We start from the raw sequence: 115343 nt of genomic DNA, 5'->3' as shown, positions 1-115343 counted from the left end.
CGCCGCCAAGGTAATCACTTCCGGATTGGCGGTGTAGAGCGCGGCAATATCGTGGCGGAAGGTCACGGTAAACAGCGCGGTGATCGCCGCCATGGTGATACCTACGCCCTGACCGGTCCACGCGGCGATGCGGGCCTGTTCGGCCGAGCCCTGGCCCAGACGGTAGCCGACGCGAATGGTGGTGGCGACGCCGAGCGACAGCTGCAGCACAAACATCAGCGAGCTAAAGTTGAGCGCGATCTGATGACCAGCGACTTTCACAATGCCGAGCGGCGATACCAGCAGCGCCACCACGGCAAACAGCGTGACCTCGAAAAACAGTGCCAGCGCGACCGGTAATCCCAGCGTGAACAGGCGCATCAGTATGGCGCGCGACGGTGGCGACCAGCGGCTATGCATGCGGATATCGCGCATGGCCGGCATGCGCTTCAGCCAGAAGCGCATCACCAGATACATCACCCAGTAAACGGACGCGGTGGCGACGCCACAGCCCACGCCGCCCAGCGCAGGCATACCGAAATGGCCGTAAATAAACACATAGTTCAGCGGAATGTTGGTCAGCAGGCCGAGGAAACCCAGCAGCATCGCCGGCTTGGTCTTCGACAGCCCTTCACACGGATTACGTGCCACCTGGAAAAATAGGTAGCCCGGTGCGCCCCACAGCAGCGCGTGCAGATAACCTTCTGCTTTGGCCGCCAGCTGAGGATCAATGTCATGCATGGTGTGAATCAGGTGGCTGGCGTTCCACAGCACCACCATAATCAGCAGCGCCACGCCCGCCGCCAGCCAGTAACCTTGGCGTACCTGTTCTGCGATGCGTTCGCGTCGCCCGGATCCGTTGAGTTGCGCAACGGTTGGCGTCAATGCCAGCAGCAGACCATGACCAAACAAAATGGCGGGAAGCCAGATAGAGGTGCCGACAGCAACGGCGGCCATATCCGTGGCGCTCACCGCACCGGCCATTATGGTATCCACAAATCCCATCGCGGTCTGTGCCACCTGAGCAAGGATGACCGGGATCGCGAGGGCCAGCAATTGACGCGCTTCTGTTAAATACTTCTGCACGTATCACCTGTGTAATTTAAGAAGAGAGCGGGGTTAAATCCCCAAAGAATGCGCGACCTAGTGTAGCGGTAGTCCGCACTTCCGCCAAACATTGATCGCATTTGGCTGCGCCATTTGTGTAAAGTTTGCGCGTCGGCAAATTAAACCTTGCGGCGCAAGCTGTGATAAACTGCCACAAACTTCGCAGAGGCTGAAATTATGTTTACCGGAATTGTGCAGGGCACGGCAGAAATTGTCGCCATTGAAGAAAAAGAGTTGTTCCGCACCCACACCGTGCGCTTGCCTGCTGAGCTGCTGCCCGGCCTGGCGCTGGGCGCCTCGGTAGCGCACAACGGGTGCTGCCTGACGGTGACCGCCATTGACGGCGATCGCGTCAGCTTCGATCTCATCAAAGAGACGCTGTGCATCACCAACCTCGGTGAATTACAGGTTGGTGACATCGTGAATATTGAGCGCGCCGCGAAATTCAGCGATGAAATTGGCGGACACCTGATGTCCGGTCATATTATGACCACCGCCGAAATCTGTAAAATTATCCAGTCAGAGAATAACCGCGAAGTGTGGTTTAAATTACAGGACGCTGAGCAGATCAAATATATTCTGCATAAAGGATTTGTCGGCATCGATGGTATCAGCCTGACGGTCGGTGATGTAACCAAAAGTAAGTTCTGCGTGCATCTGATCCCGGAAACGCTGGAGCGCACTATACTGGGCGCGAAGAAGCTGGGGCACCGGGTCAATATCGAAATCGATCCGCATACCCAGGCGATTGTCGACACCGTTGAACGTGTGCTGGCGCAGCGTGATGCCGCGGCCGCGCTGGAGGCACAAACGCTGCTGGACGCGGAGTAATCGCTAATAAAAAAGGCGCGTTAAGCGCCTTTTATCATGGCACGGAAATCAACGCGCCACGCGCAAACCGCCTTCGGCGCCGCGGCTGAAGACCACCTGCCACAGCTGGATATCCCGCGCGCGAAACGCACCGGCGCAGGCGTTGAGGTAATAGCTGAACATCCGTTTGAAACGTTCGCCATACTTCTCCGCCAGCTGCGGCCATGCCGCCTGGAATCGCTCATACCAGGCCATCAGCGTGGTGTCATAATCCGCGCCAAAGTTGTGCCAGTCTTCTATGATGAAGTGGGATTCGCTGGCATCGGCAATCTGCCGTACCGACGGTAAACAACCGTTGGGGAAAATGTATTTATCGATCCACGGGTCGACGTTCATGTCGGTTCTGATCGCCCCAATGGTGTGCAGCAAAAACAGGCCTTCCGGTTTTAGGTTACGATCAACCACATCGAAGTAGGCGGCATAGTTTTTCGGCCCGACGTGTTCGAACATGCCCACCGACACGATGCAGTCAAACTGCTGGTTCAAATCACGGTAATCCTGCAGCAGGATGGTCACATCCAGACCGGCACAGCGCTGCTGCGCCATTTTCTGCTGCTCGGCAGAGATGGTCACGCCATGCACTTTCACCCCGTAATTACGCGCGGCGAATTCCGCCAGTCCGCCCCAGCCGCAGCCGATATCCAGTAGCGTCATGCCCGGCTCAAGCTGCAGCTTGCGGCAAATCATATCCAGCTTGTCCTGCTGTGCCTGCTCCAGCGTTTCCGCGCTTTTCCAGTAGCCGCAGGAGTACTGCATAAACGGATCGAGCATCAGTGAAAACAGGTCGTTGCCAAGATCGTAGTGCTCTTTGCCAACAATCCAGGCGCGTTTCTTTGACTGCAGATTGGTGAGGCGCGCCGCGGCAATGCGCAGCGTGTCTTTGAAATGGTGCGGTAACTGCTTACCCAGATGATGTTTCAGCACGCGGTGGAAGAACATATCCAGACGTTCACACTCCCACCAGCCGTCCATGTAGCTTTCACCGAGGCCCAGCGATCCCTCCTGCAGGACCCGTTTGAAAAAATCCGCATGTCTGACCTGAATATCCCAAGGGCGTGTGCCGTTGATGTGAATGTCTGCCCGCTCCAGTAATTCATGGGCGATACGAAACCATTGGTTTTCTTCAAGGCTCACTTCTTCTATACACGATGAACTCATAGCTTCTCCATCACCTTTCCGATTTGAACCTGAGAAAAAGAATAGTCAAATTCCTCAGGCCTGTGAGAGAACTCACGGAAAATCCGTGCGCCAGATAGCCGACGTATTACAGAGGTATGAATCTGAATAGAAATGTCTGCCACAACTCCGGAGGTGAATATCGTGCAGACACCATCCCAGCGACAGTGTCGCTAAAAATACGCTCATTATGTTATTGATTTGTTGCAGAAATGCTGACCCACTGAGTATATGCTCACGTAGGTCAGTATTCAATGTCTTATCGTTAGATTGCTAACGATAATCGTTGCCTTAGCAATTATCTTCGCAGGGACGGGAAGCGTGAGCAATATCACTTTGTGCACTGGCGCTGCGCTGCCACAGGAAACCGGCCCAGGCGAGGATCACCGTCGCCACCATGACCAGCGTGGTATGCAACAGCGCCTGCTGCAGACCGGCGGAAACAATCAGGCTGGCGAGGAAGCATAAGCCCAGCTGCAGCAGATTCTGCAGGCCGGCCGCTTTGCCGGTGGCCTGCGGGAACGGGGCGAGGGCGCTGGACACCACAATCGGATAAATCGCGCCATTGGCCAGCGCCATGCCGCAGAACGGCAGCAGCGTCAGCCAGCTGGGCTGCGGCGTGCTGTCGTGGCGCGCACGCGGCGCGCTGGCCAGTTTCAGCGTGCCGAACAGCAGCACCAGCGTCACCAGCGTGAGCGCGAGGAAGATGGCGCGCCAGTGAAAATGGGCCATCAGCTAGGCACCCAGCAGCGGCGCCAGCGCCGGTGACAGCGCCACCAGCGGCATAATCGTGGCAAACACTTTGTTGGCTTTGGCCTGCGGATAGCTATCAACCACCAGCGCCTGCCAGCTCACCGCCGCGGCGCACACGCCTACCGCCTGTACAAAGCGCAGCGCCAGCATCAGCCAGACGTTAGTCACCCACAGCATGGCGAGACAGCTCAGGGCAAACAAGCTCAGGCCCGCCAGCAGAATGGGTTTACGGCCAAAGCGATCCGACAGCACACCCCACAGCACCTGCGCACAGGCAAAGCCGCCCAGAAATAGGCTCAAGCTGGCGCTGATGGTGCCCGGTGCGGAAGCAAAGTCGTGCTGCATGGCGCCGAAGGCGGGTAAATACATATCGGTGGCCAGAAAGCCGAGCATGCTCAGCACGGCAAGGTAGGGCAGAAATCCTTTGGATGACAGCATGGTTTTTCTCATTCGGCAGGTTGAACGGCGGGAAGTGTAAAAGGGTGCAGCGGGCTTTGTGAAACGCTAATATTTGCAGGATGCTGTTAAAATTTTTGAAGGGAAAATTATGTGGTCGGAATATGCGCTTGAAGTGGTGGACGCGGTAGCGCGCAACGGCAGTTTTAGCGCGGCGGCGTAGGAGCTGCATCGCGTGCCCTCTGCCATCAGCTATACCGTGCGTCAGCTGAAAGGCTGGCTGGTGGTACCGCTGTTTGAGCGGCAGCATCGCGAAGTGGTGCTGACGGCAGCGGGTGAGCATTTTGTGCGCGAAGGGCGTTCTGTTATCAAAAAAATGCTGGCCACGCGCTGTCAGTGTCAGCAGCTGGCGAACGGCTGGAGCGGTCAGCTCAGTATCGCGGTGGATTGCATCGTCAAACCCCAGCGCACCCGCCAGCTAATAAAGGATTTTTACCGCCATTTCCCCGATATGTAGCTGATCATCAGCTACGAAGTATTTAACGGCGTGTAGGACGCGCTGGCTGATGGTCGTGTCGATGTGGCGATTGGCGCCACCCAGGCCATTCCGGTCGGCGGCCGCTTCGCCTTTCAGGATATGGGCGCGCTCAACTGGCGCTGCGTGGTGAGTCCGCAGCATGCGCTGGCCCACAGTCCGCAGCTGGACGACGAAACCCTGCGCGCCTGGCCGTCGCTGGTACTGGAAGATACGTCGCGCGCGCTGCCGCGCCGTATGACGTGGACGCTGGATAACCAGCGGCGGCTGGTGGTACCGGAGTGGGAAACCGGGCTGGATTGCCTGCGGGCCGGATTGTGCGTGGGCATGGTGCCGGGGCATCTGGCGCGTCCGCTACTGGACAGCGGCGCGCTGGTAGAGCTGGCGTTGCCGCAGCCGTTTCCGGACAGCCCGTGTTGCGTCAGCTGGTCTGAGCAGCGCGCGTCACCGGCGCTGGCGTGGTTGCTGGAGTATCTGGGCGATGCGGAGACGCTGAACCACGAGTGGCTCAGCGAGAAGGCGGCTTAACGGCGGTAATCGCGGAACGGGCCATCGGCCACGGAGCGGCGCTCAATCAGCGTGGGTTGCACTTCAATGGTCTGCGGCTCTTCGCGTTTGCTGGTAATGCGGTCCAGCAGCATCTCCAGTACCTTCTCCCCCAGCTGCGCTTTCGGCTGGTGCACGGTTGTCAACGCCGGGGTGAAGTAACGCGCGTTGCGCACATTGTCATAGCCAATCACCGAAATATCCTGCGGCACGCGCAGTCCCATCTCGTCGGCCGCGCAAATCGCGCCCATCGCCATGATATCGCCGCCGCAGAACACCGCCGTCGGGCGCTGTTTCTGGTTCAGGATCTGCTGCATCGACTGATAACCTGACTCCGGTTCGAAGTCACCCTGCACAATCCACTCGGGACGGACGCTGATGCCCGCTTCCTGCATCGCCTGCAGAAAACCAGCATGACGGCCGCCACCGGTGTTGCGCTCCATCTGGCCGGGGATGGCACCGATATCGCGATGGCCGCGCTCAATCAGGTAACGCCCGGCGAGGTAACCGCCGTGGAACGCATTGTCCTGCACGGTATCGGTAAAGTCACCGCGCGATTCGCCCCAGTCCATGACTACCATCGGGATATTGCGGTTCTCTTCCAGCATCTGCAGCAGATCGTCGGGATATTCGGAGCACATTACCAGCAGGCCATCGACGCGCTTTTGCGCCATCATCGACAGATAGGCATGCTGTTTTTGCAGATCGTTATGCGCGTTGCCGAGAATCAGCGTGTAACCATGCTCAAAGCAGTGATTCTCCACGGCTTCAATAATTTCGGCGAAGTAGGGCGCTTCGCTGGAGGTCGCCAGCAGGCCCAGCGTTTTGGTGTGATTCACCTTCAGGCTGCGGGCCACCGCGCTCGGTGAATAGTGCAGCGCTTTAATCGCTTCCCATACGGCGTTACGCGTCTCTTCCGCGACAAAACGCGTTTTGTTGATGACATGCGAAACCGTGGTGGTTGAGACCCCGGCGCGTTTCGCCACATCTTTAATGGTTGCCATGAAAATGGTACTCCTGGGCTTATCGCAACTTACTGATAAGTATCTTGTTAAACGTTTGCGCCTGCTAATGGTTTTGCGTCCTGAATATCAGGGCTAATCTGCTAAGTCGGGCAGGGAAACATCCTTCAGCAGGCTGTCAATGCAGCATGCGCTAAATCTGTTGCGCAACGAAAGGCGGCGATTCTAGCAAGCCGGGGCGAATAACACGAGATTTTTGCCCATCACTGTGCGAAAATTATTTAACCATGCAAACTGTGTGACTAAGGAGTTGTGATGAGTACCGATTTAAAACTGGTATTGACCACCACCGCCGCTGCTCTGCTGATGATTATTGCCTTTAGCTTTACCGCCATTCTGCATTAATAAAAAAGCCGGTGCTGCTGAACAGCCACCGGCTTTTTTGTTGCGCAACGCTGAGGTTAGCGCACGGTTTTAGGCGTCATCATACGGCGTGCACCAACGTAATGCTTCTGCCAGTAATCCTCGCTCAGCGCGCTAATCTGGATATCCTTACCGGTGCGCGGAGACTGAATGAATTTACCATTGCCCAGATAAACCCCGGCATGGTCGGCGGTGCCGCGGTTGTTGATGCGGAAGAACACCAGATCGCCTTTCTCCAGCATTTCGCGCTTGATCGGCGCGGCGTCGCGCAGGTGATACATCTCATTGGCGGTGCAGGGAAATTTAAACTTCACTAGGTCTTTGTAGGCGTACCACACTAAACCACTGCAGTCGAAACCGGTGTGCGGTGAGGTGCCTCCCCACTGATACGGTTTACCCCGCTGGCCCATCAGTTTCGTCATCGCGGTTTCACGTGCTTTTTGATAACGCAGGCGGTGGGCTTTGCTCATTTTAATGCCGCTCAGCTGCTGCACTTCATCATCAATGGCAACGTCACGCGATTTCTTCGCCAGCCGCTGATGACCATATTTTTTCGCACTGAGCTTAAGCGAGGATTTGCGCTAGGTGGTGTGCTGAAGTGCCGTTTCGCTTTTCTGCTGTTTTTTCAGCTTGAACTTCTGTACCGACGTCAGGCGTGACTTTTTGCTGGTGGTTTTCACCGGGCGTCGTTTGCGACGCTCATCTTCACGCGCGTTCTTTTTCTCCGCTTTCTGCAAACTGGCATTAACCGGCGCATGCGGAGAAGCCGCCGCCACATTAAAGAACAGTTGGGCAAAAGCCAGTATGAAAAGCGTAATCAGTAAACGCATAGTCCGGTTACAGGTTAAGCCGTCGGCAGGAAGCCAGACCGTGGTAAAGTTAGAAAAATCTGATAGACGATCAGCACCGGGGCAATTCTAATCCACTTTTTTTTGCAAAAGGTAAGGTCTTTTTCCATTAATCTGTCACGGTACTGAAAGTGGGGCAAAAATGAGCGATTTCAGCTGTTTAACCCAGCGGAATTATTGCTAATTATTAATTGATTAATGCTTATTAATGATATGAAAATGTTATTCGTGGCGCGCGAACTTAACAAACATGGCGATATGCGCCGGCTAAGGCAAAATCCCGTTTTCAGTAGCGGGGCGAAGTCGCTACAATAAACAAACACGAAGTGAAGGATTAAGGAAGGCAAAAATGAGTACTGTTGAAAAAATTCAGCGCCAGATCGCAGAAAACCCGATCCTGCTGTACATGAAAGGTTCGCCGAAACTGCCAAGCTGCGGTTTCTCTGCGCAGGCGGTACAGGCGCTGTCTGCCAGTGGTGAGCGCTTTGCGTACGTAGACATTCTGCAAAATCCGGATATCCGCGCTGAGTTACCGAAATACGCCAACTGGCCAACTTTCCCGCAGCTGTGGGTGGATGGCGAGCTGGTCGGCGGCTGTGACATCATCGTTGAGATGTTCCTGCGCGGCGAACTGCAACCGCTGATCAAAGAGACCGCTGAGAAACACAAAGAAGCAGAATAAGAAAAAGGCCGACATCAGCGTCGGCCTTTTTTTTGGCTGCGGTCTGACGGGCCTCAGGCGGAGGCATCGTCTTCGGCCGGCTCTTCACTCACCGCCAGCGGCCAGCCGCCGAGGCGTTTCCAGCGATTCACCAGTTCGCAAAATAGCGTGGCGGTCTGTTTGGTATCGTACAGTGCCGAGTGCGCCTGAGTGCTGTCAAAATCTATCCCCGCCGCTTTACAGGCCTTCGCCAGGACCGTTTGTCCCAGCACCAGCCCGCTCAGCGCGGCGGTGTCAAAGGTGGCGAACGGGTGGAACGGGTTACGCTTCATGCCGGTGCGCTCTGCTGTCGCCATCAGAAAATTATGATCAAAGGTGGCATTGTGCGCCACGATAATCGCCCGGTTACAGCCGCTGTCTTTGGTGCCTTTGCGCACCATTTTGAAAATGGCGTGCAGCGCCTCATATTCACTCACCGCGCCGCGCAGCGGATTGCTGGGGTCGATGCCGGTGAACGCCAGCGCTTCCGGATTGAGAATCGCCCCTTCGAACGGCTCCACGTGGAAATGCAGGGTTTCATCACGGTGTAACCAGCCATCCTCATCCATTTTTAACGTGGTGGCCGCGATTTCCAGCAGCGCATCGGTTTGCGCATTAAAACCGGCGGTTTCAACGTCAATCACCACAGGATAAAAACCACGGAAGCGTTGATGGAGAGCGTTTAAGGCGTTCGATTCAGACATCAGGATCTCATTGTAGGAAATGGGGCAGCGCCCATTATGGCAAAAATCGGCGCAGGGTGCAGCAGGAGAGGGAAGCCAGCCCGCAAATTAGCAGGCTGACTAACGGCATTAGTTGCCGAGGCCGTGACCGGCGTGTTTGTTTTCGATCCGTTCGATTTTGTAACTGTCCGGATCTTCCACGAAAGCGATGATGGTGCTGCCGCCTTTTACCGGGCCGGCTTCACGCGTGACGTTACCGCCCGCCTGACGAATGCGGTCGCAGGTCGCCGCGACATCATCCACGCCCAGCGCGATGTGGCCGTAGGCATTGCCGAGGTCGTATTTATCCACGCCCCAGTTGTAGGTCAGCTCAATGACCGCACCTTCGCTCTCTTCGGTGTAACCCACGAAAGCCAGGGTGTATTTGTATTCGGTGTTTTCGCTCTGACGCAGCACGCGCATCATGCCCAGCACGCGGGTGTAAAAATCGATGGAGCGCTGCAGATCGCCAGCGCGTAACATAGTGTGAAGTAAACGCATAAAATCCTCTTTTTAAAAGTCATCAGGTAACCCGCTTAGTATAGCGACTGAATCCCCTGAAGAAAGCACGCGGCTGCACATCCGCTGCGGCCGCGTTTGACTTACAGTGTCGGGTAGTCGGTGTAACCTTCCGCGCCGCCGCCGTAGAAGCTCTCCGGACGCTGCGGGTTAAGCGGTGCATCCTGCTGCAGGCGCGCCACCAGATCCGGGTTGGCGATGAAGTCACGGCCAAAGGCCACCGCGTCAATCAGGCCACGCGCAATCAGATCGTCCGCTTTTTCCACGGTGTAGGCACCGGCACCGACAATCACGCCCGGGAAGGCGGCACGCACTTTCTGGCGGAACTCATCGGTGTAAGGCTTACCGCCCGCCCAGTCTGGCTCAGACAGGTGCAGGTAGGCGAGGCCGCGCTTGCCCAGTTCGCTGATGTACCACAGTGCCGCTTCTTCTTCATCCGGACCGTTTTCCAGATTCTGGAAGGCGCCGATTGGCGAGATACGGATACCGATGCGATCGGCTGACCAGTTAGCAATCGCAGCATCGACCACTTCCAGCGCGAAACGGCCGCGCTTCTCAATCGAACCGCCGTATTCATCGGTACGCTGGTTAGAACCGGGTGCGAGGAACTGATGCATCAGATAGCCGTGCGCAGAGTGCAGTTCCAGCAGATCAAAATCGGCATCGCGCGCATTGGCTGCCGCCTGACCGAAGTCTTTTACGATCTGCTGAATCTCTGCCACGCTCAGTTCACGCGGCATGGAGGTATCTTCGCGATATACGCTGCCGTCGGCGGCACGCAGCGACGTGCGGGTGCCAGCGGCGATCGCGGACGGTGCGACCGGCGCTTTGCCATCCGGCTGAACGCTATTATGGGTGATGCGGCCGGTGTGCCACAGCTGAACGGCGCTGTGACCGTGCGCGGCGTGAATGCCTTCGTTAATCATTTTCCACGCAGCAATTTGCTCCGCGGTGTGTAAACCCGGCGCACCGGCGTAGCCTTTCGCTTGGAATGAAACCTGGGTGGCTTCGGTAATGATCAGACCCGCGCTGGCGCGCTGCTGATAATACTCCGCCATCAGCGGGGTAGGAATATCGCCCGGTTCAATGCTGCGCAGACGCGTCAGCGGCGCCATAAATACACGGTTAGGTACGGTAATCGCGCCCACTTTCAGCGGGGTGAACAGCTGTTTACTCGCCATGATGACTCCTGTAATAGACCGGTCGTCTAGAAATTGCCGTTTTTAAAAATCAGCGTGATTAAGCCACTGTTCGATGGTGTCGAGCGCCAGGCTGATCGGCCCGGGCTCACGTGAAATCTTGCTCTGCAGGCTGGCACCCAGCCACAGCAGATAACAGCGTTGCGCCAGCTGCTGCGGGCTTTGCCCATAGGGCAGCGGCTGTTCGGCTGCGACCTCCGTCAGACAGCGTGCGTAAGCCGCCGTGATGGCTGTGGCACCGCGCTGCAGCGCATCGCGCATCGGCTCTGACAGATCGCACACTTCACCAGAAAGCTTAACGCCCAGACAGCCAACAATGTGACCTTGCTCGATAAACAGCCGTTCCGCGTAGCGAAAATGCTGCAGTAAGCGTTCGCGTGCAGTAACGCCGGGCTGGGTCAGCTGCTGTTCAACCTGCTGCTGATAGTTGACGAAATAGCGCTCCAGCAGCGCCACACCGAACGCTTCTTTCGAGCGGAAGTAGTGGTAAAACGAGCCTTTCGGCACTTCCGCCAGCGCCAGCATTTCACTCAACCCTATGCCGGTGAAACCGCGCTGCAGGTATGGTCTGCAGTTCGCGCCGGCGCTTCGCGGGCTGAAACCCGGCATTCACGGCTTTCACGTCCACGCCAAAGGCAGCTGTGAGCCCGGCGAATTCGCAGGCAAAACCGTGGCGGCGGGCGCGGCGGGCGGTCACACCTCGATCCGCAAAACAGCGGCAAGCACCTCGGTCCGTACGCTGACGGTCACCTCGGCGATTTGCCCGCGCTGTATGTCACCGACGACGGCAATGCCAGCTATCCCGTGGTGGCGCCCCGCCTAAAATCGCTAAGCGAGATCAAAGGCAAAGCGTTGATGGTGCATGTCGGCGGCGATAACCATGCTGACCATCCGCAACCGCTTGGCGATGGCGGGGCGCGTCTGGCCTGCGGCGTGATCTTACTACCGGGCGGCGACGGGCCTGTACCCGCCGCCGCCGCACAGAAAAATTCTGACCCATTTTCCTGCTACTCAGCGGCAACATTCCATCCTATGATGTTGATTCAGGAACGGAACCGCTCAGAGGCAGGCATGAAAACGCGTGGGATTTTGCTGTTGTGTTTAGCGCTGGTGGGCTGCGATCGCCCGAATGATACCCAGCTGCGACTGGAGGCCAGCCGTCAGCTGCAGCATGATATAGATACCAATCCGCTGCGCGCCAGTTGTGAAAATATTGCCCGCGGCCGCGAATGGCTGACGCAGCATACCCTGCAGCGGCTGCAAGCCAAAGGCTGTCAGAACGTCCTGCGCAGCGCTACCGAAACCAATTTCACCCATACCGAAATCCGCCGTCACAGCATCACCGTGGTGTGCGGCGGCATTCAGGGCATCAGTTTTACCAGCAGCACGCTGGCGCGGCGCTTTATCTACTCGTCGGACGAGAAAGCGCTGGTGATCGAACCGATGTCCGAGCAGGACAAAACCCGCTTTGAAGGGCAAAAGACCCTGCAGCAACTGCACGATGACTTTGATCGGCAGTTTACCCAGTACTGTGAATAATCAATCCGGCACCGCCTGACGCAACTGCGCCAGCGAACAGCGCAGGCGCCACAAAATACCCGTCAGGGTATTCGCGTCGCTCTCCGGCTGCCCCTGAAGCTGATCAATGGCATGCTGCAGCGTATCCAGCGCGGTCTGCAGCGAGTCGTGATGCACACCGCGCAAACTCATAATGCGCTGCAGATCCTGCAGACTGCTGTCGCGCAGCTGCGCCAGCGCCGGTGAGCTGGGTTGCCAGGCGCGCAGCTGCCAGACCATGTGCGAACAGTTCAGCAGCACCACGCCCCAGCGCAGCAGCCAGAGGAGCGCCTGCTCATCACGGCTGTGGCTCAGCTGGCTGATGTGATGATAAATCTGCGATTCAAACCGGCTTTCACTCAGGCGCGGCTGGCGACGTAGCTGATCGAGAAAAGCGTGGCGCAGCGCCCGGATATGGCGTCGGCTGCGGCGCGCATCGGAACCCGGCTGTAACACCTGAAACGCCAGCCACGCCAGCAGGACGCCACACACTTTTGCCAGGTTATCGTTAAGGAAGCTCTGGAAATCCCAGTCTGGCGGATTACTCACCGCGATAAACGATCCCATAAACACAATAAACTGGCCCCACAGCGCGGCGCGTTTCTTCTGTTGCAGCTTAAACAGTTGCAGCGTCAGTAGCAGCGGGAACAGCAGCAGCAAAAACTGCCACAGCGCGCTGATCTGCACCATCAGACCAAACTGCAACACAAAGCTGAACAGCGACAGCCACAGCAGCGTTTTCAGCAGCAGCGACACGCTGCCGCCGGGCGAAGGCGATGACGAGTAGAGCACGCAGGCAATAGCGGTAAGCGTCAGCGCGGCGGCGCCAGCGTCCCACTGGGTACCGATCCAAAATGCGCAGCCCAGCATGATCACGCTAAACGTGCGCAGCGCACTCCAGCCAGCTTCGGCACTGTCGCTGGCACGTGCCAGTGCCGGCGCGTACGGTGGCTGGAAACGGGTGTCAGCGTCGGCGCGCTCAATCAGGCGAATCCAGCGCTCCACATTCAGCCACACCCAGCAGAAGTAGCGCAGCCGCTGGACAAAAGCACGCTGGCGGAAATTACCGTGAACGTCCGGGGTGATGCTGCGCAGAATCTGCTCCAGACGGTATTTATTACACTGCGGCTGCGCCAGTTCGTGCAGCAGCTGTTGCATCGCGCTGTACAGCACCGGCGGCGCTTCGGGCCAGTTAAGCAGCATCCGCCGCAGGCTGGAGAGCACGCTGGTCAGACGCAGCTGCTGATGCAGCACGTAATTAAGCAGGTTATTTTGCCGGCGGAAGCGATAGTGGCTCCAGAAGGCCTGAATGCGCAGCAAATTCATGGTGAGGATCTGGCTAATCACCGTTTCGTGGGCAGTGCGCACATTTTCCGTGCTGCTCTGTTGCAACAGCAGCACCGCGTGGTCGAGCAGGCGGGTGTGCATCTGGCGCAGCAAAAGCATCAGCGCGCTGCCGTCCGAGGTGCTGGGCAGGATCATCATCATCATCAGCCCAGCGCAGAGAATCCCGACGATCATTTCGCACACGCGCGCTTGGGTGATGTCCCACAGTTGGCTGTCGTCGCTAACGTTAACGCTGCTGAAGGCAATAATCGCGGCGGTGTAACCCGCCAGTGAAAAGGCGTAGGCCACATTGTTTTGAAAATGGTTGGCGACCTAGGTGCAGAGCGCCAGCCAGCCGGCCATGAAAAAGGCAAACAGCCACGGTTCGTTGAGCGTATGGCCGGCGATCAGCAGCGCGGGGCTGGCACTGAGCAGGCTGCCGACGATGCGACCTAGGCTTTTGCTGATGGCGCCGCCGACGGTGGGAAAACTCACCACCGCGGCGGACGTCATGGCCCAGTAAGGCTGATCCAGCTGCAGCGCATACGCCAGGGTGAGTGCCAGACACATCGCGATAGCGTTACGTAACGCATAGCGCCACTCACCGCCGGTTGCCTTTATCCACGGCAGATTGTGCCAGGCCAGCCACTGCAGATTCATGCCGGCCTCAGTGCGCGACAGAGATGGTGCAGGTGGTACCGGCCACCAGCGGCACATTATCCGGTACCGCGTTTAGCCGGATACGCACCGGGACGCGCTGCGCCAGCCTGACCCAGGGCACGTTGGGTTTGATATCGGGCACCAGACCGCCGTCGCTGACGATCCTTTGATCGTAAATGGCGCGCCCGATGCTCTCCACCTGGCCCTGCAGTCGTGCGCCGTTGCTATACAGCACGATTTGCGCCGCCGCGTCGGGCTGGATGTGGCGCAGTTTGGTCTCTTCGAAATAGCCCATCACATAGTAAGAGTGGCTGTCGACCAGCGCGAACAGTGGCGTACCGGCGGTCGCGTAATTGCCGGGACGCAGCGTCAGGTTACTGACCCAGCCGTCGGTCGGTGCTGTCACCGTGGTTTGCTGCAGGTTCCAGCGCGCCTGATCGAGCATCGCCTGTGCGGCTTTCGCCGTGGCGGCCGCCGCATTCGCGTTGAGGCGCGCCGCGTCCATATCTTCTGCGGAGATCACGTTACGCGGCAGGCTGGCACGGCGATCCGCTTCATGCTGTGCTTTGGCGAGGTCGGCCTGCGCCTTCGCCAGCTGGGCCTGTGCATTGGCCAGCGCAATCTGCCACGGCACCGGATCCAGCGTCAACAGCACCTCGCCTTTATGCACGAACTGATTGTCACGCACGGCCAGCGCGCTGATACGGCCGGAAACCTCGGGCGTCACGTCCACCAGTTCAGCGCGCACTTTGCCATCGCGCGTCCACGGAGCCTGCATGTAGTAGTTCCACATTCACCAGCCCGCGAGCAGCGCTAGGGTAAACACCACAAGGGTAAAAAAGTACTTAAAGGGGTTGAATTTCATGGTGATTTATCCGAGGCTCAGTATCCACAGTGCGCCGCTTACGCACAGAACAAACAGTGAGAGATCCATTAAGGTGGGGTGTCAGACATCGCCGGAGTAGAGCTAGCCGCGCAGCAGCGGATGAATCTGCAGTCAGAAAAAGAAGTCCAGCAGCACCGCTTTGAACAGCGGCGGGAAGAACAGTGAGGCACCGAATACCAGATTCGTCAGCGGCGCCGTCGCGGTGAGCGCGAAGATTGACACGTGGCATCATCCTTTTTACCCGGGCACGGTTAAATCAAGTGTAGACAGCGGACGTGCCGTCTGGCCCGGGATTTGTAATTTGTCCTGTAAACTCGCAGAATAGTGTAAAATCTGGCTTGATAGCTAGCAAGCTAATTATAAGGAGATGAAATGGATACGCCGCTTGGAACAGATCTGTCTCGCTTGGTGCGCATCTGGCGCGCGTTGATCGACCAGCGTCTGAAGCCGCTTGAGTTGACACAAACCCACTGGGTGACGTTGCACAATATTCATCAACTCCCGCCAGAGCAGTCGCAGATTCAGCTGGCGAAAGCCATCGGTATTGAGCAGCCGTCGCTGGTGCGTACGCTGGATCAGCTGGAAGAGAAGGGGCTCATCACCCGCGCCACCTGCGCTAACGATCGCCGCGCCAAGCGCATTAAGCTGACCCGTCAGGCTGAGCCGATCATTGAGCAGGTCGAAAACGTGATAGACGCGACGCGTGACGACATCCTCTCCGGCATCAGCCTCGAAGAAATCAATCAGATGGTGACGCTGATTGCCCGGCTGGAAAAAAACATTCTCGAGTTGCAGAACCGCGAGAAATAAAAAAACCGACGCACTGGCGTCGGTTTTTTTATCTGTGCGCTTAGCGCGGAAAGACGGTGACCTGGCTGCCGTTGGAGGCCATCACAACGCGCTGGCCGACCGAGTAACGGCTGGCGGACTGCTTCTGCACCACCATAATGGTATTGCCGTCATCCTTACGGATCTCCAGCTCTACGCCGTCAGATTTGTTGAGCGCACCCTGCACGCCCTGACCGGCTACGCCGCCCAGTACCGCACCGCCGGCCGTTGCCAGACTGCGCCCCGCGCCGCCCCCGATGGTGTTACCGAGGAAACCACCCAGCACCGCACCGCCAATGGCACCGATCACATTACTGTCATCGCCGCCCTGAATTTTTACCGGACGCACGGATACCAGCGTACCGTATGAGACGCTTTGGACCTGCTTGGCTTCGCTGGCGCTGTAAACATCGCCGGAAAGGGTATCGTTATTAACACAGCCAGCCAGCGTGATACCCGCCAAGGCTACGGCTACGAAACGCTTAATCATGAGAAAGCTCCTTAATGCAAAAAAACGCCATATTCTCGTCCTGTACTGCAACAGTATAAGTCAGAAATGGTCAATTGACGCGATGTCCGAACAATATGCGGCTGAGCCGAAGCATAGACCACCGCCCATCAACAAAAATTCAATTGCCGGGTGAAAATAGTTTGCTGCCGGAATGCGTGTCGCAGCGCAGTTGAAAAGCGAAAATTTATCATAGAATTAGCCCCGGTAATTTGCCAGGCTAAACACAGATGCATTGCAGGCCCGCAAACGGGTAAGGAAGCGCTATGAAATCAGGACGCTATATCGGCGTGATGTCCGGCACCAGCCTGGACGGCGTAGACGTCGTGCTGGCCGCGATCGACCAGCATATGGTGGCGCAACAGGCCAGCTACTGCCATCCCATCCCACTGGCGCTGCGTCAGCAGGTGCTGGCGATTTGTCAGGGACAGACGCTGACGCTGTCGCAGCTCGGTCAGCTCGATACCCGGCTCGGCCAGCTGTTTGCTGAAGCCGTACTGACGCTGATGCAGCAGCAGGCGCTGGAGCGCCAGCGATATCATGGCGATTGGCTGTCACGGCCAGACGGTGTGGCACGAGCCGCAGTCGGCGGCACCGAATACGCTGCAAATTGGCGACAATAACCAGATTGCTGCCGCGACCGGCGTCACGGTGGTGGGCGATTTCCGCCGCCGCGACATGGCGCTAGGCGGCCAGGGCGCGCCGCTGGTACCGCCTTTTCACTAGGCGTTGCTAATGGACAGCGTCGAACGGCGCATGGTGCTGAATATTGGCGGCATCGCGAATCTGTCGCTGCTGATCCCGGGTCAGCCGGTGCGTGGCTTTGATACCGGGCTGGGCAATATGCTGATGGATGCGTGGATCTGGCGCCACAAAGGCCTGCCGTTTGATAAAGATGCCGGCTGGGCGCGCAGTGGCCAGGTCGTGCCCGCGCTGCTGGAGCAGATGCTCGGCGATCCGTGGTTTGCGCTGCCGCCACCCAAAAGCACCGGTCGGGAATACTTTAACCTGGGCTGGGTGGAACAGCAGCTGCAGCGCTTTCCGGCGCTGGCCCCGCAGGATGTGCAGGCAACACTGTGCGAGCTGACTGCGCTGACCATCGCCCATTAGGTTCAGCTTAACGATGGCTGCGATTGTCTGCTGGTATGCGGCGGCGGCAGTCGCAATCCGCTGCTGATGGCGCGGCTGGCAGCGCATCTGTCTGGCACCGAGGTGGGCACCACCGATCAGGCCGGTATCAGCGGTGATGATATGGAGGCGCTGGCCTTTGCCTGGCTGGCGTTCCGCACCCTGTCCGGTGCTGCCTGGCAATTTGCCGGCGGTGACCGGCGCGCGCGAAATGAGCGTGCTGGGCGCCATCTATCCCGCCAATCCCCACGCAATACGTTAAGGAGCAAACATGAAAAAGATGATCGTGCTGGCCGGCACCCTGACCTTACTCAGCGGCTGTGGTATCTGGCATAAACCCGCACCCGCGCCAGAGACGTTACATTACCAGTGCGGCACGCTGCCGCTGACGGTAACCCTGGACAACGCGAAGCAGCAGGTGAGCTTTATTCTGGACGGCAAACCGCTCACGCTGACTCAGACGGTGTCTGCCTCCGGCGCGCGCTACAGCGATGGGACCTACGTTTTCTGGTCAAAAGGCAATGGCGCCTTTGTTGAACGCAACGATAAAATCGTGATTAATGATTGTAAACTGCAGAACGCGGATGCCTCCGCACAGTAAGAGAGAACCGGGATACCAGCATGAGCGACAGTGACAGCTTGCAACAAATTGCCCACCTGCGTCGGGAGTACACGCGCGGCGGGCTGCGGCGCAAAGATTTGCCAGATAATCCTCTGGCGTTGTTTGAGCAGTGGCTGCAGCAGGCATGCGCCGCGCAGCTGCCCGATCCCACCGCCATGACGGTGGCGACGGTGGACAGCAGCGGCCAGCCCTATCAGCGCATCGTACTGCTTAAACACTACGATGAGCAGGGCATGGTGTTTTACACTAACCTCGGCAGCCGTAAAGCGCTGCAGCTGGCGGACAATCCGCGCATTTCCCTGCATTTCCCCTGGCACTTCCTTGAGCGTCAGGTGATGGTGCTGGGCGAAGTGGAGAAGCTGTCGCCGCTGGAAGTGCTGAAGTACTTCCACAGCCGTCCGCGAGACAGCCAGATTGGCGCCTGGGTATCGAAACAGTCGAGCCGGATTTCCGCGCGCGGCGTGCTCGAGGGCAAATTCCTTGAGCTGAAGCAGAAGTTTCAGCAGGGGGAAGTGCCGCTGCCGAGTTTCTGGGGCGGATTCCGCGTCAGATTCCACACCATGGAGTTCTGGCAGGGCGGCGAACATCGCCTGCATGACCGCTTCCTTTATCAGCGTGATGGCAGCGGCTGGACAATCGACCGTTTAGCACCGTAAAACTGCGTTTTATCCCCTTTCAGCGCTGGCGCACGGCTCGTCAGCGCTTTATGCTATAGCCCTCATTTTTTTCGTATCCGCACGTCAGCGGACAGCTGTGTACCAGCATAGGTGCAGTCTGATCAATTTGGAGTCAGTGATGACCAGCAGTAACCTGATACAACAATTGCAAGAGAGAGGCTTGGTAGCCCAGGTAACGGACGAGGAAGCGTTAGCAGAGCGGCTGGCGCAGGGGCCAATTGCACTCTATTGCGGCTTTGATCCCACCGCTGATAGCTTGCACTTGGGCCATCTGGTGCCGCTGCTGTGCCTGAAACGTTTCCAGGATGCCGGCCACAAGCCGGTGGCCTTGGTCGGCGGTGCCACCGGCCTGATTGGCGATCCCAGCTTTAAAGCGGCCGAACGTAAACTCAACACCACGGAAACCGTTAACGAGTGGGTAGAGAAGATTCGCAAACAGGTTGCGCCTTTCCTCGATTTTGACTGCGGCGACAACAGCGCCATCGCGGCCAACAACTATGACTGGTTTGGCTGCATGAACGTGCTGACCTTCCTGCGCGATATCGGTAAGCACTTCTCGGTCAACCAGATGATCAACCGTGAGGCGGTGAAGATGCGCCTGAACCGTGAAGATCAGGGCATCTCCTACACCGAGTTTTCCTACAACCTGCTGCAGGGTTACGACTTTGCCGAACTGAACAAGCGCTACGACGTGGTGCTGCAGATTGGCGGCTCCGATCAGTGGGGTAACATCACCTCCGGCATCGATCTGACGCGTCGTCTGCACCAGCAGCAGGCGTGGGGACTGACTGTGCTGCTGATCACCAAATCGGACGGCACCAAATTTGGTAAAACCGAAGGTGGCGCGGTATGGCTGGATGCGAAGAAAACCAGTCCGTACAAGTTCTACCAGTTCTGGATCAACACCGCTGATGCGGACGTCTATCGCTTCCTGAAGTTCTTCACCTTCATGAGCATTGAGGAGATCAATGCGCTGGAAGAAGAAGACAAAAACAGTGGCAAAGCGCCGCGCGCGCAGTATGTGCTGGCTGAGCAGGTGACGCGTCTGGTGCACGGCCAAAGCGGTCTGAGCGCGGCGAAGCGCATCACCGACAGCCTGTTCTCCGGCAGTCTGAGCGACATGACCGAAGCGGACTTTGAGCAGCTGGCACAGGATGGCATGCCGACCATTAGCCTGAATGCGGACGACGATCTGCAACAGGCGCTGGTGGCGGCGGAACTGGTGCCGTCACGCGGCCAGGCGCGCACCATGATTGGCTCCAACGCGGTGTCAGTCAACGGTGAAAAACAGTCTGATGCCGAGTATCGTTTCAGCGATAGCGACAAACTGTTTGGTCGTTACACGCTGCTGCGTCGCGGCAAAAAACACTACTGCCTGATTAGCTGGCAGTAAGGTGCAAGGGCCGGTCTCCGGCCCTTTTTTATGGCAAGCAGTACAGGGCAATAATGAAAAATATCCTCGCAATCCAGTCTCACGTGGTTTATGGCCACGCCGGTAACAGCGCGGCCGAGTTCCCGATGCGACGCATGGGCGCCAACGTCTGGCCGTTAAACACCGTGCAGTTTTCCAATCACACCCAGTATGGTCACTGAACCGGCACCGTCATGCCCGCCACCCATCTGACCGATATCGTCAGCGGGATCGCCGCCATCGATCGTCTGAAAACCTGTGATGCGGTGCTGAGCGGCTATCTCGGCTCGGCGGAGCAGGGCGAACAGATCCTGGAAATCGTGCGTCAGGTGAAGGCGGCGAATCCTGACGCCTGGTATTTCTGTGATCTGGTGATGGGCCATCCGGAAAAAGGCTGTATCGTCACGCCCGGCGTGGCGGAGTTTCATTGCAAGCAGGCGATGCCGGCCAGCGATCTTATCGCGCCGAACCTGCTGGAGCTGGAGATGCTCAGTGGTCAGACGGTCGCTAACGTGGAACAGGCGGTGGTTACCGCCCGCGCGCTGATTGCGCAGGGGCCGCGTGTGGTGCTGGTGATACACCTGGCGCGCGCCGGACGCCGCAGCGATCGCTTTGAAATGCTGCTGGTCACCGCCGATCAGTGCTGGCACATCAGCCGTCCGCTGGTGGATTTTGGTGTGCGTCAGCCGGTGGGGGTTGGCGATCTGACCAGTGGTCTGTTGCTGGTTGACCTGCTGCACGACAAATCGCTGCAGGATGCGCTGGAACATGTGACGGCGGCGGTAATATGAAGTGATACTGAAAACCCACGAGATGGGCGAGTATGAACTGCAACTGGTGGCGGCGCAGGATGCGATTGCGCAACCCACGTAGCACTTTGCGGCAGAACAGCTGTAATCGCTGCTAATCAACAGGCCGGCCAGCACGCCGGCCTGTCGCGTCAGACCAGACCTTCAGCCTTCAGTACAGCCTGAACCGCCGGCCGCGCGGCCACCCGCGCAAACCATGCCTCCAGCGCGCTCAAACCTTCCAGATTCAGTTTGATGGCTTTTGCCCAGCGCGTAACCACAAACAGATAGACATCGGCGACAGTGAAGCGTAACCCCATCAGCCACTGTTTATCCTGCAGCGCGTCGTTAACGCGCTGAAATTTCTGCTCCAGCTGTGCACGCACTATGGCTTTGTACTCTTCCGGCGTATCCGGACGGAACAGCGGGGAAAAGGTTTTGTGCAATTCGCTGCTGATGTAGCTCAGCCACTCCAGCGTGTGGTAGCGCGTCAGGCTGCCGGTCGGTGCCAGCAGATTGCGATCCGGCTTGAGATCCGCCAGATACTGCACAATCGCCACGCCTTCCGTCATTATGCTGCCGTCATCAAACTGCAGCGCGGGAACCTGTCCTTTGGGGTTTATCTGCCAGTAATCTTCTCCGCGCTCGGTGACTTTCTTCTGCAGATCGACATTGACCTGCGTAAAATCCAGCCCGCACTCACGCGCAACGATATGCGGCGAGAGCGAACAGGCACCGGGCTTACAAGCTTCGACCATCAGCAGGAATGCAACGATCATTTTGCGGCGTGCCGCGCCGTGCAGCGCAAAGGCTTCTTTGGCAAACACCACAGCACGATACCGATCGCGATCACGCCCAGCGTCATGCGGGCAATGCTCTGATGATGCAGCAGCCAGGTGGCCAGCGCGATCAGCGCAACCACGCCGACAAGGGTCATCAGCAGCTTACCGACCTGCAGCGGCGCAAAGTCTGGTTTGGAGACGTAATTCTTCACCAAGCGCTGGCAGAATAGGAAGTTCAGCAAGGTGATCACCAGGCCCACCACCGACAGCGAAAACGCCGCGCCCCAGCCATATTTGGCCGCCAGCCACGGGGTTAGCATCATGGAGAACAGCGAACCGATGTTGATCGACATGTAGAACATGGTGAAGGCATCGTCGATGCGCGGATCGTCTTTCTCGTAGCAGGTCGACAGCAGTGAAGAAGGGTTAGCCTTGAACAGCCCGCTACCCACGGCAATGGTCGCCATGCCGACATACACTATGGTGGTGTCATGACCGGAGAAGGCAATCATCGCATAGCCCAGCGCCAGCACAATGACGCCGAGAATGATCACGCGTTTGGTGCCGAGCACTTTGTCGCCCAGCCAGCCGCCAATGGCAACCAAGCCGTAAACCAGTGCGCTGAACGAGGTGAACAGGGTGATGGAGTCCGCTTCGGACATCCCCAGCTGTTTCACCAGATAGACCGCCATGATGGCTTGCAGACCGTAGTAGCCAAAACGCTCCCACAGTTCGATGGAGAAGTCAAATAGAACGCTTTCGGCTGACGGAAGGCGTTAAGGCTTACCGCCTCATCAGTGTGTTTGTTTGCAGTTGACACGTATACCTCAGTTTATACATCGCCTGTTTTACAACAGGAATTAAGTCTGCGTCGGGCTGGGTGATCCCGCGCAACATTGTTATTAGAAAGGAAAAACGGCGCCTAATTTGGCTGAATCAGGCCAACAGGGCAAGCATTTTCTGCACGCTGAAATACTTGTTACAGACAGGGTTATAACCAGGATAATAACTTGTAAATCAGTGTTAAATATCACCGCGCGACATTATAGCAGGATAATTGTTCTTGTTGCAGATCGGTTGATGGATTTTCCTGAGATAAACTGCTTTTCCTGCTCTGAGCAGGACATAATATTATCCAACCCATTCAGATGGATGAATCCCCTGATTTTTGCCGGAGAAGTAAGCGCAATTGTCTGATTGTTGAGCACAATAAGCAGCTAACGGTTCTCCGCAGGCTAATTTGTTGATCCTGCGCGCAAAATTATCAATTAATTAGAAATGTAAAAAAGAAAACGATTGCCTCTGTTCCGTTTGCCGACAATTTCACCACTTAATCTCGGCTTTCATCATATAAGCTCTGCAACGCACCCCGGCAGCAGCGACCTGTTGCGCCATGCAGAGGATGATGGATACCCGATCGCCAGCCCTTCGACAGCCTGAAGAAATTGCTGTAACCTCGCTTTTTCTCTGCAAGGAACTCATCATGAAGCAGTCCGTTCGTGTCGCTCTCGTGGGCGATTACCGTGCCAGTGCCGTCGCGCACCAGGCTATTCCACCCGCTATTCAGCTTGCCGCAACCTCTCTCTCACTTAACGTAACCGCCGACAGGATCGCGACGCCGGAAATCGATCTGCCGCGTCTGCACGACTATGATGCCGTCTGGGTGGTGCCTGGCAGTCCCTACCTGAATGATGCCGGCGTGTTCGACGTCATTCGCTGGGCGCGCGAAAGCGGTAAACCCTTTTTAGGCTCGTGCGGCGGCTTTCAGTATGCGGTGGTGGAGTACGCGCGCAATGTGCTGGGCTGGGAGGATGCTGGCCATGCCGAGACCGACCCTGACGCGCGCTGGGTGATTGCGCCGCTGGCCTGCTCGCTGGTCGAGCAGCGCGGTGAGGTGACGTTTGAGCTGGGTTCGCGTATTGCTCAGGCCTACGGCGCGCTGCAGAGTAACGAAGGCTATCACTGCAACTTTGGCGTTAACGCTGAGTTCAGCGAGGCGCTGGCCACGCGCAATCTGCGTATTACCTCATGGGATCTGCAGGGGGATGTGCGCGGGGTAGAGCTGACCGATCATCCGTTCTTTGTCGCCACGCTGTTCCAGTCTGAACGCGCCGCGTTACAAAACCGGCTGTCGCCGCTGGTAGTGGCGTGGCTGCAGGCGGCGCGATAACGGTTAATAAGAGATGCACGGCGCGCAGCGTCGCGCCGTTACCGATCATCGATCAGTCGGTCTTTTCCGTGAACTCACACAAATCTTCAATCAGGCAGGAGCCGCAGCGCGGTTTACGCGCCACGCAGGTGTAGCGACCGTGCAGAATCAGCCAGTGATGGCAGTCAACCTTAAAGTCGGCGGGCACCACTTTGAGCAGCTTCTGCTCCACTTCCTCAACGTTTTTACCCGGCGCAAAGCGGGTGCGATTGCTGACGCGGAAAATGTGGGTATCCACGGCAATGATGGGCCAGCCAAAGGCTGTATTGAGCACCACGTTGGCGGTTTTACGCCCGACGCCGGGCAGGGCTTCCAGTGCCGCGCGGTCTTCCGGCACCACACCGCCGTGCTGCTCCAGCAGGATGCGGCAGATTTTGATGACGTTTTCCGCTTTACTGTTAAACAGGCCAATGGTCTTGATGTACTCTTTAACGCCTTCCACGCCTAGCGCCAGCATTGCCGCTGGCGTATTGGCCACCGGATAAAGTCTGGCGGTGGCTTTATTGACGCTGACATCGGTTGCCTGTGCCGACAGCAGCACAGCGATCAGCAGCTCAAACGGTGAGCTGAAATTCAGTTCGGTGGTCGGATGGGGATTGGCGTCACGCAGCCGCGTGAGGATCTGCAGGCGTTTATCCTTATTCACACAGCATTCCCGGTTTCGCCCTGCGGCGCGGCAGCAGAAGCGTCCAGCTGACGTGCGGCGCGCTGCTTCATTTTTTGATCGATCAGGTATTTGCCGGCCAGCAGCATGCCGAGGCCGATAAACGCACCCGGCGGCAGCATCGCCAGCAGCATCGGTGAATCAAAATGTACCACTTCAATGCGCAGCGCTTTAGCCCATGGCCCCAGCAGCTGGTCAGCGCCATTGAACAGCGTGCCGTTACCGATCAGTTCACGAATCGAACCCAGCGTCACCATCGTGCAGGTTGCGCCCATGCCGATGGCAAAGCCATCTAGCGCGGAGAGGGGAATACTGCTTTTCGACGCCACCGCTTCCGCACGTCCCACCACAATGCAGTTGGTGACGATCAGCGGGATAAAGATGCCCAGCGACTGATACAGGCCATAGGCATAGGCGTTGATCAGCATCTGCACGCAGCTCACCACCGAGGCGATGATCATCACGTAGATAGGAATACGAATTTCACCCGGCACCCAGCGGCGCGAAGCGGAAATCGCACTGTTGGTGATGGTCAGTACCAGCGTGGTCGCCAGTCCAAGGTCCAGTGCGTTAGTGGCGGTTGAGGTCACCGCCAGCAGCGGACAGAGCCCCAGCAGCTGCACCAGCGCCGAGTTGTTCTTCCACAGTCCGCCAATCAGTAAATTTTTCGCTTCACTCATGGTGCATCTCCACATTCAGGCAGCGAAGCGAGCTTCGCTGGCAGCGTTTCAATCAGTAGCGCCGTGCGTTTGGTGGCGTTGACCACCGCGCGCGGCGTGATGGTAGCGCCGGTAAACTGGTCAAATTCGCCACCGTCTTTTTTCACGGCAAAGGCTTTATCGTCGGCACCGTGCACCACTTTGCCGTTAAAACTGTTGATCCAGTCGGAAATTCGCAGCTCAATTTTATCACCCAGACCCGGCGTCTCATGATGTTCAACCACGCGCACGCCCAGCACTTTGCCGTGGAAATCGGCGCCGACCAGCATCTGTATCGCGCCAGAATAGCCGTCGGGGGCTGTGGTCTCAAGTGCGGCGGCCACCGGTTGATCCCCTTTGCGCGCCACATACAGATGATGCGGTTTGTCGTTGCCGAGCGCGCGGGCATCAGTCACCAGCAGACACTCCTGCTGAATATTGTTGTCGTACAAATCGGTTGGCACTACCTGGTCGAGCAGGTTTTTCTGCTGCAGCGCGGTCTGGTGATCGACCGTAGGTTTGGTGACATAGTTGACCACCGCCGTCACGCCGGTGGTGATTACGGCAAACATGCCCAGCGTGAACGCGTTTTTACGAATGGTTTCGATCATCATCAATCCCTGCGATGTCCATACACGCGCGGCTGCGTGTAGTAGTCAATCAGCGGCACGCAGATGTTGGCGAGCAGCACCGCGAAGGCGACGCCATCCGGATAGCCACCGAAGCTGCGAATCAGCCACACCAGCAGGCCAATCAGCGCACCGTAATTCAGCCGGCCACGGTTGGTGGTGGAGGCGGTGACCGGATCGGTGGCAATAAAGAACGCACCGAGCATGGTCGCCCCGGAGAACAGATGCACCAGCGGCGAGTTCAGCGACTGCGGCGCGAACAGCCAGCCGAGCGTGGCGCACAGCGCCAGCGACAGCAGGAAGCTGAACGGGATATGCCAGCGAATGGCGTTCTTCGCCAGCAGCAGCATGCCGCCGAGCAGATAGCCGAGATTGACCCATTGCCAGCCGAGGCCGGCCAGCACGCCGCTGTAAATCGGCTGGGCCAGCAGCTGTTCGGCGCTGTGCCCGGCGCGCAGGCCGGTTTTAAAGGTATCCAGCGGCGTGGCCTGGCTCACGCCATCCACACCCAGCTGCAACTGCTGCATGGTGTCACCGGCCAGTGTGTGGCCGGTAAAAATCATACTGAGTGAGTCCATCAGGCTAAGTTTGATGGCCTGCAGTACATCCGGCGGCAGCCAGCTGGTCATCTGCACCGGGAAGGAGATCAGCAGTACCACATAACCGACCATGGCCGGATTGAACGGGTTTTGGCCGAGGCCGCCGTACAGTTGCTTGGCGATAACCACGGCAAATACGGTACCGAACACCACCAGCCACCACGGCGCCAGCGGCGGCAGGCTGATGCCCAGCAGCAGCGCCGTCAGCAGGGCAGAGTTATCCGCCAGCGTCGGCACTACCGGCGCGTGACGCAGGCGCAGAATCACGCCCTCGGTAATCCATGCGGTAGCGACCGCCAGCAGCACCTGAATCAGGAAACCGATGCCGAAGAAATACCACTGTGCCGCCATGCCGGGCAGCGCGGCCAGCACCACCAGCAGCATGATGTTACCGGTGCTGCGGCAGTTATGGGTATAAGGCGAACTTGCAATACGAAAAGCCATTTAGTCCTCAGTCGTCGAAGGCTGCTGCTGCGCTTTACGCGCTTTGGCACGGGCGACCGCTGCGGCAATCGCCGCTTTGCGTGGGTCGGCGGAGTCAGGAGAGGCAGCGGCCTCCACTTCAGAAGATGCGGCGGGTACGTCATCTGTCTGCTGCGCTGCGGCCGCGGCTTTCTTCGCTTTGGCGCGCGCAATAGCCGCTTCGACCGCCGCTTTGCGCGGATCGCTTTCCGCGGACGTTGTGTCAGCGGCTGGCTGTGCCGGCGCGGCCACTTTTTTCGCTTTGGCACGCGCAATGGCGGCTTCCACGGCGGCCTTGCGCGAGTCAATGGCCTGGCGGCTTAGCGGTTCGGTTTCAGCCTGCTTCTCGGCCTGCTGCGCCAGCGCCTGGGCATGGCGCGCTTCGCGTTCTGCCGCTTCCTGCTCAGGCGTCTTCGCCTGACACGCTTTCACGCGCCCGGTTGCCGCTTCCAGCTCGGCTTGATCGCTGCGCGCAATCCGCTGTTTGGCCTGCTCGTGGCGCGCTTCCCGCGCCAGTTTTTCCCGCTCAAGGCGTGCCTGACGCGCTTCAAAGCGTGCTTTGGCTTCGGCGGTGCGCTTGGCTTCCAGATCGATGGCGCGCAGTTCGGCTTTTTCCTGGCGGTAATACTGCACCAGCGGAATATTACTGGGACAGACATACGCACAGGCACCGCACTCAATGCAGTCATCAATGTGATGGGCACGCGCTTTGTCATGATCGCTACCCAGGCTGTACCAGTACAGCTGCTGCGGCAGCAGTTTTGCCGGACAGACGTCAGCGCAGGCGCTGCAGCGAATGCAGGACTGTTCTTCCTGCGGTTGCCCCATCTCGCTGGCCGACGGTGCCAGAATACAGTTGGTGATCTTCACTACCGGCACGTTGAGGGACGGCAGGGTAAAGCCCATCAGCGGCCCGCCCATGATCACCATCTGGCGCGCGCCCGGCGTGAAACCGACCTGTTGCAGCAGATGGCTTACCGGGGTACCGAGACGGCCCCAGACATTACGCGGCCGGGCAATGGCCTCGCCGGTCAGCGTCATCACGCGCTCCGTAATCGGTTCGCCATCGACAATGGCGCGCTTCACCGCCCAGGCGGTGCCGACGTTCTGCATCAGCACGCCAATGTCAGTAGAGCGTCCGCCGTGCGGCACTTCCCGCCCGCTGAGAATTTTGGTCAGCTGTTTGGCACCACCGGAAGGGTATTTGGTTGGGATCACCCGCAGCTGCAGCTCGCGGTCACCCGCCAGCGCCTGTTTCAGCGCGGCAATCGCCTCCGGCTTATTGTCTTCAATGCCAATCAGCACGCGCTCCGCCTGCAGCACCCAGGCAAGGATGCGGCAGCCTTCCAGCACTTCCGCTGCACAATCCTGCATCAGGCGATCGTCCGCCGTGATGTAAGGTTCGCATTCGGCGGCGTTGATGATCAGCGTGTTGACTCCGCGCAGCCCGCCGCGCAGTTTGGTGGCGGTCGGGAAGCCCGCGCCGCCAAGGCCTGCAATACCGGCATCGTGGATGCGTTTCACTACCGCGTCCCGACCCAGAGCTCGATAGTCCGGCTGCGGATCGAGCGGCATCCAGCGGTCTTCGCCATCGGCGCGCAGGAATACGCACAGCTCGGACAGGCCGGAAGGGTGCGCCGTCATGTGTGGCGCGATGGCTTCAATGGTGCCGGAAGTGGGCGCGTGCACTGGCAGCATCCTGCCGCTGCCAAAGGTCAGCGGCTGGCCGCGCAGCACCTTATCACCCGGCGCCACACAGATTTCGCCTTCGTGGCCAATATGCTGTTTCAACGGAATAATGAACTGTTCAGGCAGCGGGAGCTGGCTGAGCGGCGTGCCGCTGGACTGGGTTTTCATTTCCGGCGGGTGAATCCCGCCTGCGAAATCCCACAGCTTCTCTTTGCGCAGCAGCGATAACAGATTAAGCATGATGTTCTACCGGGATCACCCGTACAGGTATGGTGTCGAGATCCCACTTCCAGTTGGCCGTGGTGGTGGCAACCGGACGCATCTCAATACAGTCGGTGGGACAGAGCGCGACGCACAGGTCGCAGCCGGTGCAGACATCGCTCAGCACGGTATGCATGGCGCGCGTCGCGCCAACAATGGCGTCAACCGGGCAAGCCTGAATACATTTGGTGCAGCCAATGCAGTTGGCTTCGTCAATCCACGCCACGGTGCGAACCGGTGTCAGCACTTCCGCGCCGCCGTCCAGCGGCTGCGGTTCAACGTTGAGCAGTTCGGCCAGCTTCAGCATGGTCTGTTCGCCGCCCGGCGCACATTTGTTAATGGCTTCACCGTTATTGCCTACAGCATCGCCGTAAGGACGGCAGCCGGGATAGCCACACTGACCGCACTGGCTCTGCGGCAGAATCGCATCGATCTGCTCAACAATCGGGTCTTTTTCTACTTCAAAGCGGCGCGAGGCGTAGCCCAGCAGGGCACCAAACACCAGTGCCAGCGCCGCCAGAACAGCAATAGCAATCCAAATCGCGGTCATATCAGAATTTCACCAGACCGGTAAAGCCCATGAACGCCAGCGCCATCAGGCCAGCGGTAATCAGGGCAATAGAGTTTCCTTTGAACGGTGCCGGCACGTTGGCCAGCACCAGACGTTCACGCATGCCAGCGAACAGCACCATCACCAGCGAAAAGCCGAGTGACGCACTAAAGCCGTACAGCGCCGCCTGCAGGAAAGTGTGGTTGAGGTTGACGCTCAGCAGCGGCACGCCCAGCACCGCGCAGTTGGTGGTGATCAGCGGCAAAAAGATACCGAGCAGGCGATACAGCGACGGGCTGGTTTTACGCACCACCATTTCGGTGAACTGCACCACCACCGCAATCACCAGGATATAGGCCATGGTACGCAGGTACACCAGATCGAGCGGCAGCAGAATCAGGTGATTCACCAGCCAGGCGCAAATCGACGCCAGAGTAATGACGAACGTGGTGGCAAGTCCCATGCCAATGGCCGTTTCCAGTTTTTTTGACACGCCCATAAAAGGGCAAAGGCCGAGGAATTTGACCAACACGAAGTTGTTCACCAGCACGGTGCCAATAAAGAGCAGTAAGTAATCGGTCATTTTTTAACCTGGGAAGCCGAAAGGCGTTTATTATCCGGAATTGAGAGGTGCATCTCAACCTTTGTGCGATTCGTGCGCTGGCTGAGAGCACTCAGAATTAAATTCCTGACGAAAAGTACGTCATCAGGGCTGAATAAAGGCCTGTTTTACCCGCTGCGAGCGTTTGAAGTAGGGCACAAAGACTGCCGCCGAGAGCAGGGCCAGCAGCAGTGTCTGGATAGCTTTCCCATCGGCCACCGGCGTAAAAGCGAAGGTTTTCAGCGCCAGCAATACGGTAATCAGCAGCCAGAGATGTAGTGACGTGGCAGACGGCGCGATCGCTGACAAAAGATCCAGCACACCCAGATGCTGTACAGCCACACCGAGGCGGCGGTGAGTAAAGACACCAGCCACTGCGTCATTAAAATACTGGCGTGAGAAAACAGCGTGTTGCGCAGTTCAGTGTCAAACAGCGGCCGCAGATAGAGCGCCACCACCAGTGCGCTGGTCAGCATCGTCATAATCAGCCAGGCCAGCGGCAGCAGCAGCCAGCCGGCAATACGCGGCGGGTTTACCGATTCGGACATGTTATTCATCCTGATGTAAGCAAAAAAGACGAGGCAGAGCGTACCATGTCCAAACGGGTCACGCCCGATTCGGACAGCGCAATAGGGGCAGAAACAGAGATAAGCGCGCTTTACACCACGTAGCGCCAGACGGACTTCGGCACACAGCCGAGGTCATACAGACGGCCACCTGAGGCGAGTTCAGCACGGCGGTGATCGGCGGCGCGGTACATATTGATGATCTCGTTATCATCAGTGAGCGAATAATTGAGGTGATCGTAGAGTTTTTCCAGACTCTCAAGATTATTCACTTTACGAAATTTCAGCAGGTAATCGAGCGCAGTCATGATTGCCATAAAAATAAAGAACGGGGAAGTGCTCAAGTATAGGGAGCACGCGGTCAGAGTCCAGACACCGTGGTTAAAAAAATTCAAAATTCAGACAACGGGCGCTAATTCGCTCATCAAAAGGGACTTTTTTACGCTTTTATCTTTTTTAACGCGCATTTTTCTGCGCGTCAGGCGCGTTTTCGGCCCCGTTAGCCGGGGGCTGGTGAGAAAATTTAACAGGCGTCTTAACCCGTATTTGAGACGCTATTTTTACCACTTTCAGGTCGCTTATTTTGACGCGCAGCAGGCGCTAAAAAGCGATTTATCTGTAACGGGTGACGCACAAGGGGGCAGCTGTGATGAAACGTCAAATTGCAAGTGTGCGAACTATCACAAAACAGAACATTGCCTGCTGCCCGCATGAATAACCATTCTTTACGTGTCCGTTGTAATCGTTTCCAGTGCCTGCCGTCATAACCGCTTCTGTTTATTACAGTTATTTAACCTCCGCTGCCATAAAGTCAGGTATTTTGTCCATACGACGCCCCCCCTCTGGCAGGCTGATACGCGTAACCCCTTTAATTCATTCTGTTTTGTGAGGTGTGTCGCGCTTGTTTTAGCGCAATTGCGCCAGGCTTGAAGCGCGTTTGTACCCCTACAGCACACTCCCTTCAGAGGAATGAAAATTATGTGGAAACGTTTACTCTTGACCACCATGGTCAGCGCTGCACTCAGCACATCGGTTCTGGCTGCCGACATGACGGCGGGCTTCTCGCAGGTCGGTTCTGAATCCGGCTGGCGTTCAGCCGAAACCAACGTGGCAGAATAGTGAAGCGCAAAAACGCGGTATCACCCTGAAAATTGCCGATGGTCAGCAGAAGCAGGAGAACCAGATCAAAGCGGTGCGCTCGTTTATCGCTCAGGGCATTGACGCCATCTTCATCGGGCCAGTGGTGCAAACCGGCTGGGAACCGGTGCTGGAAGAGGCCAAAGACGCCAAAATCCCGGTGTTCCTGCTGGATCGCGCCATCGTGGTGAAAGATAAATCGCTGTACATGGCGGTGGTGACGGCCGACAACGTGCTGGAAGGCAAACTGATTGGTGACTGGCTGGTGAAAACCGTCGGTGACAAGCAGTGTAACGTGGTGGAACTGCAGGGCACCGTCGGTGCCAGCGTGGCGATCGACCGTAAGAAAGGCTTTGCCGAAGCCATCGCCGGCCACAACAACATCAAAGTGATTCGCTCGCAGTCCGGTGACTTTACCCGTAGTAAGGGTAAAGAGGTGATGGAGAGCTTCATCAAAGCGGAGAACAACGGCAAAAACATCTGCATGGTGTATGCGTACAACGACGACATGGCGATCGGTGCCATCCAGGCGATTAAAGAAGCCGGCCTGAAACCGGGGGGCTATGTCGGTGGCGGATAACCTCTACATTGGCCGCGAGCCTCGCCGCTTCGGCATGATCGATCGCAAGCGACGTGGGTGCCCACACCGAGATCATTTGGCTGATTGAATCCCTGTGCGCCGACGGACTGGCGCTGCTGGTCATCTCCTCTGAACTGGAAGAGCTTCTGGGCTATGCCGATCGCGTGCTGATCATGCGCGATCTGAAGCAGGTCGCCGAAACTCCGCTGGAGCAGCTGTCGGTGGCGTCGATCGTCAACTCCATCGCGGACGGAGGAGCACAACATGCTTGAATCGCCTATGACACACGAAAAACCGGAACGGCGGAAGCCGAAGCTGCCGCCGGGCATGCCGCAGATCGTCGCGCTGATTCTGGTGCTGCTGATCGACAGCCTGGTGGCAAATAACTTTTTTGCTATTCACATTCAGGATGGCCGGCTGTTCGGCAGCCCGATTGACATTCTCAACCGCGCCGCACCGGTCGCGCTGCTGGCGATTGGTATGACGCTGGTGATCGCCACCGGCGGGATCGATCTGTCGGTGGGCGCGGTGATGGCGATAGCCGGTGCGACGGCGGCGACGCTGACGGTGGCGGGGCACAGCCTGAGTTTTATTATTCTGGCCACGCTCGGTACCGGGCTGCTGTGCGGCTTGTGGAACGGCGTGCTGGTGGCCCTGCTGAAGATTCAGCCGTTTGTCGCCACGCTGATTCTGATGGTGGCCGGGCGCGGCATCGCGCAGCTGATCACCCAGGGACAAATCGTCACCTTTAACAGTGACAGCCTCGCGTGGTTTGGCAGCGGTTCGCTGTGGCTGCTGCCGGTACCGGTGTGGATTACCCTGCTGATGGCCGTGGCGGTGTGGCTGCTGACGCGCAAAACCGCGCTTGGCCTGTTCATCGAAGCTGTAGGCATCAACCTGCGCGCGGCGCGCAATGCCGGGGTGACCGGCTGGCTGGTGGTGATGTCCACCTATGCCATCAGCGGCGTATGTGCGGCGGTAGCCGGGCTATGTCGATCCGCTGCTGGCCTTTGCATTGATTCTGGCGGCAGGCGCACTGTTCGGCGCCATGATGGGCTGGCTGATTGATGCATTAAAAATCCCGGCCTTTATCATCACGCTCGCCGGGATGTTTTTCCTGCGCGGCTGCAGCTATCTGGTGTCGGAGAACTCGATTCCTATCGATCATCCGCTGTATACCACGCTGGCGACACTGGCAGGCATCGTATTTTCCATTTACACCTCTGCCGGCTACGCGCTGGCCGGGCTGGGCGTCGAGCTGGATGCCATTGCTTCGGTGGTGATTGGCGGCACGCTGCTGTCGGGTGGCGTCGGTACGGTGCTGGGTACGCTGTTCGGGGGGCTGATTCAGGGGTTGATTCAGACATGGATTAACTTCGACGGCACGCTGAGTTCGTGGTGGACCAAAATCGCCATCGGTATCCTGCTGTTTGCCTTCATCGCGCTGCAGCGTCTGCTGACGGTGATGTGGGACCGCCAGCAGAACGCGCCGGTTAAGCGTTTAACGTCGTCGTCGTGAGTGGCCTGCGAGTGTTGAGAGGTGCGCAAATTGGCGCAACTTTTTTTTGGTGCTCAGAGTCGTGGATGTTTGGTGGGGTTTGCAGTTTTAGCGCTCAGAGTCGTGAATGTTTGGTGGGGCTGCTGTAAATCGGGTGCCCGGCCCCACAAAGGCCAGCCCGATCGCAAAGAAACCCCGCATCCATGCCGATCGGCCGCGCCATCCCTGGCGCGGACGCTTTGCGCTTCGGGCTGGCCGTTATGGGGCAGTTAAGTTGTTCATCGCGGTCATTTATGCGCTGCGCGGCGTTTAAATCTGACCACTCGCAGCACACGAATATAAAGGAAACAAAGGCGGGCAGTGGCGTAAAGCGTACGCCGCAGGGATGCGGCGGCCGAGGCTACAGGGAGGTATTCACGCCGGCTTTACGTAACGCCCACCTTTGTTGATTGGCGCGCACGTTTTTAGCCATAAAAAAAGCCGCGACACACTCGCGGCTTACTTCAACATCTCAGGCTATTAACGTTTCAGGCGGTAATACGCGTCGTTCCAGCGCTGCGCATCTTTGAATGCCGGCAGGCGCGTCTCGTCATCAATCACTAGCACTTCAATGCCGTGCAGTTCGCCGTACAGGTACATATCCTCAACATCCAGCGCCTGGCTGAACACCGTATGGTGCGCGCCGCCCGCCAGGATCCACGCTTCAGAAGCGGTGGCCAGCGACGGCTGCGCGCGCCACAGCGCACGTGCCACCGGCAGCTTCGGCAGCGCCTGCGGCTGTTCAATGGTATCGACCACGTTGACCAGCAGACGGAAGCGGTCGCCCATGTCGATTACGTTGGCGTTCACCGCGCGACCCGCCGGCGTAGAGAAAATCAGACGCGCCGGATCGGCTTTACCGCCAATGCCGAGGAACTGCACATCGATCAGCGGCTTCTCCTCTTTGGCGATCGACGGGCACACTTCCAGCATGTGCGAGCCCAGCACCAGCTCGTTGCCCGGCGCGAAGTTGTAGGTGTAATCCTCCATAAACGAGGTGCCGCCTGCGCGCTTACCGGCCTACACTTTCAGGATGTGCAGCAGCGCGGCGGTTTTCCAGTCGCCTTCACCGGCGAAACCGTAGCCCTGAGCCATCAGGCGCTGTACCGCCAGACCGGGCAGCTGCGTCATACCGTGCAGCGTCTGGAAATTGGTGGTAAAGGCTTTGCAGCCTTCGCCATCGAGGAAGCGCTTCAGGCCCAGCTCGATACGCGCGGCATCCAGCACATTCTGCCGCTTATCGCCGTTTACAGACGCCGCTGCGCTGAACAGATACTGGCTCTCGTATTCGTCGACCAGCGCGTTGACATCACCGTCGCTGACGCTGTTCACCACCTCAACCAGATCGCCGACGCCCCAGCCGTTAACCGCATAGCCAAACTGAATCTGCGCTGCCACTTTATCGCCTTCGGTGACCGCCACTTCGCGCATATTGTCACCGAAGCGCGCCACTTTCAGCTGCTGGCTGGCCTGCTTCGCCAGGGCGGCATTGACCCAGCGTGCGATACGCTGCTGGCTGGTTTTATCCTGCCAGTGACCGGTCACCACGCTGTGCTGCAGACCCATGCGCGCGCCAATGAAGCCGAACTCACGGCCGCCGTGCGCGGTCTGGTTCAGGTTCATAAAGTCCATGTCCATGCTGTCCCACGGAATTCACCAGCGTGTACGGCTGTGCGCCCGCACCAACCGCGCCCATGTGGCAGTCAAAGGCGCCACCGGACAGCACCACCTGTTCTGACAGGCCGAGGCGCTTGCGCCCATTCGCCGGACAGCGTGCCGACCGGCACATCGGCGGTAAAGGTATCGCTGAACAGCGGCGAATCGAGCTGTTCCACCAGCATGGGATCGAGCGCGCGAAAGAACGCCGCCGGCGGTAAACCCTGCCACTCCGAATGCCACAATGATTTGTGCCCGGCGGCACAGCGTCCGCGCCGCAGTTCGGCCGGTGCGGTGGTGCCGCTCAGCAGTGCGGGCACCCAGTCGCACAGCTCTACCCACGAAACCGCCGCCTCACGCACCGCGGCATCGGCACGCGACACGTGCAAAATTTTGGCCCAGAACCATTCGGAGGAGTAAACGCCGCCGATGTAGCGGGTATAGTCGGTGAACTGGCCGCTGCGGCACAGGCGGTTGATCTCTTCGGCTTCTTCTATGGCGGTGTGATCTTTCCACAGCACAAACATAGCGTTGGGATTGCTGGCGAATTCCGGACGCAGCGCGAGGACGTTACCGTCGCGATCAATGGGGGCCGGCGTCGAGCCGGTAGAATCGACGCCAATGCCCACCACCGCGGCGCGCTGTGCCGGGGTTAACGCCTGCACCACGCTGACGATCGCCTGTTCCAGCGCATCAATATAATAGCGATAAAACACCATTGTGCCGGAGAGCATCATGCATAAATTCACTAAAGCACTGGCGGCCGCAGGCCTCGCCGCGCTTATGTCACAATCCGCTATCGCCGAGACCATGAAGCTCGGTTTTCTCGTCAAACAGCCGGAGGAACCCTGGTTCCAGACCGAGTGGAAATTCGCCGATAAGGCCGGCAAAGATCTCGGCTTTGAAGTGATTAAAATTGCCGTGCCGGACGGTGAAAAAACCCTGAACGCTATCGATAGCCTGGCGGCGAGCGGCGCCAAAGGCTTTGTCATTTGTACCCCGGATCCCAAGCTGGGCTCGGCCATCGTCGGCAAAGCACGCAGCTATGACCTGAAAGTGATTGCCGTGGATGACCAGTTTGTCACCGCCAAAGGCAAGCCGATGGATACCGTACCGCTGGTGATGATGGCGGCGACCAAAATCGGCGAGCGTCAGGGGCAGGAGCTGTACAAAGAGATGCAGAAACGCGGCTGGGATGTGAAGCAAACCGCCGTGATGGCGATTACTGCTAACGAACTGGATACCGCGCGCCGCCGCACCGGTGGCTCGATGGCAGCGCTGAAAGCGGCCGGCTTCCCGGAGAAACAGATTTATCAGGTGCCGACCAAATCTAACGATATCCCGGGCGCGTTTGACGCCGGTAACTCGCTGCTGGTGCAGCATCCGGAAGTGAAGCACTGGCTGATTGTCGGCATGAACGATAACACCGTGCTGGGCGGCGTGCGCGCCACCGAAGGCCAGGGCTTCAAGGCACCGGACGTGATTGGTATCGGCATCAACGGGGTGGACGCGGTAAGCGAGCTGTCGAAGGGCGCGCCAACCGGCTTCTACGGTTCTTTGCTGCCAAGCCCGGACGTGCACGGCTATAAGAGCAGCGAAATGCTCTACAAGTGGGTGACCAAAGGTCAGGAGCCAGCGAAATTCACCGAAGTGACCGACGTGGTGCTGATCACCCGCGACAATTTCAAAACCGAGCTGGCGAAGAAAGGGCTGATGTAAGTCGGTTTTAAGCCGTCCTCAATGTGATGTTAATTAACAGGCAGCCAACGCCGCTACGATGCGAAGTATGGAGGCTCAGAGGAGTTCCCATGAACACGGATCCAGCTTTTCTGTTATTTCATGGCATCAGCAAAACCTTCCCTGGCGTGAAAGCGCTGCAGGATATCTCTTTTCAGTGCCGTGCCGGGGAAGTGCACGCGCTGATGGGAGAAAACGGCGCGGGCAAATCCACGCTGCTGAAAATCCTCAGCGGCAGCTATCAGCCCAGCGGCGGCGAAATCCGCATCAAAGGCGCAGCGAAAAGCTTCAGCAATACCGTTGATGCGCTGGATGCCGGCGTGGCGATCATTTACCAGGAGCTGCATCTGGTACCGGAAATGAGCGTGGCGGAGAACATCTATCTTGGCCAGCTGCCGCACAAGCGCGGGCTGGTTAACCGCAAGCTGCTGCGCTACGAAGCTGGTCTGCAGCTGAAAAATCTCGGCATGGATATCGACCCCGACATGCCGCTGAAATACCTGTCGCTCGGCCAGTGGCAGATGGTTGAAATCGCCAAAACGCTGGCGCGTAACGCGCGCATCATCGCCTTTGATGAGCCGACCAGTTCGATGTCGGCGCGCGAAATTGAGCATCTGTTCCGCGTGATTCGCCAGCTGCGCGAGCAGGGCCGGGTGGTGCTGTACGTTTCGCATCGCATGGAAGAAATTTTCGCGCTAAGCGATGCCATTACCGTGTTTAAGGATGGGCGCTACGTGCGCACCTTCACGGATATGGCCAATACCCACCATGACGATCTGGTGGAGGCGATGGTCGGACGCAACCTTGGAGATATCTATGGCTACGCGCCACGTGAGCTGGGCCCCGTACGTCTGCAGCTGGACAAGGTGGAAGCGAAAGGCGTGCGGATGCCGATATCGCTGACGGTGCGCGCCGGAGAAATTGTCGGTCTGTTTGGACTGGTCGGTGCCGGCCGCAGCGAACTGATGAAAGGGCTGTTTGGTGCCACCCGCCTGCGCGCGGGCACGGTCACGCTGGACGGTAAGCAGCTCAACATCCGCGAACCGATTGATGCCATCCGCGCCGGCATCATGCTGTGCCCGGAAGATCGCAAAGCCGAAGGCATCATCCCGGTGCACTCGGTGCGCGAGAACATCAATATCAGCGCGCGCCGCCACAACCTGAATGCCGGCTGTCTGATCAAGCCGGGCTGGGAAGCGAAAAACGCGGACCATCACATTCGCTCGCTGAACATCAAAACGCCGGGCGCGCATCAGCTGATCATGAATCTGTCCGGTGGCAACCAGCAGAAGGCGATTCTGGGCCGCTGGCTGTCGGAGGAGATGAACGTGATCCTGCTCGACGAACCGACGCGCGGCATTGATGTCGGCGCCAAACATGAAATCTATAACCTGATTTATCAGCTGGCGAACAAAGGGATCGCGGTGCTGTTTGCCTCCAGCGATCTGCCCGAAGTGATGGGACTGGCCGACCGCATCGTGGTGATGCGCAAAGGTGAGATTGCCGGTGAACTGCCCCACGACGCCGCCACGGAGCAGCTGACGCTGAGCCTGGCCATGCCGAAAACCACTCAAGCGGCCGCCGTGGCCTGAGGTAAAGGAGAGTAAAAATGGCTTCATCTACCACGTCCAATACGCCACCGGTGCAGCGCAGTGGCCTGCAGCTCGGGCGCATCTGGGACAACTTCGGCATGCTGGTGGTGTTTGCGCTGCTGTTTATCGTCTGCGCCATCTTCGTGCCTAATTTTGGCACCTTTATCAACATTAAAGGGCTGGGCCTGGCGATGTCGATGTCCGGCATGGTGGCGTGCGGCATGCTGTTCTGCCTCGTCTCCGGCGATTTCGACCTGTCGGTGGCGTCAGTGATTGCCTGCGCTGGTGTCGTCACCGCCGTGGTGATCAACATGACCGAAAGCCTGTGGATCGGCGTCGCCGCCGGCCTGCTGCTCGGTATGGCCACCGGCTTTGTTAACGGCTTCGTGATTGCGCGTCTCAAGATTAACGCGTTGATCACCACGCTGGCGACCATGCAGATTGTGCGCGGCTTGGCCTACATCTTCTCCGACGGTAAAGCAGTGGGGATTGAGGATGAGCGCTTTTTCACCCTCGGCTACGCCAACTGGCTCGGCGTGCCGGCACCAATCTGGCTGACCATCGCCACCATGATCGTGTTCGGTTTCCTGCTGAACAAAACCACCTTTGGCCGCAACACGCTGGCGATTGGTGGCAATGAAGAAGCGGCGCGGCTGGCCGGGGTGCCGGTGGTGCGCACGCGCATCATCATCTTTCATCCTCTCTGGGCTGGTATCAGCGGCGGCCGGCATCATCCTGGCTTCGCGCATGACCAGCGGTCAGCCGATGACCTCGCTCGGCTATGAGCTGATCGTTATCTCCGCCTGCGTGCTGGGTGGCGTGTCGCTGAAGGGCGGTATCGGCAAGATTTCCTACGTGGTGGCCGGGGTGCTGATTCTGGGTACCGTCGAGAATGCGATGAATTTATTGAATATCTCGCCATTCTCACAGTATGTGGTGCGCGGTTTGATACTGTTAGCGGCAGTGATCTTTGACCGTTACAAACAAAAAAGCAGAACCGCCTGATCCCGCGGGCGCAGCCGTGACGCTGCGCCCTAACGTCACGCGAGCCGGGAGATCCTTATGTACCACCGCGAAGCGCCGAGTGAACAGCAAAATCCTTTACTGCCGGGCTATCCGTTTTACGCCTGGCTGGTGGCCGGACTGACGCCGATCAACGCCGGCGATCAGCTCGATTTTTTTATCGCTCGCCCGCACGGCATGAAAGGTTACATCCTCAATCTGACCATTAAAGGTCAGGGACGGGTGTTTGACGGGGCGTCAGCGTTTGACTGCGAGCCAGGCGACCTGCTGCTGTTTCAGCCGAAAACGCCGCACTACTATGGCCGCGCGCCGGACAGTCCGTGCTGGCATCATCGCTGGGTCTATTTCCGTCCGCGCGCCTACTGGACCGACTGGCTGCAGTGGCAGGATCAGAACCAGGGCGTTGGCCGGCTGCGGCTGCCGGATGCGCTGCGCGCCGAATTTGACCGCCTGTTTGCCAGCATCGAACAGACGCACAACTCCGGACGTCGCTTCGCCGAGGAGCTGGCAATGAATCTGCTGGAGCGCCTGCTGCTGCTGCGTGCGGTAGAAGAGGATCCGCGCAGCCATCAGCAAATTCGCGATCCGCGCGTGATTGAAGCCTGCCAGTACGTCACAAATCATCTGGACAGCGAGGTGAAAATCGAGGAAGTGGCGCGCCACGTCTGTCTGTCGCCGTCGCGTCTGGCCCACCTGTTTCGCGAGCAGATGGGGATCAACCTGTTGCGCTGGCGTGAAGATCAGCGGGTGATCCGCGCAAAGCTGCTGCTGCAAACCACCCAGGAGCCCATCGCCTCGGTGGGGCGCGAGGTCGGCTACGACGACCAGCTCTACTTCTCGCGCGTGTTCCGCAAGCGGGTGGGCGCGTCAGTCCAAGCGATTTCCGCCGCCGCAGTCAGGATGCGCACGACGCGCTGGTGGCCCAGGAGAGCTGGCAACCGGCACGGAGTGCGATCTCCTGAGCTTTCAGGTGATTCCGCCTTGTTCTTACTGAATGATTCGTCTTAAATCAGTCAGGTCACGAACAAGAGGAATGAGAATGAGCGATAAACTACGTGTCGGCCTGATCGGCTACGGATTTGCCAGCAAAACCTTCCATGCGCCGCTGATCGCCGGTACGCCAGACGTTGAGCTGGCGGCGATCTCCAGCAGCGATGCCAGTAAAGTGCACGCTGACTGGCCGTCGGTGCAGGTGGTGGCCGATCACCAGGCGCTGCTGGATGACCCGACGCTGCACCTGATTGTAATTCCTACCCCTAACGACACTCATTTCCCGCTCGCCAAAGCGGCACTCAATGCCGGCAAGCATGTGGTGGTCGACAAACCGTTTACCGTGACACTGTCACAGGCGCGTGAGCTCGATCCGTTGGCCAAAGCCAAAGGGCTGCTGCTGTCGGTGTTCCATAACCGCCGCTGGGACAGCGATTTCCTGACGCTGAAAACGCTGCTAAACGACGGCACGCTGGGCGAGGTGCGCTATCTGGAGTCGCACTTTGACCGTTTCCGTCCGGAAGTGCGTCAGCGCTGGCGCGAAATGAAAGGCCCGGGCAGCGGGATCTGGTTCGATCTCGGACCGCACGTGCTGGACCAAGCGTTGCAGCTGTTTGGACCGCCGGTGGCGATCAACGTCGACATGGCTGAACTGCGTCCGGGCGCGCAAACCACCGATTACTTCCACGCGGTGCTGACTTATCCCACCCGGCGCGTGGTGCTGCACGCCAGCATGCTGGTGGCCGCGGAATCGGCGCGTTTTGTGGTGCACGGCACGCGCGGCAGCTACGTTAAGTATGGGCTCGATCCGCAGGAGGACCGTCTGAAAGCGGGTGAATGTCCGCCGCGTGAAGACTGGGGCTACGACATGCGCAACGGCACGCTGACGCTGGCCGAGGGCGAAGTGATGGTGGAAAAAGAGCTGCTGACGATGCCGGGGAACTATCCGGCCTATTATGCGGCAATCCGCGACGCTATTGCCGGTAACGGTGCCAACCCGGTAACGGCGGAAGAGGCGATTCAGGTGATGGAGCTGATTGAGCTTGGCCTGCAATCTGCGGAAAAACGCCAGCCCCTGTCCCTGAAATAAACCGCGTTATCGCCAGCCGATCAACAAGGAGCGTAATCTGCGCTCCTTTTTTATTGCTTATGCCGCCACGCGCTGGCGCAACGCGGCTTTATCTGCCTCGGTTAAAAAGGCGATGGCAATACCGTTTTCCTGCGCCTGGCGAATCTCAACGGCGCTCAGGCCCGCTTGTGGCGCAGCGACCTCATATTCATGCGCCAGCTCAATGCCCTGTACCGCCGGATCGTCAGTGTTGATGGTTGCCAGAATGCCGTGCTGCAGGAACGCCTTCAGCGGATGGCTGGCCAGCGAGGCTACGGTGCTGGTCTGAATGTTCGACGTCAGGCAGGATTCAACGACAATGCGCTGTTCGGCAAGGAAATCCATCAGCGCGCGGTCTTCAATCGCTTTGACACCGTGACCGATGCGCTCGGCGCCCAGCTCGCGGATCGCCTGCCAGATGCTCTCCGGTCCGGCGGCTTCACCTGCATGCACGGTGATGCGGAATCCGGCATCGCGGGCGCGGTTAAAGTGGCTGAGGAATTCGCTGCCCGGGAAGCCCAGTTCGTCACCGGCCAGATCGACGGCGGTGATGCCATCGCGGTGCGCCAGCAGACCTTCCAGCTCGCGCAGGCAGGCTTCTTCGCCGAAGGTGCGGCTCATGATGTTAATCAGCTTCACCTCGACGCCGTACTGCTGCACGCCCGCGCGCACGCCATCAATCACCGCTTCCACCACGCCGGCGATCGGCAGGTGATGGTTCATCGCCATGTAGCCCCGTGAGAAGCGCAGCTCAGCGTAATGGATACCTGCCTGCGCGGCGTCGGCGACGTTTTCCAGCGCAATGCGGCGGCAGGCGTCGAGATCGCCCAGCACTTTGACGCCCCAGTCAAGCTTCTGCAGGAAGCTCACCAGGTCCGGCTGGTTGGCGGTCACCAGGACGTGTGGACGCAGCGTATCCAGCGTATCGGCGGGCAGCGTAAGATTGAACTGGCGACCTAAATCAAGGATGGTCTGGGCGCGGATATTGCCATCGAGGTGGCGGTGAAGGTCGGTGAGGGGAAGTTTCGCATCAATCATGTCGCACTCGCTGAATTAACGTAAAGTGCAGACAATTATAAAAACATCTTGCGCAACCGCGCCAGTGATTTGCGCAAAGCGGGCAGCGGATGCTGAATTAATCAGCATCCGCCGCGGTTCAGAACGATTGCAGTGCGGCAATCAGCCGGTCCAGCCCGTCATCCAGCTTGCTGCGCGGGCAGCCAGCGTTGAGTCGCAGATAGCTGCGACTGGCGCTGCCGTAAGTGCTGCCTAGCATAATCGCCACCTTATGCTGCTGGATCAGCCGCTGCTGCAGCGCGACGTCATCCAGCTCTGCACGCTGCCACACTTTGCCGGTGGGATTGTGCGGGCTGCACAGCAGCATCACCTTACAGCGGCGGCCGCGTCAGCATGGTTTCCAGCTGAGCCATATCACAGCGCCATGTGTCGCCATCGCGCTGCAACGGTAGTTCCAGCACCCTGCGCTGATTACCGATGATTGTCTGGTAAAACGCATCATAGGCGGGCGTGTGAATCAGCACTTCATCCTCCGCCTGCGTCCAGTGGCGCAGCAACTGCGCCACCATATAAATCACCGACGGGCCATACACCAGCGACTCCGCCGCGATCTCGCTGGCAAAGCGGCTGCGCATCCAGTGCTGCAGGGCGGAGAGGAAATCCTCATGCTGCCAGCGGCTGTAACCCAGCACGCCGTGATTCAGCCGCTGCTGCAACGCGTCAATGATGCAGGGAGCCGTGGCGAAATCCATGTCCGAGATGGTGAAAGGCAGCAGATCGGCCACGCCGAAGCGGTCGGCGACAAAGTCCCACTGCGTGCACCAGCTGCCGTGGCGATCCATCACCCGATCAAAATTAAACGCCTGCATGTTTACACCGTCGCGCTCATCAGATGGGCCATTTCATCTTTGACCGACTGCACCTGCGGGCCAATTACCACCTGCAGATTGGTCTGGTTAAGGTGCACCACGCCGATGGCGCCGTTGGCTTTCAGAGCGGCATCGTCGACCTTGCTCATGTCGGCCACTGACAGGCGCAGGCGCGTCAGGCAGTTATCCAGCGAGGTGATGTTGTCAACGCCACCCAGCGCCGCAAGAATCGCTGGCGTGTTGTAGCCGGATTTGCCCACGCCGGCGCGGCTGACCTGCTGCTCAACGCGGCTGGTTTCTGCTTCGCGGCCTGGTGTTTTGATGTTGAAGCGGGTTATGGCGAAACGGAAGATGGCGTAGTAACCAACAAACCACACGGCGGCAATGACCGGCACCCAGTACCATTTGGTAGAAAGGCCGTGCAGCACGCCGGGTGGAGGAAGCGGATCCCCGGTTGTCGCAGGCGGCGCTGACGCAATGGCCAGCGCGCACTGCATTAACGGGCTCTGGCCGTCAGACTAAAATAGGGATGTTTTCCTGCCAGCAGCAGCAAAAACTCATATTCTCCCTGACTGAGCGGCGACGGTTTTGCTACGGACTCCTTCATCTGCCAGACCCGCAGGCTAAGGTCGAAGCGTTCAGCGCGTGCAGTTGTGTCATGCCCGTGGCGATGCGTAAGTCACGGACATCAGTCTGAACCGGAACGATGTGCTGCAATGATTGATGGCTCATAAGTTCTTCTCTTTCTGTGACCTGTCCCTGTCGGTGTGGTTATCGGCTGCGAGCTATGCCGGGTCAGAGACGGGCAAGCTTTTCTGCCGCGAAGCTGCCGGTGGCTGAAACGGGGCGCTGGCCGGCCGGTAGCGCGGCAGGCTGAGCGCTGTCCCGCGGGCTGTCAGAAAAGTTGAAATGACTGATCACCGCAGCCAGCGTTCCGGTACGGCCATTCAGGCTGCCGGCCGAGGTGGCGATCTCTTTCACCAGGGCTGCATTCTGCTGGGTGACGCGATCCAGATCGGTCACGGCCAGCGTAACCTAGGCAATGCCTTTGCTCTGTTCGTCTGACGCCAGCGCAATCTGTCCAATCAGCGACGTAACGGCGGAAACGCTTTGCGTGGCGCTGTCCATGATGGCTCCGGCGCGCTGCGCGGTCTGCGCTCCCTCGCCAACGCGCGTCACGGTGCCATTAATCAGCCCTTCGATCTCCTTCGCGGCGCTGGCGCTGCGTTGTGCCAGCGTGCGCACTTCGGCTGCCACCACGGCAAAGCCGCGTCCCTGCTCACCGGCGCGGGCGGCTTCGACAGCCGCGTTCAGTGCCAGAATATTAGTCTGAAAAGCGATGATGTTAACCGTGGCGGTAAACTGACGGATTTTATCGGCTTCTGCGGCGATATCGGCCATCATGGATGCCACACTTTTCACCAGCGCTTCGCCGTCGCGCGTGGTGCGCGCAGCAGCCTGGGCCAGCTCACGCGCTTCGCCAGCGCTGTGGGCATTTTTCTCTACGGTGGCGCTAAGCTGCTCCATGCTGGCCGAGGTCTGCTCGAGCGCGGCAGCCTGGCGGGTGGTACGATCGGACAGATCGGCGTTGCCGCTGGGCGATATCCGCGGACTCCTTGCGCAGCACGTCGGTGTTGTCATGCACTGCGCGCACCGTGGTCAGCAGGCTCTGCTGCATCAGCCTGACCAGCGGAATCAGCTGACCCACACAGTTGCGGCCAAAATCCTGCGGTTCCTGCGTAAGATCGCCAGCGGCGATGCCGCGGAAATGTTCCCGCAGCGCCCCAAGTGGCCGTACCAGATGCGTGACCAGAAAACGGTCACAGAACAGCAGCAGCGCTAGCATCAGCAGTGCAGCAATGCCAAAGGCCATTTGCAGACGCTGGCGATCGGACTGGTCGGCATGATTATTCGCTGCGATGTCGCGCTGCAGGAATTGCAAGCGCTCAGCCGCAGGCACCGCAAAGTCAGCCGGCGGTGCGGTGAGGGCGGCACGCAGCGGCGCCCAGTTGCTATCGGCGGGGGCATCGGCCGCTACGGCCGCTTTTGCCACCGTGGTTCCCGATGCCATCACTAAACTGGCGCGATTGAGAAACAGCAGCTGGCTGGTCAGGGTTGCGTTATGCAGTTCGCGCTGATGCATGTCGCGCAGCACTGTGCTGCCATAGATCCTGGCCAGCGCCACAATCAGCAGCGCCGCAACCAGGATGCACTGCACAACCCGGCGAATGGTGAAGTTTTTAAGAAATTGCATGGTGAGTTTCCCCGGTGTCGTTTAAGACACAATGGTGTCGAGCGTTATTATTTATTGTTCGCGATAATATCGCGTACTATGGCTTAGCGTTTTAAGCATGGCAGGGAATTCTGAAAAAGAAAATGAATCGTCGATAAAATATTTCTTTCCCAAAAACACGCCAAATTAATTTATAAAGGAGGTTATTTCGCCGGGCCGCGGCAGTAAAGCTCGCCGGCGGATAAATAAACATTCATTGTTTTTGCCGTTTGCTGAAATTGAGCGTTCAATGTCAGTTCATTTAGCTTAAGTCACGCGGCAATGATTAACGGCACTCCGCCTGCGACACGCCGGCCGTCATCAAATAATAAAAGCTGCCTCGTTAGCGCTAATTTCACCCGTGACCATCACCGATTATAAATTTACACTGTAAAGCACCGGGCCCGTTGGACGTCCGGTTGGCGAACCGCCGTGCGGCTCAAGACTGATCGCCAGCGTCGCCTTAACCAGCGACTGCTGTTTCTCAATCGGATACTGCTGCGGCACACTCCCGGTGACCAGACCGAGTGAAACTGGCGCCCGGCCAGGCGGAATCAGCCACAGTTCCAGACTCTGATCCGCCCTGACCGCGCTGACCTGCAGCGGTGCCAGGCTGATCACGTCCTGCTGGCGGCTGGCGCTCACCACCCATTGTTGACTGTGTTGCGCATCGGTCAGTACCGCCAGCGGCGTCATTACCGGCTCGCGCAGCCAGTAAGCCGACAGCGCTAAGCCCAGCGCGACGCAGGCGGCAGCCAGCCACGGCAGCGTCCGGCGTGCGGGCGCGACACGCGCGTCGGGCGGCAGGGAAAGGGCCATTTTTTTCCACAGCGTTTCCGGCGGCGTGACGGGCGGCTGAACCTGATCCAGGTCAGAGGAGAACTGAGCGCGCTGTTAAATGACGCGGCGTTCTGCCAGACCGTGATGTAGCATTCGTGCAGAATCTCTTCCGCCCACGCCCGCTGGCGTAACATGCGCAGCGCTACCGCAAACAGATGCGGGGAAGTCAGCCGGTACAGCTGTTCAAAAGCCAGGCGATCGCTATTCGCGACCGCCTGTATTAAGGCTATTTGTTGCTCAGCCTGAGAGGCGTCCATAATACTCTTGGCCGGTTTGTTTAACCTTACCGAGTATAGACAGTTATTCAGGCATCAAAACAGTATCAATAACGTCGATGACGCCATTTTTTTGGTTTACATCATAAGTACTGATATTTGCCACATTACCCTGACCATCTTTCAGCTGAATATTGTGTGGCCCGTTGCTCATAATCCACAGCGGCTGACCGTTAACCGTTTTCAATTCGGCTTTACCGCCACCCTGTTTAATTTTTTGCTCCAGCGCTTTCATATCATATTTACCGGCGACCACATGGTAGGTCAGCACGCTGGTGAGTTTGGCTTTGTTTTCCGGTTTGAGTAACGCATCAACCGTGCCGGTAGGCAGTTTGGCAAAGGCGGCGTTAGTCGGCGCAAACACCGTAAAGGGGCCTTTGCCCTGTAAGGTATCGACCAGACCCGCGGCTTTAACGGCAGCGACCAGCGTGGTGTGATCCTTCGAGTTCAGGGCGTTTTCAATAATGTTTTTTTGTGGATACATTGCCGCGCCGCCCACCATCACCGAATCGGCGTGCATGGCAGCCATAGAAGCGTTAGCGCCAAGCAGGGCCGCAGACAGGACGGCAAGACTGATTAACTTTTTCATCTTATATCCTCATTGAAGGAGCAGAAGGGGGCTCACAAAGGGATATACGTACGGCGCGGCTGAACGGATGCAGAAAAGGGTGAAATTTTTTTTGCTGGGGGGTAAAACGGCAGCCCGGAGAGGGCTGCCACGGGGATTACTCTGGCATGCCTTCGCTGGTTGGCGCGCCCAGCATGTAGCGCGACAGGAACTGCTCCAGCGTCATTTTGTCGCCATTCATGGTGACCTGACCGTTAGCGTATTGCAGGCTAGTGGTGATGTTATCGTCCTGCTGCTGCGTCAGACGGAACATCTGGCCCATTGCCGCCAGACCTTTCACCTGCTGATCGGCCAGTTTCTGCGCATCATCACCCTGATAACCTTCCGCCAGCCCGACGTGACGCATCACTTCCGTCGCCATCGGCATATTGATGCTCAGCTTGCCGTCGAGCGTTTTCAGCACGCGATCCACGGCGGCCCCCAGACTCTGCGGTTCACCGGTGACGGTCGCCGGATCGTTAAAACCGACGTTAAGGTTGAACGTGCTCTCGCCCTTGTCATTTTTCCAGCTCAGCGGCGCCACGCTCACGGTCGGCGAACCTTTCAGCAGGGTCGGGAGGTTCTTTCTCAGGATGGTCTGCACGCTGGCCTGGTAGCGGATAGGATCGTCCACCACGCCGGGCTGGTTCAGCAGATCCTGCATCTGCGCATTGTACTGGTCAGAGAAGGTTTTCACCGCCTGAGCATCAAACTGCGCAAATTTCATCGCCAGTTTGGCTTCGCCGAACGGCTGTTTCTGCAGACTGATATTATCGACCTGATAGTCAATCTGGCCGCCAATCTTGCCGTCTTTGTTGTCGAACGAGGACTTCCCGTCCAGCTTCTCCAGCGTCAGGCCTTCCTGACCGTTAATGCTGGCGTCGAGCTTATCCAGCGTGATGGTCTGGTCGCCGACGCGCACGCCTTCCGGACTCAGGTGGGTGTCACCGCCCAGCTTCAGACCGTTAAGGGTAAACAGCACCGGCTGCTGCAGCTGGTTTTTGCTGGTGACGGCGATGCTGGAGAAGTCACCCTGCAGACTGACTTTGTCGCCTTTGCTGTCCGCGCTGACGTTGAGCGTGCCGCCGTTGGTGGCGAGGCGGTCGCCGGTCTGCGCATTGCTGTAATCCACCGGCAGCAGGTGCAGCGCGGTATCGGTCGCGCCGCTGTAACCGACGCGGGTATCGGCATTAACCAGCGATTTGCCCTGAGTCAGTTCAAACAGTTTCTTCACCGCATCGGTATTTTCCCGTTCGGTGTGCACCGAGGCCATGCTGGGGATCAGGTTGCCGCGCTTCAGCTGAGCAAACGGAAAAGGACCGTGGTCGATGGTTTCGTTGAGCACGATGCTCTGACCCGGCTTCAGCAGTGGATTGTCTTCGGTCTGGGAACTGGCCTGAATCACCAGTTTGGTTTTGCTGCTGAATACGCCACGCTGGTAATCCTGATAGCTAAGCGTCAGACGGCTATTCGGCGCATACACGTTGATCTGGCTGTTGGCATTTTGCAGCATCTCATCCATGTGGCTTTCCAGCTGTTTACCGGTAAACCACGCTGCGCCAGTCCAGATTACGCCGAGCGCCACAATCACACCTACGGCAACCTTGGTCTTTTTCATCGCTGAGTCGTCCTTATCCTTGCGTGCGCATACCGTTGGGCCGCGCGACGGGTGAAGAAAAACGCCCGCAGGCGTTTTTTAATTAATAGTTTGAAATAATAGCAGTTAATGCTGCAGGCGTCAGCCGCCTCACGTCAGCGCGTTGAACACCCGCGCCAGACGACCGGTCCCCGCCGCGCTCACCGGCGACTCGCTGGCTGCGACAAAGCAGGATTCGCCCGGTTGCCGTACCAGCTGCTGCCCGGCCTTTTCAATCACAGCTTGGCCTTCAATGCAGAACAGCAGGGCGGCACTGTGCTGTGCCAGCGTTTGCGGCGTGGCCGAAAGCGTATGAATGGCGAAGGCAAAATCCTCTACCGGAATCGGGAAGTTGAGGCTGTCGCCCTGCGTCTGCGGCTGAGTGAGCAGCGTCGCAGCCGGTTTGGCCTCGAACTTCAGGTTGGCCAGCAGTTCCGGGATATCAATGAATTTCGGCGTCAGGCCGGCGCGCAGCACGTTATCCGAATTCGCCATCACTTCCAGCGCCACGCCTTTCAGATAGGCATGCGGCGTTTCGGCGAACAGGAACATCGCCTCGCCCGGTTGCAGGGTGATGACATTCAGCAGCAGCGGTGAGAACAGGCCATTATCGTCCGGATAGTGGCTGGCGATAGTTTTGATGGTCTGCCACGGCTCGCCTTCGCGCGCGTTCAGCGCGGATTTCAGCACGCCGAGCGCGCGGGTTTTGCTCTCGTCTTTCAGCGACAGCAGGGTAGCGAACAGTTTAGCCAGCGCAGCTTCGCTGGCGTTTTCGAGGAAATGGGCGATCTGCGGATGCGCGCCCGCGACCGGCTCCAGCAGCGAGACAATCTCAGGCAGTTCGCGAAAGCCGTTCATCGCCTGGAACGGCGTCAGGGCATAGACCAGTTCGGGTTTGTGGTTAGCATCTTTATAGTTGCGCTCGGCGGCGCTGAGTGGAATGCCCGCCGCGTTTTCACGCGCGAAACCGGCTTCAGCGGCGGTTTTACTTGGATGCACCTGAATCGATAACGGCTGATCGGCGCACAGCACTTTAAACAGAAAGGGCAGCTCACCGAAACGCTGCGCTACCGCTGCGCCCAGCGTCGCGACCGGATCGTCGTTGATCACGTCACGCAGCGAGCGTGCCACGCCGTCCACGTCGACGGTGGAGGGGCTTTTGGGGTGCGCGCCCATCCATAATTCCGCCATCGGCAATCCCTGCGGGTTTTCGATGCCGTAGAGTTCGGTCAGCGCGGTTTTGCTGCCCCATGCATAATTTTGCAGCGAATTGTTCAATTTTTGCATCGTTTACCCGTTAATAACGGTAAGTAAATAAGCGTATTAAAGCAGAAAGTGCGATAGAAAATACACGAACAAGTGCAATAAACGCGATGGGCTCGCATAATGTTAATTTCTTGTATGTGACAGTCTTGCTCGCTCTAAGGCGTCGCGGGAAGACGACTTAGGCGGAAACCTCAAAATCTGAGCTAAGGAGACGTAGTCATGGCAGCCAACCGCATTGAAAAAGATTCAATGGGTCCGTTCAAAGTTCCGGCAGATAAGTTGTGGGGCTCACAAACGCAGCGTTCGCTGGAGCACTTCCGTATCTCCACCGAGAAGATGCCCGTGGCGCTGGTGCACGCGCTGGCGCTGACCAAGCGCGCGGCCGCCCAGGTTAACCGCGATCTGGGGCTGCTGCCGGCTGAACGGGCCGGGGCGATTATCGACGCCGCTGACGAGGTGCTGGCCGACCAGCACAGTGACGAGTTCCCGCTGGCCATCTGGCAGACCGGCTCCGGCACCCAGACCAACATGAACATGAATGAAGTGCTGGCTAACCGCGCCAGCGAACTGCTGGGCGGCGAGCGTGGCATGTCGCGCAAAGTGCATCCGAATGATGATGTTAACAAGAGCCAGAGCTCCAACGATGTGTTCCCCACCGCCATGCACGTCGCCGCGGTGATCGCGCTGCGCGAACAGCTGATTCCGCAAATTGAGGTGCTGAAAAATACCCTGAGCGAGAAGTCCGCCGCGTTTAAAGACATCGTTAAAATTGGTCGTACCCACCTGCAGGACGCCACACCGCTGACGCTCGGCCAGGAGATTTCCGGCTGGGTTGCCATGCTGGAGCACAATCTGAAGCACATCGAACACAGTATTCCGCACGTCGCCGAGCTGGCGCTGGGCGGTACCGCGGTCGGTACCGGCCTGAATACCCATCCGGAATATGCGGTGCGCGTGGCGAAAGCGCTGGCCGACCTGACGCAGCAACCCTTTGTCACCGCGCCCAACAAGTTTGAAGCGCTGGCGACCTGCGATGCGCTGGTGCATGCGCACGGCGCGCTGAAAGGCCTGGCCGCATCGCTGATGAAAATCGCTAACGACGTGCGCTGGCTGTCGTCCGGTCCGCGCTGCGGCATCGGTGAAATCAGCATTCCGGAAAATGAGCCCGGCAGCTCGATCATGCCAGGCAAAGTCAATCCCACGCAGTGTGAAGCGCTGACCATGCTGTGCTGCCAGGTGATGGGCAATGACGTGGCGGTGAACATGGGCGGTGCGTCCGGTAACTTCGAACTCAACGTCTACCGGCCAATGGTGATCCACAATTTCCTGCAGTCGGTGCGGCTGCTGGCCGACGGCATGGACAACTTCAATCACCATTGCGCGGTGGGCATTGAGCCCAACCGCGAGCGCATCGATCAGCTGCTCAACGAGTCGCTGATGCTGGTTACCGCGCTGAATACCCATATCGGCTATGACAAAGCGGCGGAGATTGCCAAGCAGGCGCACAAACAGGGGCTGACGCTGAAAGCCTCGGCGCTGCAGCTTGGCTACCTGACCGAAGCGCAGTTTGACGAATGGGTGCGGCCGGAAGAGATGGTTGGCAGCATGAAGCAGTAGCTTCACTGCCGGGCACCACAGCGCGACCTGTCGCGCTGTTTTTTTGTCTTACAAACGGTCACTCCATAAACGCAGCCGCGGGATGATCTGATGCAGCGGCTGCGCCAGCGGCTTGTAGCGGTGCGCGATGTTTTCAGCATCGTAATCCAGCAGTTCACCCAGCGTCGGCACCTGCGTACGATCGCGGCACAGCACCAGCAGCGGCGAAGGGCAGGCCAGTTGCAGCTGTTTTTTCTCGCTGGCGCGCCACAGCCGCGCGATAGGTTGCACCTTGACCGGCCGCTTGATCTTCAGCTGCGCGCCGTCCGGCAATGACTGCACCCGCTCCAGCTCCTGCTGTACTTTCTCTGCCCACTGTTCGCGTGTCCACGGCGCCTGCGCGCGGTTCGCCTTCAGGCTGCGCTCCAGCTGCTCCACGATGGCCTCGCGCGTCACGTTCTTGATGATGTTTTTATTCGCCCAGCCAAAACGCAGCGTATCCGGCGCCTTCAGTAGCGTGACGCTGCGATAGGCGTTGAGCGTGATCAGGCCACGCAGATGCTGGTGCACAAACTCAAAACGCGCCTCGCTCGGCAGGCCGGAGTCGACGGTAATCAATTGCTCCAGCCGCTGCTTGAGGGTGTTGATGGTCGTGACCTGCTGCTCCAGTCGCTGGCTGGCTGCGTCATCCGCCTCAATACAGAGGGCGCCAGGCAGACGCACCGCCGCTTTGGTGCTGAGTTTTTCCGACTGATGCTGCATAAACAGGCGACAGTAATGGGCGAGGGCCATTACGCGCGCGCGTTTACCGAGGTGCTGGGTCACCGCGATGCGGTTGATTTCATCATGCTCTTTGCCTTTCTCGATCTCCGGCAGGCTGAACACGCGCGCCAGCAACAGCGGCTGCTGTTCAACCGACGCCCGCAGCGCAGTGAGTTCGCGCTCCAGCGTATTCACGCATTCGTATAAATCAGCCACCAAATCATAGCGAGCCATCACGGTTCTCCATAGTTACAACATACCAAAGGGTAGCACTAAATAGCGCCGCGCTGGCGATCAGCACGCTGCTGGGGCCGTGCCAGGTGGCTTCGCGCATTGTCGATATGGCGTTTAAGCGCGGCCATCCCATCTGGACCACTTTCTTCTCAGTCGGGCTGCTGGCCTGTTATCCCTCGTGGGCGCTGGTGAGTATGGTGCTGTACGGTGCAGGGAATGGCTTGCGGGCTATCGTGCGCGGTACGCTGCCGCTGGCCATGGTGAAACCGGAAGAGTACGCCATTGTGGTTGGCCGCATGGCGCGACCGGCGCTGATTGGCGGCTATATTTTCTAGCATTCCGGCGCGCAGGCTACGCTGTGGCTGTTATGTGGGCTGGCGGTAATCAACGTGTTTTTGGTGGTGGTGCTGAAGCGGAAATTGCCGGCTGGCGCTTCGTAACACGTAGGTGAAAATCGCCACTGACGGATAACGGGCAGAGATGGCCGCTGCTGCGCTTTAGTGGTGATCCGTCAGATATTGCAGCAGGCAACACAACGCGCTTAACAGCAGGGTGCAGCCAGCCGAGACAATAAAATAAAAGGCAGTGGTGCCATCCGCACGCATTGCCATAAGGTTGGCGCGTTCAGGCAGCTGGTTGCCGCCGTGATGATGCCCACCGTCAGCGGGAGAACGGTCAGCAATAACGCGCCGACGACAGGGGATTATACAGACATTATTTCGTGCCTCGAAAATAGTAACGGCGCGCATTTTGTGCAAAAAATAGCAAGGGAATCTATGACCCTAATCAATATTATTCCTCTCAGAAGACGGTTTATCGACCCTAACGCAGCCCCCTTCGCCGGTGTGTTTTTGCTTCTTACACAGAAACAACAACTTGTCTGATGGTGGGTTGCGCACACGGCGCGCCACGCGTGCAGAAATAATCGTCCCTTTGTCACAACGTCCTTTGCCAGCCTGCAGCTACAGCGGTGGGGGCAAAAAAGTGACACGTCGCTCATATTGTTGCGCAAGGCTCAGAGTGCTAAAGCGGTTAGCGGCATGCACTGCTGACATGTTTTTTCTTTTAATTCAATCGGCTAAATCGAACTAAAGGCAGGTAACAGGGCAGGTTAGTCACGTGTGGAAAGCATTTTCGGTATTTTAAAAAGCAACAGTGTTTGTTATATTTATTGCTCATTGATTATTCACTGCCGCGGTATGAAAACAAGAAGATAGGCCGCAACTCAGGAAACAGAAATGCTAGATTACCGCTTCCCGACAGCTTTGCAGATGGTTTTGTGCGTAGCGATGGCGGAGCAATTGGGTAAACGCTCGACCAGTGCCATTCTGGCGTACGGTCTTGAAGCGAACCCCAGTTTCATTCGGAAACTCATGGTTCCGTTAACGCGCGATGGCATCATTGTCTCGACGCTTGGCCGTACCGGCTCGATCCATCTGGGTCGTCCGGCCGCTGAGATCACGCTGCGCGATATCTACACCTCAGTGATTGAAGACAAAAGACTGTGGGCGTCGCGCCCCGATGTCGCACCGCGCTGCCTAGTCAGCGCCAACCTGTGCTGGTACTTCAAATCAATCGCGGAGCAAGCGGAAGAAGCGTCGCTTAAAGTGCTGGAAACCCGCACCGTCGCCGATGCCCTTAACGAGCTGAAGAGGCGGCGGCGCGTTTTGCGCCACACCGCGATCACAACCGGCCAGCAGGCTTCCCAGCAACATCACTCCTGACAGGCTTACGGCCCGACGAACCCCATATGTTTGCAGATGCATTGTTGTTATTCCGCGTTGGTGAAAAAGAAAGGAGACGTACGAAAAATCTGCAACTTTTAAGATTGCATTAAAACCACAGGAGTGTAGTTCTTGGGAGAATTGCATCTGCAAGAATATCTAATACACTTTATATGTGCGGTTTTGATCAATTCGTAACATGGTGATTGAGAATGGCCGGGGCCTGCTGCTTGCGTTTCCTTTTACACCGGGGTCCGATCTGGCCGGCATCGTTGTTGGCCGGGGGGGAAGATGTCAGCCGCTTCAGCGCCGGTGACCGGGTTATTTCGACGTTTACGCCTGACTGGATCGACGGTGTGCGTCCCGGCGATGCGCGCACGCCGGCCTATAAAACGCTGGGCGGCTATTATCCCGGCGTGCTGGCTGAATATGTGGTTATGCCGGAAGCGTGGCTGGTTACCGCCCCCGCAACCCTGAACCCGATTCAGGCTGCCACATTGCCCTGTGCCGGTCTCACCGCCTGGTTCGCACTGGTCGAACGTGCCGGCGTGCAGGCTGGCGACATCGTGCTGATTCCCAGTACCGGCGGGGTTGCCCTGTTTGGTTTGCCGATTGCCAAAGCGCATGGCGCGCAGGTGATCGTCTCCGGCAGAGCCAGCAACGCCGACCGGGCGAAAGCGTGGGTGCCGACCATTATGTAGATCGCCACCGTGAAGACTGGATGGAAGAAATCTACCGCATCACCGCCAATCACGGTGCCGATCATATACTTGAAGTCATCGGTGGCGATCACTTGGGGAAATCCGTGCAGCTGGCGGCGGTCGGTGGGCATATCTGTCAGATCGGCGCGCTTGATGGCTTTGACTTCAGCTCACCGGCAATGCCGCTGATGATGAAAGACGCAACCCTTCATGGTATCGGCACCGGTAGCCGCTGCGCACTCACGCGCCTGCTCCGTGCAGTTGATCGGACCGGCATAAAGCCGGTGATCGACTCGGTGTACGCGTTTTCTGACCTGCCTACAGCGCTGGTCCATCTGGACAGGGGGCCTTTCGGTAAGGTAGTAATCACGATGAGCAGCGAGTGAGACGCGCGCTGTTCGCTGGCGATTTATGCAGCATCCACCCGTAGTCCAGCGGCCATTGCTACGCATGACATCATTACCGTCTTTAATCATGAAAATCCCGTCGTTGATTATGTGTTTAACTTAGCGTTGACGCAGCAACAGGGTGAAACATGACGTTTAAAAGGAAAAATGAAGCGGCAATCATTTCAGGTTCCTCGCTGCTGCGCAGTATTTTGCTGTCCGGCGGATTGCTGATATGCGCGATAATTGCGCTCACCCTGTGGACGCTGCGCGAAGACTGGCACGGCGCGGTGCGCCAGACGGAAGAGATGGCGGTCAATCTTTCCCTGTCACAGTCACGTCAGGCGGAAGATACCGTGCTCCAGACCGAACTGGCCCTGCGTGAAGTGCAGCGCGACCTGCAGGCGCAGCCGCTGGAAAAGCTAAACGCCGCCAACCTGAGCCAGATTATGCGCGATCTGCAAAGCCGTCTGCCGCAGCTGCAGAGGCTGTTTTACTATGATGAGCAGGGACGCTGGATCGCCACCTCCACGCCAACGTGCCGGTGGGCACCAACAACTCCGACCGTGAATATTTCCGCTATCACCGCAACAGCAGCCGTGACAGTTTGCACATCGGCCCGGTGATTCGCAGCCGCAGCACCGGCGATCTGGTTATTCCGGTTTCCCTGCGCGTCAGCGATGCCGCGCGTGATTTCAAAGGCATCCTGTTAGCCACCATTAAAGTGGATTATTTCCGCCGTTTTTACAGTTACTATGAACTGGGGTTACGCGACGTGCTGGTACTGATGCTGGCAGACAGCACGGTGCTTTATGCCCGTCCAATGCCCGACAGCTATATCGGAAAGAGTCTCTCCGCCAGCCATCTGTTCCCGCAGATGCTGGTGAAAGCCGATCGCGGCAGCGGCGAGTGGAACGCGGCGCTGGATGGCCAGGTGCGCATCTTCGGCTTCGCCAGCTCAGAACGCTATCCGCTGGTCGTCGCGGCCGGTTATGACAAGCGCAATCTGTATCTGCGCTGGGTGAAAGGGCGACTGCAGGATATTTCCCTGAACGTGGCGCTGCTGGTCGCGATTATCCTGCTGACTGTTTGTTATTCGTCAGGCTCGGCATAGCCAGCATTATCAGGAAGCGCTGCTCAAACTAAAAAACCACCTCGCCGATGCCAATCACCATCTGGATCAGCTGGCATTTTTCGATGGACTGACCGGCCTGGCTAACCGCAGACAGTTTGACCGCTTTTTGCAGAATGCTTTGCATAATCTGGGGGAAAAATCAGCACCGGTGTCGCTGATTTTAATGGATATTGACTACTTCAAACACTACAACGATCGTTACGGGCACGTGGCAGGCGATCACTGTTTACGCTAGGTGGCCGACGCGCTTAAACGCCTCAAGCTGCGGCAGAGCGACATGGTCGCGCGCTATGGCGGCGAGGAGTTTGCCATCATCCTCGCCGGTGCCGATCAGCATGCGGCGCTGAATATTGCGCGTCAGGCAGTACAGGCGATTGCTGACCTGTATCTGCCTCACGCCGCTTCCGCACTGCCCGACGCGCAGGTGACGCTCAGCGCGGGCTGTGCGACCACCTATCATGACGATCAGGCTGGCAACCTGATCGAGCATGCTGATGCGGCGTTGTACCAAGCCAAGCATAGCGGACGCAATCAGGCGCAGACCTGGCGGGCAGTGAGTGATTAACGGTTAAAATCTGGAATGAAGCGTGAAACATCGACTTCCATAAACTGCGAGCGCTGGAAGTTGTGTTTCAGGTCATACGGCACCGTACAGTCAAAAATGGTTTTACAGGTAATGCCATGGGCCCGAATCGAGTTACTGAAGGCCGGATCCTGTGAGGGATCGAGCGGGTGACAGCGCACGCCCGCAATAAAGATCGTGTCCGCGTCGCCCTGATAACGCGTGGTCATCGCCCAAATCACGTCATTTAAGTCGAACACATCAACATCTTCATCGACCAGGAACACGTGCTTCAGCTCTGAAAAGGCCGAGAAAGCCAGCAGGGCGGCCTGACGCTGTCGTCCCTCATCCTGCGGGCCGCGCTTATTGATTTGCAGCACCGCAACATATTTGCCGGTGCCTGGCGAAGGGCAATGTACATTCTTCACCAGACCCGGTAACGCACGCTCAACCATATCGAGAATGCTGGCTTCGGTCGGGATCCCGGCCAGATTGGTGTGCTCGTCGCTCGGTCCGATGCAGGTTTGCAGGATTGGATTTTTGCGGTGCGTCACGGCTTTTACTTTAATCACCGGTACTGCCGCCTGCGCTTCACCGGTATAACCCGGGAATTCCGGCATCGCTTTACCGCTGTGGGTATGCTGATCTTCCTGTACGCGATAATCCGGCACCAGTTCACCCTCAATCACGATCTCTGCATGGGCAATGGCGCGTGCATCTACGGCGACACCCTTAACCAGCTCAACCGCCCGACCGCGCAGACCACCGGCTATCGCCAGCTCATCAAAACCGAGCGGTGTGGTCGGCGGCTCGAAACAGGCGCCAATTTCGATAGCCGGATCGACGCCAATACTGATGGTAATCGGCAACGCTTTGCCTGCCTGCTCGGCCTTAATGCGGAACTGATCAAGATGGCGGCCCGGCACAAAGTACATCGAGATCTCATCTTTGCCCTGCACGCACAAGCGGTGAATAGTGACGTCATGTTCGCCGGTTTCCGGATCGGCGGCATAACACATCCCCATGGTGAAATAGGGACCGGCATCTTCAGGCGTGTTGGTAGGCGCAGGCAGCAGACGGCGGATATCAAAACCGTCGTCCGTGGCAAGGTGCACCACTTCCTGACAAACCGCCTGCTGCTGGCTTATTTCCACCGGCGCAATGGCGTTATGTACCGATGAACGCAGCAGATGCGCCAGCTTTTCTTTCGGCACCCCTAACAGGCGCGCCACGCGCTGCCGTGAGGCCAGCAAGCCAATCAGTACGCGAAAGTTGTCGTAACCTTTGATGTGATTAAACACCATCGCCGGTCCGGTCTGCGTAGGACGCATCACGGTGCCGCCTGCGCCAACGTAACGATAGACACCGGACAGTTCCGCTTCGGGATTCACCGTTTCATCGGTCTCAATATACTCACCATCAAATTGTTTCAGCAGTTCGATGGCAGAACGCAGATCGTAAACTTCACTGCTGTGCGAAGAGGGAGATGTGTTTGACATAGGCTGTTCCTTAGTTTGGGAGTGTCAGGTCATCACTGGCGGGATGCAAACCCTGCCAGCGCGTGGCGCCAGCAGTGTCGATACCAAGCTGATCCAGCACGCGACCCACGATATGATTTTCCACATCGGCGATCGTGGCCGGATGGTTGTACCAGGCAGGCACAGGGGGAATCAGGCTGACCCCATGCGTGACAGCGCCAGCATGTTTTCCAGATGAATGGTGTTGAGCGGGGTTTCGCGCGGTACCAGAATCAGTTTGCGCTGCTCTTTCAGGACGACATCGGCCGCGCGGCCAATCAGCCCTTCCGCATAACCGCTGTGGATACCGGCCAGATGAAACACATCGGCCAGCTGTTTGATTTCATTGAGAGAACAGTTAGTTTCATGTTCCAGCGTCACTTTTCCCCAGCGTGACAAAATGAGATGCGTTTCGATGTGCGGAATGTCCGCCAGCTGCCGCAGTAATCGCAGCGCGAGTGGGGCACCGGTGGCGCCGGTTACGCCGACAATGATGCGCATAAGGCCTCCTGTGAAAGGCAAAAATTTTCCGGCGCGTTCCTGCCGTCGCCGTCCTGCAGCCAAAGATAATGCGCTCGCTAATCAGGGTCTAATTGGTATTATGCTTTTATTAATAACGAATCCTTATCAGGTGTGGCATGGATTACCGTAAGCTGCGTTCTTTTCTGGCACTCGCCGATACGCTGCATTTCGCGCGGGCGGCGGCGGCGGTTAACCTCACGCAACCGGCGTTGTCTCAGCATATTCAGGCACTGGAGCAGCAGTGGGGCGTGAAGTTATTTGCGCGCGACAAGCGTAAGGTGAGTCTGACGCGCGAAGGCGCATTGCTGCTCGGGGAAGTCCAGCAGACGGTGCAGCGTGTGGAACATTTGCAAAACACGATTAAGCAGGTGGCCGCCGGGCGACGCGGCATGTTACGCATAGGCTATGTGGGCACTTCCATGCTGGAGTCGGCACTGGTCAAAATTATCCGTGCCTTCAGGCGTGATTTTCCACAGATCGCGCTGCAACCCGTGGAGTATAGCGTCAATCAACAGCTAAGCTTGCTGGAGAGCGGCGATTTGGATATCGGCATCCTGCGCGGGCCGCTGCCGGAACGTCGCCAGATTAGCCGGCAAATTTTGCATCAAACCTCCCTGTGTGTGGTGCTGGCCGACGACCATCCGCTGGCGCAGCAGGCCTGCGTCTCGCTGGCTGATTTGGTAGCGGAGCCGCTGATTTTGCAGGAAGATCCGGAAGGCATCGGGCTGGGTGGCGCGGTGCTTAATCTCTATGCGGCCGCCAGGCAGATTCCCGCCAGCGTGCTCCGCGCGCGCGATGTGGCCACCGCCGTTGACCTCGCCGCACTGGGTCTGGGCGTGACCTTCATCCCCCACGCACCGGAGAGATTTTTGCGTCAGGATGTGGCGCTACTGCCGCTGGCGCAGCAGGATGTCACGACGGCACTTTACCTGTGTTGGAAAACCGGCGCGGCTAACCCGGAGATCCGGCGCTTTGCCGGGTACGCGCAGTCACACTTTGGTGATGAACCCGCTGCGTAATCAGGCGGGCATTCCAGCCTCAACGGCGTTATGGGGATCTAGATGGCGAATTGCTATGCCATATCGGCTAACTTGTGATTCACTGACGTAATCTATTCTCGACGACAGCGCAGGCCTGCCGTATCGCATCAGCGCGCTGGAAGTGCTGCTGCGCCATCATCCCGACTATGCGGGCAACATGATGTTATTGCAGCTGGCTTCTGCTGCCAGCGGACACCCGCACCGGCAGCAGGCGATCAGCCACGATTTGGAAAATCTGTGCGGTGAGGTTAATGGCGTGCACGGTATGCTCAACTGGTATCCGGTCAGCTATCTCAACCACGATTATCGCCGCGAAGAGCTGGCCGGACTGTATCGTGCGGCGCTGGTGACGCCACTAATGGCGGGCATAAGCCTGATGGCGAAAATGTATGCTGCGCTGCAGGATCCCGCGAATCCAGGCGTGCTGATTCTGTCACAGTTCGCGGGTGCGGCCGAACAAATGGATGGCGCGCTGATCGTTAATCCTTACGATCCTGATGCGATGGCGGACGCCATCCATACGGCGTTGCGGCTGCCGCTCAGCGACCGTCAGAACCGTCATGCGCGATTGCTGAATAATTTGCACCGCTATGATTGTCACTGGTGGGCCGACAGCTTCCTCGCCCTGTTAATGGATGAGCAGCAGCCGGAGAGTGTGCAGCTGTGTAGCCGTCACCTGTCGGGCGCAGGCATGAGCGGGCGGTTACGTTATTGATAAGCACACAGGGGCAGAGCGGGGCTAATGTCGGGTATTTTTACCCGCATTATCACGGTTGCGAAAAACATGGGTCACGTTATCGCTACCTTTTAACGCCACCGCTTCGCCCTGTGGCGCACTTTTGCTGTTCTGCACTTCAGCAATCGCATAGCGAAACGCGCGCTGGCGTGCCGGATCGGTTTCTGATGCCGCCATCGCGCGCAGTTTTTCCAGCAGCGCGAGAATAGTTACCGGTCCGGCTTGTTTTAATAATTGCAGCACGGCATCGCCCATGACAATGTCGGCCAGTTTTTCATCTTCACTTCTATACATAAAAGCTCTCAGTATCCGCGTTGCGTTTAGCATTGCCTAGTGCAGGTAAACCAAAGCCTAATCAACGACTGATAGTCGTCGCTCTTCCTCTGTCGGAAATGTGTGACCTGCTGAGCGAAATTTTTTCCCCGACAGCACCCTTAAACTTATAAGTGCCGCATCTGGCGCAATTCCATCAGTTATCGCCATAAAAGATGAATTTAATCACAGTAATGAATTTTACAGATTAACCATACGCGGTAAAAATTTGTCCGGCAATCGCCTTTTCGCCGCCCGGCTTTGCAGAAAAGCAGGACACGTCTTCTGCCCACCTGCACGGCGGCATTTAATGAGAGGAATCTGTTATGAGTTATGTTGCATCGCCAGCGCGTTATCAGACCAACATGCAATACCGTAAAACCGGCAAAAGTGGCCTGGTGCTGCCGCTGATCTCGCTGGGGCTATGGCAGAATTTTGGCGGCGTTGACGTGTTTGAGACCGGCAGAGCGATCCTGCGCCACGCGTTTGATAACGGCATCACCCATTTCGATCTGGCTAATAACTACGGTCCGCCGGCGGGATCGGCTGAAGAGAACTTTGGTCGCTGGCTGGCGCAGGATTTTGCCCCGTATCGTGATGAACTGATCATCTCCAGCAAAGCGGGCTGGGATATGTGGCCGGGTCCGTACGGTGGCCCGACCGGCACTCGCAAACATCTCATTGCCAGCTGTGATAACAGCCTGCGCCGCATGGGGCTGGATTATGTCGATATCTTCTACAGCCATCGCGTCGATCCGAATACGCCGCTGGAAGAAACCATGGGCGCGCTGGTGCAGCTGCATCGCCAGGGCAAAGCGCTGTATGTCGGCATCTCTTCCCATTCGCCAGAGCTGACGCGTCAGGCCGCTGCGATTCTGGCCGATGAGAAAGTGCCGCTGTTCATTCATCAGCCCAATTACTCGATGCTAAACCGCACTATTGAGTACGGGCTGCTTGATACGCTGGCGGAGCTCGGCAGTGGTTGCATCGCCTTTTCACCGCTGGCACAGGGCATGCTGACCAATAAATACCTCAACGGCGTACCGCAGGGCGTGCGCGCCGGCGGCAGCGATCCGCGTCTTTCTGCCATGCTCAGCGAAGAGAACCTGGCAAAAATTCGTGCGCTAAACGCGATTGCTGAAGCGCGCGGTCAGACGCTGGCGCAGATGGCGATCGCCTGGGCGCTGCGTGATGAGCGGGTCACTTCTGCGCTGATTGGTGCCCGCACGGTTGATCAGTTAAGCGATTCCCTGTGCGCGCTGGACAACCTGACCTTTACGGCACAGGAACTGGCGGACATTGATCGCTACGCCACCGAAGGCGGGGTGGATATGTGGCGCGTCTCTTCTCAACTTAAATGATGCCCGGCGCCGCGTAACGCGGCGCGCTTTATCGCTGCGCCTGCTGTAACCGTACGGCGCGGCGAAATGCATTGGGTAACTGACCCGTTTCACGCTTAAAAGCATGGCTGAAGGCGCTCTCTGAGGCGTAACCCAGTGTCTGCGCTACCACGGCAACCGCCTCATTTTCCTCCTGCAACGCACGCTCTGCCAGCCGCATACGCCACGCCGTCAGATAGGCTATCGGCGTGATGCCGACCACCTGACGAAAATACTGGGCAAAACGGGTGCGCGACATTGCACAGGCACGCGCCAGTTCGTCCAGATGCCAGTTGCGCGCCGGATCGCCATGCAGCCGCTGTAACGCCGGTGTCAATCGCGCATCGCTCAGTGCCTGCAGCCAGCTGGCGGGCAGTGCGCTGCTGGTTTGCAAATGCGCACGCAGAATCTGGATGAACAGCAGTTGTGCCAGCTGGGCCTTTGCCAGCTGCGATCCCGGCTGGACATGCTGGCCTTCCTGCACCAGTTGATCCCGCACCCAGCGGAATGAAGCCGCCTGCGGTGACGCCGCCGGCACCTGAATCCAGGGAGGTAATACGTGGGTCAGTAAACGACCACTGGCAGGATCAAGCAGTACATGGCCACCGATATGGACAAAATCATCGCCGCTGCCAATCGGCGCATGGCCTTTTCCTGCGCCATAAAACACGCTCATGGCGTCAACCGGCGGCTCGTCCGGATGGCTGGCCAGCACGAAGGCGCGTTTAGCGCTCAGCAAGCCGACGTCGCCGGTGGTAAAGTGGAACGGTTCAGGTTCGCCTTCCAGTATGACCCAGCAACTGCCTTTGATAATGGCGGAGAATTTAATTTTATCTGGCGCAGGGAAACGCAGCGCCCAGCGTCCGCCCGCGGTAAAGCCGCCGGTCAGCAGTGATTCGGCGCGAACGAATCGCAGAATGTCGGAAAAGGGAGCAAGGCTCATTTCTGTACTATCACGCAAGTAAAGTGCATTTACAAGCATTCAAAATCCGCCATCCACCCCTTAACGTAGAGCGCGTCGAATGAACGATTATTGTGATGAGGAAGAAAAATGAGTAATGACAAGGTTCTGGTTACCGGCGGCAGCGGATTTATCGCTCAGCACTGCATTATTGCGCTGCTGCAGCAGGGCTATCAGGTGCGAACCACCTTACGTAATGCCAATGGTGAGGCTGAAGTCAGGGCGAATCTGTTGCAGGCCGGGGTGGCCGCAGGCGAGGCGCTGCAATTCGTCGTTGCCGATTTAACGGCAGACGCGGGCTGGGAAGACGCGGTGGCAGGCTGTCGCTTCGTGCTGCATGGCGCTTCTCCCACTCCGACCGGCAGCCAGGTAAGCGAAGCTGACTGGGTGAGTCCGGCGATTGAAGGAAATCTGCGCGTGTTGCGCGCCGCGCGCGATGCAGGCGTTAAACGTGTGGTGCTGACCTCGGCGTTCGGCGCGGTCGGTATCGGACATCCAGCGGACTATCCGCGCCCCTTTACCGAGCGCGACTGGAGCGATGTCAGCGGCGATGTGTGGCCGTATCAGAAATCGAAAACCCTGGCAGAACGCGCCGCCTGGCAGTTTATCGCTGAGCAGGGTGACGGTCTGGAACTGGCCACGGTGAATCCTGTGTCAGTGCTGGGACCGGTGCTGGGTGCCGACTATTCACATTCGATTCGCATTGTGAAGGAGCTACTGGAGGGGCAGCCGGGTTGTCCTAACATCAACTCATATTTTGTTGATGTGCGTGACGTTGCCAGTCTGCACGTGCTGGCGATGACCCACGCCGCAGCGCAGGGTCAGCGCTTCCTCGCCAGTTCGGGGCATAGCCTGCCGCTTATTGAGTTGGCGAGCACGCTCAAAACCCATCTGGCAGCGGAAGCAGAGAAGGTTTCGCTGCAGCCAATGAGTGACGCCATGGTGCGGGCGGCGGCAGCGCATAATCCGTTGATGACGGGAATGGTAAAACTGCTGGGCGTTGATATGAACGTCAGCGCCGCCAAGGCCAGCTGGTTACTGAACTGGCACCCGCGTAGTCTGCAGGAGGCCATTCTTGCCACCGCGCGCAGCCTGATTGCGCTGGGGCTGGTGGCAAACCACTAGTCTGACTGCGGCATTTATCATCACCTTGGTGACGCGCAGATGCTATATAAATGATAACAATTATCATGTATAGCGATAGATGAGGACATCATGCCGTCTCCACAGGAGATAAACGCCGACTGCTGTATCGTCGGCGGCGGTCCGGCCGGCTTAATGCTGGCCTATTTACTGACGCGCGCCGGCCTGCGCGCGGTAGTGATTGAGAAGCACGCCGATTTTCTGCGCGATTTTCGCGGCGACACCATTCATCCCTCAACGCTGGAGATCATGCATCAGCTGGGTCTGCTCGACGCGCTGCTGGCGCTGCCGCATCAGCGCGCGGATAAGTTACAGGCGGAAGTGGGCGGGCAGGAGATCACCATGGCCGATTTCTCCCGTCTGCCTTTGCGCTGCCGTTTTATCGCCTTCATGCCACAGTGGGACTTCCTCACTTTCCTCGCCGCCCAGGCGGCGCACTATCCCGGTTTCACGCTGCTGCAATCCACCGGTTTTGACGATTTTCTCTATCAGGACGGCGTGATTGCAGGCGTGAAAACGTTACAAGGTCACGAAATTCACGCGCCGCTGGTGGTAGGCGCTGATGGCCGTCGCTCGGCGGTGCGGCAGAAAGCCGGGCTGGTGGGTAAAAGCTTTGGCGCTCCACGCGATGTGGTGTGGTTCCGGCTGGATAAACAGCCGGACGACCCCGAGTTGGGGATGGGCCACAAAGGGCCGAAGCAAAACTTCATCGTCATTGACCGCGGAGAATACTGGCAGTGTGGATTCACCATTGAGAAAGGCGAATTCGAGGCGCTGAAGCAGGCCGGACTCGACGCGCTGAAAAACCGCATGGCAGACATTGCGCCGTTCAGCGTGGCGCGCATGGCGCAGCTGCAGGAGTTGCAGCAGCTGAGTCTGTTATCCATCCGTATCGATCGGCTGGATAAATGGATGAAGCCCGGCGTGCTGTGCATTGGCGATGCCGCACATGCGATGTCACCGATTGGCGGCGTGGGCGTGAACTTGGCGATTCAGGACGCGGTGGCCACCGCCAATTATCTGACGCGGCCCTTGCAAAACGGCACGCTCACGCTGCGCGATTTGGAGAATGTGCAGCGGCGGCGGCAGTTTCCGACGATGGCGACGCAATTCCTGCAGATTAAAATGAGCAGCGGCAAGCGCCCGCGTACGACGCCCAGTAAGGTTCCGCAGCTCATCAGCCGCTATCCGTTTTTGCGCCATCTGTTTGGCCGGTTGATTGGCATGGGCTTCCGCCCGGAACGGCCACGTCTCGCCGGAGAAAAAACGTAGCCGGGTAATTATTGCAATTGCGATTCTTTTGTAACATTAAATTAACTTTTGCGGCGGGCTATCATTAAAAAAATTGCTTAATCGGAGAGGGGATTTAATCACTTTGTGCCTAATTTGTAGGCTGATGTAACCTGAACGTCAACGCGATCTCAACGAAGCGCAAATGGCGTGAGGCTGGTTAATATCGGGCTTGCGCGATGATAAAGGTTTTCTATTGATTTCAGCTGTGACACAAGGTTGGCGAAAGCCACAGTTTGATTATGGTTAAGGGGCATGACACAAACCATAAGAAACTGAGGAAGACAGCAGGTATGAAACTGGAAAACTTATCTCGCAGAAGCTTTATGGCCTTCGCGGCTGGTAGCACCGTGGCGCTGGCGGCCGGCAAGGTCCATGCCCACGACGGCAAGGTCGCGACTTATCCGGCGAATGACACCAACCATCCGCGCGATCCCGGCCCGCACGATCCGGTGCGCGAAGCACTGAATCCGGATCTGGTCGATCCGCCAGCAACCGACAGCGGCACGTTACCCAACCTGCGCTTTTCGTTTAGCGATGCGCACGTGCGCAAGGGCAGCGGCGGCTGGACGCGCCAGGTGACGCAGCGCGAACTGGGCATTTCCACCACCATTGCTGGCGTCAATATGCGGCTGGATAAGGGGGGCATCCGCGAACTGCACTGGCACAAAGAGGGAGAGTGGGCCTACATGCTGTACGGCAATGCGCGCATCACCGCGCTGGATACCGCAGGTGGCTGGTTTGTCGATGACGTCGGCGTGGGCGATTTATGGTATTTCCCGCCGGGCGTGCCGCACTCGATTCAGGGGCTCGGGCCGGACGGCTGCGAATTCCTGCTGGCCTTCGACAACGGCAATTTCGATGAAGACAGTACTTTTCTGCTCAGCGACTGGTTCAAACATATCCCGCCAGAAGTGCTGGCAAAAAACTTTGGCGTGCCGGCTCAGGTGTTTAACACGCTGCCCTCGCCGGAAGAGGAGTACATCTTTGCCAGGCAGGCACCGGACGACGCGGCCGCCTCGGCGGTGAGCGGCGGGGTGAAATCGAAGCAGGTCTTCTCGCATAAAATGCTGGCGCAGAAGCCGTTGACGCTGCCGGGCGGCACGGTACGCATTACTGATTCCAGTAATTTTACGGTATCGAAAACCATCGCCGCCGCGCTGGTGGAACTGGCTCCCGGCGCAATGCGCGAACTGCACTGGCATCCCAATAACGACGAATGGCAATACTATCTGGAAGGTCAGGGGCGGATGGGCGTGTTTGCCTCCTCGGGTCAGGCGCGTACGTTTGACTTCCGCGCCGGTGATGTCGGCTATGTGCCCTTTGCCATGGGTCACTATATCGAAAACACGGGTGATAAGCCACTGCGCTTTCTGGAACTGTTTAAAAGCGATTATTACGCGGATATTTCGCTCAACCAGTGGCTGGCCAGTACGCCGCCGGCGCTGGTGCGTCAGCATCTGCATCTCAGCGACACCTTCATGAATGCGCTGCAGCAGGAGAAGCATCCGGTAGTGAAATAGCCAGCGGCCACGCGCAGCCGGTGCTGCGCGTTGTCTCCTGATACTGTCCACATCTGGCGTGCATATCCCGCCCGGAACCCTGTGGATAAACCTTTCGTTGCCCCGTGCCAGCAGGGCTGGCCAGCATGCGGTTATTTTCTGAACGGCCGCCAGCGCAGCGATTTCAGTTTGTCCCGACGGGCTGCTGCCTGCATCACCAGGCTCATCGCCGCGGGTAAGACCGTGAGCGTCACCAGCGTCGCCACTAACAGTCCACCGATAATCGCCAGCACCATCGGCCCCCAGAAAACCTGACGCGAGATGGGGATCATGCCGAAAATCGCTGCGCTGGCGGTGAGCACGATAGGCCGTGCGCGGTGTTCGGCGGCAGCCGCAATGGCAGCGTCCGGCGGCATACCTGCATCAACGTTGTTATTCGCCTCGCTGATCAGAATCACCGCGTTGCGGATGATCATGCCAGCCAGGGCAATAATGCCCAGCAGCGCCACAAAGCCCATAGGTGTGCCGGTCGGCAGCATGGCCAGCACAATGCCCGGCAGACCAAAGGGCGCCATCAGCAGGGCGAGAAGCATACGGGAAATACGCCGCAGTTGTAACATCAGCAGCACCAGCATGCAGAGCAGCGTGACCGGCAGGATAGCGATCACCGACTGGTTGCCCTTGTCAGACTCCGCTACCGCCCCGTCCTCGCTCAGGCGGTAACCGGCCGGCAAGCTGGCCCTGAAGGTAGCAATCAACGGCGTGAGGGCGGCTGAGACGGTTTCCGCGCGCAAACCCGGCGCCGTATCTGTCTGGACGGTGATAAACGGCAGGCGCTGGCGTCGCCAGATAACGGGATCCTCCAGCCCCCACTGCGGTGTTGCGACCTGCGTCAGCGGAATTTTTGCGCCCGACGGCGCGGTTAGCAGCAGCCCGGAGAGGCTGCTCAGGTCATGGCGCGCCGCAGCGTTGCCCTGTAGCACCACATCAATCAGCCGGTTGCGATCGCGTACCATGGTGATCAGCGTTCCTGACCAGAGCGTATGCAGATACTGAGCAATCAGGTCAGAAGAGAGGCCGGCTGCGCGCGCTGCCGTCTGATTCACCTGCAATGTGATAACGCGTTCGGCTCACCGGCGGTTTGATTGACGTCACGCGTCAGCGCTGAGGCGCCGAGCGCGGCGGCCAGGCTTTTGGCCACGACCACCAGCTGAGCGCTGTTTTCATCGTCCAGCAGCACATCCATGGGCAGGTAAAAGCGTATCGCACCGGTGCCGACGTAAGACGAATAGTGGTCAACATCCCGGCTGGCGGAGACAATCTGCTCAAGGCGTTGCACCTGACGCAGGGTGGCCTGCTGCGATGCACTGGCCGGTAGCGCTAGGCTCACCAGCAGCTCAGGCCGATCGGAGGCCGGGAAAAACTCGCCCTGCATATAAATAAGTTGTGCCGACGCCGGCCAGTAACAGCGTCAGAGCCGCCATCGCCAGCGTCAGCATCCGATGGCGCAGCACGCCGCTCAGCAGGCGGCGATAGAACTGGCTGAGGCGCCCGTTTCCGGCGCGGTGCTGCTTTAGCGTGGCCGGTAACAGCCAGCGGCCGGTCAGCGGTGAGAACAGCACCGCCACCAGCCATGAGCTGATGAGCGCCATCAGCACCACCGCAAACAGGGTATAGCAATATTCGCCAGCGCTGGAAGCGGCAAAGCCGACCGGAATAAAACCGGCAATCATCACCAGCGTACCGGTCAGCATCGGGAAGGCGGTGGTACTGAACGCCTAGGTCGCTGCGCCGGTGCGGGAATCGCCGGCCTCCAGCAGCGCCACCATGGTTTCCACCGTTATCATCGCATCGTCCACCAGCAGGCCCAGCGCCACGATCAGTGCGCCCAGCGAGATGCGCTGCAGGCCGACACCGGCCAGATACATGCCGATAAACGTCATGGCGAGCACCAGCGGGATCGCCGCCGCGACCACCAGTCCGGCACGCAGTCCCAGCGAGACAAACGAAACCGCCAGCACGATGATCACCGCCTCGCCCAGCACATCGACAAATCCGCTGACGGCCTGTTGCACTACCGCTGACTGATCGGCGATGCGCGTCATCTCAATGCCGTGCGGCAGCTGGCTGGCTTCGCTGTCCATGCGCGCCCGCAGTGCCTGGCCAAAATCCAGCATGTTGCCGGTTGCGGCCATCGACACGGCCAGTCCGATGGCCGGCTGGCCGTTAACGCGAAAAAGCGGGGCAGGCGGCTCGGCGGGCCGGCGCGTGATGGTGGCGATCGCCGTCAGCGGAACATAGCGATCGTTGACGCGCAGCGTAACCGCCCGCAGGCTCGCCTCACTGTTGAACGCGCCGCTCACGCGCAGGGCGATGTTGTCGGTGGCGGTGCGCACGCGGCCCGCCGGCTCGACAACTTTCTTCGCCTGCAGAGCCTCTGCTACCTGCTGCAAATCCAGCCCCATGGCGGACAGCTGGCGCGGGGAAAAGGCCACCACCAGCTGCTCTTCCTGCTCGCCCAGTAGCTGGATCTTACCCACATCCGGCAGACTCATCAGATCGCGGCGAATATCGTCCACCCGGTCCCGCAGCTCGCGCGGGGAAAAACCGTCAGCGGTGAAGCCGTATATCGTGCCAAAGGTATCGTCAAACTCATCGTTGACCGCCGGGCCCTGCACGCCCTGCGGCAAGGTCGGGGTCACATCCTGCATTTTTTTACGCACCTGATACCAGATCCCGGCCACCTGTGCGGGCGGGGTGTCGTCATGCAGATTGACGAAAATGACCGTGCGGCCAGCGTGCGTTTCACTCTGCACATAATCCAGCCAGGGAATCTCCTGCAGCTTTTTCTCCAGCGTATCGGTGACCAGTCTGACCGTATCGTTGATGTCGGCACTTGGCCACTGCGCAGACACCACCGCAGTTTTGATGGTGAACGCCGGATCTTCGTTGCGCGAGAGTTTTTCATAGCTGACGATGCCCGCTGCCACGATCAGCAGCATAAGAAAGGCCATCAGCTGCTGCTTCAGCGCCCAGGCAGAAAGATTAAACGCCGGTTTCATGCTGATCCTCCCGCTACCGGCAACGCGTTCACCGTCACGCAGGCTTCTGACGCCCGCCGTGATCACCCGATCGCCTGGCATGATGCCGGCGCGAATCCATACCGCATCTGCCGTGTAGCCGGCAATCGCGACCGTGCGCCGGATAACGCAGTTTTTCACCGGGTCGAGAATAAACACCGCCGGCTGGCCTGCCTGGCGCGTAAGCGCTGTGGCCGGAATCGCCATCACCGCATCCACCGTCGTGTCGGCCAGCGGCAGGGTGACGGCGACGCTGGCACCCAGCACCATCTCCGGGGGAGGATTGTCCAGTGTGATGCGCACCCGCCAGCTGCGTGTCTGGGCGTCGGCCTGCGGACTGATGTCACGCAGGTGCGCTTCGGCCATCACGGACGGATTCTGCAACAGCGCAACGCGGAAGCGGGCAGTGGCCCGGCGATCGAGGGTTTCAGGTGTGGCAACGTCAAATACCACGTCACGGCCTGTGCCGGTCGCAACGGTAAACACCGTCTGACCGGCGCTGACCACCTGACCGGCTGCGGCGCTGACGCCCGTCACCACGCCATCGTCAGGCGCGGTAAGGTGGGTCCAGCGCAGGCTATCCTGCGCATTTTTCAATGCCGCTTCACTGCTCTGCCGCCGCGCCAGCGCAGCCTGCCAGTCGGCGCTAGCGCTATCCAGCTAAGCACGGGCAATAGCCCCGGACGGCATCAGCAGCCGCATGCGGTGCAGATTGAGGGCCGCCACCTTTTCGGCCGCGCGGCTGCTGTTCAGCTCCGCCTGTGCGCTCGCCAGCTGATTCAGCGCGCTGGGACTGTCAAGCACGGCGAGCGTCTCTCCCTGCCTGAAGCGGCTGCCTACATCGGCGCTGCGCGTCAGAATCCGCCCCTCCAGCCTGAAACTCAGCGAGGTTTCATCGTGCGCGCGGATCTCGCCGGTCAGGGTTTGCTGCCCGGCGGGCGCGGGCAGGCCAACCGTGATGAACTTTACCGGACGCGGTGGCGGCGGCGTGGGCGAACGCTTGCGGTCACAGTCGGTAAGCAGCAGGGCCGTCAGCACCAGACAGGGCAGCAGCGGCAGCAGGGAAACCAGGTGGCGTGGGTTAAGCAGGTGGCGCACACCCTGTTTGATCAGGCAGGGAAGCTCGTCGGTCATGGCGCAATTCCTTTATCGGTATTTGCGCCATTACACCGTGCGATTATCAAGAATCCGGCGATGTTCCATCAAGAGCGTGTCAAGAAGGGCAAAAACGTCAGGCGTTGCGCGGCAACAAAATCTGTACCTGCAAGCCTCCCGCGGTTGGCAGCGTGGCATTAATCGTGCCGCCGTGCGCCTGGCAAATAGCCCGCGCAATCGACAGGCCCAGCCCGCTACCGCCCGAATGGCGGGCGCGGGATCGCGTTCCGGATGCGCACGCAGGGCGAGAAATTCACGCAGAACAGCCGGCGGCATATGGTGCGTGATCCACAGGTACTGCACCGTGAAGCGCAGCCACATGCATAAAGCAATCAGTACCACGGTACCGATAGCCAGCGTCAGAATGCGCAGACAAAGCCAGCGCCAGAGCGTCTGTGGAACCGGTAGCCTACGCCGCGCACGTTGAGCAGCACGCCCGCCATACCGACCGCTTCCAGCTTTTTGCGCAGGTTATACACGTGGGTATCAATCACCCGCTCCAGCGCGTCGCTGTCCGGCATACACTGCTCCAGCAAAAACTGGCGGCTCAACGCGCGCACCGGTGCGCGCATCAGCGTGACCAGCAGCGTGAATTCGGTTGGCATGGTATCAACGCAAAGCACGTTACCCGAGGCCTGCGTGACGGTAACGGTCATCGCGCCGCTGTTCACCTCCAGTCCCTGCGAGCGCAACACTTCCTCCGCTGGCATTTTCACCGCGCTGCGCCGCAGTACTGCCTGCACGCGTGCGACTACCTCGCCGGGATGGTAGGGCTTGACCACATAGTCATCCGCGCCGTAGCGCAGGGCACCGATGCGATCGGGCGTATCGCCCATGGTCGTGACCATAATCACCGGCACCTCGCTGCTGCGCCAGAGTTTTGCCAGTACCTCGGTGCCGTTCAGGCCGGGCAGCATCACATCAAGCAAAATCAGATCGGGCTGCCAGCGCTGGGCCAGCTCAAGTCCGCACAGGCCATCCGCGGCAACACGCACCGCATAATTTTCCCGTAGCAGATAGGCCTCCAGCACCTCAGTCGCGTCAGCATCGTCCTCAATAATCAGGATATTTTTGGTCTGCATAACTCACCTTGACAGTTTCTTCATAAATCCCTGGCTGTTTGTTGACACAGCCCCGGGATACTTCGGCTGCGCGCTGCGGCTGCCCGGGCAAGGGGCGGTAAACGGACCGATAAAGAGGTGACACGATGATAACCAGAAAAACGCTGATGTACATGACCAGCCTGCTACTCATTATTTCCGCTGCCGCAAGGGCGGATGGCGATGCGCAGACCAGCCTGACGCTCGGTGCGGGGGCGCAATTCGCGCCACGCTATAGCGGATCGAATAAAACACGGGTGCAGCCGATACCGATTTTCCAGGCCAGAGACGGCGCATTTTTTGCTGATGCCCAAGAAGGCATCGGTTATGATCTGCAGAGCGACAGCGGGTTTTATCTGGAACACACACTGGGTTATGGCCTCGGCCGAAGCGATAAAGATTCGACGTGGCGGGACGGCGCCAGCCGGCTGAAAGACATGGGAAACATCAATGCGACGGTGAACACTGCACTGGCGCTGTGGGCTGGCAGCTCACGCCGTGGCTGAGTGCAGAGGGCAAAGCGGTGCTGCCGCTCAGCGATGATCAGGGCGTTAGCTATCAGGCATCCGTTACGCTGGTGCCCCTCCAGCGCGACAGCGATACCGTTGCACTGCAGACGGCGGCCCTGTTTGGCGATGCGCGTTATATGAATACCTGGTATGGCGTGAGCGATGTCCAGAGCAGGCGCAGCCGGTTTTCACGCTACGATGCCGGCGGCGGCTTCTACGGTATTGCGACTACGCTGACCTGGAGCCACCAGTTTGATGCCCACTGGGGCACGCTGGTCAGCGCGGGTTACAGCTGGCTGGGCGATCGCGCCGCGGACAGCCCGATCGTGTCCCGGCGCGATCAGGTCACCGGCACGGTCGGCTTTAGCTATACCTTCTGAGAAACGTCATCGGTGGCTGCACAACGCCCGGCAGGCGCGCTGTGCAGCACGACAGCCACTACGCGGACATGCCGCCATCAATCACCAGTTCGGTGCCGGTAACATAGACACTTTCGTCCGATGCGAGGAACAGGGCGGCCGCCGCAACTTCGTCAGGATGGCCGAGGCGTTTGGCCGGTATCTGCGCGCTGAATGTCTGTCGTACCTTGTCGCTGACCTAGTCAAACATCGGCGTGTCCGTCGGGCCGGGACTGAGCGTGTTGACGCGAATGCCGCGCGGTGCCAGTTCGCTGCTCCAGGTGCGGGCATAGGCGCGCACCGCGGCTTTGCTGGCCGAGTAAGCGCCATAGCCGGGATTGGCCATGCCGCCCGCAATCGATCCCACCAGCACGATGGCACCGCCCTCAATCATGTGCTTCACCGCATGTTGTACGGTGAACACCATGGCACGCACGTTGAGGCCGAACGTGCGGTCAAAGTGCTCTGCGCTGGTCTCTTCCAGGCTGGCGGGTTCAGCCACGCCAGAGGAGTTCACCAGAATATCGAGACGTCCGGCGCGGGCCTGCACGGTGTCAAACAGACGGGCAACATCGTCTGCGCTGGTGAGATCGCCCGCTATCGCCTCAATGCGGCCGCCAGTAAGCGTGACGGCTGCTGCCAGCTGCGCTTCGCGTCGCCCGGTGATGAAAACGTGGGCACCTTCCTGCACAAAACGGCGCGCGATGGCGAGGCCGATACCACTGCTGCCGCCGGTCACCAGCGCGACTTTTCCTTCGAGTTTCATTATGGCTGCTCCAGGATGAGAGGGGTGGACGGCTGATGATACATTTCGTATATTTAGTGTCAATTACGCACCTTATCTACATTAGATATACACAAGGAAACCCCATGCCGACTGATATCGCGGCGCTGCTGGCAGAGATCAACAGCACCCGTCCGTTCCTAGAACAGGTAGCCAACAAGTGGTCGGTATTAATTCTGACCGTGCTGTGTACTGAACCCGCGCGCTTTAACGCTATCAAGCGCCGTCTTGATCCGATTACCCACAAGGCACTGACGGAGGCGTTGCGCCGGCTTGAGCGTAACGGCCTGATTAGCCGTCGCGTGATCGCCTCGTCCCCGGTGGCGGTGGAATATGCCATTACGCCGCTGGGCCAGACGTTGCAGGATCCGTTTGTTGCGCTGGTGAAGTGGGCCAGAGAGCAGGGCGACGCGATTGAAAAGGCACAGGCTGTCTATGATCAACGCCGTGCCAGCGAAGAATAAAGCGTGGGTGCCGCCGGCTAATCAGGCGGTTTTTAACCGCATGCTCAACATGGTTTGCCGTTCTTCTCCTCGCCGCTAAATTAGCCCACATAAAAACGTGCTTATTTAATTCTATTCGCAGGAATTTAATTACGTCATTTCAGTAAATTTCACGCTGCGTTATTATTTGTGTGCTGGAAAAAACGGTTAAAAATTTTGAATGGGTAAAGCAAACGATTTCAATAACACCTCAGCAGGTTTGTGCTACAGTATTAGCACTTGATTATTTGAGGATGTTTCCATGAAATTTTTGAAAAAAACGGCGCTGCTTTCTCTGGTGGCATTATATGTTCCCCTTTCACATGCCGCGGCGACAGAATATAACCTTGAACCGCAACATACTTCCGTCGTGATCGCATGGAATCACTTTGGTTTCTCTCATCCGACTGCTGATATTTCTGATGTTTCCGGTCAGCTGGCCTTTGATAAAGAAAACCTGGAAAAGTCACAGGTTAATGTTACCCTGCCGTTAAAAACTATTGACACGCATGTGCCAGCGCTGACCAAAGAGTTTTTGGGTAATGAGTATTTTGACGTTAAAAAATATCCTCAGGCCACCTTCCACAGCACCCATGTGGAAAGCAAAGGCGATAATAAATATTATGTGCAGGGTAATTTAACTATTAAAGGCATCACTAAGCCGGTTGTGCTGCATGCCACGCTAAACAAGCAGGATATGCATCCTATGGTTAAAAAGCAGGTGATCGGTTTTGATGCCACCGGCGTCATCAAACACTCGGACTTTAAAATCGATAAATATGTTCCGGCCGTGGGCGACGAAGTGACGATTACGCTCTCTACCTAGGCGTATGCCAAATAATGCATCGCGCGCTTAACCGCGCACTTTTTATCTGCATCAACCTGCTGCGCTACTCGCGTGTTCAGCGCGAGCTGGCGCAACAGGTTGTCTCTTCTTGTTCCCTGGCTGGGACATCACTGCTTGTCAGCGCATTTCTCGTCAGCACCCTCTGACGCTTCGCCTCTTCACCTGCCGCAATTTCAGACCTTTAACAATAAAGCTGAAAAAAACTACCAATTCATAACCTTGCGATGATCGCCAGCAGAGCACCAGATTACCTGATGGGTTTTTCCCCTGCTAACAGCGGCCAGTGGACTATATTTTTATCAACTGAAGTGCGAAATCATGGGTTTAACAGATAACCGGCACGATAACGGTTACTGATTTTGGTGACTTATCTGACAACCGCGGTTGTTAGCTGAACAGAAGGGAATATCATGCCATTAATTCTTGGTGAGTTATCTGGTGCGCCGACATGGGTGCCTGCTGTATTACTCGTCACACTCTCGCTGCTGCTGGGTTTTCTGGCCCGCTTTATTCTTCTCAGGTTTATCCACTACTGGCAAAGCCGCGATCGCAAGCTGTTTAAATCGCTGGAAAAGCATCTGCGGGGATCGTTATTTTTATTCATCCCATTACTGCTGATCAATATGGGGATGAATTATGTGCATCTCGATCCTAACTCACTGAGCTTTATCGCCACCACGCTTAATATCTTTATCATCTTATCGTTCTGTTCCATTTTGATTCGCCTGATTAACGTAGCGCAGGATATGTTCTTTATTCGCTACGATATCAACCTGTCGAACAACCTGCGTGCGCGTAAAATTCGTACGCAATTAATCTATGTTAAAAAAGTGGCTATCGTCATTCTGGTACTGTTTTGCCTGAGTTTAATTCTGCTCAACTTCCCCGGTGTACGTAAATTCGGCACCACCATCCTCGCGGGTGCCGGGGTCGCGGGTATCATTATTGGTTTTGCTTTGCAAAAGTCGCTGGTGAATCTGTTTGCCGGCATTCAGATTGCTTTCACCCAACCGATAAAGATTGACGATGCTGTGGTGGTCGAAAAGGAGTGGGGCTGGATTGAGGAAATTAATCTGACCTATGTCGTGGTGCGCATCTGGGATTTACGCCGTCTGGTGCTGCCCATCACCTATTTTACCGAGAATGCATTTCAGAACTGGACGCGAAATAATGCACAAATATTGGGTTCTGTGTTTCTGTATGTTGATTACTCAATGCCGCTGGCGCCGCTGCGCGAGCATTTTGAAAAAATCCTCAATGAGACGCGGCTCTGGGATCGCGAAACTCAGGTACTGCAGGTGACCGATACCACGGAAAAAACCATGACCATCCGTTTACTGATGACAGCGCAGAACTCACCGACGGCGTGGGATCTGCGCTGCTATGTACGCGAGAAAATGATTGAATTCATTCAGCAGAATTACCCGCAGAGTCTGCCGCAGGTGAGAGCCACCCTGACTGATGCCGACAAAGCATAGTTCAGGCTGGCGATGGGGCATTGCGCGGTAACTGCTCTGGTTGCAATTGCTATACGGCGTCATTATCAGGGCCCTATTGGGGCCCTGATCAGGACGTTTTCTCCGTCAGTTTTTACTGACTCTTTTCCTTATCCGCCTCCGCTGCCTTCGGCAGATCTTTACGTAGTTTTGCCACCTGATCCGCGTTTACCGCAGGTGCCTGATTGCCCCAGCCGTTACGAATGAATGTCACCAGATCAGCCACCTGCTGATCGTTGAGCCGCCAGGCAAAATCAGGCATAGTCAGCCCGGTGACCGCCTCCTTCGTGACAGCCATTTTGCCGTCGCGCAATACAATGCTAATCACCGATGAAGGATCATCACTCAGGATTGCTGAGTTACCGGCAAGAGAAGGGAAGGTTTTGGCATAGCCTTTGCCATCCAGACGGTGGCAACCTGAGCAGTTATCCATATACAGCCGTGAACCAGGTACACTGATGTCTCCCCAGATAAGCGCGGCAGTGGTGGTATCGGCTGGTGGCGCAGACGGCGCATCAGGGGCGGAAGCCGGCAGTGACTTCAAATAGCTCGCCACCGCAGCAAGATCGGCCTGGCTCAGATATTGCGTGCTGTGCTCAACTACGTCCGTCATAGAGCCGAACGCGGCTGAGGTGTTGGTGAGACCGGTTTTCAGGAATAACGCAATATCTTCATTTGACCAACTGCCGAGTCCCGACTTCGCGTTGCCGGTCAGATCCGGGGCATGCCAGCCCTCCAGTGTCCCGCCCGTCAGGTAAGTTTTGCCCTGCTGATCTAACGATTTTTCCTGATAAGCAATGCCACGCGGGGTATGGCAGGTGCCGCAGTGACCCAATCCCTGCACCAGATAAGCGCCCCGATTCCACTCCGCACTTTTTGTGGTATCCGCAGCGTAAACGTTATCGTCGTGGAAAGCCATATTCCACAGGGCCAGTGGCCAGCGCATATTCAGTGGCCATGGAATATCGCTTTTTCTGTTTTCCGCGTGAACCGCCGTTACGCCATGCATCATGTAAGCATACAAAGCATGCATATCTTCATCGTTAACTTTGGCATAAGCCGTATAAGGCATCGCTGCGTACAAATGGCGCCCGTCTTTCGCTATTCCCTGACGTAATGCTTTAGCAAAGTCGTCATAGGTATATTCGTCGATACCGGTGGCTTTATCAGGGGTGATATTGGTCGAATAAATCGCGCCAACCAGCGTCATCATTTTCAATCCGCCGGTAAAGCTCTCTTTTCCGGCAATCGAGTGACAGGCAACGCAATCTCCTGCAGTGGCAATATATTTACCCTTGCTGATGAGTTCCGGAGAGACAACTTCCGCTGCAGAGGATAAAGCACAGAATAGTGTTAATAAGGACAGCCATTTCAAACAGGTCATTTTCATCTTCTTATCCTTATCCCCTTAAGCCTGAACCATTGGGCCTAGATTTTTCAGGTATATCGTTTTGATTGCGTTAGCTGAAAACAGCGTGGTTGCGCCGACGATTCCCGTGGGGTTGTATGCATGGTTTTGTGGGAAGCAACTGGTACCGGCCACGAAAACGTTGGATACGTCCCAACACTGCAAATATTTATTCACCACGCTGGTCGCCGGGCTGTCACCCATTATGGCACCACCGGTGGTATGGGTAGATTGATATGGGCGAACATCGTAATGCGTAGATAAGTTTTTGAAGCCCATGTCGTAAGAGTCTGGCCCAATAGCCTTGATGATATTTTCCGTTTTGCCCGCCATGAACTGTGTCATCCTGAGTTCATTCTGCTGCCAGTCAAACGTTATCCTTAATAAAGGCAGCCCATAACCATCGGTATAGGTCGGGTCTAGATCAAGATAACATTGCTTATAAGGCATGACGGATGAACTGACGCCAATGCTCATATTATGCAGGTAGCTATCCCTGATTGATTTTTCCAGCCGCTGCCCCATTTAGGCGCATTTTTAGGCGTGACAGTTTGCTCAATAGGCCGGGCACCGGTGACATGCGCAGAGACCGTACTGCCACCAATAAAGTCTGCGGCAGAGTGATCGAAGTTTTCACTGTTGTAATTATCAATGTAGGCGCCTGACGCACCGGTGGCGGCAAAATGGTTAAAGTAGGTCTCTTTATTGAAGAACAGTTTTGCGCCGCCTAACATTTGATAGGCGTAATTCCTGCCAACCACGCCTTCGCCTGTCTCGGGATTATAAGGCTTACCGATTTTAGACAGCAAAAGCAGCCGGACATTATGCAACTGGAATGCACTGAGGATAACCATCGCCGCGGGTTGTTCGACTTCACTGCCATTTTCATCAATATAGGTTACGCCAGTGGCCAGTTTCCCCGTGTTGTCTTTATTGACGCGGAGCACATGTGACTTACAGCGCAATTCAAAGTTATCGTATTGCTTAAGGGCGGGAATAACGCTGGTTTGTGGCGACGCTTTAGAATAATTATAGCAACCGAATTTCTCACAAAAACCACAGTAATCACAGACGCCCAGCGCAACGCCGTAAGGGTTGGTATATGCCTCAGTGCAGATGGCGCCGCTACCGGATGAAGTGATTATTGATAAACCCGGCAAAGGCTCCTTTTACGCCACCGACCTTGAGCTGATTCTGCACAGTCGCGGTATCCGCAATTTGATCATCAGCGGCATCACCACCGACGTTTGCGTGCATACCACACTGCGCGAAGCCAACGATCGCGGCTTTGAATGTCTGGTGCTGAGCGACTGCTGTGCGGCGACGGAGTTGAAGCATCATCAGGCGGCGCTCAGCATGATTCATATGCAGGGCGGTATTTTTGGCGCAGTGGCGGACTCGGCAACGCTGCTGGCCGCGCTGAACAGCCCAGTAGCGGCGCGGGTGAGCTAATCCGGCAACGGACGCGAACGGCGGGCTGGCCAGGCGTTGAGGTGCCGGGCCAGCCAGAACCGAACACCAACCCTGCGCAGACGTGATGATGCAGTCTGACCGGCATCCGCCGGTCATGGCAAACCTCAGTCGACGTTGCCGGCAATCGTCAGATAGTCGGTATACATTTGCGGTGCGCCGGAGAACGAGGCCATGGTGCGCCATTCATCATACATACGCTCGCTCTCCTGATGGTTTTTCACAAACGTCAGCGATTTTTCGGTTGAGACGTTCATCGCCGGATGGAAGCTATTGAGTGAGTCGAGGCTTTCGAGCACCAGCATCACCGCATACTGCTCGCGGCGATTACCGCCGGTGCCCTTCAGCATGTGAAACTTCCAGCCGGGATAGTCATCAATGCGCGCGACGTTCTCAATCATAAAGCGATCAAAGTCGGCAGCCGTCACGCCAGCGCGTAGCGCCAGATGATGAAAACCGACCACGCGTGCCACGGCAGGTTGGGCATCGAGCTGAAAATTCGGGCCGGGCGGCAGTGAACTGTGGCAGTTTTCTGCCAGCAGCGAGAACGTGGAAAACAGCGTCGGTAACTCCCCATAGGTGGCAAAGTTTTTCCACTCCTCAAGCACCGCGCACGCCTCGGGCCGCTGTTGCCAGAAGGCAATGGCCTCAGCCGTGAGTGCTCCTGTGGGGGTGATAAAGCGGTCATATTCTGCTTGGCTGGGGGCCTGATACAACATCAGATATTGCTCTTGGCGTTCGCCGCGCAGGCCTTTTAATAGCGACCATTGCCAGCCCGGATAAGCAGGAATCTGCGTGCCGCGCGCCTTGAGAAAGGCTTCGAAGGTAGCGGCATTAACGCCTTTCTTCAGATTGAGCCCGACGTAGTGCAGGCTGAAGATCGGTTGCGTTGAGGTTGTTATAGAAACTCCTTGTGAATATGACAGGGCAGAGGCGCTACTTCGCTGTCAAAGCGAAACGCGCCGCGAAAGTCACCAGCAGCAACATCACGATGCCGGCGCTGAGCGTGGTGGTCAGGGACGTGAGCTGGGCGCTAAAGCCAATCAGCGCCGGGCCCAGCAGTAGCCCGGAGTAACCACACAGCGTGACTGCCGGTATGGCGAAATGCGAGGCGACAGTGCGCTGGTTACCCGCCGCGTTGAATAAAATCGGCACGATATTGGCCAGACCGATACCCACCAGCGCGAAGCCCAGCAGGGCACTCCACAGCCAGACGGAGAAAATCGCTAATGCCAGGCCCCCCGCTAGCGACGAGACCGCCCCAGGTGAGCACGCGGCGGCTGCCATAGTGATTAATCAGCCGATCGCCAGACAGGCGCAGCGTGGCGACAGCCGTGGCGTACAGCGTGAAGCTGAAACCGGCCAGCAGCATCGACATGGCGCGTTCACTGTTCATAAACACCGCTGACCAGTCGAGCATGGCGCCTTCGGTGAGGAACAGCAGGAAACACAGCAGGGCAATCAAGCACCACGTTACGGTGCGTCAGGGCGCGCAGCGTACCGCGCGTTGGTTTTGCATCCGTGCGGCGACGGGGTAACAGGGCGGTATGGCTCATCAGCAGCAGCAATAAAATCAACGCACACAGCGGCAGCAGCGCTAGCAGGGGCGCAACCTGCAGCCACAGCAGCAGACTCACCGCGCCGGCGCCAGCAATGCTGCCAAGACTGTAAAAGCCGTGAAAGCCCGACATCTTGCTGGCCCCGGCCTCGCGCTCCACGATCACCGCCTGATAATTCATCTGACATCCATTAGTCCGTTGATCGCGCCGAAGAGTAACAGCGCGCCCGCCATCGGCAGCGGAGATGACAGCAGCATCAGCAGCGGCAGATCCAGTGCCAGTCCGGCACCGCACAGCAGCAGCAGCGTGCGACAGCCAAAACGGGCAATCAGCGCCCCGGTAAAGGGCATAACTGACATGGAGCCTGCGGCGATACAGAACAGCAGCAGCCCCAGCATGCCGTCATTGATCGCCAGCTGCGCCTTAGCGAAGGGAATAAGCGGCGCCCAGGCGGCCATGCCCAGTCCGGCGATAAAAAATAGCGTGCGCGTCGCGCGCTGCTGGCGCAGGTTAAGCAGATTACTGTTCATCATCACATCCCGGTGTAGTACGTCGTTTCATTGCCTGACCTTATCCATGGCCGGGCTACAGGTACGCAGCAGTCCGTGCAGAGGCACATAAAACGTAATTAATATTTAACAGTAACAAGACTTGTCCTGGAAATGACGTAGCGTGTTCAGGTGGCTGTATTCAGAGAAGTTTATTTATTTCATCCACCGAACGCATTTTAAACGAGGGCACGATGTGGGATGAAAACAGCAATGCCGGCTAAAGTTAAGGGTGGGTTATTTATTATAAATTAATGATATTTATAGGATGAATTTGCGGTAACACAAACGTTACACACGCTGTGTAGCGGTGCAATTTATTGCGCGATAAATCGCACCGCTATCCAACAGGATGAATTACATGCACATTGCTTAACTTAACAGCAGCGTTAATGTCATTAACCGGCAATTAAGAATGTAAATATATTTAATGATTACTCGGCGCGTTTAACAACCTGCGTCCGTAATCGACAAGCCTTTTCACTTACTCATCCAGCTGTAGTGAGGCTGTGACAGATTTTGTCAGGAGTCCACCGGATACCGCAGATTCTGATAATCCCGCCAGCGCTTCAGCAACTGATGACGCGTGCCGGGATAGACTTCGCTGCTGACGCTTATCGCTTCAATGCGGTCGACGCGGAAATTGCGGAACTCCTGGCGCAGTTCGCACCAGCCGCACAGCAGGCGCACGCGTTCAAAGTAGCCAATCACCACCGGCCAGATGGTGCGTGTGGAGAGGTTATCCTGCAGATCTTTGTAGCGCAGGTTGATCTTGCTGCGCTGATGGATCGCTTGGCGAATCTGCGGCAGATGGGTTTCGAACAATGCTTCGCCCTGGGAGGCGATCAGCAGCGACTGGTGATCGATACTCTGCGTAAGATGAGGCGGAATCACGGCCTAGACTTTGGCCAGCGCATGGCGCGCGGCGGACCTGAGCTCATCGTCGGTGTGTCGGGTGACCCAGTTGAGCCCGAGCACCAGCGCATCAATCTCCTGACGGGAAAACATCAGCGGCGGCAAATGGCCGTCGGATTTAAGCAAATAGCCAACGTCCGCGCTGCCCTCAATCTCCATGCCCTGCTGCTGCAAACTAAGAATGTCACGATAGACGGTGCGCACGCTGATGTGCAGCTGTTCGGCGATACGCTGCGCGGTCAGCTGATAGCGATGACAGCGCAGCAATTGCAGCAGTTCGGGAAGCAGCTGAGTTTTAGACATGATACGCCAGCCTTAAGCGAAGAACGCGCGCCGCTAGGATTCAGGCGCGCAACAGTTGGCTTAATGTAGCCAAATCCGCCGTGCTTTGCAGCTCACTGATAGACAGTAACTGCTGCTGGCGCGCCGGCACTTCATGGCGCAGCGCCTGACGCAGTTTGGCCGCCACATCTACGCCATCCGCCAGCGACTGCTGCCGCGTGCGGCGCTGCTGCAGCTGACGACCCTCTTTCAGCGTCAGCGTGACGAGATGAAAACGCCGCGCCGGGTTGAGCGCATCCGGCGTGCGACGCACTTTGGCCGCCAGCGGCATCACCGCCGGATTGAGCGCGCCTTCGGCAAAATCTTCCAGCCGCAAATCGTCATACATCAGCATGGCGGCAATCACGTACTCTAGGCTAAAGCGTGCTTCTATGCCGTTAGCCGGCACGCGTACCGCCGCCGCGATGTCACCACCCGGCGGGAAGGCGACCGAGATGTCATCAATATTTTCCAGCAGCGATTCCAGCGAGTGACCTTCCGCCAGCCAGGCGCGCCGCAGCAGACGTGCCGCTTCGGCGGCGCTGTGAGTCCCGGCGCAGGTGGGGAAGGGTTTGAACTCCAGACCGGGGGTACTGATGCGCCACGGCGCCCCCCAGTTTTCCAACAGTTGTTGCGGCTGCGACTCGCCGTTACTGCTGGCGGCGAGAAACGCGTCGATCACGTCTTCATGCCGGCCATCGAATTTCGCCAGCGTCAGCTGCGCCGCCATCACCGCACGTTCTGCCGCCAGTCCGGCGTGTAGCGGCTTCACCGCTGAACCAAACAGGGCGCGCAGTCCGCTGGCCTGGGTCACCGCGATGCCGATCAGCGTGGCGCAGTCGGTTGCATTAAGCTGCAGCAGACGTGCCAGCGCGGCCGCGGCCGCCAGCGTGCCCAGCGTGGCCGTGTTGTGATAACCCAGCGCATAGTGCTGCTGGCTGGCGGCCAGTCCCAGCCGGCCAGCCACTTCCACGCCGATGACATAGGCATCAAGGAACGCTTCGGCAGTGGCGGGCTGCTGCTGCTGCCAGGCAAACAGCGCGGGCAGAATCGCCACGCTGGGATGGCCGCGAAAATCGGCATGGAAATCATCGTAATCCAGCGCATGCCCGGCATAGCCCAGCAGTAACGCCTGTGAGCGTACGCTGCCGTCGCCATAAACCTGTCCGCCGGTAAGCAGCTGTCCGGTACCTGCTGTTGTAACACCGGCCAGCTCACGGCCAGAAAATCCTGTACGCCAGTGCGTGCGGCATCACGTGCCGCCGCATCCGGCTGGCTTTGCAGGATGCGCTCAGCCAGCGCGTGGCTCAGGTTCATGCCTGCTCCAGACTGCGCAGTGCCGCCACGGCGAGCTGCGCGAGGTAGCGTGACGTGGGCAGCAACACCGCATCATTGATACGAAAAGCCGGATGGTGCAGCGCATAAGGTTCGCCGGTGCCAATCATTACAAAGGCGCCGGGCAGCTGTTGCTGATAAAAAGCAAAATCTTCGCCGATCGGGCTGGCTTCCACCACGCGCGCGTCAAGTCCGCTGGCGGTGCCTGTTGCAGAGCAAAATCCGCCCAGTGCGCATCATTCACCACCGCAGGCGGACCGGGGTGCCAGTTGAACTCAACTTCTGCTACAAAAGCCGCACCGAGGCCGAGCACGATTTCGCGGAAACGCTGCTCCAGTCGCTCACGCGTGGCCTGTGAGAAGGTGCGTACCGTGCCTTCCAGCCAGGCGCTGTCCGGAATGACGTTCCATGTGCTGCCGCTGTGCAGCTGGGTGATCGACACCACCGCGTTGTCGGCGGAGGGGGCGTTACGGCTAATCAGCGTTTGCGCCGCGGAGACAATCTGCGCCGCGATAACGATTGGATCGTTGCCCTGATGCGGTTTGGCGGCATGGCTGCCGGTGCCGGTGATGCGGATATCGAAGCGATCCACCGCCGCGGTCAGCGCACCGGCTTTGCTGCCTACCACGCCGGGCGGCAGCGACGGATCGTTGTGAATACCAAAAATCGCCACCGCATGCTGCAGTGCGCCGGTGGCGATCACGTCCGGAGCGCCCTGGCCGGTCTCTTCGGCGGCCTGGAACAGAATCCGCACGCGGCCGGGCAGCGTTGCCTCCTGCTGCTTAAGCAGAATCGCCGCGCCGAGTGCAGCGGAAGCGTGAAAATCGTGGCCGCAGGCATGCATCACGCCGGGACGCTCTGAGCGAAAAGCCACGTCCGACTGCTCCTCAATCGGCAGCGCATCAATATCCGAACGCAGCACAATCAGCGGTCCCTGTGCCGGGCCGACCTCCGCCACCAGACCGGTTTTCAGCGGCAAATCAACGATGCGAATCTGGTGCTGTTCCAGCTGCTGGCGCAGGCGGGCGGTGGTTTCTAACTCTCTGGTTAGAGAGTTCCGGAAAACGGTGCAGTTCGTGGCGAAAGGCAATCAGCTGCTCACCCAGCGCTGTTTCATTCAGTTGGCTCATGCCTGGCTTCCTTTTGATGCCGTTTGGCGCGTCAGCCAGGCATCGTGCGCGGTTTCATCCAGCACTTTTTCATATATTGCGTGATGTGGCCTTTGCCGAGGTCAGTGGTGTGCATGAGCACAAAACCGCGCTTGCGATACATATCAATCAGCCACGGATGGCTGATAGCGGTACCGAGCGAAACCGCCGGCGCGCGTAACTGGCCGCGTCAAATTTGATCCCCAGCGCCAGCGTGGGCGCATAGGCGGCATGCATCAGCGCCTGATAAGTGTCCACTTCGTCTTCTCTGACCTGACGAAACTCAAGTGTCATAGCTATCCCCGGAAAACCGCCCGGCGGGCGATAAATCAAAGAAGGCTCAGAGTAGCAGTAAAGCGCTGACAGGCTATATGTGAAATCCGGATAAGCTAATGCAAATTTGTGAAAATGAAATGGCGGCTTTTTCATTGCACAAATCGCCATTTACCGTAGTATGCATAAAATAAATAGCACTATAACTATTTCGCATTAATCCTCTGAAATATAACAATTTTGTTATGGCGTTTTTCCTAATCAGGGTGACAACGTGTTAGCGATTAAATCTCCGCGTGCCTACGCACATGAACCGGGACTGCGTGCGCGCACCGGCGAATTCATTAAACCTTATTCTACGCATATCCGTATTTTCACCTCTCCGCGCGCCTGGCAGGCGGTTAATCCGCAATTAACGCAAAGTCTGGAAACCTGTGGTATTCGCTGGGAAATCGAGTATTTGCACGGCGAATGCACTGACGCGGCCATTGATACGCTGAAAAGCAATCTGCAACAGCAGCAGGCTGAACTGTTGCTGGCAATTGGCGGCGGGCGCGTACTGGATGCGACTAAAGCGGTCGGCAACCAGTTACCGGAAATCACCGTCGTCAATTTGGCCACCGTCGCGGCGACCTGTGCCGCCTGGTCGCCGGTGGCGATTATTTATGACGCGCAGGGCGGCCACGTGCGCAGCCAGCCGCTGGGCAAAATGCCTGAACTGGTGCTGGTAGACAGCGAAGTGATCGCGCAAAGCGATGTGCATTACCTCAAAGCGGGCATTGTCGACGCGCTGGCTAAATACTACGAGTTCTATCCTTATCTGCGGCACAACCCCCACGATCTCGCCCTTGATCTTAAAGTGATGACCGCGCAGCGCGCGCTGGATGTCTATCGCCAGCACGGTGCCGCCGCTGTGCTGGCCAACCAGCAACAGCAGGTGACGCCGGAACTGGTGAAGGTGATCGATGCCTGTATTGTGCTGGCCGGCCTGGCCAACAGCGTGCGTGACGTGCTGCCAACGCCGGGCTTTGCCCACGCAATTCATAACCGTCTGACCCATCAGCCGGAGCTGCACCACTGGCTGCACGGTAAAAAAGTCGGTTATAGCCTGCTGGTGCAGTCGCTGATTGAGCACGACGGTGAGCCGGCCGCCGCGCTGCTGGCGCTGCTGCGGCAATATGATATGCCGCTGACCTTAGCGCCGCTGCACGGCGATCGTCGCGCAGCCATCAGAAGCATTGCTGAACAGATCAAATTCCCGGCGGCCAGCGCCGAACGTCTGCCGTTCCGCATCAGCGCGGATGCCTTAGAGCAGGCGCTGTTGGCGACCGAGAACGCCTTTTAATTGTTATTGACCCTTTTATTGACCAGGAAAAATTATGGCTACTTCATCTTCACGCCGCATCCGTTTAGGGCTGTTTGTGCAACCGGTAGGACAGCACGTGAGCGGCTGGCGGCTGACGAAAAATCTGGGCGATCCGACGGATGTTGACTGGCTGATCACCATCGCGAAAAAAGCCGAAGCGGGTAAGTTTGATATGTTCTTCGTGGGTGATGCACTGGCGACCAGCATGTATCGTCTGCCTTTCACCATGGCGCGTCTGGGGCCGTTAACGCTGCTGTCAGCGCTGGCGGTCAACACCAATCGCATTGGCTTGGCGGCGACCGCCTCGACCACCTTCAGCTACCCGTTCACCATGGCGCGCAGCTTCTCGTCGCTGGACCACATTAGCCGCGGCCGCGCCGCCTGGAACGTGGTGACTTCATTCTCTACCGATGTGGCGCGTAACTTCAGCCGTAGCGATATGCCTAATCATGCGGAGCGCTACGCGCGCGCCCGTGAATTTCTCGATGTCACCTATAAGCTGTGGGATGGCTGGCAGGCGGGGGCGGTGCAGCCCAACAAAGAGACCGGTCAGTACTTCATTGATGACAAAATTCAGCCGATTAACCACGTCGGCGAGCACTTCCAGGTGCAGGTCCGCGGAACATTACCCGCTCACCGCAGGGACGCCCAGTGATTATCGAAGCCGGTTCTTCCAGCGATGGGCAGAAGCTGGCGGCAGAGACCGCCGAGGTGATTTTCACCGCCTCGGCCAGCCTAGAGGAAGCACAGAGCTTCTACCGTTCGCAGAAAGATCAGGTGATTGCCGCCGGACGCAATCCGGATCACGTGGTGATCATGCCCGGCGTGATGCCGATTGTTGGCCGCACGCGCGAAGAGGCCAAAGCGCTGTGGAAAGAGCTCAACACGCTAGTCGATATCGACAACGGTCTGCGTCAGCTCTCGCTGCGTTTCAATATGGATCTGAGCCAGTATCCGCTCGACGGTCCGGTGCCGGAAGTGCCGCTGGGTGAAGGCAACCAGAGCCGCGTGAAACTGATGACCGACATGGCGAAACGTGAAAATCTGACGCTGCGCAAACTGGCCGCGGTAGCCGCCGGATCGCGTGGTCACCGGGTAATCGTCGGTACGGCGCAGGATATTGCCGATGACTTTGAGCTGTGGCTCAACGAGGGCGGCGCCGATGGTTTCAACATCATGCCTGCGATCATGTCCGAGCAGCTGGATTTGTTCGTGGAGCTGGTGATTCCGGAACTGCGCCGTCGCGGTCTGTTCCGGGAAGAGTACGAGTTCGCCACGCTGCGTGAAAACCTCGGCCTGCCGGTGGTGTGAGAGACAGGAGCGAAACATGATCACCCTATCGAAGCGCGTGCAGTCTGTGTCGCTCTCGGCTAACGTGGCGGCGCGCCAGCTAAAAGAGCAGGGCGTGGATATTCTTGACCTCACCACCGGTGAGCCGGATTTTGATACGCTTGGGCACATCCGTGCCGCCGCCAGCGCCGCGATGGATGGCGGTGAAACCCGTTATACGCCGACCAATGGCACCACAGCGCTGCGTAAAGCGGTGCAGGCCAAGCTGGCGCGGGAGAATCAGCTGCAGTACGCGCTTGGGCAAATCTGTATCGCCAACGGCGCAAAGCAGATCATCTTCAACGCGTTTGCCGCGACGCTAAACGACGGCGACGAGGTGATTGTTCCCACGCCATACTGGCCAACCTTCCCGGACAGTGTGCGCTTCAACGGCGGCGAGGCGGTGCTGCTGCCTTGTCCGCTTGAGCAGCAGTACAAGCTGCAGCCGCCGCAGCTGGCGCAGGCGATCACTGAGAAAACCCGCTGGCTGGTGTTGAACAATCCCGGCAATCCCTCTGGCATGGTGTACAGCGCACAGGAGTTACTGGCCCTGGCGACGGTGCTGCGCGATCATCCTGATGTGCTGATTATGCTGGATGAGCTGTACGAACATATCCTGTTTGACGATCGTCAGCACGTTAGTCTGCTGCAGGTGGCGCCGGATCTGGCTGAACGCGTTTTGCTGGTGGGAGGCGTGTCGAAAACCTATGCCATGACCGGCTGGCGCATTGGCTTTGCTGCCGGGCCGCAGCCGCTGATTGATGCCATGGTGGTGGTGCAGTCGCAGAACAGTTCTGGCCCCAGCGCCATCAGCTAGGCGGCGGCGGTTGCGGCCTTTAACGGTGGGCTCGATTTTCTGCCACCGTAGCGCGCTGCGTATCAGGCGCGACGCGATGTCATTGTGCAGCAGTTGCAGCAAGGTGGCCGGCATAGAAGTGCTGCAACCCTAGGGCGCATTTTTTGTCTTTTGTCGCTGTGCCGGTCTGCTGGGCAAAACCCGGCCTGACGGCGCCGTACTGCATGACGAACAGGATGTGCTGAATTATCTGCTGGAGAGCGGTGTGTCCGGCGTTGCGGGCAGCGCTTACGGCCTGTCGCCGTATTTCCGTTTGTCGATCGCCACGGATATCGATAGCGTTCAGGAGGCGGGTAAACGCATTGCGCGCGCCTGTGCAGCGTTAATCTGACGGGCGGGTGTGGGAAGGCGTAATGACCTGATCACCTCGCGGCACTCTGCATTAAAGCATTTAGGGTGCCGCGATACAGGGGCGGTGATGCGGCAATTAGCCGGTTCCGCCCCGATTTCCTGCGACTGGATTAAATCAGAAAATCATCCAGCGAACCGCCAGCGTCAATCGCTGACTTTATCGGCGAGGGAGTACGACCCTGACCGGTCCAGAATTTCTCATTACCCTGTTCGTCGGTAAATTTATACTTCGCCGGACGCGGTGCACGTTTTGCTTTGCTCTTCGTTTCACCCTGGTTTAATTGCGCCAGTTCATTAATTGTAATGCTGTCTTTGCGCAGCATCTCTTTATATAACGCCAGCTTCTCTTCTTTTTCGCGCTGTGCAGCACTCTCTGCAGCCGTCTCTTCGCGGCGTTCGGCGACCACCACGGCAAACTTCTCCAGCATTTCGTTTAATACCGCAACCTCAATATTACGTGCTTCAGCACGCAGCGTACGAAGATTGTTCAATGCCTTGAGTGCATCGCTCATGTATAAGCCCTTATTACTAATATCACTGATTTGAAAGCGTGCATTCTACGGCAATTTTATTCAAATGGAAATATTAACCTGCCGACAGATTTTTCCGGAAATATGCCCCGACCTGTACATTTTTTGATTGGGCGTAAAGATTTTTGTCTATTCGTTGATTACGCATAAACGTGTTAGCGGCTGATTTAATATTGCCAGCCACATACGTTAAGCCGTTCATTTAACATCGCGGCATCTCACACAATATACGTCACGGCGATTTACAGCTTAATAAATTGCGCCATGTTAACAACACAGCGATTGCTGAAGGGATTAAAAGCGTAACTGGTCAGCCTTAGTGCTGAAGGGGAAATTTTATAAACACCTTCCCATCGGCAGGGTAAAAATAAATTAATGGCGGTGACAGGGTCACGAAGCTGGTAAATGCGTTGTGTTCAGATGCCAGATCAGGATGCAGGCACAACCGTTCAGGCGGGGTGGCCGTGTGTCACGCACCGGTTTACTCAGATTGAGGATGATTTCAGGCGTGATAGTTTCCTGTAAAGCAGCGACAGGGTCGTTACTATCTGAAGCATAAGATTTTTTCGCAGTGTAAAGGCGTCAGAAAGGCAGTAACAATTTCTTGCAATGTTAATCTTAATGCGTATGTTTCTCATTTGCTTTTTTAAGCATATGCTCACCACAAAATAACGATAAGCAGATTGAGGAATATTATGTCTTGCAAAGAGATGTGCGTCAGGGACGCAGGTCTTGCGCCGCAGCGCGCGCTGCGCCTGTCACTGCTGGCAGTGCTGGTTGCCTCGGGTGTCGCTCAGGCGGCCGATACGCAAAACAGTGAGGCCACCCTGACCGTTGATGCCAGCGCCAGCGCGGAAGCGCAGCAGGCACAGGCCGCAGCGGATTACAGCGTACCGGTGACGCGGGCCGGCACCAAAATGGCGCTGACCGCACGCGATATTCCCCAGTCGGTCACCATCGTGAGCAAGCAGCGCATGTAGGATCAGCAGCTGCAGTCGCTGGACGACGTACTGAGCAACACCACCGGCATCCACGGTGTGGCCGCTGATATGGACCGCACCAGTTACTATTCGCGCGGTTTTCTGATTGATAACTACATGACCGACGGTATTCCGACCGCGTTTGCCCAGCGCTGGAACCTCGGTGATACGCAGACCGATACCGCGCTGTATGAGCGCGTCGAAGTGGTGCGCGGCGCAACGGGCCTGCTGACCGGACCGGGCAATCCTTCGGCTGCCATCAACATGGTGCGTAAACATGCCGACAGCAAAGAGTTTACCGGTAGCCTTGAAGCTGGCTATGGCAGCTGGAATAAGCAGCGTTACGTCGCCGATCTTTCTGCACCGCTGTCACCGGAAGGGAACGTGCGGGGTTGCCTGGTTGCCGGCTATGAAGACAAAAACAGTTTCATTGAACGCTACGGTGCCGATAAGAAGTTTATCTACGGCGTGGTCGACGCTGACGTGACGGACGCCACCAGACTGTCTGTTGGTTATGAATTCAGCTAGGTGAACACGGATTCACCGATGTGGGGCGGCGCGCCGCGCTGGTACACCGACGGCACGCAGATCCACTCCCGTCGCGGCTATAACACCGCACCTGAATGTGCTTACAACAACAAAGAAAATAAAAAGGTCTTTGTTAACCTGCAGCAGAATTTCGATAACGGCTGGAACATCACCCTTAACGGCACGCATAACGAGATGTTCCTCGACAGCAAGCAGCTGTATCTCGACGGCTACTTCGATAAAACCACTGGCACAGGCGTCTCTGGATATGCTGGCTATCCGGTCGTGGGCGGAACCGGCTATAACACCGGCAAACGTAAGGTGGATGCGGTGGATGCCTTCGCCAGCGGTCCTTATGAACTGCTGGGCCGCCAGCATGAGTTGATGGTCGGGGTGAACTACAGCCGTCAGGACAACAAATATTATAGCGCCTGGGCCAACATTTCGTCAGCCGAGCTGGGCAACTTCAACCAGTTTAACGGCGATTTCCCGGAAACCGACTGGAATCCGCGTGAACCCGCGGCCGACACCCAACTGGTACGGCAGAAATCAGCGTACCTCGCGACGCGCATCAATCTGGACGATCCGCTGCACCTGATTGTCGGGGCGCGCTACACCAACTGGAACCGCCAGACGCTGACGGCAGAGATGGAGAAAAACAACATCACGCCGTACGGTGGGGTGATTTGGGACTTCTACGACAACTGGTCTGCCTACGCCAGCTACACCTCGGTGTTCCAGCCGCAGGATTATCAGGATGCGTCAGGCGCTTATCTCTCGCCGGTGATTGGCAAAAACTACGAAGCCGGCGTGAAGTCTGACTGGTTCAACAGCCGTCTGACCACCTCGGTATCGATCTTCCGCACCGAACTGGATAACGTCGGTCAGAGCACCGGTCAGACCAATGCGCAAACCGGTAACACCATTTACGTGGCGAAGAAGGGCGTGGTAAGTAGTGGCGTCGAGTTTGAGGTGAACGGGGCGCTGACCGATAACTGGCAGATGACCTTTGGCGGGACTTCGTATGTGGCGGAAGACGCCAACGGCGATCGCTATAATTCACAGCTGCCGCGCACGTCGTTCAACCTGTTCACCAGCTATCGCCTGCCGATGCTGGAACAGCTGACGCTGGGCGGCGGTGTGAACTGGCAGGCGAGAACCTACGCGGATATCAGTGGTCCGGATGGCAATGGCACCTGGCGCACCCGTCAGGGCAGCTATGCGCTGGTGGATCTGTTCGCGCGCTACGACGTGACCAAAAACCTCAGCCTGCAGGCCAACCTGAATAACCTGTTCGACAAAGAGTACGACGAAAACGTCGACAGCACCGGCATCGTGTACGGCGAACCGCGCAACGTTATGCTGTCCGCGAAATACCGTTTCTGATCATTAAGCCAGTGCCAAAAGTAGCACTTAACGTTCCCTCTCCCGCGTGCGGGAGAGGGAACGGGGATTATATTGCGGCGGAATGTTGAGGTGCACGGGTTGGGGAGGGTGCGGGTTTCCCCTCACCCTAACCCTCTCACCGGCACCACGGTAAAAAACAGCACCAGCGCAAACATCACCAGCAATATCCCACCGGCGATCCGTACGGCTCTCAGCAGCGATGCCGCCTGCGGCGAGCGCTCTGCCAGCCACAGCTGCCCGGCGCGCTGACGATAATGCTGCACAAACAGTGCCAGCGCCACCAGCGCCATGCCGGTACCGAGCGCCATACTCATCACCGCCAGCATGCCCCAGCGCGTAATCCCGATTACGCTGGCGAACAGCAGCACGGTCAGCGCACCGCTGCACGGCCGCACGCCGGTGGCAATGATGATACCCGTCCAGCTTTTCCAGTCGCTGCCGTGCCTAGCCCCGACGCCATGCGCGTGGCCGCAATGATGATGTTGATGATGATGCTCCGCTGGCGGCCTGCGCCAGGCTTGCAGCAGCATCATCACTCCCAGCCCGGCAATGAACACAGCGCTGGCTTTCTCCAGATACCAGCGGCTCAGGCTGAGATCGCCGGTGGTCAGGTTAAAACCAACCGCCAGGATGAAGACAAAGGCAATCGCGCTTAGCCCTTGCACCAGGCTGCCCAGCAGCGGCACGCTCAGCGCCACGCCGCGCGGGGGCTGATGGGTGGTCAGCCAGGTGGTAACGATAAATTTACCGTGCCCGGGACCCACCGCGTGCAGAATGCCGTAAATAAAGGTCACGGCCAGCAGCCACAGCCCGGCACTGTACTGGCCGCTATTGATTTGCAGTAAATGGGTAACCAGCAGCCGGTGCAGCTGAATCTGACTCTGCAGCGCCCATGCCTGAAACGCGCTCCAGTGCAACGACAGCAGCGTCAGCGCGCTCAGCAGCAGCACGCTCGCGCAGAGAAATCCGGTTTTGGTGGCAGTCATAGTGATGAAGAAAATGGTCCTGAATGTCACCAGCATGCGGATTTCTGCCGCGTTGTAAAGCCACGGCGGTTAAACGGCTGCAGCTCTCCTCATCGTGACGCATTCCCCTGCCTTGTGCAGCTGTCTATAATCTGCCGAAAATTTCTCACGGATGCATTTTATGTCTGCTGATTCTCCTTTGCTGGCGGTAAAAGAAGTCACGCTGGTCGTGCAGGGGCGCACCTTACTGGCGCCGGTATCACTGCAGCTGTACGCAGGTGAAACGCTGTTGCTCACCGGCCCGTCCGGCAGCGGCAAAAGCACATTGCTGAAAATTATTGCCTCACTGCTGGAGCCCGATAGCGGCCAGATCCTGTTTCAGCAGCGGGATATTCACACGCTGAAAGTCGAACACTATCGCCAGCAGGTCTCCTACTGTTTCCAGACACCGCAACTGTTTGGTGACACGGTCTACGATAACCTGGCGCTGCCGTGGCAGCTGCGTCAGCAACAACCGTCGCGCGAGCAGCTGGTTGCGGTGTTGCGCAGTCTGCATTATCCGGCGACATGCTGGACAAAAACGTTGCCGAACTCTCTGGCGGTGAAAAACAGCGGGTGGCTTTGCTGCGCAATCTGCAGTTTCTGCCACAGATATTGTTGCTGGACGAAGTGACCAGCGCACTGGAAGAGTCCAATAAACAACGGGTTAACCAGCTGATTGCCTCGCTGGTGGCGGAAAAAGGGCTGGCGGTGATCCGTATCAGCCATTACGTGCAGGAGATCGATTCCGCTGAGCGTATTCTGCGGCTGACCCCAACCGCAGCGGGAGAACAGCATGGATCAGCATAATATCAGCGACAGCTCGCTGCTGCTTTCACTTATGCTGGTGGCGCTGCTGATTAGCCAGAAAGAGAAGCTGGGGATGAGCAAAGACATTCTATAGAGTGTCACGCGCGCCATTATCCAGCTGGTGATCGTCGGCTACGTGCTGAAGTCAATTTTCGATGTCAATAATCACTGGCTGACGCTGCTGATGGTGCTGTTTATCTGCGTCAATGCAGCGCTGAATGCGCGCAAACGCAGCCGGCAGATCGATCATGGCTTTATGATCGCGCTGGTGGCGATTACCAGCGGTACGGCACTGACACTAACGGTGCTGCTGCTGAGCGGCGCCATTGCCTTTGTTGCCATGCAGGTCATCCCCATTTCCGGCATGATTGCCGGTAACGCCATGGTGGCGGTCGGACTGTGTTTCACCAACCTCGATCAGCGCTTTAGCGATAACCAGCAAAAAATCATGGAGATGCTCAGCTTGGGGGCACCGATCAAACGCGCATCCGCCGGGCTGATGCGTGACAGTATTCGTGCCGCGATGATCCCCACCGTTGACGGCGCGAAAACGGTGGGGCTGGTAAGTCTGCCAGGCATGATGTCCGGGTTAATTTTCGCCGGGATCGATCCGGTAAAGGCCATCAAGTTCCAGATCATGGTGACGTTTATGCTGATTGCCACCGCCAGCCTGTCGACCATCATCGCGGCGTATCTGTCCTACCGTCGCTTTTACACCGCGCGGGCGCAGCTCAAACAGTAGATCACGCCTGAAACCGCAGCGCCACGCCGCTGGCCTGTTCCGCGCTGACCACGATGGCATCCGGCTCTTCGCGGAAAGGCACATCGCCCAGCAGCAGGCTGGCTTTCACCCTGCGTAAGTCGCTGCTGCGCAGCGTCAGCGCGGCCATACGCGCACTGCCGTCATAATCTGGCGGCAGGCCGGTAAAGCGCTGGGTCACATAGTGCGCAGCGGCAAAGCGCACGGTGGCCACGCCCGCTTTCAGCACAAACGCGCCCTGCTGGCAGGCGGTGAGCTTATCGGCACCAAATAAACGACTGTAGGGCAGCGCGGCAGCTGCCGGGTCCTGGACCACCACCACAAACTCAATAATGTCGGTCACCGCGTTGGGATGCTGCTGCCACACTGGCTGCCAGACCGCCTGCGGTGTCTCATGCTGGCAGAAAAAACTGCGTCCGTTTGGCACCAGTGCGGGGCGCAGGCGAACGGTGCGAAAACGCGCCTGCTGTGAGCTGCCATCCGGCAACTGCACCGGCCGGTAAAAACTGGCGGCGGGATCGCCATCAATATCCTGACTTTCCAGATAGCGCCACACCGCATCGGCATCGCCGGTTTTCCATACCAGACCGCTCAGGCCCGCAGGTGCCTGCCAGATATCCTGACGCCGGTGCGCACGCCCGGCTTCATAGCCCAGCAGTTCCAGATAATTATCACCAAACACCGCCAGATGATTACTGGAGCCCAGCGAGTGATGGCCGCGTGGCGTGAGCTGGAAACCGAGCCGACGATACAGCGCGCTGGCGTCATCCAGCCGATCGGCAACATTGATCACTGCATGATCGAGCTGTGGAACGGGTACTGGTATCGCCATTATCTGCCTCCTGGTTCGCATCATTACGATGACCGCGGTGTCGCGCTGCGTTCGGCTTCGCGTTGCGGTTGCCAGGCGAGCTGCGCGTCGGCGCCGAAAGCCCGGGCAATATGGCTGACCAGCGTCGCGGCCTGCGCCGATGACCGCTGGCACGCGCTGGCATCCTCGCTGTGCAGCACGCCTTCCACGACGACCTCTGGCGGCAGCACGTTCCAGCTGTTTCCACCCTGAAAGCGGGTGACATCCAGGCCGGCGGCCGCCAGCGCGCTGACGATGTGGCTGCCGGTAACGATACTGTCGATGCCCTCATGCGGATGTGCAGCGTGAGCGCCTTTGCCGTGAATGGTGATATGAAAATGGTCAGTAAAAGCTGCCGGTGTGGCAGATAACGTGTGTATCATGGTCATCCCTGCGGCTGTTCGGGTAAGAAAGGTTCGCCCAGCGTTAGCATCAGGCGGTTGGCCCAGGCAAAAAAGGCGGCGGACTGGATCAGGTCCAGCAGCTGCAGCGTATCCAGCCCGTGCTCGCGCAGCGCCTGCAGCTGGGTCTGGCTGCTGGCGACCGGGGTTAGCGATAAGGTGGCGACAAAATCGATAATCGCCGCCCAGCGCGCGGACTGGCCGTGTGCCAGCTCGGCACCCGCCGCGACATTCAGGAGTTTTTGCACCGCGGTCTCATCTTTTGACAGCTGACTGGCTTTGCGGGCATGCACGGACGCGCAGTAAATGCCGCCGTTGACTTTACTTACCACCGTGGCCGCCAGTTCACGCTCGGCACGAGGCAAACCGCCCGGCGTATAAAAGATGCCTTTATCCGTCAGCGTGCGTTGTTCCAGCAGCGGCAGATTGCGCGCCAGCAGACGGAAATAGTCGGACTCGCTATGACCGTTTTTTGCCAGCGTCGCCTGTTCCTCCGCCGTAAACTCGCTGAGCAGTTTGGCTGCCAGCCACGGCTCCCAACCCAGTTCTGCTGGGTAAACGCGGTGAGCGCGATCTGACCGCTGGCCGTGAGCGGGGCGCTATGCCATTTGCCGGCCACCGCATGTGGCTGCGCGCGCGACGCTTCACCGCTCAGCAGGCGCAGGCCGGTCAGCAGGCGACTCTGAAAGCTGACAAATCCCACCAGCTGCGCCAGCGTGACGATGCCGCGCGGCGTCCAGCCGGCATGGCGCAGCGTGGTCAGTTGTTGCGGTGTGGCGTCGACCGGATGCAGGCTCAGCAGCTCAGCAAAGGCGCGACCGGCGGCAAAGCGCGCATCTGCCGGGCTTTCGCTGGATTGCTGCTGATAGTGTGCCTGCAATGACGTGACGCCGTGCCAGCCCGCGACCTGCCCGGCGAGCGCGTAGCGCTGCGCCAGCGGGAAATCGTCGTCATCCTAGCCAAACAGCACGTCATAGCTGCCCTGGGCGTGTCGGGTCGCGGCCTGACGCACGTTGCGCGCCTTTGCCAGTTGCGCAGCCGGGTCGATATCGGCCAGCGCCGCCAGTAAATCTGTAGCCTGAGACATGGTTTTCTCCTGTTAAGCGGCACACAGCGCACGCAGCGTGGGTGCAATATGTTCAGCAATTAACGCCACCGAACGCAGCGTATCGGCGTGCGGCGGATCGATAGAGTGCACTTGGAAGGTGATGTCGGTGGCGCGCGTCAGCGTGCTGCCGGTGATGTCGTGACCCGCCTTGCGAAACTGCTCCGCCTGGCGCTGCAGACCGGGCCCGGCAAGGCGGCGCGCGTAGTCGTTCGAGTCGGCAACAAACGCGGTGCGTGAAGCCAGGATGCGGGGCGCAACGCCCGACGGCAGCGCCGCGAGATAAGCATCGATCATCGGGTTTTGCAGCTGCTGCAGCGACAGGTCCGGCTGACCCGCCCGCCGCGGCTGGGTGCGCGATAACATCAGCCCGTGACCGGCTTGGCCGGCACGCGTCGCGCCTGCAACGGAAAAGGTGGCGATCCACATACGCTGCGCCAGCGTGGGGGCCGGCGGATAGAGATGATTGTCCGGATGGGCCAGCGTGTCGCCGCGCCACGCGCTGAGCAGCGTATGCAACTGGTCGGCAAACGCGCCGGCTGCTGATTCAGGGCGATGTGATAGTGGCCGCTGCTGCGCGCCAGCGTCAGGTGATAATCGCCCGGCGCGATGTAGGCATGGCCCGGCCGCACCGTTTCGCCATCCTCGGCCTCTTTCACCGTGATGTGGCACAGCAGATTGAGCCGCTGGGCAAACGAGCGGGTAAAACCGGGCGGCATGTGCTGGGCGATAACGATGCCGGGGCAGTCGGCGGGCAGGCTGGTCAGCACGCGGCGCAGCGCTTCAGTGCCGCCAGTGGAGGAGCCAATGGCAAACAGCGTGTCGCGCGCGGCGCGCGGCGGCATGGTCACCGGCGCAGCGGGCGGCAGCGACTCCTGGCGGCGCAGCCGCACCTGGGCGGCCGCGCGGATTTTGTCGCACACCAGCTCGCTGTACAGCGCCATGCTGCCCGGCTGGCGCAGTTCCGGCTTGGCGATAAAATCGACCGCACCGAACTCCAGCGCCGTCAGCGTGGTTTCTGACCCCTGCGTGGTGAGCGAGGAGAGCATGATCACCGGCATGGGCTGCAGGCGCATCAGGCGCTGCAGAAACTCCAGCCCGTCCATGTGCGGCATCTCAACGTCGAGCGTCAGCACATCCGGGTTGTACTGCTTGATCAGCTCGCGGGCGATCAGCGGATTGGCGGCGGTAGCCACCATCTCCATATCCGGCTGCTGGTCGACGATGCGCGTCATCAGGTTGCGAATCAGCGTGGAGTCATCCACGCACAGCACTTTGATTTTGTTCATCCGCGCGCTCCGGCGAGGCAGTACACCGACTGACCGCGCAGGCGGAACGGGCCGTTGAGCTGGTTGAAATGTTCGGAGTGGCCGGCAAACAGCAAACCACCCGGTTTCAGCAGGGTGGCGAAGCGCCGCATCAGCGTTTCCTGCGTCGGCTGATCAAAATAGATCATCACGTTGCGGCAGAAGATGGCGTCGAACGGGCCGGGAATCTCCCACTGCGCGCTCAGCAGATTAAGCGGCTGATAGTGAATCTGGCTCAGCAGCTCCTGACGTATCTTCACCTGTTGCGCATTGATGCCGGTACCGCGCAGCAGATAACGCTTTTTTTGCTCAGCGGTCAGGCTGTGGATATCAGCGAGGCGGTAAATGCCCGCCTGGGCGCGCTGCAGGACTTCGGTGTCGATATCGGTGGCTCACACGCGCGGCCCGGCCAGCGGACGGCCCAGCACGGCGTCCAGCGTCATGGCGATGAAGTAGGGCTCTTCGCCGATGGACGCCGCGGTACACCACACGTTGTAGCTGCTGCCGCGCTGGCGGGCGTGCTCGGCCAGCAGCGGAAAATGGTAGGCTTCGCGGAAAAAGGAGGTCAGGTTGGTGGTCAGCGCATTAATAAACACCTGCCACTCGTCGCTGTGGCTGTCCGCTTCCAGCCGGTCGGTATAGGCGGTGAAAGAGGCGAGACGCAGCTCACGCAGCCGCCGCGACAGCCGGTTATACACCATGTCGCGCTTCTGCGGGCTCAGCACAATGCCGGCGCGCTGGTAAATCAGTGCGCTAATTTTAGTCAGTTCCCGGTCGGTCAGTGCGGTCTTAACCTGATGCTGAACCGGACTGAGTTTCAGGGTATTTATATCGGTCATGAAAAACCTACCCGCAGGCGGAGAATATCAGCCTCGGCTAATAAGCTGCTGCGTTAAAAGTGGAGAATGAATAAGCGTGCCTGGGTGACATTAATGGCGAAATAATGACGGTGACTTACACCGCCATATTTATTATTTCCTGGTAAGCGCTGACCATCTTATTGCGCATTTGTATACCAAAGGTTAATGCCATCGCGGCTTTTTGCCCGCTGATCATCACATCGTTTAATTCCACACCGGCATCGCCCAGCATAAAGCGCTGACTCTGCTGCTTTGCGTCAACCTGCAAATGATTAAGTTGCTGCAGGCTGCTGGCGAGCGCTTCGCCAAAGGCCGGCACACCGCTGGCGGGCGCGTCCGGCGCGCGGCGTGACGGTTCAGCCAGCTGTGCTGCCTGGTTTTGAATTTGACTGACTACCGATTGCATTGCTGAAAAGGACATGCCTTTAATTCCTGTATGCCGGAAATAAACCTTTTATTTGACGATAAAATCTTAACACCGCGTTGTCGAATGGGAAAAATGCGATAAGCCGACAGAAGTTTCAGCTTATTACTGCTTAAAAATACACGCGCTTAAACCATAATAGGCACCAGATTATTTCCCTTCACCGGACTTACGCTGAATTGTGGTGTTATTACGGAATACCGCAATGGTTTGCGTTGTTTTACACAGGGTTTCGGCATGAATGCCAATATAAAAGCACATACACCTCCTGCCATTAGCGCGCTGCTGGCCCGCGTGCGTACCAGTCCGAAACTGGTACTGGCGTTCAGCGTGGCGCTGGCGATAACGCTTACCATGGCGACCTTTTTTTGGGCACAGTCCCCGCAGTATCGCGTGGTGTTTAGCCAGGTCAGCGATGAGGACGGCGGCGCGATTATCAGTGAGCTGAGCAAGATGAACATGCCTTACCAGTTCAGCCGTGAAGGCGGGGCGATCATTGTGCCTGAAACGCAGGTGCATGAAGTGCGTCTCAGGCTGGCGCAGCTCGACCTGCCCAAAGGCGGCGCGGTCGGCTTTGAGCTGCTGGATCAGGAGAAGTTTGGCATCAGCCAGTTCAGCGAGCAGGTGAATTTCCAGCGCGCGCTGGAGGGCGAACTGGCGCGCACTATCGAAGCGCTGGGGCCGGTGCGCAGCGCGCGCGTGCACCTGGCGATCCCCAAACCGTCGCTGTTTCTGCATGAGCAAACACCGCCGTCTGCCGCCGTCACGGTGCATCTCAACCATGGCCGCACGCTGGACGATAGCTAGGTCAGCGCCATCACCCATCTGATTGCCAGTGCGGTGCCGGCGCTCAATGTTGAGCAGGTGACGGTGGTCGATCAGCGCGGCAAGCTGCTGACGCAGAGCGGCAGCCAGGCGGTGCAGACCTCGCAGCGTCAGTTCACGCAGGCGATCGAAGCCGACTATCAGCAGCGCATCCAGACCATTCTGGCCCCGCTGGTGGGCAGCAGCAACGTCCGCGCGCAGGTGACCGCTCAGCTGGATTTCACCACGCTGGAGCAGACGAACGAGCAGTATCAGCCGAACAGCGCACCGGAAAAAATGGCGATCCGCAGCCGTCAGAGCAGCCGGGCCGAGCAGGGCAATGGCCAGCCGGTGGGCGGCGTACCCGGCGCGTTAAGCAACCAGCCGCCGCCGGTCAGCCTGCCAATCAACAATCCACCGGCTAAAGAGAGTAAAAGCGGCGACAAAAAAGAGAGCAGCAGCACCGCCACTGTGCTGCCGGCGCAGCCGTACAACAATCGCCACGACGATACCACCGACGTTGAACTCGACCGCACCTTGACCCATACGCGCAGCAGCGCCGCGCGCATTGAGCGGCTGTCGGCGGCGGTGGTGGTGAACTTTCTGCCGGCCAAAAACGGGGAGGCAGAGAGCGTGGCGCTCAGCGACGCGCAGGTGGTGCAGATTACCGCGCTGGTGAAAGAAGCGATGGGCTTTTCGGCAACGCGCGGCGACAGCGTCAATATCGTTAACTCCCCGTTCAGCGAGCAGGATGACGCGCCGCGCATGCCGCTGTGGCAGGAGTCGGCGTTGATCAATCTGCTGATCTCAGCCGGACGTTATCTGCTGGTGGCGCTGGTGGCGTGGCTGCTGTGGCGCAAAGCGGTGCAGCCCGCGCTGCAGCGTCACCATGATGTGCAGCAGCAGCAGCGGCTGGCACTGGAACAGCAGGCGCGCCATGAGCAAGAGCATGCCGCACAGCGTCGCGCTGAACGGGACGAGCAGCAGAAAAGCGCGCAGCGCGTCGAGACCGAAATTACCGCTCAGGAGCTGCGCGATCTGGCGCAGCAGGAGCCGCGCGTAATCGCGCTGGTGATCCGTCAGTGGATGAATAAGGAACGCACTCCGTCATGAATACCTCAGAAAAAAGCGCCATTGTAATGCTCACCCTCGGTGACGAACTGGCGGCCAACGTCTTTAAATATCTCAATACCCATGAGGTGAAGCAGATCAGCAGCGCGATGCTCAATCTCGGCGGTTTTACCCATGAACAGATCGCGCAGGTGCTGCGCGAGTTCAGCCAAGAGTCGGGCGAATACGCGGCGCTGAGCCTCAACACCAGCGAATATCTGCGCAACGTGCTGATCAAAGCGCTGGGTGTCGAACGCGCCTCCAGCCTGCTGGATGACATCCTCGATTCGTCCGATAGCGGTAACGGCATCGAAACCCTCAACATTATGGAGCCGCAGGGCGTATGGGAGCTGATCCGCGACGAACATCCGCAAATCATTACCACTATTCTGGTGCACCTCAACCGCAGCCAGGCGGCCGATGTGCTGAGCAAGTTCGATGAACGCGCGCGCAACAACATCATGCTGCGTATTGCCACCTTTGGCGGCGTGCAGCAGGCGCAGCAGCAGGGCCTGAGTGACGGGCAGCGGCGCGGGCGGATCTGTAGGCGCAGGGCGAGCAGGCGCGCGCTGCTGGCCAGTTTTCAGGCCACGCTGGAGCAGATCAACAAACTGATTCCGGCCTGCCTGCTGCAGCACGCGCTGACGGCGGCGCGCCAGATTGTTGGCGACAGCCTGGTGGCCAATCCGGCGCTGCTGAGCGATCAGCTGCGTCGCTATTTACAGGAAGATCGCTGGCTGCAGCAGGATGCCATGCTGACGATCCATCCGCAGGATTTGCCGTGGGTGCAGGAGTACCTTGCCGCGTCGTGCCGGGCGCCGCGCTGTGGCCGGCGGAAAACGGCACCAGCGCGTTTGACGGCAAACGTCGTTACGCCGGGTGAGGGTGAAGGGCACATGTTTGTAGAGCGGATCGGTGGAGGAGGCGTTGTAACCCATGGCATCCAGATTACGCATCTCATAGCGTTTGCCGTTGCGTTGCAGATCGCCGGTTTTTTCACCCAGACCGTAGTAGCGGTCGTCCTCCATGCGGCGCTGATAGTGCGCCACGCCGTCGCCGTGCGCGTTGATCTGGTAGGCGCTGGTGGGGCGATCGCTGGTCAGCAGTTGCCAGCGGCCAGCGGCATCACGGTACTGCCACTCCAGCGCCAGCGGCTGACGTACAATCACGCGCAGCGTGTCGGTACTAATGGCCAGACAATTGGCTTCTTCCTTCAGCGTAAAGCCGGGCAGGCTGAACCCGGCCAGACTGTCGCGCGGACGTCCTTCCCAGGGAACATCCTGCTCGGGCGCAATGCTCCAGGTGCGGTCCAGACTGTAGTTGCCGTGGCGCTTGATCACCATGCGGGACAGACCTTTTTCCAGCACGTACAGGCACAGATAGTGTTTGCCATCAACGTTAAGCATCACGTGGTGACGATCAGAATGGACTACGGACCAGTTTTTTAAGGTTTTCATCGTTACCTACTTCACCTACTTCATTGGGTCGCTGAACGACGCTCAGCAATAAACGCAATCAGGAAGACTGCACCGATCAGGTCAAAGAAGCCCATGGTGACAAACAGCGGGTTAAAACCGATTTTTTCAGCCGTCACGCCAATCACCAGCGAAAACAGGAAGCTGGAGATCTAGGCAAACGAGCCGCGCATGCCATTCACCGTTGCCATCTGGCCCTTATCAAATTTTTCCACCACCAGTGCACTTAACATGCAGGAGATGATCTGATGACCAAAACCGCCAATCGAGATCAGGGCAATCGCGACATAGGGATCTTTGGTCATTGCCACCAGTGCCAGCGACAGCATCAGAAAGGCGCCGGTGACCGAGCTGGCTACGACGGAATTCACCTGCCTGAAGCCAAACAGTCGGGTATAGATGCGCGTCAGGTAGCCGCTGGCCGCGCTGCCAAGATCCGCCGCGAGGAACGGCAGCCAAGCGAACATGGCAATCTGTTTCAGGTCTATTCCCAGGTCTTTTGCCAGATAAAGCGGCACCCAGAAACTCAGCATGCCCCATGCCGGTTCAGCCATAAAAGCGGGAATGGCGATACCGTAAAAACGCTTGTTTCCGGAGACGGTTTTCAGGGCCTTAAAGAAGGGCAGTTTGACCGCCGGTGGCTCATTATCCTGATGAATAAAGGCCAGTTCATCGCTGCTGAGATTCGGGTTACGTTCCGGATCGCGATACAACAGCCACCACAGCACCACCCAGCCCAGAGCCAGACAGCCAGTAAACAGGAGCGCGCCCTGCCAGCCGAACGAGGCGTGGGCAAAATAGATAATGGGAGGCGCCAGCATAGCGCCAATCGAGAAGCCGACGCCGGCCCAGCCGGCCGCGATCGGACGCTCTTTTTTCGGGAACCATTCACCAATCACTTTGGCGTTGGCCGGCGTGGCGGCCGCTTCAGCTCCGCCCATGACAAAGCGCAAGATGGCCAGGTGCAACCAGCTGGCTGCGCCGGCATGGAACAGACACGCCAGCGCCCAGATGGTGGCGCAGATGAAGAAGCCGAGTTTGAGGCCAATTACGTCAATCAGCCAGCCGCAGATCGGTTGAAAGAAGGTATAAGCCAGCTGAAAAGCGCCGACTATCCATGAATATTGTTCTGTGGTGATGCCGAGACTGGTTTTCAGCTCGGGTGCCAGAATGCCTAACGAGTTACGGGTAATGTAGTTGACGGTGACACCTGCCAGAAACAGCACCAGCACCCACCAGCGCAGATGACGGATGACGCGTTTCGTGCCGGTTGCGGCAATCCCTGGATTCAAACTGCGGTTCATCGGATTCTCCATTCATTATTAACAGCATGTGTGAGCAACGTCTGTGACTGCCTGGCCGGAAGTGGAGTTCATACCGGCCAGCGCATAACCCCTGGCCCTTCATTGCCGGGCGTGGCGTGATGCGTCCTGTTTTAACCATCCGCCGGGAGTGAACCACAGTTAGGCCAGGTGGTCGCCAGCCTGATGCGGTATTTGTAATCTGGTTAACCAAAATCATTTATCAGGTTGACTTCCGTCGGTGAAAAGCTGAATTTGCACGCTGTGCAGGCACTTTTTATGACTCAGAAAGCGCTTCGCCTGTAAATTGGTCAACCAAAAAGGAAGGGCTTTGAGGGTGATGCTCAGGCCCGCAGGAGAGAACGACATGAAGCAGACCTAGCGCTGGTATGGCCCTGACGATCCCGTTTCACTCGCCGATGCCCGACAGGCGGGCGCTACCGGCATTGTGACTGCCCTGCATCACATCCCGAACGGCGAGGTGTGGCCGGTGGAGGAGATTTTGCAGCGCAAAGCGATGATTGAGGCGGCAGGACTGGTCTGGTCGGTGGTGGAGAGTGTGCCGATCCATGAGTTCACATGCAACACAACCTTGCCGACGCCAGCATCAGGGTGGTGCGGCCCGCATGGCAGCAGCAGCGGCTGGTGCCGCGCATCGTGCACATCGGCTGCGGCGCGTTTCATCGCGCGCATCAGGCGCTCTATCAGCACCATCTGCTGGAAATAAGCGACAGCGGCTGGGGCATTTGCGAGGTCAACCTGATGTCGGCCAGCGGCAGACAGCTGGTAGAACAATTGCGGGCGCAGAATTTGCTCTACAGCGTCACTGAGCAAGGCGCGACGCGTCATGACGTCAAAATCATTGGTTCCGTGCACTCAGTGCTGCACCCGGCGCTGGACGGTTGTGACGGCATTTTTAACGCGCTTGCCCGCGCGGAAACCGCCATCGTCTCGCTGACGGTAACCGAAAAAGGTTATTGCATTCATGGCGCAACCGGGGAATTGGACAGTACTCATCCGCTGATCGTGCACGATCTGGCCCATCCCCGCAGCCGAAATCTGCCATTGGCTTTATCGTTGAGGCGCTGCGCTTGCGGCGTGAAGCCGGGTTAGCGCCTTTTACCGTGCTGCCATGCGACAATCTGCGTGATAACGGCCACGTCGCGCGGGCTGCGGTAATCGGTCTGGCACAACGGCAGGATGCGGCGCTGGCGGCATGGATTGACCAACAGGTTACATTTCCCTGCACCATTGTTGACCGCATCGTGCCGGCCGTGACGGAAGAGACGCAGCGCGAGATTACCGAGTTGCTGGGCATCGCCGATCCCTGCGGTGTCGCCTGCGAACCGTTTCGTCAGTGGGTGATAGAAGATAATTTCGTAGCGGGACGTCCCGACTGGCAGCGCGTTGGTGCGCAATTTGTTCCGGATGTTGCCCCTACGAGTTGATGAAACTGCGTCTGCTGAATGGCACGCACTCGTTTCTGGCGTATCTTGGCTACCTCGGCGGTTGTGAAACTATCGCTGATACCATGCAGCTGCCCGCTTACCGTCAGGCCGCGCTGTCGCTGATGCTGAATGAACAGCGTGCCACGCTAACGATGCCGGCAGGCAGCGATCTGAACGCGTATGCGAATCAACTGCTTGAGCGCTTCAGTAATCCGTCGCTGCGCCATCGCACGGCGCAAATTGCCAGCGATGGCAGTCAGAAACTGCCACAGCGCATGCTGGATTCGCTGCGCTATCATCTGCACCACGGCAGTGACTGCCGGCATCTGTTGCTCGGCATTGCGGGCTGGATGCGTTATATCCTCGGCGAAGACGAAAAGGGTAAGCGTTACCCGGTGGCTGATCCGCTGGTCGCTAAGTTTGAGCGGATTAATCAGCAGTTCCCTTCAGGTCCCGCCCGCGTGCAGGCGCTGCTGGGCATTAACGAGATCTTCGCGGACGACTACCCGCCAATCCGGCCTTTGTTGCCGACCTGCAACACACCTATGATCGCCTATGCCAGCAGGGTGCCAGAGCCGCGGTTGCATCCCTCAATCCGGAGGCCAAATTAAGCGTTTTATGGATGACGATTTTCTGTTGTACAGCGAGGTGGCGCGTCGCCTGTATCACGACGTGGCGGCGGGGATGCCGATCTATGATTACCACTGCCACCTCAATCCGCAGGAGATTGCAGAAGACCGACAGTTTGCCAACCTCGGGCAAATCTGGCTGGAGGGCGATCACTACAAATGGCGCGCACTGCGCGCGGCGGGCGTGGAAAAATCACTGATCACCGGTAACACCACCAGCGATTACGATAAATATCTGGCCTAGGCGCAGACCGTGCCGAAAACGCTCGGCAATCCGCTCTATTACTGGACGCATCTGGAGCTGCGCCGGCCGTTCGGTATCACTGACATGCTGTTTGGACCGGAAACCGCACCGCGTATCTGGCATGAGTGTGCGGAGAAGCTGGCCACGCCTGAATTTTCCGCGCGCGGCATCATGCGCCAGATGAACGTACGCATGGTGGGCACCACCGACGATCCGGTTGACTCTCTGCAGTATCATCGTCAGATAGCCGAAGACAGCAGCTTTGATATTGAGGTGGCACCGAGCTGGCGTCCGGATAGGGTGTTTAAGATTGAACTGGAAGGATTCACCGATTACCTGACCCGGCTGGAAGCCGCCGCGGATGTCAGTATCGACAGCTTTGATGCGCTGCGTGTGGCGTTACTGCGCCACTTGGACCACTTTTCCGCCCATGGCTGCCGCGCCGCCGATCACGGCATTGAAACGCTGCGCTATGCTCCGGTGCCTGCCGACAGCGTGCTGGATGGCATTCTCGCCAGACGCCGTAGCGGTGCGGTACTGAGCGAAGTGGAGATTGCGCAGTTCAGCACCGCTGTGCTGGTGTGGCTGGGCGCGGAGTATGCCCGCCGCGGCTGGGCGATGCAGTTACATATTGGTGCGATCCGCAATAACAGCACGCGCATGTTCCGTCAGCTCGGCCCGGATAGCGGTTTCGACTCCATCGGCGATCATCCTGTTGCCTGGCCGCTGGCGCGCCTGCTGGACGCGATGGATACGCATGACCAGCTGCCAAAAACCATTCTTTACTGCCTCAATCCGCGTGACAACGAAGTGCTGGCTACCATTGCGGGTAACTTTCAGGGTGTAGGGGTGGCGGGCAAGATGCAGTTTGGCTCTGGCTGGTGGTTCAACGATCAGCGTGACGGGATGCTGCGGCAACTGGAGCAGCTGGTGCAGATGGGGCTGCTCAGTCAGTTCGTTGGCATGCTGACCGATTCGCGCAGTTTTCTCTCTTATACGCGGCACGAATACTTCCGCCGCATTCTGTGCAATCTGTTTGGCGAGTGGGTGCGTGACGGCATCGTGCCGCAGGATGAAGCCGCGCTGGGCGCGATGTTGCAGGATATCTGCTTCCATAACGCCCGACGCTACTTCACCCTTAACCCACGGTGAAAATCACGCCCTGTGTTATAGTGCAGGATAGAAAATTTGGCGGCCTAATGTCTGAACCAGCAGAAAAGAGCGTTATGAAACCACAAGCTTCAGCACAGCGACCCTATCAGGAAGTGGGCGAGATGCTTCGCAACATGATTACGCAGAAACAGTACGCGATTGGCGAGCAGTTGCCGCCGGAGCGTGAACTGGCGATGCTGCTGAACGTCACGCGCACGCTGGTGCGTGAGGCGCTGATCATGCTGGAGCTGGAAGGTCTGATAGAAGTGCGGCGTGGCGCAGGCATTTATGTGATCAACGACACGCCGGCACCGCGTGCTGTTGCGCAAACCGCCTGCAACGCTGCCGGTCCGTTTGAGATGCTGCAGGCCCGCCAGCTGCTAGAGAGTAATATCGCCGAATTCGCTGCGTTACAGGCGACGCGCGAGGACATTATCAAAATGCGTCAGGCGCTGGCGCTGGAAAAGCGCGAACTGGCGTCAGGCGCGGTAAACGACAGTGAAAACGGCGACCGCAACTTCCATCTGGCTATAGCCGAAGCCACGCACAACAGTATGCTGGTGGAGCTGTTCAAACAATCCTGGCAGTGGCGGGAAGACAATGTGATGTGGAGCCAGCTGCACCGGCATCTGATCAACACCAACTACCGCAAAAAATGGCTCGACGATCATAAAAAGATCCTCGCCGCCTTAATCAAGAAAGACGCGCGCGCCGCGAAACAGGCGATGTGGCAACATCTAGAAAACGTCAAGCAACTGCTGCTGGAATTTTCCGATGTGGACGACATTGATTTTGACGGCTATCTGTTTGAGTCATGGCCGCTGTATGCCACTAACGGATCGGATAATTAGTCTGGCGACAGGGCTTCAGCCATAAAAAAATCCACGCAATTGCGTGGATTTTATTTTTTCGGGTTCATGAGATTAGTGGAACCTCATGACACCCTGGAAGCCAATCAGACGTTAAACAGGAAGTTCATCACATCGCCATCTTTCACGATGTACTCTTTACCTTCTGAACGCATTTTGCCGATTTCTTTCGCGCCCTGTTCACCTTTGTAAGTGATGAAATCTTCGAAGGCGATGGTCTGAGCACGGATAAAGCCCTTCTCAAAATCGGTGTGGATTTTACCGGCTGCCTGCGGTGCGGTCGCGCCAACCGGGATGGTCCAGGCACGCACTTCTTTGACGCCCGCGGTGAAGTAAGTCTGCAGGTTGAGCAGGGTGTAACCGGCGCGGATCACGCGGTTGAGGCCCGGCTCTTCCAAGCCCAGTTCGGCCATGAATTCGTCGCGCTCTTTATCTTCCAGCTCGGCGATGTCCGATTCCACTGCCGCACAGACCGGCACCACCACTGAGCCTTCAGCTTCAGCAATCGCGCGTACCTGGTCGAGATACGGGTTGTTCTCGAAACCGTCTTCATTGACGTTGGCGATGTACATGGTCGGCTTCAGCGTCAGGAAGCTGAGATAGCGGATCGCTGCTTTCTCATCGGCGTCCAGCGCCAGCGAGCGCAGCATACCGGCGTTTTCCAGATACGGCAGGCACTTCTCCAGCGCGGCCAGTTCCGTTTTAGCATCTTTGTCACCGCTTTTGGCTTTCTTCTGGCAGCGCTGGATGGCACGTTCGCAGGTGTCGAGATCCGACAGCGCCAGCTCGGTGTTAATGACATCAATATCTTCCGCCGGGTTTACTTTACCGGAGACGTGGATGATGTTGTCGTTTTCAAAGCAGCGCACCACGTGGCCGATAGCTTCAGTTTCACGGATGTTGGTCAGGAACTGGTTGCCCAGGCCTTCACCTTTGGACGCGCCTTTTACCAGACCGGCGATGTCCACGAACTCCATGGTGGTTGGCACCACGCGCTGTGGCTTAACAATCTCGCTCAGCTGATCGAGGCGCAGGTCAGGCATCGGCACCACGCCTGTGTTGGGCTCGATGGTGCAGAACGGAAAGTTGGCTGCTTCGATACCCGCTTTGGTCAGCGCGTTGAACAGGGTGGATTTACCGACGTTCGGCAGGCCCACAATACCGCATTTAAATCCCATGATCTTACCTTTCTCACTGAGTGTGCAGCGCTGGCAGGCAGCGCCGACTGATTCAAAAATTTTCGCGCATTATACACAGAATTCCCTGCGACGGTGCGGGAATTGGCTTAGCTGGCTTTGAAGGCGTGCAGGCGGTTCATCGCCTTAATCTTGTCCTCTTTCAGCCACAGTTCGGTGCAGCGCACCGCTTCGTCGACCGCATCGTCAATCAGCTTCTGCTCGCTGGCCGGTGCCTTGCCGAGCACAAATCCGGTGACCTTATTGCGATCGCCCGGATGACCGATACCGACGCGCAGGCGATGAAAATTATTGTTATTTCCGAGCTTGCTGATGATGTCTTTCAGGCCGTTGTGACCGCCGTGGCCGCCGCCCTGTTTGAATTTCGCCACGCCCGGCGGCAGGTCCATTTCATCGTGTGCCACCAGAATCTCTTCCGGCGTAATGCGATAGAACGTCGCCATCGCCGCCACCGCTTTGCCGCTCAGGTTTATAAAGGTGGTGGGCACCAGCAGGCGCACATCCTCGCCGGCCAGCGACAGGCGCGCGGTGTAGCCGAAAAACTTCGGCTCCTCTTTGAGGGACTGATTATGGCGTGAGCAAAGTAAATCCACATACCAAGCGCCAGCGTTATGGCGCGTTGCCGCGTATTCAGCGCCGGGATTGGCCAGTCCCACAATCAGTTTAATGCTGCTCACGATGTTTATCCTGTCTCGCTGCGAAAGGGCGATAGTTTACTGCCTGCCGGCGGGGATGACAAAGGGCGCAATGGCAGATTAATGACATGAGGTGACTAATCAATTTCTATCGAAATCAAGGCGCTGGCAGTAAAGTTTTGTCAGACATTGTGAAGGATGTGTGATCCTGTACGCATCTTAACCGCCAGCCATTGCCTAAACTTATGACCAGTTAACCAAACGTGCTGTTTTCTGCGTTGCTGAAAAGGATGGAGGGTGAATCATGAAACGTCAACACTGCCGCACCGTCGGTAATGGTTTGATGTGTCTCGGCTTGTTAACCATGGTGCTCAGGGTGGGTTATTCCATCATTAACCCGCTGCCGTCGGTCAATCTGCCGCAGTTCCTCGCGCATGGAGCGATGTTCAGTATTTTCGTTGGTGTGCTACTGTGGCTGGTCGGCGCACGCGTCAGCGAACGGGAGAGGGTGGAAGACCGCTATTACTGGCTGCGTCACTATGGTGACAAACGCTGCCGTCGCGATCACCACTCAACGCACTAACCGGCTTCAGCCATTGCCGCCTGCGGCGTCTGATAACATTCAACGCGGTTACGTCCGGCGGCTTTAGCGCGATACAAGGCTTCATCAGCCAGCGCCAGCGGGGCGGGAAACGCCTGATACCGCTGGCTGGCAGTGGTAAAGCCAATGCTCACCGTATAACCGATGTCGTTGGGTAGCGACAGCTGTGTCGCCAGCCGGATACAGCTCACATATCCGCTGCGTCTGCTCACTGTCGCTAGGAAGCAACGCGGCAAACTCCTCCCCACCCAGCCGGGCAAACTGACCTTCAACCGGCATTAATGCTTTTACCACCTGACAAAAATCGACCAGCACCCGATCCCCCTGCTGATGGCCATAGCGATCGTTGATGCTTTTGAAATGATCGAGGTCGAACAGCACTGCACTGTAAATATAAGGCTGCGGCAAACGCCCCTGACGCAGCAGCAGCTTTTCCGCGGCCTCAAACAGTGCGCGCCGGTTCCATACGCCGGTGAGCGGATCGTGCAGCGACGCCAGCTTGTGGGCGATCTGCGTACGCTCATTGACCATCGCCAGAATGGTGAAGGTCAGGCCGATGAGGAAGAGGATCGACTCCAGAATCACATACACCGAAAAGCCGGAACCGCCAATGGCACCCGGTACGGGGGTGGCCACCGCATCGTCAAGGAAAATGCGCGCCAGATGGAATAATAGGTGGATCCACAGCAGTATCTGCGCGGGCCAGAAAGTGATGGTCAGCGTGGCGCGCGCCTGCCATAGCAGACGAATCAGCGCGGCGGTAAAGATGATGCACAGCAGGCACATGACCAGCACGCGTTTCGGCTGGCCGTGATAAAACTGCGGAAAGGCGCAAAGCAGGGCCCACAGCAGCGCTCCGCCGATCCAGCTAAGACCCAGTGGCTGATGGCAAAAGGTACGAAAGGCGTTGAGCAGGTTGCCGTAGGCCAGCAGCATGATGACATTCCCGACCGCCACCGGCAAAAAGTGCAAACCGGCGCTGCGCAGGCTACTGAGCAGCACGGCGGCAAGCGTCAGTATTAGCGTCAGGGTGGTAAAACCCAGCACCCGATCGTACTGCGCCTCGACCCAGGCAAAAATCAAAATAATGCTCAGAAACCCCAGCACGTAGAGCTCGCAAATAAACAACGTATAGATGTCGAGTGGCATGGTGGTCGGAGTTCTCAGCAAAAGTGTGGTGAAAATACCACTAATCACTGGATCGCTAAAGCCCGGATGCGCTTGTCAGATGAAAAGAGTGGAAGGCGGGGATATTGGCGGATTTTGAGGCCATTTATCGCGCAAATATTGGCGGCGGAAGCGGCTTTGTCGGGATGTTACTCCGCGCTCAGGTAATAAAAAACCGGGCAGGGCCGCCCGGTTTTTCGCGAACAATTAATGTTCGAACATCGCCGAAATCGATTCTTCGTTGCTGATACGACGAATGGCTTCGGCCAGCATGCCAGACAGCGTCAGCGTATGCACGTTTGGCAGTGACTTCATCTCTTCCGACAGCGGAATGGTGTCGCAAACAATCACCTGATCAATCACTGATTTGCGCAGATTTTCCACCGCGTTGCCAGAGAAGATTGGGTGGGTTGCGTAAGCGAACACGCGTTTCGCGCCGCGCTCTTTCAGTGCTTCAGCCGCTTTGCACAGCGTACCGCCGGTGTCGATCATATCGTCGACCAGTACGCAGTCACGTCCGGCAACGTCACCAATGA

At 58.0% G+C, this 115343-nt stretch carries 74 protein-coding genes and 55 pseudogenes (2 of these 129 only partly in view); 58 read left to right on the top strand and 71 right to left on the bottom strand.

The window, feature by feature from the left end; all coding sequences use genetic code 11:
* Positions 1-1065 carry the 5' portion of an MATE family efflux transporter gene (locus AC6I8M_RS08355; RefSeq protein WP_058948808.1) on the bottom strand. 309 nt of this gene lie to the left of the window's left edge, so 1065 of the gene's 1374 nt are visible here — the first part of the coding sequence; the start codon lies at positions 1063-1065; the stop codon falls past the left edge of the window.
* Between the two features lie 198 nt (positions 1066-1263).
* Here AC6I8M_RS08355 and AC6I8M_RS08350 point away from each other — a divergent pair, with 198 nt between their 5' ends.
* Entirely contained in the window at positions 1264-1917 is a 654-nt protein-coding gene (locus AC6I8M_RS08350) for a riboflavin synthase (protein WP_010618397.1), read from the top strand.
* Positions 1918-1965: 48 nt separating this feature from the next.
* On the opposite strand, the gene cfa is transcribed toward AC6I8M_RS08350, so the two are convergent.
* Together cfa and AC6I8M_RS08340 are read right to left on the bottom strand one after the other, a co-directional pair.
* Positions 1966-3114 (bottom strand): cyclopropane fatty acyl phospholipid synthase, encoded by a 1149-nt coding sequence (cfa, locus tag AC6I8M_RS08345; RefSeq protein ID WP_010618396.1) that lies wholly within the window; start codon positions 3112-3114, stop codon positions 1966-1968.
* A 309-nt stretch (positions 3115-3423) separates the two neighbouring features.
* Positions 3424-4323 (bottom strand): annotated as a pseudogene (locus AC6I8M_RS08340) (Bcr/CflA family efflux MFS transporter).
* A 109-nt stretch (positions 4324-4432) separates the two neighbouring features.
* Between AC6I8M_RS08340 and punR the strand changes: the two are divergent.
* A pseudogene (gene punR, locus AC6I8M_RS08335) lies at positions 4433-5344 on the top strand (DNA-binding transcriptional activator PunR).
* Here punR and purR read toward each other — a convergent pair.
* Positions 5341-6366: an HTH-type transcriptional repressor PurR gene (gene purR / locus AC6I8M_RS08330; protein WP_010618394.1), complete on the bottom strand. Its 1026-nt coding sequence runs from the start codon at positions 6364-6366 to the stop codon at positions 5341-5343. The pseudogene punR and the gene purR sit on opposite strands and share 4 nt — an antisense overlap.
* Before the next feature lie 273 nt (positions 6367-6639).
* On the opposite strand from purR, the gene cydH reads away from it, so the two are divergent.
* Positions 6640-6729: a cytochrome bd-I oxidase subunit CydH gene (cydH, locus tag AC6I8M_RS08325; protein WP_153005929.1), complete on the top strand. Its 90-nt coding sequence runs from the start codon at positions 6640-6642 to the stop codon at positions 6727-6729.
* A 56-nt stretch (positions 6730-6785) separates the two neighbouring features.
* Here the strand turns inward: cydH and AC6I8M_RS08320 are convergent.
* Positions 6786-7577, bottom strand: a pseudogene (locus AC6I8M_RS08320) (C40 family peptidase).
* Positions 7578-7944: 367 nt separating this feature from the next.
* On the opposite strand from AC6I8M_RS08320, the gene AC6I8M_RS08315 reads away from it, so the two are divergent.
* Positions 7945-8277 (top strand): Grx4 family monothiol glutaredoxin, encoded by a 333-nt coding sequence (locus AC6I8M_RS08315; RefSeq protein WP_010618393.1) that lies wholly within the window; start codon positions 7945-7947, stop codon positions 8275-8277.
* A 53-nt stretch (positions 8278-8330) separates the two neighbouring features.
* Here AC6I8M_RS08315 and rnt read toward each other — a convergent pair whose 3' ends face one another.
* From rnt to AC6I8M_RS08295, 4 genes and pseudogenes are all read right to left on the bottom strand, one after another.
* The gene (rnt, locus tag AC6I8M_RS08310) at positions 8331-8999 is read right to left on the bottom strand and encodes a ribonuclease T (protein ID WP_010618392.1); all 669 of its coding nucleotides are present in this window, start codon (positions 8997-8999) and stop codon (positions 8331-8333) included.
* A gap of 108 nt (positions 9000-9107) precedes the next feature.
* Positions 9108-9518 (bottom strand): lactoylglutathione lyase, encoded by a 411-nt coding sequence (gene gloA / locus AC6I8M_RS08305; protein ID WP_498013760.1) that lies wholly within the window; start codon positions 9516-9518, stop codon positions 9108-9110.
* A gap of 101 nt (positions 9519-9619) precedes the next feature.
* Positions 9620-10717, bottom strand: a complete 1098-nt coding sequence (locus AC6I8M_RS08300; RefSeq protein WP_022547663.1) for an alkene reductase — start codon at positions 10715-10717, stop codon at positions 9620-9622.
* Positions 10718-10759: 42 nt separating this feature from the next.
* Positions 10760-11296: pseudogene (locus AC6I8M_RS08295) on the bottom strand (TetR/AcrR family transcriptional regulator); the annotation flags it as partial.
* On the opposite strand from AC6I8M_RS08295, the pseudogene sodC reads away from it, so the two are divergent.
* Together sodC and AC6I8M_RS08285 are read left to right on the top strand one after the other, a co-directional pair.
* Positions 11274-11674: pseudogene (sodC, locus tag AC6I8M_RS08290) on the top strand (superoxide dismutase [Cu-Zn] SodC); the annotation flags it as partial. The pseudogenes AC6I8M_RS08295 and sodC overlap by 23 nt on opposite strands.
* Positions 11675-11806: 132 nt before the next feature.
* Positions 11807-12274: a hypothetical protein gene (locus AC6I8M_RS08285; RefSeq protein WP_041387480.1), complete on the top strand. Its 468-nt coding sequence runs from the start codon at positions 11807-11809 to the stop codon at positions 12272-12274.
* On the opposite strand, the pseudogene AC6I8M_RS08280 reads toward AC6I8M_RS08285, so the two are convergent.
* The 3 pseudogenes from AC6I8M_RS08280 to AC6I8M_RS08270 form a co-directional block, all read right to left on the bottom strand.
* Positions 12275-14278, bottom strand: a pseudogene (locus AC6I8M_RS08280) (FUSC family protein).
* A gap of 7 nt (positions 14279-14285) precedes the next feature.
* Positions 14286-15143: pseudogene (locus AC6I8M_RS08275) on the bottom strand (efflux RND transporter periplasmic adaptor subunit).
* Positions 15144-15149: 6 nt separating this feature from the next.
* A pseudogene (locus AC6I8M_RS08270) lies at positions 15150-15386 on the bottom strand (DUF1656 domain-containing protein).
* A gap of 150 nt (positions 15387-15536) precedes the next feature.
* Here AC6I8M_RS08270 and slyA point away from each other — a divergent pair.
* Positions 15537-15974, top strand: a complete 438-nt coding sequence (gene slyA, locus AC6I8M_RS08265) for a transcriptional regulator SlyA (RefSeq protein WP_010618966.1) — start codon at positions 15537-15539, stop codon at positions 15972-15974.
* A 40-nt stretch (positions 15975-16014) separates the two neighbouring features.
* Here the strand turns inward: slyA and slyB are convergent, their stop codons facing one another.
* Entirely contained in the window at positions 16015-16482 is a 468-nt protein-coding gene (slyB, locus tag AC6I8M_RS08260) for an outer membrane lipoprotein SlyB (RefSeq protein ID WP_058948710.1), read from the bottom strand.
* A 284-nt stretch (positions 16483-16766) separates the two neighbouring features.
* Here slyB and anmK point away from each other — a divergent pair.
* The 5 genes and pseudogenes from anmK (at position 16767) to pdxY (ending at position 21211) form a co-directional block, all read left to right on the top strand.
* Positions 16767-17890: pseudogene (gene anmK, locus AC6I8M_RS08255) on the top strand (anhydro-N-acetylmuramic acid kinase).
* Positions 17891-17899: 9 nt separating this feature from the next.
* Positions 17900-18229: an MliC family protein gene (locus AC6I8M_RS08250; protein ID WP_010618965.1), complete on the top strand. Its 330-nt coding sequence runs from the start codon at positions 17900-17902 to the stop codon at positions 18227-18229.
* A gap of 20 nt (positions 18230-18249) precedes the next feature.
* Positions 18250-18906: a pyridoxamine 5'-phosphate oxidase gene (gene pdxH / locus AC6I8M_RS08245; protein WP_010618964.1), complete on the top strand. Its 657-nt coding sequence runs from the start codon at positions 18250-18252 to the stop codon at positions 18904-18906.
* 139 nt (positions 18907-19045) lie between these two features.
* Positions 19046-20320: a tyrosine--tRNA ligase gene (gene tyrS, locus AC6I8M_RS08240; RefSeq protein WP_010618963.1), complete on the top strand. Its 1275-nt coding sequence runs from the start codon at positions 19046-19048 to the stop codon at positions 20318-20320.
* A 53-nt stretch (positions 20321-20373) separates the two neighbouring features.
* Positions 20374-21211 (top strand): annotated as a pseudogene (pdxY, locus tag AC6I8M_RS08235) (pyridoxal kinase PdxY).
* Positions 21212-21278: 67 nt separating this feature from the next.
* Here the strand turns inward: pdxY and gstA are convergent.
* Positions 21279-21884, bottom strand: a complete 606-nt coding sequence (gene gstA, locus AC6I8M_RS08230; RefSeq protein ID WP_498013802.1) for a glutathione transferase GstA — start codon at positions 21882-21884, stop codon at positions 21279-21281.
* Positions 21873-22728 (bottom strand): annotated as a pseudogene (locus AC6I8M_RS08225) (oligopeptide:H+ symporter); the annotation flags it as partial. The pseudogene AC6I8M_RS08225 and the gene gstA, both read right to left, overlap by 12 nt.
* Before the next feature lie 663 nt (positions 22729-23391).
* On the opposite strand from AC6I8M_RS08225, the gene AC6I8M_RS08220 reads away from it, so the two are divergent.
* Positions 23392-24078 carry a CTP synthase C-terminal region-related (seleno)protein gene (locus AC6I8M_RS08220; RefSeq protein WP_010618957.1) on the top strand — a complete coding sequence of 229 codons (687 nt, stop codon included), beginning with the start codon at positions 23392-23394 and terminating at the stop codon, positions 24076-24078.
* A 52-nt stretch (positions 24079-24130) separates the two neighbouring features.
* Here the strand turns inward: AC6I8M_RS08220 and nth are convergent, their stop codons facing one another.
* The 9 genes and pseudogenes from nth to ydgT form a co-directional block, all read right to left on the bottom strand.
* Positions 24131-24763 (bottom strand): endonuclease III, encoded by a 633-nt coding sequence (gene nth, locus AC6I8M_RS08215; protein WP_010618956.1) that lies wholly within the window; start codon positions 24761-24763, stop codon positions 24131-24133.
* Positions 24760-25461 (bottom strand): electron transport complex subunit E, encoded by a 702-nt coding sequence (locus tag AC6I8M_RS08210; RefSeq protein WP_058948709.1) that lies wholly within the window; start codon positions 25459-25461, stop codon positions 24760-24762. Before AC6I8M_RS08210 ends, nth begins: the two co-directional genes overlap by 4 nt.
* Positions 25458-26090: an electron transport complex subunit RsxG gene (gene rsxG, locus AC6I8M_RS08205; protein WP_010618955.1), complete on the bottom strand. Its 633-nt coding sequence runs from the start codon at positions 26088-26090 to the stop codon at positions 25458-25460. Before rsxG ends, AC6I8M_RS08210 begins: the two co-directional genes overlap by 4 nt.
* A 2-nt stretch (positions 26091-26092) precedes the next feature.
* The gene (rsxD, locus tag AC6I8M_RS08200) at positions 26093-27151 is read right to left on the bottom strand and encodes an electron transport complex subunit RsxD (RefSeq protein ID WP_010618954.1); all 1059 of its coding nucleotides are present in this window, start codon (positions 27149-27151) and stop codon (positions 26093-26095) included.
* Positions 27152-29098 (bottom strand): electron transport complex subunit RsxC, encoded by a 1947-nt coding sequence (gene rsxC, locus AC6I8M_RS08195; RefSeq protein ID WP_010618953.1) that lies wholly within the window; start codon positions 29096-29098, stop codon positions 27152-27154.
* The gene (gene rsxB / locus AC6I8M_RS08190; protein ID WP_010618952.1) at positions 29091-29669 is read right to left on the bottom strand and encodes an electron transport complex subunit RsxB; all 579 of its coding nucleotides are present in this window, start codon (positions 29667-29669) and stop codon (positions 29091-29093) included. Before rsxB ends, rsxC begins: the two co-directional genes overlap by 8 nt.
* Before the next feature lies 1 nt (position 29670).
* The gene (gene rsxA, locus AC6I8M_RS08185) at positions 29671-30252 is read right to left on the bottom strand and encodes an electron transport complex subunit RsxA (protein WP_010618951.1); all 582 of its coding nucleotides are present in this window, start codon (positions 30250-30252) and stop codon (positions 29671-29673) included.
* Positions 30253-30375: 123 nt separating this feature from the next.
* Positions 30376-30818, bottom strand: a pseudogene (locus AC6I8M_RS08180) (DUF2569 domain-containing protein).
* A 110-nt stretch (positions 30819-30928) separates the two neighbouring features.
* Positions 30929-31144, bottom strand: coding sequence for a transcription modulator YdgT (gene ydgT, locus AC6I8M_RS08175; protein ID WP_010618950.1), 216 nt, complete (start codon positions 31142-31144; stop codon positions 30929-30931).
* Between ydgT and AC6I8M_RS08170 the strand changes: the two genes are divergently transcribed.
* From AC6I8M_RS08170 to AC6I8M_RS08150, 5 genes and pseudogenes are all read left to right on the top strand, one after another.
* Complete coding sequence (locus AC6I8M_RS08170; protein ID WP_058948708.1) at positions 31143-31550, top strand: hypothetical protein; 408 nt, start codon at positions 31143-31145, stop codon at positions 31548-31550. The genes ydgT and AC6I8M_RS08170 overlap by 2 nt on opposite strands.
* Positions 31551-31814: 264 nt before the next feature.
* Positions 31815-32532: pseudogene (locus tag AC6I8M_RS08165) on the top strand (ABC transporter substrate-binding protein); the annotation flags it as partial.
* Positions 32533-32603: 71 nt separating this feature from the next.
* Positions 32604-32825 (top strand): annotated as a pseudogene (locus tag AC6I8M_RS08160) (sugar ABC transporter ATP-binding protein); the annotation flags it as partial.
* Positions 32818-33555 (top strand): annotated as a pseudogene (locus tag AC6I8M_RS08155) (ABC transporter permease); the annotation flags it as partial. The pseudogenes AC6I8M_RS08160 and AC6I8M_RS08155, both read left to right, overlap by 8 nt.
* Positions 33542-34072, top strand: a pseudogene (locus AC6I8M_RS08150) (ABC transporter permease subunit); the annotation flags it as partial. The pseudogenes AC6I8M_RS08155 and AC6I8M_RS08150, both read left to right, overlap by 14 nt.
* A gap of 498 nt (positions 34073-34570) precedes the next feature.
* On the opposite strand, the pseudogene araA reads toward AC6I8M_RS08150, so the two are convergent.
* Positions 34571-35743: pseudogene (gene araA, locus AC6I8M_RS08145) on the bottom strand (L-arabinose isomerase); the annotation flags it as partial.
* A pseudogene (locus AC6I8M_RS08140) lies at positions 35733-36447 on the bottom strand (ribulokinase); the annotation flags it as partial. The pseudogenes araA and AC6I8M_RS08140, both read right to left, overlap by 11 nt.
* A gap of 34 nt (positions 36448-36481) precedes the next feature.
* On the opposite strand from AC6I8M_RS08140, the gene AC6I8M_RS08135 reads away from it, so the two are divergent.
* The 5 genes and pseudogenes from AC6I8M_RS08135 (at position 36482) to AC6I8M_RS08115 (ending at position 42178) form a co-directional block, all read left to right on the top strand.
* Entirely contained in the window at positions 36482-37465 is a 984-nt protein-coding gene (locus tag AC6I8M_RS08135) for an arabinose ABC transporter substrate-binding protein (protein WP_010618944.1), read from the top strand.
* Between the two features lie 89 nt (positions 37466-37554).
* Positions 37555-39075 (top strand): L-arabinose ABC transporter ATP-binding protein AraG, encoded by a 1521-nt coding sequence (araG, locus tag AC6I8M_RS08130; protein WP_498013759.1) that lies wholly within the window; start codon positions 37555-37557, stop codon positions 39073-39075.
* Between the two features lie 17 nt (positions 39076-39092).
* Positions 39093-40080 (top strand): annotated as a pseudogene (gene araH / locus AC6I8M_RS08125) (L-arabinose ABC transporter permease AraH).
* A 57-nt stretch (positions 40081-40137) separates the two neighbouring features.
* Positions 40138-41060, top strand: a pseudogene (gene araC / locus AC6I8M_RS08120) (arabinose operon transcriptional regulator AraC).
* Positions 41061-41137: 77 nt separating this feature from the next.
* On the top strand, positions 41138-42178 hold the full coding sequence (locus AC6I8M_RS08115) for an oxidoreductase (RefSeq protein WP_010618941.1): 1041 nt from the start codon (positions 41138-41140) through the stop codon (positions 42176-42178).
* Positions 42179-42235: 57 nt separating this feature from the next.
* Here AC6I8M_RS08115 and add read toward each other — a convergent pair whose 3' ends face one another.
* The 11 genes and pseudogenes from add to manA form a co-directional block, all read right to left on the bottom strand.
* Complete coding sequence (gene add, locus AC6I8M_RS08110) at positions 42236-43234, bottom strand: adenosine deaminase (protein ID WP_010618940.1); 999 nt, start codon at positions 43232-43234, stop codon at positions 42236-42238.
* Positions 43235-43469: 235 nt separating this feature from the next.
* A pseudogene (locus AC6I8M_RS08105) lies at positions 43470-44082 on the bottom strand (aminotransferase class I/II-fold pyridoxal phosphate-dependent enzyme); the annotation flags it as partial.
* Between the two features lie 2 nt (positions 44083-44084).
* Positions 44085-44513 (bottom strand): annotated as a pseudogene (locus AC6I8M_RS08100) (glucose PTS transporter subunit EIIB); the annotation flags it as partial.
* Positions 44514-44877: 364 nt separating this feature from the next.
* On the bottom strand, positions 44878-45105 hold the full coding sequence (locus tag AC6I8M_RS08095; protein ID WP_010618938.1) for a hypothetical protein: 228 nt from the start codon (positions 45103-45105) through the stop codon (positions 44878-44880).
* Positions 45106-45117: 12 nt separating this feature from the next.
* Entirely contained in the window at positions 45118-45609 is a 492-nt protein-coding gene (locus AC6I8M_RS08090) for a methyl-accepting chemotaxis protein (RefSeq protein ID WP_498013758.1), read from the bottom strand.
* Complete coding sequence (locus AC6I8M_RS08085) at positions 45596-46336, bottom strand: methyl-accepting chemotaxis protein (RefSeq protein ID WP_498013757.1); 741 nt, start codon at positions 46334-46336, stop codon at positions 45596-45598. The genes AC6I8M_RS08090 and AC6I8M_RS08085 overlap by 14 nt, the downstream gene beginning before the upstream one ends.
* Positions 46337-46729: 393 nt before the next feature.
* Positions 46730-47173: an anti-sigma factor gene (locus AC6I8M_RS08080; RefSeq protein ID WP_010618936.1), complete on the bottom strand. Its 444-nt coding sequence runs from the start codon at positions 47171-47173 to the stop codon at positions 46730-46732.
* A gap of 44 nt (positions 47174-47217) precedes the next feature.
* Positions 47218-47451: pseudogene (locus tag AC6I8M_RS08075) on the bottom strand (sigma factor); the annotation flags it as partial.
* Between the two features lie 43 nt (positions 47452-47494).
* Complete coding sequence (locus AC6I8M_RS08070; protein WP_058948706.1) at positions 47495-48058, bottom strand: fasciclin domain-containing protein; 564 nt, start codon at positions 48056-48058, stop codon at positions 47495-47497.
* A gap of 136 nt (positions 48059-48194) precedes the next feature.
* Entirely contained in the window at positions 48195-49694 is a 1500-nt protein-coding gene (locus AC6I8M_RS08065) for a YdgA family protein (protein ID WP_010618934.1), read from the bottom strand.
* Between the two features lie 129 nt (positions 49695-49823).
* Positions 49824-50999 (bottom strand): mannose-6-phosphate isomerase, encoded by a 1176-nt coding sequence (manA, locus tag AC6I8M_RS08060; protein WP_010618933.1) that lies wholly within the window; start codon positions 50997-50999, stop codon positions 49824-49826.
* A 198-nt stretch (positions 51000-51197) separates the two neighbouring features.
* Here manA and fumC point away from each other — a divergent pair, with 198 nt between their 5' ends.
* Positions 51198-52595, top strand: coding sequence for a class II fumarate hydratase (gene fumC, locus AC6I8M_RS08055; protein WP_010618932.1), 1398 nt, complete (start codon positions 51198-51200; stop codon positions 52593-52595).
* 48 nt (positions 52596-52643) lie between these two features.
* Here fumC and tus read toward each other — a convergent pair whose 3' ends face one another.
* On the bottom strand, positions 52644-53570 hold the full coding sequence (tus, locus tag AC6I8M_RS08050) for a DNA replication terminus site-binding protein (RefSeq protein WP_010618931.1): 927 nt from the start codon (positions 53568-53570) through the stop codon (positions 52644-52646).
* Positions 53571-53614: 44 nt separating this feature from the next.
* On the opposite strand from tus, the pseudogene AC6I8M_RS08045 reads away from it, so the two are divergent.
* The 7 genes and pseudogenes from AC6I8M_RS08045 to AC6I8M_RS08015 all read left to right on the top strand — a co-directional run.
* A pseudogene (locus AC6I8M_RS08045) lies at positions 53615-54010 on the top strand (MFS transporter); the annotation flags it as partial.
* A gap of 798 nt (positions 54011-54808) precedes the next feature.
* Positions 54809-55294 (top strand): RrF2 family transcriptional regulator, encoded by a 486-nt coding sequence (locus AC6I8M_RS08040; RefSeq protein ID WP_022547688.1) that lies wholly within the window; start codon positions 54809-54811, stop codon positions 55292-55294.
* A 275-nt stretch (positions 55295-55569) separates the two neighbouring features.
* Complete coding sequence (locus tag AC6I8M_RS08035; protein WP_498013756.1) at positions 55570-55995, top strand: alcohol dehydrogenase catalytic domain-containing protein; 426 nt, start codon at positions 55570-55572, stop codon at positions 55993-55995.
* The gene (locus tag AC6I8M_RS08030; protein WP_318285049.1) at positions 55974-56381 is read left to right on the top strand and encodes a zinc-binding dehydrogenase; all 408 of its coding nucleotides are present in this window, start codon (positions 55974-55976) and stop codon (positions 56379-56381) included. The genes AC6I8M_RS08035 and AC6I8M_RS08030 overlap by 22 nt, the downstream gene beginning before the upstream one ends.
* Before the next feature lie 149 nt (positions 56382-56530).
* A complete protein-coding gene (locus AC6I8M_RS08025; RefSeq protein WP_498013755.1) occupies positions 56531-57007 on the top strand; it encodes a PDC sensor domain-containing protein in 477 nt (158 codons plus the stop codon).
* Positions 56926-57495, top strand: coding sequence for a hypothetical protein (locus AC6I8M_RS08020; protein WP_498013754.1), 570 nt, complete (start codon positions 56926-56928; stop codon positions 57493-57495). Before AC6I8M_RS08025 ends, AC6I8M_RS08020 begins: the two co-directional genes overlap by 82 nt.
* Positions 57496-57592: 97 nt before the next feature.
* Positions 57593-58081 (top strand): annotated as a pseudogene (locus AC6I8M_RS08015) (GGDEF domain-containing protein).
* On the opposite strand, the gene AC6I8M_RS08010 reads toward AC6I8M_RS08015, so the two are convergent.
* Positions 58078-59577: a UbiD family decarboxylase gene (locus tag AC6I8M_RS08010; RefSeq protein ID WP_010618922.1), complete on the bottom strand. Its 1500-nt coding sequence runs from the start codon at positions 59575-59577 to the stop codon at positions 58078-58080. The pseudogene AC6I8M_RS08015 and the gene AC6I8M_RS08010 overlap by 4 nt on opposite strands.
* Before the next feature lie 10 nt (positions 59578-59587).
* Positions 59588-60096, bottom strand: a pseudogene (locus tag AC6I8M_RS08005) (UbiX family flavin prenyltransferase).
* Between the two features lie 137 nt (positions 60097-60233).
* On the opposite strand from AC6I8M_RS08005, the gene AC6I8M_RS08000 reads away from it, so the two are divergent.
* Together AC6I8M_RS08000 and AC6I8M_RS07995 are read left to right on the top strand one after the other, a co-directional pair.
* Positions 60234-61136: a LysR family transcriptional regulator gene (locus AC6I8M_RS08000; protein ID WP_010618921.1), complete on the top strand. Its 903-nt coding sequence runs from the start codon at positions 60234-60236 to the stop codon at positions 61134-61136.
* A 97-nt stretch (positions 61137-61233) separates the two neighbouring features.
* Positions 61234-61872: pseudogene (locus AC6I8M_RS07995) on the top strand (trehalose-6-phosphate synthase); the annotation flags it as partial.
* Between the two features lie 24 nt (positions 61873-61896).
* On the opposite strand, the gene AC6I8M_RS07990 reads toward AC6I8M_RS07995, so the two are convergent.
* Positions 61897-62187, bottom strand: coding sequence for a hypothetical protein (locus AC6I8M_RS07990; protein WP_010618919.1), 291 nt, complete (start codon positions 62185-62187; stop codon positions 61897-61899).
* 344 nt (positions 62188-62531) lie between these two features.
* Between AC6I8M_RS07990 and mgrA the strand changes: the two genes are divergently transcribed.
* Positions 62532-63566 (top strand): L-glyceraldehyde 3-phosphate reductase, encoded by a 1035-nt coding sequence (gene mgrA, locus AC6I8M_RS07985; RefSeq protein ID WP_498013753.1) that lies wholly within the window; start codon positions 62532-62534, stop codon positions 63564-63566.
* Positions 63567-63594: 28 nt separating this feature from the next.
* On the opposite strand, the gene AC6I8M_RS07980 is transcribed toward mgrA, so the two are convergent.
* Positions 63595-64566 carry an AraC family transcriptional regulator gene (locus AC6I8M_RS07980; RefSeq protein ID WP_498013752.1) on the bottom strand — a complete coding sequence of 324 codons (972 nt, stop codon included), beginning with the start codon at positions 64564-64566 and terminating at the stop codon, positions 63595-63597.
* A gap of 69 nt (positions 64567-64635) precedes the next feature.
* Here AC6I8M_RS07980 and AC6I8M_RS07975 point away from each other — a divergent pair, with 69 nt between their 5' ends.
* The 3 genes from AC6I8M_RS07975 (at position 64636) to AC6I8M_RS07965 (ending at position 68501) form a co-directional block, all read left to right on the top strand.
* Positions 64636-65670: an SDR family oxidoreductase gene (locus tag AC6I8M_RS07975; RefSeq protein ID WP_010618918.1), complete on the top strand. Its 1035-nt coding sequence runs from the start codon at positions 64636-64638 to the stop codon at positions 65668-65670.
* Between the two features lie 90 nt (positions 65671-65760).
* Positions 65761-66960 (top strand): FAD-dependent oxidoreductase, encoded by a 1200-nt coding sequence (locus tag AC6I8M_RS07970; RefSeq protein ID WP_498013751.1) that lies wholly within the window; start codon positions 65761-65763, stop codon positions 66958-66960.
* A gap of 344 nt (positions 66961-67304) precedes the next feature.
* Positions 67305-68501 (top strand): cupin domain-containing protein, encoded by a 1197-nt coding sequence (locus AC6I8M_RS07965; RefSeq protein ID WP_022547698.1) that lies wholly within the window; start codon positions 67305-67307, stop codon positions 68499-68501.
* A gap of 131 nt (positions 68502-68632) precedes the next feature.
* Here the strand turns inward: AC6I8M_RS07965 and AC6I8M_RS07960 are convergent.
* The 4 genes and pseudogenes from AC6I8M_RS07960 to AC6I8M_RS07945 all read right to left on the bottom strand — a co-directional run bounded on the left by AC6I8M_RS07960 (position 68633) and on the right by AC6I8M_RS07945 (position 73797).
* Positions 68633-71542: pseudogene (locus AC6I8M_RS07960) on the bottom strand (efflux RND transporter permease subunit).
* A pseudogene (locus AC6I8M_RS07955) lies at positions 71526-72694 on the bottom strand (efflux RND transporter periplasmic adaptor subunit). Before AC6I8M_RS07955 ends, AC6I8M_RS07960 begins: the two co-directional pseudogenes overlap by 17 nt.
* Before the next feature lie 97 nt (positions 72695-72791).
* Positions 72792-72938: pseudogene (locus AC6I8M_RS07950) on the bottom strand (ATP-binding protein); the annotation flags it as partial.
* A 136-nt stretch (positions 72939-73074) separates the two neighbouring features.
* Complete coding sequence (locus AC6I8M_RS07945) at positions 73075-73797, bottom strand: response regulator transcription factor (protein WP_010618913.1); 723 nt, start codon at positions 73795-73797, stop codon at positions 73075-73077.
* Between the two features lie 125 nt (positions 73798-73922).
* Here AC6I8M_RS07945 and AC6I8M_RS07940 point away from each other — a divergent pair.
* A pseudogene (locus AC6I8M_RS07940) lies at positions 73923-74704 on the top strand (MipA/OmpV family protein).
* 58 nt (positions 74705-74762) lie between these two features.
* On the opposite strand, the pseudogene AC6I8M_RS07935 reads toward AC6I8M_RS07940, so the two are convergent.
* Positions 74763-75491: pseudogene (locus AC6I8M_RS07935) on the bottom strand (SDR family NAD(P)-dependent oxidoreductase).
* 101 nt (positions 75492-75592) lie between these two features.
* On the opposite strand from AC6I8M_RS07935, the gene AC6I8M_RS07930 reads away from it, so the two are divergent.
* The 3 genes from AC6I8M_RS07930 to AC6I8M_RS07920 all read left to right on the top strand — a co-directional run bounded on the left by AC6I8M_RS07930 (position 75593) and on the right by AC6I8M_RS07920 (position 78313).
* Positions 75593-75970, top strand: coding sequence for a winged helix-turn-helix transcriptional regulator (locus AC6I8M_RS07930; protein WP_010616279.1), 378 nt, complete (start codon positions 75593-75595; stop codon positions 75968-75970).
* A gap of 280 nt (positions 75971-76250) precedes the next feature.
* Positions 76251-76814 carry a YceI family protein gene (locus AC6I8M_RS07925; protein WP_010616280.1) on the top strand — a complete coding sequence of 188 codons (564 nt, stop codon included), beginning with the start codon at positions 76251-76253 and terminating at the stop codon, positions 76812-76814.
* Between the two features lie 431 nt (positions 76815-77245).
* A complete protein-coding gene (locus tag AC6I8M_RS07920; protein ID WP_058948704.1) occupies positions 77246-78313 on the top strand; it encodes a mechanosensitive ion channel family protein in 1068 nt (355 codons plus the stop codon).
* Positions 78314-78425: 112 nt separating this feature from the next.
* On the opposite strand, the gene AC6I8M_RS07915 is transcribed toward AC6I8M_RS07920, so the two are convergent.
* Together AC6I8M_RS07915 and AC6I8M_RS07910 are read right to left on the bottom strand one after the other, a co-directional pair.
* Complete coding sequence (locus AC6I8M_RS07915) at positions 78426-79721, bottom strand: c-type cytochrome (RefSeq protein ID WP_022547708.1); 1296 nt, start codon at positions 79719-79721, stop codon at positions 78426-78428.
* 18 nt (positions 79722-79739) lie between these two features.
* Positions 79740-80860, bottom strand: a pseudogene (locus AC6I8M_RS07910) (GMC family oxidoreductase); the annotation flags it as partial.
* On the opposite strand from AC6I8M_RS07910, the pseudogene AC6I8M_RS07905 reads away from it, so the two are divergent.
* Positions 80853-81191: pseudogene (locus tag AC6I8M_RS07905) on the top strand (cysteine hydrolase family protein); the annotation flags it as partial. The pseudogenes AC6I8M_RS07910 and AC6I8M_RS07905 sit on opposite strands and share 8 nt — an antisense overlap.
* 125 nt (positions 81192-81316) lie before the next feature.
* Here the strand turns inward: AC6I8M_RS07905 and AC6I8M_RS07900 are convergent.
* The 7 genes and pseudogenes from AC6I8M_RS07900 to AC6I8M_RS07870 all read right to left on the bottom strand — a co-directional run bounded on the left by AC6I8M_RS07900 (position 81317) and on the right by AC6I8M_RS07870 (position 87329).
* Entirely contained in the window at positions 81317-82111 is a 795-nt protein-coding gene (locus AC6I8M_RS07900; RefSeq protein WP_041387109.1) for a hypothetical protein, read from the bottom strand.
* A 34-nt stretch (positions 82112-82145) separates the two neighbouring features.
* Positions 82146-83298 (bottom strand): annotated as a pseudogene (locus AC6I8M_RS07895) (MFS transporter).
* Positions 83299-83838: 540 nt separating this feature from the next.
* Positions 83839-84210, bottom strand: coding sequence for a helix-turn-helix transcriptional regulator (locus tag AC6I8M_RS07890; protein WP_022547713.1), 372 nt, complete (start codon positions 84208-84210; stop codon positions 83839-83841).
* A gap of 3 nt (positions 84211-84213) precedes the next feature.
* Complete coding sequence (locus AC6I8M_RS07885; RefSeq protein ID WP_022547714.1) at positions 84214-84534, bottom strand: helix-turn-helix transcriptional regulator; 321 nt, start codon at positions 84532-84534, stop codon at positions 84214-84216.
* A 40-nt stretch (positions 84535-84574) separates the two neighbouring features.
* Positions 84575-85869, bottom strand: a pseudogene (locus tag AC6I8M_RS07880) (MmgE/PrpD family protein).
* Positions 85866-87017: pseudogene (locus AC6I8M_RS07875) on the bottom strand (amidohydrolase). The pseudogenes AC6I8M_RS07880 and AC6I8M_RS07875 overlap by 4 nt, the downstream one beginning before the upstream one ends.
* Positions 87014-87329 (bottom strand): annotated as a pseudogene (locus AC6I8M_RS07870) (hypothetical protein). Before AC6I8M_RS07870 ends, AC6I8M_RS07875 begins: the two co-directional pseudogenes overlap by 4 nt.
* A gap of 253 nt (positions 87330-87582) precedes the next feature.
* On the opposite strand from AC6I8M_RS07870, the gene AC6I8M_RS07865 reads away from it, so the two are divergent.
* From AC6I8M_RS07865 to AC6I8M_RS07855, 3 genes and pseudogenes are all read left to right on the top strand, one after another.
* Positions 87583-88653 (top strand): iron-containing alcohol dehydrogenase family protein, encoded by a 1071-nt coding sequence (locus AC6I8M_RS07865; protein ID WP_010616292.1) that lies wholly within the window; start codon positions 87583-87585, stop codon positions 88651-88653.
* Between the two features lie 34 nt (positions 88654-88687).
* A pseudogene (locus AC6I8M_RS07860) lies at positions 88688-89985 on the top strand (LLM class flavin-dependent oxidoreductase).
* A gap of 16 nt (positions 89986-90001) precedes the next feature.
* Positions 90002-91190 (top strand): annotated as a pseudogene (locus tag AC6I8M_RS07855) (aminotransferase class I/II-fold pyridoxal phosphate-dependent enzyme).
* Positions 91191-91320: 130 nt separating this feature from the next.
* On the opposite strand, the gene AC6I8M_RS07850 reads toward AC6I8M_RS07855, so the two are convergent.
* A complete protein-coding gene (locus AC6I8M_RS07850; protein WP_010616293.1) occupies positions 91321-91722 on the bottom strand; it encodes an H-NS family histone-like protein in 402 nt (133 codons plus the stop codon).
* A 728-nt stretch (positions 91723-92450) separates the two neighbouring features.
* Here AC6I8M_RS07850 and fhuE point away from each other — a divergent pair.
* Positions 92451-94634 (top strand): annotated as a pseudogene (gene fhuE, locus AC6I8M_RS07845) (ferric-rhodotorulic acid/ferric-coprogen receptor FhuE).
* A 122-nt stretch (positions 94635-94756) separates the two neighbouring features.
* On the opposite strand, the gene AC6I8M_RS07840 reads toward fhuE, so the two are convergent.
* Positions 94757-95641: a HoxN/HupN/NixA family nickel/cobalt transporter gene (locus AC6I8M_RS07840; RefSeq protein WP_041387491.1), complete on the bottom strand. Its 885-nt coding sequence runs from the start codon at positions 95639-95641 to the stop codon at positions 94757-94759.
* Positions 95642-95801: 160 nt separating this feature from the next.
* Here AC6I8M_RS07840 and fetA point away from each other — a divergent pair.
* Positions 95802-96469 (top strand): annotated as a pseudogene (fetA, locus tag AC6I8M_RS07835) (iron efflux ABC transporter ATP-binding subunit FetA).
* Positions 96456-97211: pseudogene (fetB, locus tag AC6I8M_RS07830) on the top strand (iron efflux ABC transporter permease subunit FetB). The pseudogenes fetA and fetB overlap by 14 nt, the downstream one beginning before the upstream one ends.
* A 1-nt stretch (position 97212) precedes the next feature.
* On the opposite strand, the gene AC6I8M_RS07825 reads toward fetB, so the two are convergent.
* The 7 genes and pseudogenes from AC6I8M_RS07825 to fliE all read right to left on the bottom strand — a co-directional run bounded on the left by AC6I8M_RS07825 (position 97213) and on the right by fliE (position 102173).
* Positions 97213-98061 carry a VOC family protein gene (locus AC6I8M_RS07825; RefSeq protein WP_010616297.1) on the bottom strand — a complete coding sequence of 283 codons (849 nt, stop codon included), beginning with the start codon at positions 98059-98061 and terminating at the stop codon, positions 97213-97215.
* Positions 98062-98084: 23 nt separating this feature from the next.
* The gene (locus AC6I8M_RS07820) at positions 98085-98462 is read right to left on the bottom strand and encodes a peptidase dimerization domain-containing protein (protein ID WP_195910853.1); all 378 of its coding nucleotides are present in this window, start codon (positions 98460-98462) and stop codon (positions 98085-98087) included.
* A gap of 2 nt (positions 98463-98464) precedes the next feature.
* Positions 98465-99567 (bottom strand): annotated as a pseudogene (locus tag AC6I8M_RS07815) (alkylhydroperoxidase domain protein).
* Positions 99568-99579: 12 nt separating this feature from the next.
* Positions 99580-100188: pseudogene (locus AC6I8M_RS07810) on the bottom strand (LLM class oxidoreductase); the annotation flags it as partial.
* Positions 100119-100874, bottom strand: a pseudogene (locus tag AC6I8M_RS07805) (protein-glutamate methylesterase/protein-glutamine glutaminase); the annotation flags it as partial. The pseudogenes AC6I8M_RS07810 and AC6I8M_RS07805, both read right to left, overlap by 70 nt.
* A pseudogene (locus tag AC6I8M_RS07800) lies at positions 100871-101731 on the bottom strand (CheR family methyltransferase). The pseudogenes AC6I8M_RS07805 and AC6I8M_RS07800, both read right to left, overlap by 4 nt.
* A gap of 115 nt (positions 101732-101846) precedes the next feature.
* On the bottom strand, positions 101847-102173 hold the full coding sequence (gene fliE / locus AC6I8M_RS07795) for a flagellar hook-basal body complex protein FliE (protein ID WP_010616302.1): 327 nt from the start codon (positions 102171-102173) through the stop codon (positions 101847-101849).
* A 240-nt stretch (positions 102174-102413) separates the two neighbouring features.
* On the opposite strand from fliE, the pseudogene fliF reads away from it, so the two are divergent.
* From fliF to AC6I8M_RS07780, 3 pseudogenes are all read left to right on the top strand, one after another.
* A pseudogene (gene fliF, locus AC6I8M_RS07790) lies at positions 102414-104093 on the top strand (flagellar basal-body MS-ring/collar protein FliF).
* A pseudogene (gene fliG / locus AC6I8M_RS07785) lies at positions 104090-104611 on the top strand (flagellar motor switch protein FliG); the annotation flags it as partial. The pseudogenes fliF and fliG, both read left to right, overlap by 4 nt.
* A pseudogene (locus AC6I8M_RS07780) lies at positions 104603-104884 on the top strand (FliH/SctL family protein); the annotation flags it as partial. The pseudogenes fliG and AC6I8M_RS07780, both read left to right, overlap by 9 nt.
* A gap of 69 nt (positions 104885-104953) precedes the next feature.
* Here the strand turns inward: AC6I8M_RS07780 and AC6I8M_RS07775 are convergent.
* Together AC6I8M_RS07775 and AC6I8M_RS07770 are read right to left on the bottom strand one after the other, a co-directional pair.
* Positions 104954-105547 (bottom strand): annotated as a pseudogene (locus tag AC6I8M_RS07775) (alpha-glucosidase); the annotation flags it as partial.
* Positions 105548-105567: 20 nt separating this feature from the next.
* Positions 105568-106869, bottom strand: a pseudogene (locus tag AC6I8M_RS07770) (MFS transporter).
* A 379-nt stretch (positions 106870-107248) separates the two neighbouring features.
* Between AC6I8M_RS07770 and AC6I8M_RS07765 the strand changes: the two are divergent.
* The 6 genes and pseudogenes from AC6I8M_RS07765 to uxuR all read left to right on the top strand — a co-directional run.
* Positions 107249-107440 (top strand): annotated as a pseudogene (locus AC6I8M_RS07765) (mannonate dehydratase); the annotation flags it as partial.
* A gap of 5 nt (positions 107441-107445) precedes the next feature.
* Entirely contained in the window at positions 107446-107979 is a 534-nt protein-coding gene (locus AC6I8M_RS07760; RefSeq protein ID WP_010616306.1) for a mannitol dehydrogenase family protein, read from the top strand.
* On the top strand, positions 107958-108314 hold the full coding sequence (locus AC6I8M_RS07755; protein ID WP_010616307.1) for a mannitol dehydrogenase family protein: 357 nt from the start codon (positions 107958-107960) through the stop codon (positions 108312-108314). Before AC6I8M_RS07760 ends, AC6I8M_RS07755 begins: the two co-directional genes overlap by 22 nt.
* Positions 108314-108925: a mannitol dehydrogenase family protein gene (locus tag AC6I8M_RS07750; protein WP_064504730.1), complete on the top strand. Its 612-nt coding sequence runs from the start codon at positions 108314-108316 to the stop codon at positions 108923-108925. The genes AC6I8M_RS07755 and AC6I8M_RS07750 overlap by 1 nt, the downstream gene beginning before the upstream one ends.
* A pseudogene (gene uxaC / locus AC6I8M_RS07745) lies at positions 108870-110339 on the top strand (glucuronate isomerase). Before AC6I8M_RS07750 ends, uxaC begins: the two are co-directional and overlap by 56 nt.
* Before the next feature lie 74 nt (positions 110340-110413).
* Entirely contained in the window at positions 110414-111190 is a 777-nt protein-coding gene (uxuR, locus tag AC6I8M_RS07740; protein WP_010616311.1) for a Uxu operon transcriptional regulator, read from the top strand.
* A gap of 104 nt (positions 111191-111294) precedes the next feature.
* Here uxuR and ychF read toward each other — a convergent pair whose 3' ends face one another.
* Positions 111295-112386, bottom strand: coding sequence for a redox-regulated ATPase YchF (gene ychF / locus AC6I8M_RS07735; RefSeq protein ID WP_010616312.1), 1092 nt, complete (start codon positions 112384-112386; stop codon positions 111295-111297).
* Positions 112387-112493: 107 nt separating this feature from the next.
* Positions 112494-113081: an aminoacyl-tRNA hydrolase gene (gene pth, locus AC6I8M_RS07730; RefSeq protein ID WP_010616313.1), complete on the bottom strand. Its 588-nt coding sequence runs from the start codon at positions 113079-113081 to the stop codon at positions 112494-112496.
* Positions 113082-113343: 262 nt separating this feature from the next.
* Here pth and ychH point away from each other — a divergent pair, with 262 nt between their 5' ends.
* On the top strand, positions 113344-113622 hold the full coding sequence (gene ychH, locus AC6I8M_RS07725; RefSeq protein ID WP_010616314.1) for a stress-induced protein YchH: 279 nt from the start codon (positions 113344-113346) through the stop codon (positions 113620-113622).
* On the opposite strand, the pseudogene AC6I8M_RS07720 reads toward ychH, so the two are convergent.
* Positions 113619-114789: pseudogene (locus tag AC6I8M_RS07720) on the bottom strand (GGDEF domain-containing protein). The gene ychH and the pseudogene AC6I8M_RS07720 overlap by 4 nt on opposite strands.
* Positions 114790-115014: 225 nt before the next feature.
* Positions 115015-115343, bottom strand: the 3' portion of a protein-coding gene (gene prs, locus AC6I8M_RS07715; protein ID WP_010616315.1) for a ribose-phosphate diphosphokinase. 619 nt of this gene lie beyond the right edge of the window; only the last 329 of its 948 coding nucleotides appear in the window; its start codon lies off the right edge, out of view; its stop codon occupies positions 115015-115017.

This window comes from Type-A symbiont of Plautia stali, from assembly GCF_059731155.1.
This window is presented reverse-complemented; position numbering and strand designations above follow the sequence as displayed.

Excerpts from the sequence above, each read along its gene's own strand:
- AC6I8M_RS07915 (WP_022547708.1), bottom strand. The coding sequence starts at position 79,721 with ATGAAAATGACCTGTTTGAAATGGCTGTCCTTATTAACACTATTCTGT.
- uxuR (WP_010616311.1), top strand. The coding sequence starts at position 110,414 with ATGAAACCACAAGCTTCAGCACAGCGACCCTATCAGGAAGTGGGCGAG.
- purR (WP_010618394.1), bottom strand. The coding sequence starts at position 6,366 with ATGGCAACCATTAAAGATGTGGCGAAACGCGCCGGGGTCTCAACCACC.
- gloA (WP_498013760.1), bottom strand. The coding sequence starts at position 9,518 with ATGCGTTTACTTCACACTATGTTACGCGCTGGCGATCTGCAGCGCTCC.
- slyB (WP_058948710.1), bottom strand. The coding sequence starts at position 16,482 with ATGATTAAGCGTTTCGTAGCCGTAGCCTTGGCGGGTATCACGCTGGCT.
- AC6I8M_RS07920 (WP_058948704.1), top strand. The coding sequence starts at position 77,246 with ATGCCATTAATTCTTGGTGAGTTATCTGGTGCGCCGACATGGGTGCCT.
- AC6I8M_RS07945 (WP_010618913.1), bottom strand. The coding sequence starts at position 73,797 with ATGCAGACCAAAAATATCCTGATTATTGAGGACGATGCTGACGCGACT.
- gstA (WP_498013802.1), bottom strand. The coding sequence starts at position 21,884 with ATGGTCGAAGCTTGTAAGCCCGGTGCCTGTTCGCTCTCGCCGCATATC.
- AC6I8M_RS07885 (WP_022547714.1), bottom strand. The coding sequence starts at position 84,534 with ATGTCTAAAACTCAGCTGCTTCCCGAACTGCTGCAATTGCTGCGCTGT.
- AC6I8M_RS08300 (WP_022547663.1), bottom strand. The coding sequence starts at position 10,717 with ATGGCGAGTAAACAGCTGTTCACCCCGCTGAAAGTGGGCGCGATTACC.
- rnt (WP_010618392.1), bottom strand. The coding sequence starts at position 8,999 with ATGTCTGAATCGAACGCCTTAAACGCTCTCCATCAACGCTTCCGTGGT.
- AC6I8M_RS08000 (WP_010618921.1), top strand. The coding sequence starts at position 60,234 with ATGGATTACCGTAAGCTGCGTTCTTTTCTGGCACTCGCCGATACGCTG.
- AC6I8M_RS08285 (WP_041387480.1), top strand. The coding sequence starts at position 11,807 with ATGAAAACGCGTGGGATTTTGCTGTTGTGTTTAGCGCTGGTGGGCTGC.
- AC6I8M_RS08040 (WP_022547688.1), top strand. The coding sequence starts at position 54,809 with ATGCTAGATTACCGCTTCCCGACAGCTTTGCAGATGGTTTTGTGCGTA.
- AC6I8M_RS07930 (WP_010616279.1), top strand. The coding sequence starts at position 75,593 with ATGCCGACTGATATCGCGGCGCTGCTGGCAGAGATCAACAGCACCCGT.
- pdxH (WP_010618964.1), top strand. The coding sequence starts at position 18,250 with ATGAGCGACAGTGACAGCTTGCAACAAATTGCCCACCTGCGTCGGGAG.
- AC6I8M_RS08135 (WP_010618944.1), top strand. The coding sequence starts at position 36,482 with ATGCATAAATTCACTAAAGCACTGGCGGCCGCAGGCCTCGCCGCGCTT.
- AC6I8M_RS08315 (WP_010618393.1), top strand. The coding sequence starts at position 7,945 with ATGAGTACTGTTGAAAAAATTCAGCGCCAGATCGCAGAAAACCCGATC.
- AC6I8M_RS07975 (WP_010618918.1), top strand. The coding sequence starts at position 64,636 with ATGAGTAATGACAAGGTTCTGGTTACCGGCGGCAGCGGATTTATCGCT.
- AC6I8M_RS07840 (WP_041387491.1), bottom strand. The coding sequence starts at position 95,641 with ATGACTGCCACCAAAACCGGATTTCTCTGCGCGAGCGTGCTGCTGCTG.
- AC6I8M_RS07820 (WP_195910853.1), bottom strand. The coding sequence starts at position 98,462 with ATGATACACACGTTATCTGCCACACCGGCAGCTTTTACTGACCATTTT.
- rsxA (WP_010618951.1), bottom strand. The coding sequence starts at position 30,252 with ATGACCGATTACTTACTGCTCTTTATTGGCACCGTGCTGGTGAACAAC.
- AC6I8M_RS07990 (WP_010618919.1), bottom strand. The coding sequence starts at position 62,187 with ATGTATAGAAGTGAAGATGAAAAACTGGCCGACATTGTCATGGGCGAT.
- AC6I8M_RS07850 (WP_010616293.1), bottom strand. The coding sequence starts at position 91,722 with ATGAGCGATGCACTCAAGGCATTGAACAATCTTCGTACGCTGCGTGCT.
- AC6I8M_RS08210 (WP_058948709.1), bottom strand. The coding sequence starts at position 25,461 with ATGAGTGAAGCGAAAAATTTACTGATTGGCGGACTGTGGAAGAACAAC.
- AC6I8M_RS08070 (WP_058948706.1), bottom strand. The coding sequence starts at position 48,058 with ATGAAAAAGTTAATCAGTCTTGCCGTCCTGTCTGCGGCCCTGCTTGGC.
- AC6I8M_RS07750 (WP_064504730.1), top strand. The coding sequence starts at position 108,314 with ATGAAACTGCGTCTGCTGAATGGCACGCACTCGTTTCTGGCGTATCTT.
- AC6I8M_RS08115 (WP_010618941.1), top strand. The coding sequence starts at position 41,138 with ATGAGCGATAAACTACGTGTCGGCCTGATCGGCTACGGATTTGCCAGC.
- AC6I8M_RS07980 (WP_498013752.1), bottom strand. The coding sequence starts at position 64,566 with ATGCTTGTAAATGCACTTTACTTGCGTGATAGTACAGAAATGAGCCTT.
- araG (WP_498013759.1), top strand. The coding sequence starts at position 37,555 with ATGAACACGGATCCAGCTTTTCTGTTATTTCATGGCATCAGCAAAACC.
- mgrA (WP_498013753.1), top strand. The coding sequence starts at position 62,532 with ATGAGTTATGTTGCATCGCCAGCGCGTTATCAGACCAACATGCAATAC.
- AC6I8M_RS08080 (WP_010618936.1), bottom strand. The coding sequence starts at position 47,173 with ATGGCCCTTTCCCTGCCGCCCGACGCGCGTGTCGCGCCCGCACGCCGG.
- tus (WP_010618931.1), bottom strand. The coding sequence starts at position 53,570 with ATGGCTCGCTATGATTTGGTGGCTGATTTATACGAATGCGTGAATACG.
- rsxG (WP_010618955.1), bottom strand. The coding sequence starts at position 26,090 with ATGATCGAAACCATTCGTAAAAACGCGTTCACGCTGGGCATGTTTGCC.
- rsxD (WP_010618954.1), bottom strand. The coding sequence starts at position 27,151 with ATGGCTTTTCGTATTGCAAGTTCGCCTTATACCCATAACTGCCGCAGC.
- tyrS (WP_010618963.1), top strand. The coding sequence starts at position 19,046 with ATGACCAGCAGTAACCTGATACAACAATTGCAAGAGAGAGGCTTGGTA.
- rsxC (WP_010618953.1), bottom strand. The coding sequence starts at position 29,098 with ATGCTTAATCTGTTATCGCTGCTGCGCAAAGAGAAGCTGTGGGATTTC.
- fliE (WP_010616302.1), bottom strand. The coding sequence starts at position 102,173 with ATGTCCTTTTCAGCAATGCAATCGGTAGTCAGTCAAATTCAAAACCAG.
- AC6I8M_RS07825 (WP_010616297.1), bottom strand. The coding sequence starts at position 98,061 with ATGGCGATACCAGTACCCGTTCCACAGCTCGATCATGCAGTGATCAAT.
- AC6I8M_RS08010 (WP_010618922.1), bottom strand. The coding sequence starts at position 59,577 with ATGTCAAACACATCTCCCTCTTCGCACAGCAGTGAAGTTTACGATCTG.
- ychH (WP_010616314.1), top strand. The coding sequence starts at position 113,344 with ATGAAACGTCAACACTGCCGCACCGTCGGTAATGGTTTGATGTGTCTC.
- AC6I8M_RS07965 (WP_022547698.1), top strand. The coding sequence starts at position 67,305 with ATGGCCTTCGCGGCTGGTAGCACCGTGGCGCTGGCGGCCGGCAAGGTC.
- AC6I8M_RS07925 (WP_010616280.1), top strand. The coding sequence starts at position 76,251 with ATGAAATTTTTGAAAAAAACGGCGCTGCTTTCTCTGGTGGCATTATAT.
- AC6I8M_RS08085 (WP_498013757.1), bottom strand. The coding sequence starts at position 46,336 with ATGCAATTTCTTAAAAACTTCACCATTCGCCGGGTTGTGCAGTGCATC.
- AC6I8M_RS08350 (WP_010618397.1), top strand. The coding sequence starts at position 1,264 with ATGTTTACCGGAATTGTGCAGGGCACGGCAGAAATTGTCGCCATTGAA.
- AC6I8M_RS08065 (WP_010618934.1), bottom strand. The coding sequence starts at position 49,694 with ATGAAAAAGACCAAGGTTGCCGTAGGTGTGATTGTGGCGCTCGGCGTA.
- cydH (WP_153005929.1), top strand. The coding sequence starts at position 6,640 with ATGAGTACCGATTTAAAACTGGTATTGACCACCACCGCCGCTGCTCTG.
- fumC (WP_010618932.1), top strand. The coding sequence starts at position 51,198 with ATGGCAGCCAACCGCATTGAAAAAGATTCAATGGGTCCGTTCAAAGTT.
- ydgT (WP_010618950.1), bottom strand. The coding sequence starts at position 31,144 with ATGACTGCGCTCGATTACCTGCTGAAATTTCGTAAAGTGAATAATCTT.
- AC6I8M_RS07970 (WP_498013751.1), top strand. The coding sequence starts at position 65,761 with ATGCCGTCTCCACAGGAGATAAACGCCGACTGCTGTATCGTCGGCGGC.
- AC6I8M_RS08220 (WP_010618957.1), top strand. The coding sequence starts at position 23,392 with ATGAAGCAGTCCGTTCGTGTCGCTCTCGTGGGCGATTACCGTGCCAGT.
- AC6I8M_RS08090 (WP_498013758.1), bottom strand. The coding sequence starts at position 45,609 with ATGGAGCAGCTTAGCGCCACCGTAGAGAAAAATGCCCACAGCGCTGGC.
- slyA (WP_010618966.1), top strand. The coding sequence starts at position 15,537 with ATGGATACGCCGCTTGGAACAGATCTGTCTCGCTTGGTGCGCATCTGG.
- add (WP_010618940.1), bottom strand. The coding sequence starts at position 43,234 with ATGATTGATGCGAAACTTCCCCTCACCGACCTTCACCGCCACCTCGAT.
- manA (WP_010618933.1), bottom strand. The coding sequence starts at position 50,999 with ATGCAAAAATTGAACAATTCGCTGCAAAATTATGCATGGGGCAGCAAA.
- AC6I8M_RS07760 (WP_010616306.1), top strand. The coding sequence starts at position 107,446 with ATGCAACACAACCTTGCCGACGCCAGCATCAGGGTGGTGCGGCCCGCA.
- ychF (WP_010616312.1), bottom strand. The coding sequence starts at position 112,386 with ATGGGATTTAAATGCGGTATTGTGGGCCTGCCGAACGTCGGTAAATCC.
- AC6I8M_RS08250 (WP_010618965.1), top strand. The coding sequence starts at position 17,900 with ATGAAAAAGATGATCGTGCTGGCCGGCACCCTGACCTTACTCAGCGGC.
- AC6I8M_RS08025 (WP_498013755.1), top strand. The coding sequence starts at position 56,531 with ATGACGTTTAAAAGGAAAAATGAAGCGGCAATCATTTCAGGTTCCTCG.
- rsxB (WP_010618952.1), bottom strand. The coding sequence starts at position 29,669 with ATGACCGCGATTTGGATTGCTATTGCTGTTCTGGCGGCGCTGGCACTG.
- AC6I8M_RS08170 (WP_058948708.1), top strand. The coding sequence starts at position 31,143 with ATGATTGCCATAAAAATAAAGAACGGGGAAGTGCTCAAGTATAGGGAG.
- cfa (WP_010618396.1), bottom strand. The coding sequence starts at position 3,114 with ATGAGTTCATCGTGTATAGAAGAAGTGAGCCTTGAAGAAAACCAATGG.